The sequence below is a fragment of the Micromonospora sp. RB23 genome (genome assembly GCF_053585025.1).
This window is the reverse complement of sequence record NZ_CM132111.1, coordinates 6,610,068-6,722,798: the sequence shown is the minus strand read 5'-3', so window position 1 is coordinate 6,722,798 and position 112,731 is coordinate 6,610,068. Positions and strand designations below refer to the sequence as shown.

The window sequence follows — 112,731 nt, the reverse complement described above, 5'->3', positions numbered from 1 at the left end:
CGCTGTCCGCCGGGGAGCCCGCGCTCGCCGTCGAGTACGCCGAACGCGCCAGCGAACTGGCCCGCGACGGGGTGCCGCCGACCGACCGGGTGGTGCACGCTCGCGCGCTGTTGCAGATCGGTCGGGTCGTGGACGCGCTCGCCTTCGCCGAGAAGATCGCCGCGAACGCGGGGGACGATGCGACCCGGGCCAGCGCCCTGCTGCTCGCCGGGCAGGCCCAGCAGACCCTCGGCGACCAGGGCCGGGCGGAGGCCGCCTGGCAGGAGGCGTTGCAGGTGGCCACCACCGAAGGGCTGCCCACGCTGCGCGCGTCCGCCATGCGGCGACTCGGCATGGGTGACTTCGTGGCCGGTCGACTGAGCCAGGCGAGCAGCCGGCTCGCCGCCGCGTACCAGGTCAGCCTCGCCGCGCAGGATCGGCGCGGGCAGGCCTGGTCGTTGCAGAACCTGGCGTGGGTGACCACCACCCGGGGTGACTTCGCCGGCACCGACGCGGTGCTCGGCCGGGCCGCACGGCTCTTCGCCGAGTTGAAGGACCCGTACGGTCGGGCGTGGCTGCGGGGCACCACCGCGTTCGCCCGACTGCTCGCCGGCCGGCTCCGGGAGGCGTGCCGCCTGGCGCAGGTCTTCCTGCCCTTCGGCGAGCGCGTCGGCGAGGCGTGGGCGGTGGGTACCCTGCGCGCGGTCGCGGCGTTCGCCACCGCGGAGCTGGGCGACCTGGCCGAAGCGGACCGGGAGGCCCGCCGCGCGTACCGCGAGTTCGCCGCCGCCTCCGACGACTGGGGGCGCGGTTTCGCGCTGGTGGTCCGGGCCGTCGTGGCGCGCGGGCTGGGCGAGCCGGAACACGCGGCCGACCTGCTCACCGACGCCCTGGTGTACGCCGAACAGACCTCGCACCCGCTGCTCACCGGAATGGCCGGCACGTTGCGTGGCTTCGTGGCGCTCGACATGGGCGACCACGAGACCGCCGAGCAGGCGGCCCGTGCGGTGCTGACGGCGGTTGAGCCGCACAATCCGCAGGCGCCGGCGCAGGTCGCGCCCCGGGTGCTGCTGGCCACCGCCCGACTGGCGGCCGGTGACCCGGCGACCGCGGTCGGGCTGCTCGCCCCCGTGGCGACGGCCGCGGCCACCGCGCCCTCGCTGCTGTTGTCCCGCCGCCAGACCATGGCGCGGTACGCGTCGGCGCTGCTTGCGCACGGTCAGCGGGAACAGGCGCTGGACTGGGCCCGGCGGGCGGTCGCCGCACCCGCCGAGGACGTGCGCAGTCAGGTGATCGCCGCGACCGTGCTCGCCGACGCATTGGCGGCCTGCGGCTATCCGGACGAGGCCCGGTCCTGCGCCGACGAGGCGGTCCGCCTGGCGTACGCCACCGAGCAACGCAGCGAACGAGCGGCCGCCAAGGCGCTCCAGGAGCGCCTGACCCTCGCGGGTTCCCACCCCGCACCGTGATCATGAAGTTACCGCGCCGACACGCCGGCGTTGGTGGCAACAACTTCATGATCACCGCGCAGTGGAGTTCGGTGGGTTTTGGCGGTTCTGGGGATGTGGTTGTCCCGGCGAGCGGCTAGCGTGTCACCACCGTGCGGTGGTCCACAGTGGTGACCGTCGCCGTGCCTGGGGGAGGCTCACATGAAGCTGCCGCGTTCCGTCGCGGGCTGGACCATCGCGGTCTTCGGCGTCCTGGCGCTCGTGATGGGCGCCGTCGGCATCCTCTGGCCCGAGGCGCAGTTGCGCATGCTCGGTTTCGAGGTGCCGGAGACGCGTTCCCCCGGCGACTACACGGGCACCTTCCTGCTGGCGTCCTCGATGGCGGCGTTCAACATGGGCGTCTACTACCTGCTGGCGACGGTCACCGAGTGGCGGGCGTTCTACCGCTTCACGGTGGTGTTCCGGTTGGTCACCTTCACCGTGTTCACCATCGCCGTGCTGGCCGACATTGCTCCCGAGCGGTTCTTCGGCGTGGCCGCGTGGGAGGGGCTCGGCGCGGTGGCCACCGCTGTCGGCCTGCGGGTGGACGCCCGCCGGGGCACGCCGGCCGTCCCCGCCGCCCCCGCGCCGGCCGCTTCGGCGGACGCGGTGAGCTGAGCCTCCGGCAGGGTTGGGTATTTTCAAGCGGTGACCGACACCCCGAGCGGCGGCCTGCCGGTGCCGATCGTGCCCGGTCTGACTGATTTGCGGGTCTTTGCCCGAGGTGGTTACGCCACCGTCTACCAGGCCACCCAGATCTCCGTCGGCCGTGAGGTCGCCGTCAAGGTCGAGAACCGCACGCTGGACAGCGAACGCGACCAGGCCCGCTTTCTGCGCGAAGCGCGGGCGGCCGGACGGATGTCGTCGCACCCGCACGTCGTGGACCTCTTCGACGTCGGCGTCACCGTCGACCAGCATCCGTACCTGATCATGGAACTCTGCGACGGGTCGTACGCCGAGCGGATGCGTCACTCGCCGCTCGACCCGGTGGAGGCACGCGACCTCGGCATCAAGATCGCGGACGCGTTGGCCCACTCGCACGGCGCCGGGGTCTTGCACCGGGACGTGAAGCCGGCGAACATCCTCTACTCGCACTTCAACTCGGCGGTGCTGGCCGACTTCGGGCTCGCCGTGCTGGCCGAGGCCCGCGACGCGTCGGTCACCCTGGAGGTGCTCACCCCGGCGTACGCGCCACCGGAGATGTTCAGCCACAGCCCGCCGTCGCCGGCCGTCGACGTGTACGCGCTCTGCGCCACCCTCTACGCGGTGATGCACGGCCGGCCGCCGCGGTGGCAGTCCGAGCGCAATCCCAGCCTGGTGACCGTGCTGGAGATGTTCAACCAGCCGATTCCCGGCCTGCCCGGCGTTCCGGACGAGCTGATCGACGTGCTGCGGCTCGGCATGGCCAACGACCCGGCCGAACGGCCCTCCGCTCTCGAGCTGCACGAGTTGCTCGCCAACCTGCCGTTCGGCGCACCGACGGCCCCGGTGAGCGGCGCTCCGATCAGCGGCGGCGCTCCGATCGGCGGTGGCTCGACGCGTTCCGGCCTGTACGGCACGGGCCAGCCCGGCCCGCGGCCACCGGTCGAGGACACCCGACCCAGCGTGCCCGGTGGCCGGCGCTGGCGGCGACGCTGGTTCCTCGGTGGCGCCGGCGTGCTGGCCCTCGCCGCCTCGGCCACCACCGGCGCCTGGGTGGCCAGCAGCGACGGACCGCCCAGCCCGTCCCCCTCGGTGACCCGGGTCGCGGCACCGGCGACCGGCCCACTCCCCGGTTGTACGACGGGCGCCGGAGCGCCGAGCGCGCTGCCCAGCGGCGCCCGCTGTCTGCCCGAGTTGGAGTGCTTCGGCCCGGTACGCATCCGCGGCGAACGTGCGGAGGCGGCGCGGGTCCCCTGCGACGGCCGGCACACCTGGGAGACGTACGCCGAGGGCATCCTGCCGGTGCCGCTGGTGGGCGCGGACCACGACGAGGTGGTCGCCGCCGAGCAGGTACGACAGGTGTGCAGCGCCACGACGTTCCGGCTGACCACCGAGATCGAGCCGGCCGGCTGGCACCTGGAGGTGTTGCCGCCCGTCGACGGCAACGTCGACCGGGTCTACCGGTGCCTGGCGGGCCGGGGCGTCGACGCGCTCACCGCCCCCACCCTCACCGGTCGCTGAACCCGCCGCGCGTCCGCCCCCGGTCACGCACCGCGCGCAACGCGTCCCGGCTGTCCAGCGCGTCGAGGGTGTCAGCGTCGATGCCGTACGGCATCAGGTCCGGTGGGCCGGTGGGGTTCGGCTGCTCCGCCGGCTCCGGTTCGTCACGCTGACGGGCGGCCGACACGGCGACCACGGTGACCATGACGAGCAGCACGCACAGCAGCGCGAGAACCACACCGACAAGATCCTGCCGACGCCAGACGACCAGCAGGATCAGCAGCGCGAGCGCTCCCGGCGCCGCGACCGCCGCCACCATCCGCGCATCGATCCTGGACAGTCGATTCACCCTTCCAGCATGTCGTGGCCCGGCTCGCTGTCAACCGCAGAGGCGATCCGCCACGCCGATCGGCGTTGATCGAACGGTTGGATCGACCTGACCGAACGGCATGCGTACGCAGTGGACCGGTGTCGCTACTCTCGGTGTTCCGCAGGCTGCTCCGTCAGCGAGGTCGCCCATGAACGTCCGTACCCCCCAGTCCCGACTCCGTTCGGTCGCGACGACGTTGGCGGTCGCGCTGACCCTCACCCTCGCCGCCGCCGCCGGCTGTGACAGTCGCAAGGAGCCGGACCTGCAGTCCGTGCAGGAGAAGATGCGCGAGTCGCACATCTACGGCCAGTCGAAGCTGCGCATCGGCGTCGCCACGAACGAGCCGCTGATGGGCGACCTCCGCAACGGCCAGCACATCGGCTTCGACGTCGAGATCGGCCGGTACATCGCCGCTTCCCTCGGCTACGAGGGTGAACAGCAGTTGGAGTTCGTGTCGGTGGCCACCGAGGACCGGATTCCGTACCTACAGGGCGGCACCGTAGACCTGGTGGTGTCCAGTTTCTCGATGACGGAGGAGCGCAAGAAGCTGGTCAGCTTCGCCGGGCCGTACTTCGTCACGACGCAGGAGGTGCTGGTTCCGGTCCGGCTGAAGGACGAGATCCGCACCATCGAGGACCTGCGGAACCCGAAGTACAAGATCTGCACCAGCGGTGGCTCGACCACCGAGACCGAATTGGAGAAGCGCCAGGTCAAGGCGCTGGTGGTGAAGGACGTCTGGGACTGCGTGAACGGCATCCGCGCCGGCCGGTACGACGCCGTCAGCTCGGACGAGACGATCCTCGCGGGCTTCCTCGCCACGTACCCCAAGGAGTTCGAGATCGTCGACCTGCCCTTCGGCACGAGCGAGCTGTTGGGCATCGGCGTGCCGATCGGCGACCCGGCGCTGCGTGACCTGGTCGCGTTCTTCCTTCAGAAGAGCTACCTGCAGGGGCGCGACGGGCAGGCCAGTCCGTGGCAGACGGCGTACAACCGGACCCTGGGCCCGTGGCTGCGGATCGAGAAGAGCCAGCCACAGCCGCTGGAGGTACCGAAGCTCGTCGACTTCGACGACAAGGCACCCCGGCGGTGAGCGGGACGCGGACCGCGACCGGTGACGCGGGCGCCGACGGCCCGGTGCCGACGCCCCGCGCGTCCGTACCGCCGGACCACGTCGAGGTCGACGCCGACGAGACGCCGCACGTCGAACCCACCGGACCGGCAGCCGACGCGGAGCAGGCCGCCGACGCCGTGCCGGTGCGGTGGGACCCGGCGGAGCGGCGGGCGCGGGCCAGCCAGTCGTTCTGGACCGCGGTCGTGGGCGTACCGGCGATCTTCTCGGTGCTCCGGCTCGGCGTGGAGGCGGGCGGGGAGCTACAGACCACGCTGTTGCTGGTCGCGAACGTCGGGACGGTCAACCTGCTCGCGGGTTTCCTGACCACCGCCGCTCGACTGCTCTCCACCGGGCTGGTCGCCGTCTTCGCGCTCGGCGCGGTGCTGGCCGTGAGCGTGGAGCGCCTGCCGCCCGGCACCCGGCGTCGCCCGCTCTTCGCCCGCTGGGCGGACCTCACCCCGGCCTGGTTCGTGTTGGCCAGCTTCCTGCTCGCCCTGCTCACCTGGCCGCTGCTCTACCTGCCGCTGCTGCTGCCGGCGTTCGTGGCCGCGTTCCAACTCCGGCCGGAGCGGTTGCACGAATGGGTCGTACCCCGGTTGCTGGCGATCGTGGCGCTGTTCGCCGGGTACGGGTGGCTGATGGTGCCCACGCTGCGCGACGCCGGCGCGCAGGGTGAGCTGCTGGTGCTGGCGCTGCTGGTGGTCCCTCCGGTGCTGGCGCTGTTCATCGCCGGTCCGCTGCCCGGCGTGGTCATCCGTCCCCTGGCGTCGGTGACCGAGGTGGCGGTGCTGGCCATGCTGGTCTGGGCCGCGCTACCGGTGATCAGCACACCGGTGCTGCCCCTCACCGTCACCACGGTGGGCGCCGAGAACGGCCCGACCGAGGACGTACGGGGGCACGTGGTGACCACCGACGACGTCAACATGGTGATCCTGCAGGAACGGGGTGGGGTCCGGTACGTGCCGGTCGGCCTCGTCCGGGCGCAGGTGCTCTGCCCGAGCGAGGAGGAGCTGCCCCGGCACCGGCTGCGCATCCACGACTTCCACGTCGAGGACTCGCTACTGGAGGGGCTGGGCCGCCGCGTACGCCCGGTGCACCGCATCGACGCCGCCTGCCGTGCCCCCGGGTTGACCGCCGCCGCGCCTCAGTAGGACTTCTCCTGACCGAGGACGTGCTGGGCGACGAAGTTGAGGATCATCTCCCGGCTGACCGGGGCGATCCGGCCGGCCCGTACCGCGCCGAGCAGCGTCGCCACCCCGTACTCGGTGGTCATGCCGGCCCCGCCGAGGGCCTGCACGGCGGTGTCCACGGCGAGCGCGGCGGCCTCGCCGGCCGCGTACTTGGCCATGTTCCCGGCCACCCCGGCCTCCAGGTCGCGGCCGGCGTCGTACAGCGTGGCCGCCTTCTGAATCATCAGGCGGGCCAGCTCGACCTGCACGGCCGCGTGCGCCAGCGGATGCGACACCCCCTGATGGGACCCGATGCTCCGGCCACCCCAGACCCTGCGGGTGGCGGTGTACTCGCTGGCACGCTCGATGGCGTACCGGCCGGTGCCGGCGCCCATCGCCGCCACCGTGATCCGCTCCGGGTTCAGCCCACTGAACAGCGCCGGCAGCCCGGCGTCCAGCGATTCGCCGACCAGCGCGTCGGCAGGCACCCGCACGTCGTCCAGGTACAGCAGGAACTGGTTCTCCGGGGACACGATCTCCATGTCCAGCTTGGACCGGGTCAGTCCGGCGGCGTCGGTCGGCACGATGAACAGCGCCGGCTTGAGCTTCCCGGTGGAGGAGTCCTCGGTCCGGGCCACCACGAGCACGTGACCCGCCTCGTCGACGCCGGAGATGTAGCACTTGCGGCCGTTGAGCACCCAGTCGTCACCGTCGCGGCGGGCCACCGTGCCGAGGCGGTGGAAGTTGGAACCGGCCTCCGGTTCGGTGATCGCGAAGACGATCTTCGCCGAGCCGTCGGCGAGACCGGGGAGGTGCCGTTTGCGCTGCTCCTCGGTGCCGTGTCGGGCGATCACGGTGGCCGCGATGGCGGGGGACACCACCAACAGCAGCAGCGGGCAGCCGGCCGCCGCCAGCTCCTCGCAGACGATTGCCAGCTCGGTGATGCCGCCGCCCCCGCCGCCGTACTCGGTGGGGATGTTGACCCCCAGGTAGCTGAGCCGCCCCGCCTCGGCCCACAGCTCCCTGGTGTGTTCCCCGGCCTTCGCCTTCCCGACGAAGTAGCCGTGCCCGTACCGGCGGCCGAGCGCCCGTACGGCGTCGCGCAACTGGTCCTGTTCGGAGGTGAGGTCGAAGGTCATCAGTGGTCCTTTCCGATAACGGCCAGCACGGCGCCCGCCTGCACCTGAGCACCGGCTGGCACCGGCAGTTCGGCGACCACGCCGTCGCTCGGGGCGAGCACGGGATGTTCCAGCTTCATCGCTTCCAGCGTGAGCAGAAGATCGCCGGCCGCGACGCGTTGGCCGACCTCCACGTGCACCCGGGTCACCGCGCCGGGCAGCGGCGCGAGCAGCGACCCGGCGGCCAGCTCCGCGGTCGGGAGGGGGAGACGCGGCAGTTCGGCCAGGCTCGCCGCCCCGTCCGGGCCGTCCACGAAGATCTCCGACCCCACCCGGTGTACGCGGTACGACCGGCGCACCCCGTCGACGTCGAGCACCACCCGGTCCGGTGTGGCCCCGACCAGCTCGACGGTGGACGGGCCGGCGGTGTGTTCGTCGGTGTCGCGTTCGACGGACCACTCGGCGAGCCGGCCGGCGCGGTCGAGCCGGTAGCGGACCTCGATCTCGCCGTCCGGGCCGGTGAAGCGGGTGACCTGCCCGCCGGCCGGCACGTTGCGCCAGCCGGAGGGGAGCCCGGCGAGGACCGGCGCGGTCGATCGACGGTGTGCGGCGCCGGCCAACGCGGCGGCGAGCGCGGTGACCGACAGTTGGTCGGCGGCAAGCAGCGGGGCGAAGACCTCGGGGTGCCGGTCCAGGAAGCCGGTGTCGATCTCGCCGGCCGCGAACTCGGGGCTGCGCAGCACCCGGACCAGCAGATCCCGGTTGGTGGCGACGCCGTGGATCTCGGCCCGTGCCAGCGCGCCCGCGAGCGCGCGGATGGCCTCGGACCGGGTCGGCGCCACGGCGATCACCTTGGCGAGCAGCGAGTCGTAGTGCACGCCCACCACCGACCCCGCCACCACGCCCGAGTCGAGTCGCAGACCCGCCGGGTGGATCCAGCCGAACTCGCCGTCCACCCCGGGCACGTCGAAGCGGTGCAGGGTGCCGGTGGCGGGCCGCCAACCCTGCGCCGGCTCCTCGGCGCAGAGCCGCACCTCGACGGCGTGGCCACGCGTCGCGGGGTGGTGGTCTGCGGGCAGCGGCTCGCCCTCGGCCACCAGCACCTGCATCCGGACCAGGTCCAGCCCGTCCGGGGTGACCAGTTCGGTGACCGGGTGCTCCACCTGGAGCCGGGTGTTCATCTCCAGGAAGTAGACCGCCCCGTCGGGCGTCAGCAGGAACTCGACAGTGCCCGCGCCCACGTAGTCGACAGCTCGTCCGGCTGCCTCGGCCGCCTCGTGCAGACGTTCCCGCACCTCGGTCGGCACGAGACCGGGGGCCTCTTCGATGATCTTCTGGTGCCGGCGCTGGATCGAGCACTCCCGGACACCGAGCACCTGCACGCTGCCGTGGGTGTCGCCGAGGATCTGCACCTCGACGTGCCGGCCGCGCTCGACGTACCGCTCGATGAAGACCGTGCCGTCACCGAACGCCGAAGCCGCCTCGCGGCCCGCGGAGGCGACGGCCTCGGCAAGCTCGGCGGCGTCCCGGACGATCCGCATGCCCCGCCCGCCACCGCCGGCGGACGCCTTCACCAGCACCGGGAAGTCGGTGACCTGGTCGACATCCGTCCAGCTCGGCAACATCGGCACGCCCGCCTCGGCGAGCAGCGCCTTGGCCGCCAGCTTGTCGCCCATCGCGGCGATGACCTTGGCCGGCGGGCCGACCCAGGTCAGGCCCGCGTCGGTCACCGCCGCCGCGAACTCGGCGTTCTCGGCGAGGAAGCCGTAACCCGGGTGGACGGCGTCCGCGCCGCTGCGCCGGGCCGCGTCCAGGATGAGATCCACGCGCAGGTACGTCTCGGCCGGTGTGGCGCCCGGCAGCCGGACCGCCTGGTCGGCCTCGGCGACGAAGGGCGCGTCGGCGTCCGCGTCCGAGTGCACGGCGACGGTCTGCACGCCCATCGCCCGGCAGGTGGCGAAGACCCGCCGGGCGATCTCACCCCGGTTGGCCACGAGTAGTCTCTTGATCATTCGCGCTGAGCCTGCCTTTCGTTCGCGACTGCGGGACTCCGCTTCGCTGCATTCCTCGCGCTCACGGATCAGTGCCGGAAGACGCCGAACCCGTCGGCGCCCTGCACCGGTCCGTTGTGGATCGCCGAGAGACAGAGCCCGAGGACGGTACGCGTGTCCCGAGGGTCGATCACCCCGTCGTCGTAGAGCCGGCCGGACAGGAACAGCGCGCCCGACTGCGACTCGATCTGCTGCTCGACCATCATCCGCATCGCCGCGTCGGACTCCTCGTCGTAGTCGCGCCCACGGGCGGCGGCAGCCTGCCGGGCCACGATCGACAGCACGCCGGCGAGCTGCGCCGGGCCCATCACGGCCGACTTGGCGTTCGGCCAGGTGAACAGGAACCGCGGCTCGTACGCCCGGCCGCACATGCCGTAGTTGCCGGCCCCGTACGAGGCCCCGAGGTTCACCGTGAGGTGCGGCACCGTCGAGTTGGACACCGCGTTGATCATCAGTGCGCCGTGCTTGATGATCCCGCGCTGCTCGTACTCGGTGCCGACCATGTAGCCGGTGGTGTTCTGTAGGAAGATCAACGGGGTGTCGGAGGCGTTGGCGAGCTGGATGAACTGGGCCGCCTTCTGCGCCTCCGCGCTGAACAGCACCCCGCGCGCGTTGGCCAGCACGCCCACCGGATAACCGTGCAGCTCGCCCCAGCCGGTGACCAGCGAGTCCCCGTACGCCGGCTTGAACTCGTCGAAGTCACTGCCGTCCAGGATGCGGGCCAGCACCTCACGTGGGTCGAACGGCACCTTCAGATCGGAGCTGACGATGCCCAGCAACTCCTCCGGGTCGTACTTCGGCGGCTGCGGCACCGCCGTCCGTGGCGCGGGGCCCCGCTTGCGCCAGTTCAGCCGGCGTACGCACTGTCGGGCCAGGCGGATGCCGTCGCGCTCGTCCTCGGCCAGGTAGTCGGCCAGCCCGGACGTGCCCGCGTGCATCGCCGCGCCGCCCAGCGACTCGTCGTCGGTGACCTCGCCGGTCGCCATCTTCACCAGCGGCGGCCCGGCCAGGTAGACCTGCGACCGGTCCCGAATCATGATCACGTGATCGGACATGCCCGGCACGTACGCGCCACCGGCCGTCGCGTTGCCGAAGACCACGCTGACCGTGGGGATGCCCGCCGCCGAGAGGCGGGTCAGGTCACGGAACACCCGACCGCCGGGGATGAAGATCTCCGCCTGCGTGGGCAGGTCCGCACCGGCCGACTCGACCAGGTTCACCATGGGCAGCCGGTTGGCGAGGGCGATCTCGCCGGCCCGCCGGGTCTTGGCGAGGGACCACGGGTTGACCGCGCCGCCGCGTACCGTCGGGTCGTTGGCGACGATCAGGCACTCCACGCCCTCGACGACGCCGATGCCGGTGACCACGCTGGCGCCGACCGGGAAGTCCGTGCCGTAGGCGGCGACCGGCGACAGTTCGAGGAACGGGCTGTCCGCGTCGACAAGCAACCCGATGCGCTCCCGGGGCAGCAGCTTGCCGCGCGCGTGGTGCCGCGACACGTACTTCTCACCGCCGCCCGCCCGCGCCTGATCGAGCGCGGCGTCCAGTTCGGCCAGCCGCTCCACCAGGGCTGCCCGGTTCGCCGCGTACCCGGGCGCAGCCGGGTCGATCGCGCTGTCCAGAATCGTCACCGTGCCTCCTTCGTTCGCGACTGCGGGGCTCGCAGAACCGGCTCACTCCGCGCGCTCACAGGCCCATGCCTTTTACGATGATCTCGTTCATGATCTCGGTGGTGCCGCCGCCGATGCCGAGAATCCGCGCGTCGCGGTAGTGCCGCTCCACCTCGGCGTCGCGCAGGTAGCCGAAGCCACCGTGCAGTTGCAGCGCCTGGTCGACGACGTGGTCGCAGGCCGCCACGGCCACGTTCTTCGCCATGGCCACCTCGGTCACCACGGGCTCGCCCGCGGCCACCCGGGCGGCCACCTCGTGCACGTACGACCGGGCCGCCTCGGCCCGCGTGTGCATCTCGGCCAACCGGTGCCGGACCACCTGCCGGCCGACCAGCGGACGCCCGAAGGTCTCCCGGTCCCTGCACCAGCGCACCGCCAGCTCCACACAGCGCTGCGCGGTCGCGTACGCCTGCGTCGCCAGCGAGAGCCGCTCCGCCGCGAAGTGCTGCATGATCGCCAGGAAGCCGGTGTTCTCCGCGCCGATCCGGTTGGTCACCGGCACCCGCACGTCCACGAAGGACAGCTCGGCCGTGTCCGAGCAGTGCCAGCCCAGCTTCTCCAGCCGGCGTCCCACGGTGAATCCGGGCGAGTCCTTGTCGATCACGAGCAGGGTCAGCTCACCGCTGCCGGGGAAGTCGGTGCACACCGCCGTGGTCACGAAGTCGGCCCGGTGACCGCTGGTGATGTAGGTCTTCGATCCGTTCACCACGTAGTGGTCGCCGTCCCGGACGGCGGTCGTGCGGATGCCGGCCACGTCCGAGCCGCCGTCCGGTTCGGTGATGGCCAGGGCGCCGATCATCGTGCCGGCCAAAGTGGGTCGGACGTACCGTTCGATCAGGTTGTCGTCACCCGGGGACGACGCGCCGGTGAGTCGGCCGCCAAGCGATCCACTGGTACGGGCGCCGGCGGCGGCGACCATGTGCGGCAGCGCGATGCCGTGCGTGAACAGGGCCGCGACCAGCCCGGACGACCCACCGGCGCGGATCAGCTCCTCGGTCACGATGATCGAGTCGAGCAGGTCGCCGCCGCTGCCGCCGACCGACTCGGGAAAGCCGATGCCGAGCAGGCCCAGCTTCGCGGCGGTGGCGTGCAGCGCCCGGGGGACCTCGCCGGCCCGCTCCCAGTCGTCCAGGTGCGGCAGGACCTCCCGGGTGACGAACGCCCGGGTCAGCTCGCGGAGCTGTCGGCGCTCGGGGGTGTTCGCGATGCTCATGGCGTGACTCCTGCCGGCAGGTCGACGATCCGTGCGCGGAGCAGCTCGCCCAACGCCTTGGCCTGCGGATCGAACCGGGTGGACGCGGCGACCCCGGCCCCGAGCAGACCCTCGATCACGAAGTTCACCGCGCGCAGGTTCGGCAGCTCGTAGCGCCGGACGGTCAGTGCCGCCGTCTCGGGCAGCAGCTCGGCCAACCGCTCGACGGTCAACCAGGCGCGCAGCCACGCGTACGCGGTATCGGAGCGCGCCCAGACGCCGAGGTTGGCGTCCCCGCCCTTGTCGCCGGAGCGCGCGCCGACCAGCTCACCGAGCGCTCCCCGCCGGGTGGGTCCGACGGTCACCGCTGCACCGCCCGGGGCTGACTCGTCCTGCTCGACGGCGGCCGTGCGGACCGGCGGGGCGATCGACACCCGCGCGCCGCCGGGCAGGACCGCCACGTGCCCGACCTCGTCCTGCGGCACGCTGTCGGCGGTGAAGACGCCGTACGGGGTGGCGTCGCCCGGCAGGGTGGTCAGCGTGCAACCCGGATACGAGGCCAGCGCCAGCTCCACGGCGGCGGCCGAGAAGGCCCGCCCGGCCCGCGTCCGGTCACTGTCGCGCAGGTGTACGTGCAGCAGGGCGCTGGCCGCCTCGGTGTCGGCGGCGTCCGGGTGGTCGGTGCGGGCGAGGGTGAACTCCAGCCCGTCCTTGCCCACCGCCTCCTCGATCTGCCCGCGCACCAGGGCAGCCTTGGCCTCGATGTCGAGGCCACAGAGGACGAACGTCATCGAGTTCCGGAAGCCGCCGAGGTTGTTGACGCCCACCTTGAGCGTGGGCGGCGGCGGTGTGCCCCGCACACCGGTGACGCGTACCCGGTCCGGCCCGTCCGGGTGCAGCGTCACCGTGTCCAGTCGGCTGACCACGTCCGGCCCCAGGTATGCCGGCCCGCCGACCTCGTACAACAGTTGGGCGGTGACGGTCTCCACGGTGACCGCGCCACCGGTGCCCGGATGTTTGGTGAGTACGGCCGAGCCGTCGGCGTGCACCTCGGCGATCGGGAAGCCGGGCCGGCGCCCGCCGTCGGGCAGCTCGGTGAAGAAGCTGAAGTTGCCGCCGGTGACCTGCGCGCCGCACTCGACGAGGTGTCCCGCGACGGTGGCCCCGGCCAGCTCGTCGAGGTCGTCGCGGCTCCACCCGTACCGGGCGATGGCCGGGCCGACCACCAGCGACGCGTCGGTGACCCGGCCCGTCACCACCACGTCGGCCCCGGCGTCGAGGCAGGCGGCGATCCCGAACGCGCCCAGGTAGGCGTTGGCGGTGAGCGCGTCGGCGCGTGGGAGCGCGTCGCCCTCGACGTACCCGACCTTCGCCGTCAGGCCCAGGCGGCCGGCGAGCGCCTCGATGGCGGCGGCCAGCCCGGCCGGGTTCAGCCCGCCGGCGTTCGTCACGACCCGTACGCCCCGGTCGAGCGCCGTCCCGAGGCACGTCTCCGCCTGGCGCAGGAACGTCTTCGCGTAGCCGAGGGCGGGGTCGCGCAGCCGGTCCCGACCGAGGATCAGCATGGTCAACTCGGCCAGGTAGTCACCGGTCAGCACGTCCAGCTCGCCGCCGTCGAGCATCTCCCGCCAGGCGGTGAACCGGTCACCGTAGAAGCCGGAGGCGTTGCCGATACGGATCACGGGCGTACTCCGTTTCCGGTGGCCGGCGTCCGGCCGTCTCCCGGCGGTCCGGCGAAGGCCTGGGCCACGTCGAGCCATTCGTCGGCGACCGGGCCGGTGGGTCGCAGGGCGAGATCCGCCCGGTGCCGGCGCTGGGTGACCAGGAGACAGAAGTCCCGGGCCGGGCCGCTCAGCCGGTCGGCGGCGTCCGCCGGTCCCCAGGTCCAGGTGTCGCCGCCGGGCGCGGCCAGCTCGACCCGGACCGGCGCCGTCGGCGCCTCCCGACCGTGGGCGGCGAAGCCGTGCCCGAGGGTACGCACACCGAGGTGCGCCACGTGACGGAGGCGGTCGGTCGCCGGGCGCATCACACCGAGGGCGTCGGCCACGTCCTCACCGTGCGCCCACGTCTCCATCATCCGGGCGGTGGCCATCGAGGTGGCCGACATCCGGGTGCCGTACCAGGGCAACTTCTCGCCGGCCGGAACGGCGGCCAGTGCGTCGACGAGCGCGGCCCGGCCGGCCCGCCAGCGGGCCAGCAGGTCGGCGGGTGGCGCCAGGAACTCGTCGACGCCGGCGTCCACCAGCCGGGTAACGTCCGGCGCGCCGGTCACCGTCGCGTAGAACGCCTCGGCGTCGGTGGCAGCCAGCAGCGCCACGTGGTCGGTCCAGGCCAGGTGGGCGACCTGGTGCGCGATGGTCCAGCCCGCTGCCGGGGTCGGGCGGGCCCAGTCGGCCACGGACAGCGGCGCGACCAGCGCATCCAGGTCGTCGCACTCGTCGGTCAGATCCGCGAGCAGGTCACTGAGGTCGACCATGGTGCCTCCGGTCGGTGCGGGCCCCCCGATGGGCGGGGTCAGGGCGTGAGCAGGGTGGCGAGCTGGCGTTTCCAGGTGACGAGCAGGGCGGTACGACGGGCCGAGTCGTCGCTGAGCAGGTTGGCCACCCCGAGCCCGCGCATCAGGTCGAGAGTGGCCTGCACCGCCTCGCGGACGCCAGGTCGGCGCTCGTCGACCCCGAGCAGCGCGATGGTGAGCCGGTGCATCTCCCGGCCGACCGTCGCCTCCAACGGCACGAGGGCGTCGCGCAGCTCGTGGTCGGTGCGGGCGGCCACCCACAGTTCGAGCGCGGCGACGAAGAGCGGCCCGGTGAAGGCCGCCCCGAGCAGGTCGATCACCCGATCCAGCCGCTGCGGGCCGGCCGGCAACGCCTCGGCCTCGGTACGCAGTTCGTCGGCCCGGCGCTCGGCCAGGTGCGCCACGGCGGCCGTGACCAGCGCGGCCTTGGTGGGGTAGTGGTGTAGCTGGGCGCCCCGCGAGACGCCGGCCCGGGCGGCCACGACGGTGGTCGTGGTGCCGGACCATCCGTGCTCGATGAGGCAGTCGACAGTGGCCTCCAGCAGGCGGGCCCGGGTGGCGCGACTGCGCTCCTGCTGGGGGACACGCGTCGATGCGGCAGGGGCTGATGCGGGAGACACGCGAACAGCTTGTTGCCTCAGAAACAAACAGTCAAGACTGACTTTTTGTGGAGCGTGCTCGTCCAGGTGGGGCGGGGGTGCTGGGTTTCGTCGTGCGGCCTGCGTCGTGCGGGCAGGCTGCGCGCGGTGCGAGGTCGGCACATACGGTGTGCTCGCTTTGGAGCTGATGTCCCAAACGAATCGCTCGTGCGTTGCCGAGGGCATCCGGCTATCGCCCGCGCTGATGTCGTTAACGATTCAGCTCCAAAGGCACCCCGACCCTGTACCCCGAGGTCTCGGGGGAGCGGAATCCCCAGCCCACCAGTCCGGGTCAGCGGCCGTCCCGAGGGCCGAAGACGGCGAGCGCGTCGGCGTCGCTGTGTTGGGAGCGCAGGTACTCGTCGGCCCACGCGGTGGCGTCCGGATAGCCCGACTCCGCCGCCACCCGAGCGCAGGCCGCGTCCACGTCGAAAGCGGTACGGCGTAGCTGGACGCCCGGCCCGAGCAGCGCCCACCACGCGCCAGCGCCCCCGTACGGCATGCCGATGCTGCCCGGGTTGACGACCAGCCGTCGGTCGACCAGCCGCGCGAAGGGCATGTGGGTGTGGCCGCAGACGACCGTGCGGACCTCGGCCGGCAGGCCCGCGAACACCTCGGCCCAGCGCTCCATCCGCGAGTCGACGAGCACCATCTCCTCGTCGTCGCGGGGCGTCGCGTGGCAGAACAGCGTCGGGCCCAGGCCGTCGATCTCCAGCGTCACGGTCGTGGGCAGCGCCGCGAGCCGGGCGGCCTGGTCGTCGCGGAGTTGGCCGGCGGCCCAGTTCGACACCTCGATCGAGGCGGGTCGGCCCCCACGGGCCTCGACCAGCTCACGTTCGCAGTTGCCGCCCACCCAGCAGGCCCGGTCACCGAGCCCGGCGAGCACGTCCAGCACCTCGACCGGCTGCGGGCCGGCCGCGATGTCGCCGGTCAGCACGATGAGGTCGGCGGCGGCGACGTCCGGCTCGGCCAGCACGGCCTCCAGCGCGGGCAGCACACCATGGATGTCGGAGAGCACGGCGACGCGGTTCGGCATCTTCCCACCCTCACCCGGCCAGCCGCCCCCGAACCAGCGATTCTGCGCCGGGCAGACAAAGACGTCCCCGCCCTGACCGTCGGTGACGGAAGGCGGGGACGTCCCGATGTCTCAGACGCGGGCGCGGCGGGCCAGACGCTCCGGGTCCAGGATGATGATGCTCTTGCCGTCCAGCCGCAGCCAGCCGCGTGAGGCGAAGTCGGCCAGCGCCTTGTTGACCGTCTCCCGGGAGGCGCCGACGAGCTGGGCGATCTCCTCCTGGGTGAGGTCGTGGGTCACGCGCAGGACCCCGCCGTCGCGGGTGCCGAAGCGGCCGGCCATCTGGAGCAGGTTCTTCGCCACCCGGCCCGGCACGTCCGTGAAGATCAGGTCGGCGAGCGAGTCGTTGGTCCGGCGCAGCCGCCGGGCGAGCACGCGGAGCAGTTGCTCGGCGATCTCCGGGCGGTTGTTGAGCCACGGGCGCAGCGCCTGCTTGCGCAGCCGTACCAGTCGGGTGTCGGTCACCGCGGTGGCGGTCGCCGTACGCGGGCCCGGGTCGAAGAGCGACAGCTCGCCGACCATGTCCGACGGCCCCATCACCGCGATCAGGTTCTGCCGGCCGTCCGCCGCCCGGCGGCCGACCTTGATCTTCCCGGACAGCAGGATATAGAGGCTGTCACCGGGCTCGCCCTCATTGAAGACGATCTCGCCCTTGCGGACCTCGATCGTCTCCATCTCCTTGGCGAGCGCCTCGGCAGCTTCCGGGTCCACACCCTGGAAGATCCCGCTGCGGGCCAGTACCTCATCCATTGCGCACCTCCGGTTGCGCGTGCCGTCCGTCGGCCGGGGCCGCCGTCCGCTGATCCCCTCGCGCGCCGCCAAGTCTAGGCGCACGTGAGCACGAATCAGAGGTCGCCCCTGGAATCTTGATCGGTGGGCGTAACCTGCCCGACGTGCTGAGGGACCCGATTCTGACCAGCCGCATCGAGGACGGGCGCCCTGTGCCGCTGCTCGTCTGGCGGACCGACGGTCCCCTGCGGGCGGTCAGCAGCGGCCCGCTGGGCGGCGGCGTCGGCCTCCGGCGGTGGGTGGTGAACGCGACCGTGCCCATGTCGTACGACCGGGACGACCCCGCCGCCCACCTGGCCGCGCTCGCCGCGGACCTGGCCCTGGACGGTCCCGGGGTGGGTCTGCTGACCGGCGTCGACGTGGCCGAGGTGGTGGCCCGGACGGACACCGGGGTGCGGGCATGGGCGACCGTCGGCCTCGGGACGCCGGTGCCCGCCGCCGCCCCGGCCGCGGGCGCGCTCACGCAGCGGGTGGGCACGGTCAACATCGTGGTGTACGTGCCGGCCCGGCTCGCCGACCCGGCGCTGGTCAACGCCGTCGCCACCGCCACCGAGGCGAAGACCCAGGCGATCGGCGAGCTGGGGCTGCCGGGTACGGGCACCCCCACCGACGCCGTCACCGTGCTCTGTCCGCTGGACGGGCCGGAGGCCGCGTACGGCGGGCCGCGCTCGACGTGGGGCGCCCCGCTGGCACGAGCCGTCCATGCCGCCGTGCTCGCGGGCGGCGAACGACCGGTCGTGCCCTGGTCGGACCGGCTGACCGGCTGAACTTCCGGCCGATCGGCCCTCGTCGGCGCGTTCCGGGGTCGGTAGGGTCGCGGGCGATGTACGCTGCCGCCCCTTCCGCACCCCGCCCGTTCCGCCGCGTCGCCGTCGGCCTCGCGGCGCTGCTGGCCGCCCTGCTCGTCGCCGGCTGCGCCGACAGCGGGGAGGACCCGGTGTGGCAGCCCGGCGCCGGTGGTGGCGGCACGGGCGCGCCGCTGAACACGGCCGGCCCGAAGACCAGCGGCGGCGCGACGACCTCCGGCGGGGGCGGCGCCATCTCGCTCTCCGCTACCGGCGACATCATCATGGGCAACGCGCCAGGTCGGCTGCCCGCCGCCGGCGGCAAGGGCTTCTTCGACTCGGTCACCGGGGCGCTCAAGGCCGACCTGGTCATGGGCAACCTGGAGGAGCCGCTGACGGTGGACACCGGCACCGGCAAGTGCGGGGCCAACTCCACCCGCTGCTTCCAGTTCCGCGCCCCGCCCGAGTACGCGGCGCACCTGCGCGACGCCGGTTTCCGGGTGCTCAACCAGGCCAACAACCACGGCTACGACTACGGGCCGAAGGGCTACGAGAACACGCAGAAGGCGTTGGAGAAGTACGACCTGGAGCACACCGGCGCGCCGGGCGAGATCACCGTTGTCGACGTCAAGGGCGTCAAGGTCGCCGTGGCCGGCTTCTCCTCGTACGTCTGGTCCAACAGCCTGGTCGACATCGCCAAGGCCAGGACGGTGGTCGCCAAGGCGGCCACCATGGCCGACCTCGTCGTGGTGCAGGTGCACATGGGCGGCGAGGGAGCGGACAAGACCCGGGTGAAGCCGGGCACCGAGCTGTTCCTGGGCGAGAACCGGGGCGATCCGGTCAAGTTCTCGCACGCCATGATCGACGCGGGCGCGGACCTGATCGTCGGGCACGGGCCGCACGTGCTGCGGGGCATGGAGTTCTACAAGGGGCGGCTGATCGCGTACAGCCTGGGCAACTTCGCCGGCGGCGGCAACTCCTTGAGCAATGCCGGCCGGCTGGGCTGGGGCGGCGTGCTGAAGGTGTCCCTCAGGCCCGACGGGAGCTGGGGTGGCGGCTCGTTCACCTCGACGTACATGAACTCGACCGGCAAGCCGACGATGGACCCGGACGACCGGGGCCTGGGGCTCGTCACCGAACTGAGCCGCACCGACTTCCCGAGGAGCGGGGCCCGGTTCGACGGGCAGGGCAGGATCACCGCGCCGACCGGCGGTTGACCGCGGAGGAACGTCCGGGGTGCGACGTAGGCTGGCCGTCGTGACCAGTAGCCCTCCCGGCGCCAGCGAGACCGACCTCGGGCGCACCCGCCGCGCCCGCAAGATCGGCCGGGTGCTGACCGAGACGCACCCCGACGCGCACTGCGAGCTGGACCACTCCAACGCGCTGGAGCTGTCCGTCGCCACCATCCTGTCCGCCCAGTGCACCGACAAGAAGGTCAACGAGGTCACCCCGAAGCTCTTCGCCCGCTACCCGGACGCCGCCGCGTACGCGGGTGCCGACCGGGGCGAGATGGAGGAGCTGATCCGGCCCACCGGGTTCTACCGCAACAAGACGGACTCGCTGCTCAAGCTCGGGCAGGCCCTCGTCGACAGGTACGACGGCCAGGTTCCCGGCCGGCTCGCCGACCTGGTGACGCTCCCCGGGATCGGCCGCAAGACCGCGAACGTCATCCTCGGCAACGCCTTCGACGTGCCCGGCATCACCGTCGACACGCACTTCCAGCGGCTGGTGCACCGGTGGCGGCTGACCACCGAGACCGACCCGGTCAAGATCGAGCACGCGATCGGCGCGCTGTACCCCAAGCGCGACTGGACCATGCTGTCGCACCGGATCATCTTCCACGGGCGGCGGGTCTGCCACGCCCGCAAACCGGCCTGCGGGGCGTGCACGCTCGCGAAGCTCTGCCCCTCGTACGGCACCGGACCGACCGAGCCGGCCGCCGCCGCCAAGCTGCTCAAGGGCCCCCGGGCGCGTGACCTGGCCGTGGCGGCCGGGGTCGACCCGGAGCTGGTGCCGCCGCAGGCGGTCGCCGCGGAGGTGCCGTGAACCGCCTGCTCGCGGGTGCCGTCACCCGGCGGCTCGCCCTGCTCGCCGTACCGTTGACGCTGTTCGTCGGCGGTTGCACCGACAGCCCGGCCGACGACCCCGCACCGAAGCCGGCCGCCGCCGAGCGACCGTCGCCCTTCCGGGACTGCGCCGCGTTGGGCGCTGCCCCTGCGGCCGCGACGCCCAGCCCCGGGGCCGTCTCCGCCTCGCCCGCCGCGGGCGCGGGTGGGCAGGAACTGCCGGCGCTGACCCTGGCCTGCTTCACCGGGGGCGCGCCGGTCGCGCTGCGGGACGTGGCCGGGCCAGCCGTGATCAACGTGTGGGCCTCCTGGTGCGGGCCGTGCCGCAAGGAACTGCCCGCCTTCCAGCGGCTCAGCGAGCGGACCAGCGGTCAGCTCCAGGTGGTCGGGGTCAACACCCGCGACAGCCGGAGCGGCGCACAGTCCATCGGCGAGGACTTCGGCGTACGGTTCCCGGTCCTCGTCGACCAGGGTGACGCGCTGCAACGGGAGCTGAGGCGCAACGCCTTCCCGCTGACCCTCTTCGTCGACGCGGGAGGCCGGATCCGGCACATCGACGCCACCGGGGCCCTCGACGACGCCTCCCTCACCGCGCTGGTACGCCAGCACCTGGGCGTGGCGGTGCCGGCGTGACCCGTCGCCCTCCCGGCTGGATCGACCCGCTGCTGAGCCGACTGGGCACCGCCCGCGTCGAGGACTTCACCCGCCTCAGCACCCCCGCCGAAGGTGGCCGGGAGAGCGCCGTGCTGGTACTGCTCGGCGAGCAACCCGACACCGGACCGGACGTGCTGATCCTGCAACGCGCCGCCACCCTGCGTAACCACGCCGGCCAGCCGGCCTTCCCCGGCGGGGCGGCGGACCCGGAGGACGCCGACGCCCGCGCCACCGCGCTCCGCGAGGCCAACGAGGAGGTCGGTCTCGACCCGGCCAGCGTGACCGTGCTGGCCGAGCTGCCGAAGCTGTGGATTCCGGTCAGCGACTTCGTGGTCACCCCGGTGCTGGCCTGGTGGCACGACCCGCATCCGGTGCACCCCCGGGAGCCCGCCGAGGTGGCGCACGTGGCACGACTGCCGATCCGCGAACTCGTCGACCCGGCCAACCGGCTGCGGGTCCGCCACCCCAGCGGCTGGGTCGGTCCGGCGTTCTCGTCGCACGGCATGCTCGTCTGGGGCTTCACCGCCGGGGTGTTGGCGGCCCTGCTCGAGATGGGCGGCTGGTCCCGACCGTGGTCGCCCGGCCGGCTCGTCGACCTGCCGCCCACGGGCGCCACTCCCGCTCCCTCGGCCGGCACCGACGAGGTCGACGAGACCGCCCTGCGCTGACCACGCGGTCACCTTCCGCAAGCGGTGGTCATCCGGCGGGCGCGGTGCCCGTACGCTGGACCCCGTGTCCGTCGTGGATCTCGTCCTGCTGCTGCTCATGCTCGTGTTCGCGATCAGCGGATACCGCCAGGGTTTTGTCATCGGCATCACCTCGCTGTCCGGCTTCTTCCTGGGTCTCCTGCTCGGCCTGCAACTCGGGCCGCTGTTCGCCCGGCAGTTCGTCGACGCCGGCACCCGGGTGCTGATCTCACTGGTGGCGATCTTCGGCCTGGCGGTGATCGGGCAGGCGCTCGCCGGCTGGCTCGGGTCGCACCTGCGCAAGACGATCACCAGCGACGTGGGTCGGCGGGTCGACGACATCGGTGGCGCCTTCGTCTCGCTGTTCGCCGTGCTCCTGCTGGCCTGGCTGGTCGCCGTACCGCTCGGGTCGTCGTCGGTGCCGTGGCTCGCCGCCTCGGTGCGCAACAGCGCGTTGATCAGCGTGGTGAACGGGATCCTGCCGGAGGAGGCACACCGGCTCTCGACCGCGTTGGAGGACACCGTCGACACCGACGGTTTCCCGGACGTCTTCGGTGGCCTCGCGCCCACCCGGGCCCGGCAGGTCGAGCCGCCCGACCCGGCGCTGGCGGGCTCCCAGGTGGTGGTCAACGGTCAGCGTTCCGTGGTCAAGGTGCTCGGCTCGGCACCGAGCTGTTCGCGCCGCATCGAGGGCTCCGGCTTCGTGTACGCCGACGACCGGGTCATGACCAACGCCCACGTGGTCGCGGGCACCCGCTCGGTGGCCGTGGAACTGGGCGGGGAGCGGTACGACGGCCAGGTGGTGGTGTACGACCCCAACCGGGACCTGGCAGTGCTGCTGGTGCCGGGGCTCCCCGGCCCGTCGCTGCGGTTCGCCGCCGGCAACGCGGGCAGCGGATCGGACGCCATCGTGCTCGGCTTCCCGCTCGACGGCCCGTACAACGCACAGTCGGCGCGGGTCCGTGACGTCGACCGGATCAAGGGGCCGGACATCTACTCGTCCGGTGACGTCACTCGGGAGATCTACACGATCCGGGCCCTGGTGCGCAGCGGCAACTCCGGCGGCCCGCTGCTGTCGGCCAACGGCCTGGTGCTCGGCGTCATCTTCGCGGCGGCGGCCGACGACCCCAACACCGGCTTCGCGGTGACCGCCGCCGAGGCCCGGCCGGTGGCGTTGGCCGGCGCCGAACGCAACCGGGCCGTCGCCACCGGCGAGTGCACCTGAGCCCCGTACCCGATCAGGTCCGGGCCGTGGCGGCGACCGGGAGCTTCGTACGTCCCCAACGCAGTCCCCGGTCCAGGACCGCCCGGGCCATGATCGCGACGCAGGTGCCGCCGTTGAGGAAGGACGCCACCACGTCGCTCGGGTGGTGCATCCCCCGGTACATGCGGGTCAGCGCCACACCCACCGGCACCACCAGCAACAGCGTCCACCAGGCGACCTTCGCGCCGGTGCTGCGCGCCCGCAGTGCCATCAGCACCGCGATACCGACGTAGAGGGCCACCGCCGCCGAGGTGTGCCCGGACGGAAAGCTCGACGTGGGCGGCGAGGTGTCCATGTGCTCCACCGCCGGCCGCTGCCGGTCGATCACCATCGTGGTGAACAGGAACACCAGCGCCTGGGCGGTCACCGCCGCGCACAGGAACAGGGGTTCCCGCCAGCGCTTCAGCCAGAGCCGCAGCGCCAGGGCCACCAGCACGGTGACCACCACGATCATCTGGGTGCTGGCCAACGTGCTGAACACCAGCGAGACGTCGTTCCAGCCGCCGGTGCGCTCACCGGCGAACTCCCGGTTGACGGCGTCCTCGACGGTGAACGGCCAGGTATGGGCGAACACCCGGGTGACCAGCACCCCGAGCAGCACCATGACGCCGAAGAGGAGGGACACCGGCAGCAGCACCCGCCGGACGATCTGGACCACGGTGTCGGACATGAGCCGGCCAGTACCCCCTCGGCGTCGTCGTCACGCCTCAGGTCGCGTCGGGCCGCCGCTCGACCTCGGGCGCGACACCGTCACGGACCGGTCGGACCGGCCGCAGGCCCCGGTGCGCCCGCCAACTGGTGAACGCGGCGGTGGTCGCGGCCACCACCGCCACGCCGAGCAGCCAGCCGCCAAGCACGTCGCTGGTGAAGTGCACGCCGAGCACGACCCTGCTCAGCCCGGTCACCAGCGTGACCAGCAGCGCGGCGACCCAGAGCGCGACCCGCGCGGCCCCGCGCCGGACGTACGGCAGGAACACCAGCAGCAGCACGCCCGCGGCCAGGGTGGCGTTCAGCGCGTGCCCGGAGGGGAACGAGTAGCCGGCGGCCCGCGCCACCGGGTCGAGCAGTTCCGGCCGGTCCCGGCCGACGAGCAGCTTGAGCAGCGGCCCCATCAAACCGCCGACGACCATGGTGGTGGTCGCCCAGAGGGCCAACCGGCGGGCCTGCCGGCGCAGTAGCCAGATCACCACCAACAGCACGACGACCCGCAGCGGCATCGGTGCGAACACCTCGCTCCACACGCGCATCAGCATGACCCAGGCCGGGTGGTCCACCGCGTGCCCGTGCAGCGCGTCGGTGATCGTCGTGTCCAGCCGGTGCAGTGGCGCCCACGCTCCGAGCACCAGCAGCGCGAGCAGGGCGAACGGCACCAGCACCAGGAACGCCGCCGTCGAGGCCAGGGTCAGTCGCAGGCCCAGCGAATGGTCCGGGTCGAGGCGACGACGCCGCCAGGACGGGCGTCGGGTGGTGTCGAGGGTACGGGTGGCGGGCGTACTCATGCGGTCGGTTCTACCCCACCCGCCGGGCAATCAGGCCTGTCGTGCGCGACGGTCAGCGAGCGCGCTGGCGGAACCGGCGCACCACCAGCGCCGCGCCGGTGACCAGAGCGACGAAGAGCGCCGCCCCCGTCCACAGGTGCTCCGGCGTGGATTCGGCCGGTGCGCCCGCCGGCCGGGCCGTCCACCCCGTCTGCTGCCGGGGGGCGGTGAAACCGAGCGGGTCGCTGCCGGCACCGCTCACCGGGTCGTCGTCGCCCGAACCGGGGGCCGGCCCGAAGCCGACCACGCCGGGCGAGGTCTGATCGTCAAGCGGGTTGGCGGCGACGGGTGCGACATCTGCGCTCAGCGCGGCCACCGGGTCGACCACCCCGTACCCGAAGCGGTCGTCCCGCCCGGTCGGGCCGATGTCGCGGGCGGTGGCCACGAGTCGGTTGACGACCTGGCCCGCGGGCATGTCCGGGTAGCGGGAGCGGACCAGCGCGGCGGTGGCGGCCACCAGTGGCGCGGCGAAGCTGGTGCCCTGCACCCGCCAGTACCCGTCAGCCGGTCGGGCACCGACCAGGCCGGTGGCGGGGGCGGTGAGCACCGTCGCCCGACCGGTGATCGACCCGGACCACAGGTTGTCGCTGTTGCGTTCCAACCCGGCGACCGCGATCACGCCCGGCTCGCGGGCCGGGTACCAGGGTTTGGAGTCGGTCGACGTGGCCAGGTTGCCGGTGCAGGCGACCACGACCACGTCGCGGGCGAACGCGTAGTCCAGAGCCGCGGCCAGGGCCGGGCTGTCGCCGCTGCCGCCCAACGACAGGTTGATCACCCGGGCGCCGTGGTCGACCGCCCACCGGACGCCCTTCGCGACAATCAGGGCGTCGTCGTACTTGTTGCGCTCGTCCAGCACGCGTACCGGAAGGATCCGGGCGTCCGGAGCCAGGCCGACCACGCCCCGCTTGTCATCGTTGCGCCCGGCGATCAGGCCGGCGACCGTGGTGCCGTGGCCGACCGGATCCGGACCGGCGCCCCCGGCCGGCCCGACCAAGTCGAGGCCGGGCAGCACCTGACCGGCCAGGTCCGGATGGTTGCCGTCCACACCGGAATCGACCACCGCGACGGTCACGCCCCGGCCCGTCGAGGTGCGCCAGGCCGTGTCGGCGCGCAGCTCCTCAAGCTGCCACTGCTCGTCACGCACCTGGTCGGTGCGGGAGACGCTGTCACCGGGGGCGAACGCGGCCGGCGCGCCGGCGAGTTGACCGCCGCTGCTCGGCGCGGCGACGGGTGCGGCGCTCGGAACCGCGACAGCGGCCAGCGCCACCACGCCGAGCAGCGCCCGGCCGGCCCGCCGGGCCACCGCCGGAGCGCTCTGCCGAACCCCAGTCACATCCACTGCCATTCATCCCGACGGAACCATGACGATCGGAGATTACCGGGTTCCCCACGCGTAACGGGGGGAACCGCGAAGACAGGTCACGGTGGCGGCAAATGTGCCAGTTGCACGAGGCGTACGCCCTCCCGTCGGGTGACCAGGCGACCACGGCCCGGCGGCAGCGGTCCGGGTCGTACCGGCCCGACGAGCGCGCCCTCCTCCGGGCTGCCCGCCATCACCAGCCCGGCGGTGGACAGTTCGCGCAGCCGCTGCACGATCGGCTCGTACTGGGCCCGGCCCGCGCCGCCGGAGCGGCGGGCCAGCACCAGGTGCAGGCCGACGTCGCGGGCGTGCGGCAGATGCTCCTCCAGCGCCCGCAACGGGTTCGCCGGACCGGTCGCCACCAGGTCGTAGTCGTCGACCAGCACGAACAGTTCCGGCCCCGACCACCACGAACGGTCGCGCAACTGCTGCGGCGTCACCTCCGGCCCGGGCGCCCGTCGCTGGAGGTAACCGGCCGCCGACTCGACCAGGTCCGCGGTGTGCGCGGCTGCGGTGCCGTAGCCGATGAGGTGCGGCGTCTCGATGGCGCCGAGCAGGCTGCGCCGGTAGTCCACGAGGATCACCCGGGCCTCCTCCGGCGTGAACCGCGCGGTGATCGACGCGGCCAGCGCCCGCAGGAACGACGACTTGCCGCACTCGGCGTCCCCGAAGACCACGAAGTGCGGCTCGGCCGCGAAGTCGAGCTGCACCGGCCGCAGGTCGGCCTCGGCGACACCGATCGGCAGTCGCAGGCCGGCGGTGGCGGTGAGATCCAGATCGGTGTACGGCAGCACCGGTGGGAGGAGTCGGACCGGAGGCGCCGCCGGCCCGGGCCAGCTGTCGGCGATCCGCTCGACGAGTTCGGCGGTGCCATCGCTGGAGTCGGCGAGTCGCGGAAGCGCGGTCAGGAAGTGCAGGCTCTGGGCCGTCACCCCCCGGCCGGGGAGCTCCGGCACGTTCGCCGCGGCCCGCCGGGCGACCAGGGAGTCGGCCGGGTCGCCGAGGCGCAGTTCCAGCCGGGAGCCGAACAGGTCCCGGATCGCCGGGCGGAAGTCCAGCCAGCGCAGGGCCGTGGCGACGACGTGCAGCCCGTACGACAGACCGCGGGTCGCCAGGTCGGTGACCAGCGGTTCCAGGTCGTCGTACTCGCTGCGCAGCGTGCTCCAACCGTCGACCACCAGGAAGACGTCGCCGTACGGGTCGGCGTCCGGCTGGTCGGTCGCCGCCGTCGCGGCCCGACGCTGCCGGTAGGTGGCCATCGACTCCACGCCCAACTCCGCGAAGCGGCGCTCCCGGTCGGCCAGGAGGGTGGTCAGTTCGCCGACGGTGCGTCGTACGGCGGTCGGGTCGGCGCGGCCGGTCACCCCACCCACGTGCGGCAGGTCGCGTAGCGCCGCGAGGCCCCCACCGCCGAAGTCGAGACAGTAAACCTGCGCCTCGGTCGGGGTGTGGGTGAGCGCCAACGCGCAGATCAGCGTCCGCAGCGCCGTGGACTTGCCGCTCTGCGGGGCGCCGACCACCGCCACGTGCCCGGACGCGCCGTCCAGGGCCAGCCAGAGGAGGTCCCGGCGCTGTTCCAACGGGCGGTCCACCACGGCCACCGGCACGCCCAGCGCCCCGTGCAGCTCGGGGTTGGCAACGGTGAGCCCGCGCACCGGGTCCACCTCGACCGTACCGACCAGCTCGTCGAGTGCCGGCGGATCACCGAGCGGCGCGAGCCACACCTGGTGGGCGGGCGGCCCCTGCCCGACGAGCCGGTCGACCAGCAGGTCGAGCAGTGTTTCCCGGCTGCTCTCGTCCTCGGCCACCATGGGCAGGGCCCGTGTCGTCGGCTCGGGCAGCGGTACGGCGTGGGTCGTGAACGTGAGCAGGCGGGCTTCGTCGCCGGCCGCGTCGCCGGCCGTGGTGGCCCGGCGACGTACGGCACCGGATACGTACGCGGCCTTGAACCGGGCCAGCGGATCGGTGCCGGCCCGCAGGTAGCCGTGGCCGGGGGAGCGGGGCAGCTCGTGGGCGTCCGGAACGCCGAGCACCGTGCGGGACTCCAGCGCGGAGAAGGTGCGCAGCCCGATCCGGTACGACAGGTGGGTGTCCAACCCGCGCAGCCGGCCCTCCTCCAGGCGCTGGCTGGCGAGCAGCAGGTGCACGCCGAGCGAGCGACCCAGCCGACCGATCTGCACGAACAGGTCGATGAAGTCGGGCTTGGCGGAGAGCAGCTCGGAGAACTCGTCGCAGACCAGCAGCAGCGACGGCAGTGGGGCGAGCGGGCTGCCGGCCGCGCGGGCCCGCTCGTAGTCGCGCACGCTGGCGAAGTTGCCGGCACGGCGCAGCAGCTCCTGCCGGCGGACCAGTTCCCCATTGATCGCGTCGACCATCCGGTCCACCAGGGGCAACGCGTCGGCCAGGTTGGTGATCACGGCGGCGGTGTGCGGCAGCCGGTCGAACGGCGCGAAGGTGGCGCCGCCCTTGAAGTCGACCAGGACGAAGTTGAGCTGCTCGGAGCTGTGCGTCGCGGCCAACCCCAGCACGAGCGTGCGGAGCAGTTCGGACTTGCCCGAGCCGGTGGCCCCGATGAGCAGACCGTGCGGGCCCATCCCGTCCTGGGCGGACTCCTTGAGGTCCAGCTCGATGGCGCCACCGTCGACGCCCACCCCGATCGGCACCCGCAGCCGGTCCCGGGACGAGCGCGGCGCCCAACCCTGCTCGGCGGTGAAGCTCTCCGGGTCGCCGAGGCCGAGCAGCTCCGGCAGGCCCAGCTCGGCCTCCAACGGGGCGTCGGGGCCGCGGGCCGCGCCGGCCAGCCGCAGTGGCGCCAGCCGTCGGGCGACCGCCTCGGCGTCGGCGAGGTCGAGGTGGTCGGCGCTGCCCACCTCGGCGTGCCCCTCCGCCGACCACGAGTGCAGCCGCCGACCGCGCAGCTCCAGCAACAGCGCGTACCTGTCGAGCAGCCGTGGCGGTGGCGTGTCCAGGTCCAGGACGGTGACCGCGTCGATGCCGCCGTCTCCGGTCAGGTCGGTGGCACCGGTCAGGTCACCGCCGTCGAGGACCACCACCACGTGCGGGCCGTCGGTGGCCGGACCGGCCGGGCTGAACCGGGAGCGGCTGGCCAACACGTCCGCGAGCAGCCGTTCCAGCTCCGCGGCCGACGAGGTCACCAGCCGGGCGGGCCCGAGCGCGTCCGTGCGCCCGGGGTGGTGCGCGTGCGGGAGCCACTTCACCCACTCCCAGGCGGCGCGGCGTTCGGGGCCGGCGCAGACCGCGATCAGTAGCTCGTCGGGCGCGTGGAACACGGCCAGCTGGATCAGCACGGCCCGGGCGAGGGCCTGCGCCGCCGGGTCACCGGTGGGCGTGGGCGGCCCGCCGGTGGTCGCGCCGCTGCCAGCGGCGGTACGCACGTGCACCCGGGCGAAGCTGCGCAGGGACAGAGCCACCGGCAGCTCCGGCACCACGGAGTACGCGTCCAGGAACCGGCGCAGCGCGCCGGCGGTCATCGGCTCCAACTCCTCCAGCGGCCGGGTCACCGGCGGCACCAGCGGAGTGGCCAGCGTCTGCGGCCCGACGGCGACGCGTACCACCGCGAAGTCCGGATCTCCGGGGCGGCGTTCCCACACCCGGCGGCTGTCCACCGTCGACCACAGCCGGGCCGGGTCGGGGTGTCGGTAGTAGAGCCCCGCGCGTTGCTGCCCGGCGGTCTGCCGGACCCGACGGCGCAGCGTCGCCAGGTGGCGCAGGTACTCGCGGCGGGCCGCCATCATCTCGGACTTCTTCGGGATGCCCGAGGCGCTCCCCCACGTGGTGACCAGCATCGCGAGCGACGAGAGCCCGAACATGCCACCCACCACGTACGAGTACGCGCCGCCGCCCCGCCCGAACATCATCGCCATCGCCACCGTGCCGCCGAGCATGGGCAGGATCATCAGCGCCTGCTGCCACCGGCCGCCGGTCACCGCCGGGATCTCCGGTGGCGCCTCGACGGGCAGCTCGCCGACGGGGATCTCCGGCGCTGGCCGCCGCGGCGGGCGCTTGATGACGACTGTGGACACTCGGCCTCCTGACTGCGCTGGGTAACCCGAGCCTGGCTCATGGTAGGTAAAGTCCTGTCGTCCCCGCAGCCTCCGATACCGCTCGATATGGAGACCGGTCGATGACAACCGGACTGGCCCGCGTCACCATCAGCGCGCCCCAACGGCGGGTGGACGTCGCCCTGCCGGAGCAGGTCCCCCTGGCCGAGCTGCTGCCCGACGTGCTCCGGCACGCCGGTGAGGGACTGGCCGACGACGGCGAACGCCACGGCGGCTGGGTGCTGCGCCGCACCGACGGCGCGCTGCTGGCGACCGCGCAGGCGCTGCTGCCGCAGGGTGTCCGCGACGGCGAGGTGCTGCACCTCGTGCCGGCCCGCGCCCACTGGCCCGAACTGGAGTACGACGACGTCGTGGAGGCGATCGCCGACGGGGCCCGTCGACGTGGCGGGGCCTGGTCACCCGCCGCCACCCGGGTAGCCGGTCTGACCGGCGCCGCCGTGCCGCTCGCCGTCGGGTTGCTCGCCCTGCTCGCCGGCGGCCCGACGTCGAGAAGCGGCTGGGTGGTGGCGGCGGTGGTGGCGCTGCTGCTCACCGTGGCCGGCGCGGTCGCCAGCCGTGCCAACGGCGACGGCGCCGCCGGCGCGACGCTCGGCGGGTACGCCCTCCCGTACGCCTTCGTGGCCGGCGCCCTCGCGGTCGGCTCGGGTGACCCGGTCGGCCCGCTCGGACCGGTGCGCTGGGTCGGCGCGCCCGAACTGCTGGCCGGCTCGGTGGCGCTGCTGCTCGTGGCGCTGGTCGGTCTGCTCGGGGTGGCGAGCCGACAGCGGATCTTCGTGGCCGGCGTCACGGTCGGTCTGCTCGGTGCCGGCGCGGCGCTCGGCGCTCTGCCGTCGACTCCCGCCGGCACCGCGGCGGTGCTGCTCAGCGCGCTGGTCTTCGCCATCGGGGCGATCCCGCTGCTGGCCATCCGCCTCGGCAAGCTGCCGCTGCCGCCGATCACCCTGCCGGCCACCCCGCCCGCCGCGGAGCCGGAACGTCCCGCGGACCTGCCGGACCGGGGCCGGGTGCAGGCGGCGGTCACCCGCACCGAGGAGATGCTCACCGGGATGCTGCTCGGGCACGCGGTGCTGGCGGTCGGCGCCGCCGTCGTACTCGGCGTGGCAGGTGGGACGGCCGGCCCGGTGCTGGTGGCGGTGGTCTCGGCCGTGCTGCTGCTGCGCTCACGGCTGTTCGTGGCGGTACGGCACCGGGTGCCGACGGTGCTCGCCGGGCTCGCCGGCTACGCGGTGCTGGGCGCGGTGCTGGTCGACCGGGTCGACGACACCGCCCGCCTGGCGCTGGTCCTCGGCGGGGCGGCGCTGGGCCTGGTGACCGTGGCCGCGGCCGTCGGGTACGCCCGGCGGCCGGTGTCGCCGTACCTCGGGCGGTTGGCGGACCTGACCGACACGGCCCTCGTGGTCGCCGTGGTGCCGGTCGCCTGCGCGGTGCTCGACCTGTACGACAGGGCCCGGGGGCTGCTCGGATGAGCAGCCCCCGGGCCCTGTCGGTGGTCGAACGTCAGTGGGAGGACTCGCCGCGCGCCTCGGCGTCCCGCGCCCGCTGGTAGGAGGCGCGGATCTCGGCCTCGGCCTCGGTGCGGCCGACCCAGGTCGCGCCCTCGACCGACTTGCCGGGCTCCAGGTCCTTGTACACCTCGAAGAAGTGCTGGATCTCCAGGCGGTCGAACTCGCCCAGGTGGTGGATGTCGCGCAGGTGCTCCTGGCGGGGGTCCTCGTAGGGCACGCAGAGGACCTTGTCGTCGCCGCCCTTCTCGTCGGTCATCCGGAACATGCCGATGGTCCGGCAGCGGATGAGGCAGCCCGGGAAGGTCGGTTCGGGGACCAGCACCAGCGCGTCCAGTGGGTCGCCGTCCTCGCCCAGCGTGTCCTCGATGAAGCCGTAGTCGGCCGGGTACTGGGTGGACGTGAAGAGGGTGCGGTCCAGCCGGATCCGGCCGGTCTTGTGGTCCACCTCGTACTTGTTGCGGTGACCTTTCGGGATCTCAACCGTCACGTCGAAATCCATCTGCACGCTCCCTCGTCTGCCCACGCTGGCTAACGGAACCACTGGCGGCCCTCCGGACAGGCGAATGCCCACCCGCCGACTCCGGCCGCCGCATAGTCTTCGGACCGAAGTAGTGTCACCCAAGCCGATTTTCGTTGGGGGAGGAGGGGGTCGTGGGGAGGGAAGATTCACACTACCGCCCGGACGGGGGCGTCGTTCGCGGTACCGGACGATCCGGCTCCGGTGGGGCGACCGGGCGGGTTCCGGTGCCGGACGCGCACCTCCCCCGGACGCCGGACGGGTCGGTCCCCGAGCGCCCCGCCCCACTGCCGTGGGGTCAGTCGGGCTCGGCCCCGGCCGGTCCGAACAACGGTCGCTTTCCGGTCGTCGGCTCCGAGCGTCCCACCGGTGGCGCGCGCCCGACGCGTCCCACGCCCCCGACCAGCCCGGCCCGAGGTGGCCCGGTGTCCGGTGACGGGCCGACGGTCCGCATCCCGACCGGCGTACCCCCGCTGGGTCCGCCGATCTCCGCGCTGCCGGCCGCGGCGGGCGTCGAGCCGCCGGTAGCGCCGCCGCCCCCGCCACGTCGCCGTGGGCGACTGGTGGCCGTGCTGGCCGTCGTGGTGCTGCTCGTGCTGGCCGGTGTGGGTGTCGTGGTGGCCCGGCCCGGTCCGGTCGCCGCGTGGCTGGGCGAGGACGACGCGTCCGCTCCGACCGCCGCCGGCCCCGCCGCGGAACCCGACCCGTCCGACGTGTTGAACGAGCCCGACCCGAACGCTCCCCTGCCCACGCCCGACGGGGTACGGGCCGCGCTCGACCCGCTGGTCGGCGTACCCGCGCTGGGTGACCGGGTGAACGTCTCGGTGGCCGACGTGACCACCGGCCAGACGCTGTACGACAAGGGGGCGGACGACGGCACGGTGCCCGCATCGGTGACCAAACTGGCGACCGCGGTGACCGTACTGGCCGCCCGCGGTCCCGGATTCCGCATTCCGACCCGGGCGGTGGCCGGCGCGAAGCCGGGCGAGGTGGTGATCGTCGGAGGCGGTGACCCCACGCTCGCGGTGAACAAGAAGGGCTACTACCCCGGCGCGGCACGTCTGGACGACCTGGCCGCGCAGGTGCGTACCGCCCTCGGCGGCACCGCCCCGACAAGCGTCACCGTCGACGGCACGGTCTACTCCGGTCCCGTGTACGGTCCCGGCTGGGACGACGACATCCCGACCGGCGGGTACGGCGGCGCGGTGACCGCGCTGATGACCGACGGCGCGCGCAAGGACCCGGGCGCCGAGCCCGGAGGGGCCGAGCGGGTCGCCGAGCCCGACCTGGCCGCCGGCCGGTCGTTCGCCCGGCTGCTCGGCGTACCGACCAGCGCCGTCAAACGGGGTACGGCCCCGGCCCTGTCGACCGCCGCCGGTGGCACCCCGCCAGCCGGCACGGAGCTGGGTGTGGTGCAGTCGCCACCACTGATCCGGCTGGTCGACATCATGATCAGCGAGAGCGACAACCTGCTGGCCGAGGCGCTGGCCCGCCAGGTGGCGCTGGCCCGCAAGCAGAAGGCGTCGTTCGACGGCGCCGCCGCCGCCATGGACGCCGAGGTTGCGGCGCTGGGTCTACCCGCCGACGAGATCACCCTCTCCGACGGCAGTGGCCTGTCGCGCCGCAACCGGATCAGCCCTTCCCTGCTCACCGACCTGATCCGACTGGCCGCAAGCTCGGATCACCCGGAGTTGGCCGGCGTCTTCGGGGGCCTGCCGGTGGGCGGTTGGTCCGGCACGCTGGGCGAGCGCTACCGGGGTGCCCCGGGGACCGCCGGTGGCGCCGGCGCCGTACGCGCGAAGACCGGGACCCTGACCGGGGTGCACGCCATCGCCGGCCTGGTCACCACGGCGGACGGCCGCCTGCTCACCTTCGCGGTGCTCACCGACAAGGTGCCCGGCGGGACGGACACCGCCCAACCGGCGCTGGACCGCATCGCGTCCGCGCTGGCGGGCTGCGGCTGCCGCTGAGCGTCCGCTCCGACCGGCTGCTGCTGACCGGCGTCCGGGCCCGGTCCGGGTCGGCGCGGGGCCGCGACCGGCGTCGATCGCCGACGCGAGCCCGGGCCGGGGTGTCGCGACGCGGGTACGGTGGGTTCATGGCGCAGTTCGTGGACTGGGATCTGGCCGCCGCCACCGCGGGGGCGTTGAGCAAGTCGGGCCCCCGGGTGTCGTACGCCGAGGCCACCGACGTGGTCGGCGACCTGCGGCGGCTGACCGACGAGGCCGCCGGGCACGTGGCCGACTACACCGGCCTGCGGGCACAGGTGGCGCACCCGCCGGTGCGGGTCGTCGACCGGCGGGACTGGGCGGCCACCAACATCGCCGGGCTGCGTGAGGTGATCACCCCACTGGTCAGCCGGCTGTCCGGCGACAAGCAGCCCGGCGCGCTCACCGAGGCCATCGGGTCGCGGCTGACCGGGGTGCAGGCCGGCACCGTCCTGGCCTACCTGTCCGGTCGGGTGCTCGGCCAGTACGAGGTCTTCTCCGCCGACCCGGGGCAGCTGCTGCTCGTGGCGCCGAACATCGTCGAGGTGGAGCGCAAGCTCGAGGCCGACTCCCGGGACTTCCGGCTGTGGGTCTGCCTGCACGAGGTCACCCACCGCACCCAGTTCACCGCCGTGCCGTGGATGCGGGCGTACTTCCTCGGCGAGGTGCAGGCGTTCGTCGACGCGTCCTCCAGCGGCGGCGAGCATCTCGTCGAGCGGCTGCGGCGCGGTGTCGCGACGCTGTCCGAGGCGGTCCGCGACCCGGAGAGCCGGACGAGCGTGCTGGACATCGTGCAGACCCCGGCGCAGCGGGCCGTCCTCGACCGCCTCACCGCCTTGATGACCCTGCTGGAGGGGCACGCCGAGTTCGTGATGGACGGCGTCGGCCCGCAGGTGATCCCGAGCGTGGAGCGGATCCGGGCCTCGTTCAACCGTCGCCGGGAGGCGGGCAACCCGTTGGAGAAGGCGATCCGCCGGCTGCTCGGGGTGGACGTCAAGATGCGCCAGTACGCCGAGGGCCGCAAGTTCGTGCACGGTGTGGTCGAGCGCGTCGGCATGGACGGCTTCAACCAGATCTTCAACTCTCCGCTCACCCTGCCCCGGCTGTCGGAGTTGGGCGACCCGGACGCCTGGGTGGCACGCGTGCACGGCCCGGCCGGCACCGTCCCGTCCGCCGGCTGACCGTCCGCCGGTGGCCGCGCTCGCCCCACCGGTGGCCGCCATCCGGGTGGCGGTCCGTCGCGCGCTGACCCGGCTGCCGTCCGGCGGTCCGGTGCTGGTCGCCTGCTCCGGTGGGGCCGACTCGCTGGCCCTGGCGGCGGCGACCGTGTTCGTGGCGCCCCGCCTGGGTCGGCCCGCCGGTCTGGTGACCGTCGACCACGGCCTGCAGGACGGTTCGGCGCGGCGCGCGGAGGCGGTGGCCGCCTGGGCCCGGGAGGTCGGGTTCGCGCCGGTCGTGGCGGTGCGGGTGGAGGTGGCCGGTCGTCCGGGTGGGCCGGAGGCGGCGGCGCGGGACGCCCGCTACGAGGCGTTGACCGAGGCCGCTCGGCAGCACGATGCGGTCGCGGTGCTCACCGGTCACACGCGCGACGACCAGGCGGAGACGGTGCTGCTCGCGCTCGCCCGGGGCGCCGGCCCGCGCGGGCTGGCCGGGATGCCCGACCGGCGGGAGCTGGCCGGGGTGCCGCTGCTGCGTCCGCTACTGGGGATCGGTCGGGAGCAGACCCGTGCCGCCTGTGCCGTCCTCGGGCTCAGCCCGTGGCAGGACCCGCACAACACCGACCCGTCGTACGCCCGCTCCCGGGTGCGGGCGGACGTGCTGCCGGCGCTGGTACGGGCGCTCGGACCGGGTGTGGTGGACAACCTGGCGCGTACCGCCCGGCTGGTGGCGGCGGACAACGCGGCACTCGACGAGATCGCGGCGACGGCCCTGGCGACGGCCCGGCACCCCGCGGGTGGGCTCGCGGTGGCGGAGCTGGCCGGTCTGACCTCCGCCGTACGTGCTCGGGTGCTGCACGCCTGGGCTCGGGAGTTGGGCGCGGTCGGGGGCGCGCTGTCGCACCGGCACGTCGCCGCGCTGGACGCCCTGGTCACCGACTGGCACGGTCAGGGTCCGACCGATCTGCCCGGGGGCATTCGCGTACTCCGTCGCGGCGACCGACTGGCGGTCCTCAGCCCCCGCTGAGAGCTGCCGCGCCCTCGGTCCGGTCCCGGAAGGTGGTCCGGTAGCTGTGCGGGGTGGCGCCGACCCGGCGGCTGAAGTGGTGGCGCAGCGTCGCGGCGTCACCGAAACCGGCCTGGTCGGCGACGGCCTCCACGCTCAACGGCGTCTCCTCGAGCAGGCGTCGGGCGAGCAGGACGCGCTGGTTCGTGAGCCAGTCGTGCGGGGTGGTGCCGGTCTCGGCCCGGAACCGCCGGGCGAACGTCCGTGGTGCCATCCCGGCGCGGGCGGCCAGCTCCTCCACCGTGGTCGTCCGGTCCAGGTGCCCCATCAGCCACTCCAGCACCGGTTCCAGGGTGGGCGCCTCCGGAGCCTTCGGGATCGGCGCCTCCACGTACTGCGACTGGCCGCCGTCGCGGTGCGGCGGGACCACCATCCGCCGGGCCAGCCGGGTCGCGGTGGCCGAGCCGTGCACCTGCCGGACCAGGTGCAGGCAGGCGTCGATGCCGGCCGCGGTGCCGGCGCTGGTGAGCAGCCGACCGTCCTGGACGTACAGGGAGTTGCAGCGCACCCGGGCGCGGGGGTGCCGGCGTTGCAGCTCGTCGGTGTACCGCCAGTGGGTGGTGCACTCCCGGTCGTCGAGCAGCCCGGCCTCGCCGAGCAGGAAGGCCCCGGAGCAGACGCTGATGAGGTGGGCCCCGCGCGCGTCGGCGCGGCGCAGCGCGTCGAGCACGCACTCGGGCACGACGGTGCCCTGAGCGTGCGCGGGAACGGCCACCAGGTCGGCCTCGTCGAGTGGGGTCAGGTCGGCGCTCGGGGTGAGGTGGAAGCCCGCGGAGGTGCGTACGGCGGCGCCGTCGGGACTGCACACGTCGAAGCGGTAGGCGGGGAAACCGTCGGCCGTCCGGTCGGTGCCGAAGACCTCCGCGAGCACCCCGAGCTCGAACGGAGCGACCTGGTCCAGGGCGAGGACGGCGACGGATCGGAGCATGTGACGAGGGTAACCCGAGAGGTGGCAGTAAATCGATGCCCAGTGGCATCTCTGCCACTGTCCGGGTGGCGCGAGTCGGCGGAGACTGGTCTCAGTCCGGTGCGCACCGGCGGCGAAACCGACAGCAATCATGCGAAAGTGAGCGCCGCCATGGAGTTCCTGTTCTTCCTCCTGTTCCTCGTCCTGCTCGTCGCCGCCTCGGCGGCCGGCCTCACCGCGGACAGCCACGACTCGGCCGACTGGAAGCCCAGCGAGGACGGCCGCCGCTGGCGGTCCCGTACCAGCTGATGCCTTTGATGCCCTTTGCGGCAAAAATCCCGGGCGGGACCGTGCCGAAAGGTGCGGCCCCGCCGACGGAGGCCATCCGACGTACGGCAGGCTAGGAGTCATGGCTGACGGCTCCTGGTACGACGCCGACATCGACCACGTGATCATCTCCGAGGCGCAGATCCGCGAGAAGACAGCGGAGCTGGCCAAGCAGGTCTCCGCCGACTACGCCCACGTGGGCGACGGACTGCTGCTGGTCTGCGTGCTCAAGGGCGCGGTGATGTTCATGGCGGACTTCGCCCGGGCTCTGGGCCGCAACGGCCCCCCGGCCGAACTCGACTTCATGGCCATCTCCTCGTACGGCCAGGGCACGACCTCCTCCGGGGTGGTCCGCATCCTCAAGGACCTCGACCGCGACATCGCCGGTCGGCACGTCGTGGTCGTCGAGGACATCGTCGACTCCGGGCTGACGCTCTCCTGGCTGCTGCGCTACCTGGAGTCCCGCTCGGCGGCGAGCGTCGAGGTGGTCGCGCTCTTCCGCAAGCCGGAGGCCGTCAAGGTGCCGGTGCCGGTGAAGTACGTCGGCTTCGACATCCCCACCGAGTTCGTGGTCGGCTACGGCCTCGACTTCGGCGAGCGCTACCGGGAACTTCCCTACGTCGGGGTGCTCAAGCCCGAGGTGTACGCCCGCTCCTGAACCCGGACCTGCGGCCCGCCGCCGGCCCCTCGGGCGGCGTGCGGGCGACTCGTATCGGCGTTCATCAAGCCGACGTTCAGCGGGCTCTCAGCTCTTGCGGTTACGGTGGACCCCGGTGGCGTGGAGGTACCTCCGCGTCCGACCCCTCGACCGCGTGACCGGGCGTTCGGGTGGCCGGGCCGGACTCCCCGCCACGCCGGTTCCTCCCCGGACCCGCCGTGCGCTGGTTTCGGGCTGGTGGGCCTACCCAACCTGGGTGCCGCCGATACTCAAGGCGCGCCGGGTGCGGGGGCCCGCAGGCCTGCTCCTCGCGTTCACGCGGATTTGATGGTGCACGACTGCGGGGCTCGCAAGCTCACTCCTCGCGTACACGGTGTACCGTCGAATGACCGCGGCGCGGCAGTTTCGGCGCCTCGGGGTCGAGGCCGGCCCGCACGGCGGCTCCGGCCGCCGCTCAGCGCGGCGACACCATCAGACGGTCAGGACGTCGATCAGGAGGATGCGGGCGCTCCGGCGCTCGACAACAGTATGGAACGTACGCGTTTCTTCCGCCGACCGGTGGTCTGGATCATCCTGGTCATCCTCGGCGCCGTTGTGCTCAGTCAGCTGTTCACCGCTGGTCCCAGCTACCACCGCGTGGACACTTCCGTTGCGCTCGACCAGCTCCACACCGCACAGATCAACAAGGTCATCTTCCAGGACAAGGAGCAGACGCTCCAGCTCGACCTGAAGAACAAGACCAAGTTCGGTGAGACCACCACCGACCGGATCGAGGCCCAGTTCCCGTACCAGGTGGGCGACGAGATCTGGAACGAGGTGCTGGCGGCGAAGGCGGCCAACCGGGTCACCGGCCCGGCCGACGCCAAGGTCTCCTCGGACAGCATCTGGGTGAGCCTGCTGGTCAACCTGCTGCCGATCGCGCTGCTCGTGCTCCTGCTGCTGTTCTTCATGTCGCAGATGCAGGGCGGCGGCTCCCGGGTGCTCAACTTCGGCAAGTCCAAGGCGAAGATGATCACCAAGGACACCCCGAAGACGACCTTCGCGGACGTCGCGGGCGCCGAGGAGGCCGTCGAGGAGCTGCACGAGATCAAGGACTTCCTGCAGAACCCCGCGAAGTACCAGGCGCTCGGGGCCAAGATCCCGAAGGGTGTGCTGCTGTTCGGCCCGCCCGGAACGGGTAAGACGCTGCTGGCCCGCGCGGTCGCCGGCGAGGCCGGGGTGCCCTTCTACTCCATCTCCGGCTCCGACTTCGTGGAGATGTTCGTGGGTGTCGGCGCGAGCCGGGTCCGCGACCTGTTCGAGCAGGCCAAGGCGAACGCCCCGGCGATCGTCTTCGTCGACGAGATCGACGCCGTCGGTCGGCACCGTGGCGCCGGCATGGGCGGCGGCCACGACGAGCGCGAGCAGACGCTCAACCAGCTGCTCGTCGAGATGGACGGCTTCGACACCAAGGGCGGCGTCATCCTGATCGCCGCCACCAACCGGCCGGACATCCTGGACCCGGCGCTGCTGCGCCCGGGCCGGTTCGACCGGCAGATCCCGGTGGACGCCCCGGACATGGAGGGTCGTAAGGCCATCCTGCGGGTGCACGCCAAGGGCAAGCCGTTCACCCCCGACGTCGACCTCGACTCGGTGGCCCGGCGTACCCCTGGCTTCAGCGGCGCCGACCTGGCCAACGTGATCAACGAGTCGGCCCTGCTCACCGCCCGCAAGGACCAGCGGGCGATCACCAACGACTCCCTGGAGGAGTCGATCGACCGGGTGATCGCCGGTCCGCAGCGACGGACCCGGGTGATGAGCGACCAGGAAAAGAAGATCACCGCGTACCACGAGGGTGGGCACGCGCTGGTCGCCTGGGCGCTGCCGCACGCCGCGCCGGTACACAAGGTGACGATCCTGTCCCGTGGACGCTCGCTGGGCCACACCCTGGTGCTCCCCACCGAGGACAAGTACACCCAGACCCGCGCCGAGATGATCGACACCCTGGCGTACGCGCTGGGCGGTCGGGCCGCCGAGGAGCTGGTCTTCCACGAGCCGACCACCGGCGCCGGCAACGACATCGAGAAGGCCACCCAGCTGGCCCGCGCGATGATCACCCAGTACGGCATGAGCTCCAAGCTCGGCGCGATCAAGTACGGCACCAGCGGGGACGAGCCGTTCCTCGGCCGCAACATGGGCCACGAGCGGGACTACTCGGACTCGGTGGCCGCCGAGATCGACGGCGAGATGCGGGCCCTGATCGAGCTGGCGCACGACGAGGCCTGGGAGATCCTGGTCGAGTACCGGGACGTCCTGGACAACATCGTGCTCGAGCTGATGGAGAAGGAAACCCTCTCCACGGCCGACATGGCGCGGATCTGCTCCCGGGTGGTCAAGCGGCCGCCGCTCGCCCCGTACAACGGGTTCGGCAAGCGCCAGCCGTCCACCGAGCCGCCCGTGCTCACCCCTGCGGAGAAGGACAAGCTCAAGGCGCAGGCCCAGGCCGACGGCGCGCAGGCGTCCGTCGGTGGCGGGTCGCCGTCCAGCAACAACTCGGACGGTACGCACTGAGCAACGAACCGACGGCCAGCTCCCCCCACCGGGAGCTGGCCGTTTCCGCGACCGAACCCGACGGCGACGACGAGCTGGACTACGTCGCCGCCCGACTGATCAGCGGCAAGCTGACCGGCCGTCCCGTCGAGGACGCGGTCGACCTCGGCCGGATCGAGCGAGCCGTCCGCGAGATCCTGATCGCGGTCGGCGAGGACCCGGACCGGGACGGCCTCCAACAGACCCCGGCCCGGGTCGCCCGCGCGTACGCCGAACTCTTCGCCGGTCTACGCGTCGACCCGGCGCAGGTGCTCAGCACCACCTTCGAGGCCAACCACGAAGAGCTGGTGATCGTCCGGGACATCGACGTGATGAGCCTGTGCGAGCACCACCTTCTGCCGTTCCGGGGCAGCGCACACATCGGCTACATCCCCGGCCCGGACGGGCGGATCACTGGCCTGTCCAAGCTGGCCCGCCTCGTCGAGGTGTTCGCCCGCCGGCCGCAGGTGCAGGAACGGCTCACCTCGCAGGTCGCCGACCTGTTGATGAGCAAGCTGGCCCCGCGCGGCGTCGTGGTCGTGCTCGAATGCGAGCACATGTGCATGGCGATGCGCGGCATCCAGAAGTCCGGCGCGAAGACCATCACCTCGGCGGTGCGCGGCATCCTGCAGACGGACTCGAAGTCGCGGGCCGAAGCGATGGCCCTGATCCTTCCCCGCTGACCCACCCGGCCGCCCTCGCGACGGCCAGCCAATCAACCGGCCAGCAGGGCCAGTAGCAGGCCGGCCGTGACCAGCACCGCCGGCACCAGGCAGACCAGCACCCCGAAGCGCACCGTGCGGTCCACCAGGTGGTCGGGGGCGGCACGGAACACGCGGCCGACAGCGATCCAGCCGACGACGAAGGCGGCCGCCGGCATCGGCAACCCGCCGACCAGGGCCGTCATGCTGACCCGGCCCGGCCCGGCCGTCGCGTACACGATGACCTGGATCAGCGGCACCAGCAGCGCCAGCGGCCCGTACACCAGGAGGTTCCGGGCCCGCGCGGGCCAGGAGGTCGGTCGGAGGCCGCGACGCGCGGCCAACGCCGCGTCCGCCGCCTCGGCCCGACCCCGCGCGGTCCGCAGCGCCGCCAGGACGGCAGCCGGGCCGCCGGCCATCGACCGGGCGGCCTCCGTCAGCTCCGGCGGCGACGGCACCAGCGAGATCGCCGGTACGCCCCGCTCCCGCAACCGCTCCTGCTGGGTCGCCAGCCCGGCCCGCACCGCCGTCAGCTCCTCGCGGGCGGCCTGCGCCGAGCGGGCCTGCTCACCGGCGGCGGTCGCCGCGCTGCGACGAACCGCGTCGAGCTGACGGGCCGCCGCCAGATACTCGGCCCACGCGTCGCCAGGTGCCGCGCCAGCGTCCGGACCGGCGGCCCGTTGTGGGCCCGGACCGGTCACCGTCGCCGTCACCTCGGCACGTCCCGTACGCATCGCCGGCTCACCCCGCATCGCCCGCGCGGCCTGTTTCGTCCGCGTGGCCTGTCTCGTCCGCGTGGCCTGTCTCGCCCGCTCGCCCTGTTTCGTCCGCGAACGGCAGCAGGATCGTGCCCCGCTCGTCGGGGCCGTCCCACAGCGCCGCCCGGTCCGGGTGCGCCCGCCACTGGACCGGCCGGGAGAACACGGCAGCGAGCTGCGCGGCCGGAACATCCAGCGCCACGACGGCGGCCAGCTTGTCGACCTCGCCGTCCGGCTCCAGCAGCGCGGCGAACGGCGGTACCGCCCGCCACCAACCCAGCAGGTGCCGGCCCGCCGGCGGCCCGTCCCGCAGCAGCGCCCGCAACCGATCGGCCGGCAGGTCCCGGGGCCCGGGCCGGTCCAACCCGAAGACCACCAGGTACGTCGGAAGCTCGTCGTCGGCATCGGCCAACAGCGCCGGCAGGTCCACCAGTCGGGCCGGATGACGGGCGGCCAGCTCGGCCGTCAGCGCCTCCGCCAGCGGGTGAGCCCCCTGGTCGGGCGCGGCCACCAGGAAGCGCGCGGTGCCCGGCGCGTGGTGGGCCGCGGTGCTCCGGGCCGCCGTCGCCAGCAGTCCACCCGCCGCCGCGCCCGACCCCAACACCGCGAGGTTACGTCCGGGCGCCGGCCCCAGCGGTACGGCGACCGTCGTACGGGCCACGCCCACCGCACGACCAAGCAGAGCCGCCGGGCCGGACGCCCGCCCCGCCAGGGCCGCCCGGTGACGCGGGTCGTTGCCCAGTAGCGGACGCGCGTACCCGGCGAACACCACCGGCGGCGCCGCATCAGACGGCCGGGCCCCCCACAGCTCGTGTCGCAGCCGCTCGACCACCTCCGGGTCGTCCAGCGGATCGGGATGGCGGATCAACCGCTCGTGACCACGGATCGCACCCCGCGGGCCGCCCAACCCTCCTGCGGTGTTCACCACCGCGCTGCCCACCGGCAGGCCGGCGGCTGAATCGTTCGTCGGCTCCAACACCGGGCCGCCGCCCGGCAACGCCACCCGCACCGGGAACTGCCCGAGCGCCGAGTCCCGGTGCCCGGCGTCCGTCCGGGCGGTCAACCCCAGCTCACCCGCGCCGGCCAGCACCAGGTGCACGCCGTACGCCCGACCGGCGCGGGCCAGCCCGTCCACCTGCGCGGCCAGTTCGGCGGCCAGCCGATCCCGCTCGGCGAAGAGCAGCGGCACATTGTCCACCACACAGACGATGCGAGGCAGCGGACGGTGCTGGCGCAGCTCCGCGAAGCGCTGCCCGCCGGCCCGCTCCGCCGCCTCAGCGCGGCGCCGTACCTCTGCCGTCAACTGCTCGAACAGGTCCCGGACGTACTCCCGGTCGGCCGCCATGGCCGCAGCCCGCACCTGCGGGACCCAGGAGCGGTCCCGCTCGGTCTGCAGAAACTCCACGAACGACTCACCGTCGCCCAGGTCCGCCAGGTAGAGCGCCAGATCGTCCGGGCCGTACCGGGCGGCCAGTCCCAGCAGGGCGGTGGTCAGGAACGCCGCACGACCCGCGCCGGACCGGCCACTGACCAGCCAGTGCGGCGTCAGCTCGGTGAAGCCCAACGGCACCGGCCGGCCCCCCGCGTCACCCACCATCGTGGTGAGACTGTCCGAGGAATCCCCGGACCACAGGCTGTCACCCGTCTCCGGCAGCAGATCCGCCAACGCCAACCGGGAGCCCGCCTCCACCTGAGCGGCGAGTCGCCGACACACCGCGTCGACGAGATCCGCCGGTGGGTCCGTCTCCACGAAGACCGGCGAGTTCATCCCACCCGGCGCCTCGGCCCCGGGGCTCGCGAACGACGCCCCCGGCGGGTCGCCCAGCAGCGCGTACGCGTTACGCAACACCAACGAAGTGGCCCGCGGCAACGGATCCCGGGACGCGTACGGGCCGGGCGGCGGCCACCCGGCCACCACCAGGTGCAGTCCCGCCGCCGGCCCCTGCTCGGCCAACGCCTCGATCCGCGCCAGGTCGGTCGGGCCGGTCAACTCCGGCAGCGCGGCGACCACCAACAGCAGCGTACGGTCGTGACGACGTCGTCCGCTCGCCCCCGGCGTCACCCACTGCTCCGCCTCCGTCAACACCGCGCGCAGACCCGCCACGTCCACCGCCGGCGGAGGCAACAGCCCGGCATCGGCCAGCGCGCCGAACGGCGTCAGCACGGCACCCGTGGCATCCACCGCGCGTACCAGCAGCGCACCCGCGGGCGCGGCACCCAGCAGCCGCAGCACGACGGCGCGCAACAGCCCCGCCACCCGGGCCTCCCGCCCGTCGGCATCCACGCTCAGATGTCCCGTACCGACCAGCGGCACCAGGGCGGGGAAACGGGCGTCGTCCAACGGCGCCGCCGTGCCGACCCGCACGAAGGATGGTGGGCCGTCACCCGCCGGAGAACCCACGTCGAGTGAATCCAGAGCGGCCCCCGACCAACCCGGTGCCAGCCGCGCGGCAACCACCTGGAGCCGCTCGGCCAACTCGTACTGGCGGCGCTGGTCCGCAGGGGCCGGCCGCACCTCGTCGAGGATCCCGGCGGCGGCGGTGACGACAGCGGCAGCCCGGCGATGCAGCGCCGCGGCGCGGTTCGTGCGTGCCTTCGGACCGGCCACCGTGTCCACCCCCTCACCCGAGGTCGGCAACCCCTCCCCGAGCAGTGACGGTATCCCAGCCACGGCCTCACCTCCGGGAGGTACTGCGGCGGTGCGCCGGTGTTGTCGCGGATGTCACCGGTGGGGAGGGGTCCGTCACGATCCGCTGGATCTGAGGCATTGGCTCCGGGCCGTACAGCCGTTAACGTCAGGAGGTGGAATCAGTGCAGCCCCCCGCCGGTTCCCAGGTCTCCCGCGTACCGGCCCAGCGGACTCCGTCCGAACAGCTGCCGCCGGCCCCGCCAACGCCGGCACCACCGCCACGGCCCCGCCGGCTGCGCACCGTGCTCATCGTGGTGGGAGGGGTACTCGCGCTGCTCCTGCTCGGCGGGGTGGCGGCAGGTCTCGTGCTGTACAACCGCGCTGCCGCCCCGGACCGAAGCGCCCCCGACGTGGTCGTCGTTAACTACCTACAGGCAGCACTTGTGTCCCGCGACGCCAACAGAGCAAAGCTATTTACTTGCGACGGGTCGGTCCCGGCGCTGGATGAGTTCAATGCGCAGGTTGTCCAACGTGAACATGAACTGGGCGTTTCGTTCTCGATTAATATCGAAGGCGTTAGCGTCTCCAAGATCAATCCGAGTGATGCCTCGGTCGTTGCTGTAATTCGCCGGAGCGCATCGATCGATGGAATTCAACAGAGTCTGGCTGACACCTGGCGGTTCGATGTCCAGGATAGAGGCGGCTGGCGCGTATGTACTGGCACCAAGGCTCGTTAAGTGTCACTCGATCCATAGGAGATGGACCGGGACCTCCAGCGTGGTGGGTGACTGGCCGCGCCAGGCCCAGCGGTACCACTCCACCTCGGGCGTGATCCGCACGCAGATGTCGCCCTCGGCGCCCGAGTAGGTCTCGGTCACCGCCCGCATGTCGCGGTGTTCACGTCCGTCCTCGACGTGCACCACCCGACGGCCGGTGACCGCGTCGGCTTCGAACACGGGTGTGGGGGCGCGGTGGGAGGGCCCGTCCAGCGAGACCAACCGGATGCCCGTGTCCCGTGCGCCCTCCGACATTGGCCGTTCACCGACCGTCTCCACCCAGACCCGCTCCACCGGCACCAGCGGCGCGAACACCTCGACCTGGTCGGCCTCGGCCCGGTACCACTCGTGTTCGGGGATGACCGGCACGTAGGTTCGGGCACCCTGCACGACCCGGTCGTCCGCGCGCAGGTCTCCTCGCCACCCCAACCCCGGCAGACCCACGAGCACGCGCTGCCCGCGTAACTCCACCCGCCCGGTGGCGGGCACGATGGTCAGGGGGCGCGGTGGCCGGGGCGCCCAGTCCGGCTGGTCGGCGAACGGGTCCGGTAGCGGTCCGGTCATGCGGTGCCGGCCTCACTCCGCGGCGCGCAGCGGAGCGCCCCGCTCGCGCATGAAGGGGATGGGGTCGGTCGCGCCCCGGCTGGACCGGTCGCTGCGGAGGTGCACCTCGAAGTGCAGGTGCGGCCCGGACGAGTTGCCGCTGCTGCCAACCTGCCCGATCACCTCGCCGGCCGGAACGATCTGGTCCGGCGAGACCCGGGGCTGCACCACCATGTGGCAGTAGCGGGTGATGTAACCACCGGCGTGCAGGATGTCGACGAACCAGCCGCAGCCACCCTTGCCCGGATACCCGTCCACGTCGCAGCTCCGGCGTCCCCTGTTGTCCGGGTCGCAGCGGGCCACCAGCACTCGGCCGGCGGCAGCGGCACGGATCTCGGTACCCTTTGCCGCTCCGATGTCGACACCGTTGTGGCTGGGACGATCGGCGGTCCGGAAGCCGGAGCCGACGTCTCCGGAGATCGGCGCAGTCCAGCCGGAGGCGGCGATCTGACCGCGCTCGGCCGCGTCGCACACCGCCTTGCCGTTGATCTGTACGGTGCGGGCCGCACCACCGGCGAGTGCGTCCACGATCGTGCTGGCGAGTTCCTCGTGCTTCGCGTACGCGTCCGGATAGGCGCTGACCTGGACCTGCTGCGCCACCACGGTCAACGGTCGGTGCTGCCAGCTACGGACCTTGACGAGCTTCTCGTAGAACTTCCGGGCGGTGTACGCGGGTGTCATGCGTTCGGCGATCGATCCCCAACCCGGACGTTGCTGGAAGAGACCCAATGAGTCGTGGTCGGCGCCCACGCCCTCGTGCGGCAGGGCGAGCGACTCGGGCACGTCACTGTTGGCCAGGTTGCGCAGGGCGGACTCCTGCATGGCCGTGGCCAGGGCGATCACCCACCCGCGGGAGGGCACCCCCATATCCTGACCGACCTTGATGATGATCGCCGCGTTGCGGACCTGCGCGTCGCCGTACTCGGTGAACCGGGGCAGTTCGCCGGTGATGTCGACTGGCCGTACCGGCCCGCAGCCCCAGCCGGCCAGGGTGTCACCGTTCTCCGCATCGCCCCCGAGCCCGCTCAGGAAGAACGCCGCGGTCCCCCCGGTGCAGCAGAGCAGAAGCAACACGCCAGTGACTACCGAGGCGATCACACCGGCCCGGATCGGCCGACGAAGAGCGCGGCCCGCTCGGCCGGCGGTCACTGTCGTTCCCAATCCACCACGTCGACCAGCCAACTCTTGTCCGAGATCACCAGCTCCAACCGGAGGCGGCCGGTGTCGAGTGGCAGCAGCACCTCGACGAAGGTCTCGGTGCGCGACCGCACCGTCGGTGGGCCGGTCACCTCCTCGGCCGGTACGCCGCCCGGCTCGGCGCCGGCCAGCTTCTCGGTCAGGGCCGGCGTCGACATCGGCCGCAGACCGGCCTGCCACTGCTCGGCTGTCATGCCGGGCCGGCCGAGCCAGGCCGACGCGAATCGGTCCGCGATCTGCTCCGGTGTACGGGCACCGCGCGGAGTGACCGGCGACGGTGGGGCCTCGGTGGCGACGAGGCCGTCGTCGCCGGCCGTCGGATCGACGGTGGTGATCGGTCGGTTCGGCCGGTTGCTCAAACCGTCCGCAGGGTCGGCCGGACCGGACGCCAGGCGCGCCGCTCCGATCACCCCGAGGATGAGTACCGCGATCACCGCGGCCACTCCCAGCCGGGAACGCAGCGCCCGGGTGAAGAGGAACTCCAGGGCCCGTCGCATCGCTGTCACCGAGCCTCGGAACGCACCCGCGGTCCGGTGCGGTCCGGCGCACGTTCGGTGGAGCCCGGCCGGTAGACCACGAACGACGGGTTCTCCGCCGGAACGTCGGGTTCGGTCCAGGTTGCTGGCTGGCGGCGACGGGGCCGCGGCGGCACGGGACGATCTCGGCCGCCGGTCTCCCCGGTCGGCGCCTCGTCGGAGCGTTCCTGACCATCAGGTCTGGCGTCGTCGGTGCGCCGGCTCCCCGCCGGGGCGGGTGCCGGCGTCGGCGGCGGGTCTTCCCGGCGGGCCTCCGGGCGCAGCCGGGTCTGTTCGGCGTCCGGCGACCGACGGCGCCCACCCACCGGTTCCACAGTGCCCCCGGGTTCCACGATGTCGAGTCGCGCCGCCACCCGCATGTCCCGGAAGAACCGACGGTGCCAGGAACCGGCCGAGCCGACCGCCTCGCTGCTGTCCTTGCCGCCGAGCTGGGTGATCCGTCGGTACGGCCGCAGTAGTAGCCAACCGACCACGCCGCACAGCCACACCAGCACCACCTGGAGCCATCCGGGGAGTGTGGGCGTACTCATGATCAGATCGACCGCGAACAGGTAGATGGCGGCACCGGTGCCGAAGATGGCGATGTTGAAGATCGCGGCGACGACGGCGTTCGCCAGCCGTCGCAGGCCGGCGCTGGCCGGTCGGAGCAGCCCCACGGTGCCCAGGATGGGCGCCGCGATCACGGCCCATCTGAAGATGAGGAAGCCCAGCAGGACCAGCAGCGACGCCGTCAGGTCGAACATGGCGAACAGCACCGAGGCCAGCACCGCGATGAATCCCGCCCCGACCCGGTCCATGTCCCGGACACCCTGGAGGTACTCGTACGCCTCCGGGTCCTCGGTCTGGATCTGCTGGGCCACGCGCGCCCACTGCTGCTGCTTCGCCTTGATCGTCGCTTCCCGGGTGGCCGGGTTGGCGCGCATTGACTGGGCTTCGCCCCATGTCAGAGATCGCGCGTCGTACAACGCCGGCCCGTACTTGCGGGCCGTCTCGCTGTCGGCCGATCCCAGGACCCCCCGGACCCAGTTTCGGTAGAGCATGGTCTCGGTGGCGGTATCGCTGGCCCTTACGGCGGGTGTACGTAGGTCCTTGCAACGGTCCGGATCAATGCACCGATCGGGGTCGGGCTCCTTTGCTTGCGGACCCACCGCGTCGTGAACCACACCGAGGCTGGTGACCAACGTGCCGTCCGCGATGTTCGCCGACTTCACCGGCCAGGCGGCCAGCGCGGTGACCGCGACCATCACGAGGAGAGCCCAGCCCGCGGTGGTCATCGCGTTGCTCATGTCCGACTGGCGGGAGCGCCAGAGCAGGTAGAGCCCCACCACGCACAACGTGACGATCCCGAAAACGCTGAACACCTTCTCGTAGACGGCCTTCGTCGCCTTCTCTACCAGCGGGTCCGCCCAGCCCCACATGGACCGGGGATCCCAGGCGCGCTCGCGCAACGCGTTGGAGGCGCCGACGATAGCGGTGGCGACCATGAACTCACCGTTCGCCACCGTGGTGGTGAACTTGTAGTCCGGATGTAGGACGCTTGATGCGCAGCCGCCGTCGATGTCGTAAGTGTTGTAGCTGTAACCCGCGTACCCGTAGAGGCTGTAGCGGCCGGCAATGCCGTTCGCCGCCTCGGCGGGTGGTGCTGCGGCGAACCAGCCGGCGAGGCCGGAGTCGGGGGTGCCCGGGGTCGGCGCGTTGCGGCACTTCACCTCGTCCTCGCTGACCTCCTGGAGCTTTCCCACGCAGGCCCGGAAGTCGGCCTGCCACTCGGCGGTGGTGCAGAGTTCGGCTCGGGCCTGGGTGACGGGTGGGGCGGCTGCGGCCGCTTCCGCGCCGAGCAGCGGCCAACTGAGGGTGGCCGTCGCCAGGACGCCGAGCGCGAGCAGGAACGACGCGATCCGAACCCGGGCCCCAGCCATGTCACGCCTCCAGATCGGGCAGGGAGATGCTCGGTAGGACTCCGGCCGCCGCAGCGATCGCGGCGGGCGTCGTGTCGAGGTGGTCCAGCAGGCCGTCGACGTACGACACGTCGACCCGGACCTTCTGCACCCGGCCGTCGACGTCGCGCATCACGAACTCACGGAAGCCGAGGCGGGAGGCCGAGTTGCTGTCGGCGGCGGAGAGTGAGGCCAGGGTGGCCTCGTACCCGTCGTTGACCGGCACCCGCAGCAGTCGCAGCGCCTCGGAGGCGATTTCGGCGTCTTCGGCGATCCGGCCGACGAAGACCGTCGAGACCAGGTTCTGCACGTCGAGGCCGAGGATGTCGCGGGGGTTCTGCGAGGCGACGAGCGCGGCGAGGTTCCACTTGCGGGAGTCACGGGCGAGCCGGACCAGGAACGAACGTCCGGACCGCCAGCCCTCCATGAAGTGCGCCTCGTCGAGGCCGACGAGTTTGCGGGACGACATCGACCCGCCGTAGCAGCGGCGGACGGCGAGCCGGTGCGCGGTGTGCAGCATCGGCAGGGCGAGGGCTTCCTCGGCCGACCAGTACTCACGTTCGATCTTGAGGTCGGGCAGCCGGAGCCCGGCCATGGTGATCACGGTGAGCGCCGCGTCCGCGCCGAGCAGCCCTTCGGGTGGCCGGCCGAAGAACAGCATGGCGAGCGGCATCTCGGCGGTGTCGAGGAGGAGGTTCGCCAGTTCCTTGCCGGCGTCGTCGTCGAGCCGCCCGAGGCAGCTCACCACGTCGTCCAGGGTGGACGTCTCCTCGGCGGGTACCTGCCGGACGGCGTGCCGGAACAGGGTGGCGGTCGACGCCTCCCGGGCCACCTGCGGCGGCACGAGCATCATGCAGATGTCCTGGACCAGCATCCGGCGCTCGGCCCGAGCGTTGGAGACGGCGATCTCGAACTCGCGGTCGCCGGCGGCCCCGCTGGCGAACTCGCTGCGCAGGGGCGTGGGGATGAGCGAGTACGGCGCCAGGGTGCCGTGCTCGGACCCGGTCAGGTTCAACACCCGGGAGTACGGGCGCAGCTCGGGCATGGCGCAGAGCCGGGCCAGTGGACCGGACGGGTCGAGGAGGGTCACCTGCACACCCCGTCGGGCGGCGAGGTAGCCCAGCGCGCCGAGCAGGGTCGACTTGCCACCGCCCGGCTCGGCCACGAACACCGCGAGCCCGGAGCGTTCGCGTACCTCCATGGGGAAGTGCAGGTCGAGGAAGACGGGGCGACGGCAGGTGCCGGCGGTGCGCCCGATCAGGTCGCCACGGCGGTCGCCGACGGTGGAGGCGGCCTGGGGGAGCGCGGCGGCGAGCAGCGGGACGGGCATCCGACGGACGTAGCCGGTGTTGGCGATCGGTTCGCCGGGGATGAACTCGCGGGCGAGCCAGTCCTGGTTCTTCGGGTGCTGCAAGGAGATGCGCAGCTCGCGGGAGTAGAGCTGGATGAGCCGACGGGCCCGCTCCAGGCACTCCTCCCTGGTCCGGCCGCCGACCGCGATGCGGTGCCAGCCGTGTGCGCGTGCCGAGTCGACGGGTAGCCCGGTGGTCATCTCGTCGCCGATCACCAGGGCCCGCTTGGCGAGGCGTTCCAGCTCCGGGGGCGCGTCGATGCCGTGCTCGGCGTAGTCGAGCTGCTGGGAGCGGATCATGCGCAGCCGGTGTTCGAGGTTACGGAACGAGTCGCCGGAGCCGAGGATGTCGACCCGGGTGGAGATCTCCATCGGCCAGGGCAGTCGTTCGTGGAAGTGCAGCCACGGTTCGTGCCGTTCCGGGATCTCCAGCGGTTCCATACGACCGACGGCGAGCACGGCCACGTGCCGTTCCTCGCCGGTCATCCGGTTGACGAGCTTGACCGTCGAGCCGTACGGGGTGCGGTAGCGTTCCACCTGTTCGGTCAGGGCGAGCAGGTCACCGCGCTCCCAGTTCCCGTCGGTCACCGGCGAGAGCCGACCCGGGGGCGCCATGCAGAGCGCGACCGAGCGGTAGAGCAGCCATTCCAGCTCCTGCGCGGTCACGCGTCGGCCGCGCATGCCGAACGCGCCGAGCACCTCGTCGAACTGCTCCACCGTGCGACCCAGCTTGCGACGTTCGCCCTCCGCCGTGCCGCGGCCGAAGGTGCGGAGCAACCGTTCGGTCATGGAGTCGCCGAGGGAACGACGGGCGAAGGTGACGCCCAGGTAGGTCTGCCCCTCGGCGTGGTTGACCGCCATGAGGTGCCGTTGGGCGGCGACCAGATGGTCCGCCCAGCCGGTCGTGCCGGGAACGTCGGGTAGCGGCGCGGCGGTGTGGGTGTCGATGGTGCGCGCCCACTCGTCGGCCGGGAACGGTCGGGTGGTCCGGCGCAGGTGCAGCCGGAAGCCGGCGAGGCCCGCGTACTGCTCGGAGATCGCCGAGAGCAGCGCCTCGCGTTCGGCGTCCGGGCGGAAGGCCCAGCGCACCTCGGGCAGCCAGTACCAGGCGGTCACCGTGTTCGGCGTGAAGGTCAGGTGGCCGGCGATCTCGGTGATGGCAAGCTCGACCGACGGGTCCCGGTCACCGAACTTGATTTTCGGGGCGCGGACCCGGACCGGCTTGATCGGCCGGTCCTGACGGCTCGCGGCTCGCGGGCGGGGCGTGGTGACCTCTTTACCGACGCCCGTGGGTCGCTCCGCCCGGGCGGTACGGCGTGGCGCGCGTTCCAGGGCGGGCCGGTCGGCCGGCGCGGTGCCCGGCCCCGCCGACGACGTGGTCGGCTGCTCTGTCGGGGCGCTCGGACGCTCCACCGGCGCCGCCGTCTGCGCGACCGACGTGGCCCGGGACGCCGGGCCGGTGGCCGTCGGCGCGGCTGCGGCGGTCTGCTCGACCTCGGTCGTGGGCGGCAGCGTCGGCCGTCGGTCGCCGGCCTGGTGTGGCACGCGGGTTTCAGCGGTCGGACGGATGTCGGACCGGTGGCCTCCGCTGGGGGAGTCGTCGGGTGTCCACGGTGGCTCCAGCTCCGGAGTCGGCCGGGCCGGTGTCGGCGGTTGCTGCGGGATCGCCGGTTGGCGGCGGCTGGTGGGAGCCGCCGTCACGGCCCGGGGGCCACCGGGCCGCGCGCCGCCGAACAGGTCCAGAAATGGTGAGTCGATGTCGGCGTTCTCGCCGGCCGAGACCGCGCTGGGCTCGGCCGGCGGCGTCCGGCGGCTGACCGGCCGGGGCGCCTGGAACACGCCGACCGCGCCGTGGCCGGGCGAGGTCACCAGCGCGGGATCGAGTGCGACCTCGTCCTCGGGTTCGGGGTAGTCGAATGACTGCGCACGGTGACTGGGCGGCACGGCCGGGCGGCCGGCCGGGGAACCCGGCGTGGAAGAGCGACTCATGCGACCGCCTCACCCGCGTGAAACAGACCGATCGACGTACCCCCGGTCATGCCAGCTCCTCCCGGATCCTGATCCGGCTGCCGACCAGACGTGGGTCGCGCTGCTCGACCGCCGGCTCCCGGGTACGTCGCCAGTCGGTCAGCGCGGTGCGGATGACCACCCGCGCCGGCCGGTCCGGGTCGACGTGCCGGAAGATGAACGACGTGGTCACGATGGCGAGCGCGATCTCCCAGGCAGGGAAGAGGTCGACCGTCAACGTGAACAGCCAGTGGATGAACATGTAGAGGGGGACGAGCAGGATGAAGAGCCCGTACTGGGCGTAGGGCAGGTGGACCGGAAGGGTGTAGCCGGGCGGCCCGAGGTAGACCAGGCGGGCCCGGTAGATGTCGTCGTCGGTGCGCAGCCGCATCTGGTGACCGCGCCTATTCGAAGATCAGGTCGATCAGGTAATCGCCGACGAAGAAGAGTGTTGCCGCGCCGGCGATGAAGGCCAGTCCGACGATGGCGATCGCGGAACTCGTCAGGACCTTGGAAATCTCGCCCCGGCTGGCGCGACCGATGAAGATGACGCCCAGGACCGCGAGCAGGATCGGCGCGATCTTGCTGGCGAAGAAGGTGACCACACCGTTGGTGTCGATCCCCTTCGGCGCCGGCTCGGCGAGCGGAGCCGACGCCAGGGTGGAGAGCGCGTGGGCGACGCCGGACGACGCCGTCTCCATGAGCTCGAAGGCGATCACTGGAACCTCCCCATATCGCGGCCGGCGGAGCCGCGGCGGTGCAGTAGGCAAGCCTGGCGGGAAATCTGCAGACAGGGCGCAGCGATTTCGACCCTGTGTTCGTTACTCACCACGGAGAGTGGCGAGCTTTGGGCGGTTTTTCCCCGCTTCGGCCCTCCCTCCAGACTTCGCCATCTCCATGCTGGCCAATTCCAAAGCGTACGGGCCGCCCCGGATTGCGACAAGCCGCGAACGGGCTGCCCGTTGCTGCCCGGACGACCGATCGTACACCTGTTCCAATGCGCACGTCAGGGATGGTCGACCCGGGTCGCCGAGCTCCGTCGCCACGACCGGTACCGTCTAGTCGTGACCGATCTGGTACGGGCTCCGGGCCCGGTGGTGATGGGCGTCCTCAACGTCACGCCGGACTCCTTCTCCGACGGCGGACGGTACGCCGACCTCGACGCTGCCGTCGGACACGGCGTCCGTCTGCGCGAGGCCGGGGCGGACCTGGTCGACATCGGCGGCGAGTCGACCCGCCCGGGCGCCGACCGGGTCGACGCGGCGACCGAGGCCGAACGCGTACTGCCGGTCATCCGCGAGCTGAGCGCCGCCGGGGTGCCGGTCAGTATCGACACCAGCCGCGCACGGGTGGCCGAGGCGGCGCTGGGCGCGGGCGCCGCGGTGGTCAACGACGTCTCCGGCGGACTGGCCGACCCCGACATGGCCCGCGTCGTCAGGGACGCCGGCTGCCCCTGGGTGCTCATGCACTGGCGTGGCCACTCCCGGCAGATGCGCGACCTTGCCAGCTACACCGACGTGGTCATCGACGTACGCGTCGAGCTCGGACAACGTGTCGACGCGGCGCTGGCCGCCGGGGTCGCCGCCGACCGCATCGTCATCGATCCCGGTCTGGGTTTCGCCAAGACGGCCGCCCACAACTGGGAACTCAGCGCGCGCCTACCGGAGCTGCTGGACCTCGGATACCCGCTGCTCTTCGGCGCCAGCCGCAAGTCGTACCTCGGTCGCCTGCTCGCCGCCGCCGACGGCACGCCGCGACCCACCGCCCAGCGGGAGGCCGCCACCGTGGCCACGAGCGTGCTGGCCGTCGCGGCCGGCGCCTGGGGTGTGCGCGTGCACGACGTGCGGGCCACCGTGGACGCGCTCGCCGTCTGGACCGCCACCGGCGGGCCGCGCCTCGCGTCCGCGCACTGCAAGGAGCGGACCGGCGGGCGGGAGGGAGACCGATGAGCGACCGGATCCAACTGACCGGCCTACGGGCCCACGGCCGGCACGGGGTGTACGACTTCGAGCGGGAACAGGGGCAGGACTTCGTCGTCGACGCCGTCCTGGAACTGGACCTCGCCCCGGCCGCCGCCAGCGACGACGTCACCGCCACGGTCCACTACGGCGAGCTGGCCGAACGGCTGGTTGCCGTGGTGACCGGGGAACCGGTCAACCTGATCGAGACCCTGGCCGACCGGCTGCTCGCGGTCTGCCTGGCCGACGAGCGGGTCGTCACCGCGACGGTCACCGTGCACAAGCCGGAGGCGCCGGTGCCGCACACGTTCACCGACGTGGCCGTCACGATGACGCGGACGCGTACCCGGTGACCCGGGCCGTGCTGTCGCTCGGCAGCAACCTCGGTGATCGCCTGGACCACCTCCGGACGGCCGTCGCGACGCTGGGCGACGCCGTGCTGGTGGTCTCCGGGGTGTACGAGACTCCACCGTGGGGAGACGCCGACCAGCCCGCGTACCTCAATGCCGTGGTGCTCGTCCAGGACGGGAGCGCGACTCCCCGCGACTGGCTGGAGCGGGCCCACGAGGCGGAGCGCGTGGCCGGTCGGGTCCGTGACCCGCGGCGGCGGTTCGGGCCGCGCACCCTCGACGTGGACGTGATCGCGGTGTGGGGCGACGACGGCGAGCCGGTGCTCAGCGACGAGGAGGAGTTGACCCTCCCACACCCTCGCGCCCACCTGCGCGCGTTCGTGCTGCGACCGTGGATCGACATCCAGCCGTACGGGCGGTTGCCCGGCCACGGCTGGCTGACCGATCTGCTCACGTCCGGCCCGGCCGCCGACGACGCGCTGGAACTGCGTCCCCGGCCGGAACTGACGTTAGAGTCGACGGCATGACCCAGTGGAGCCGGCCGGCATGAGCCAGGCGAAGTCCCCACCGCCGGGCCCGGACGGGTCGCGGATGGGCCCGACCCGGATCTCGACGCTGGTCGTGGCCGCCCTGGCCGCGGCGGCGGTGGCCTGGCTGCTGATCAGCGCGTTCTACTACAGCGGCATCCCCCGCCTACCGTGGCTGCCGGTGGTGACGCTTGCCGCGCTCGCGGTGCTGGAGGCGTACGCGGCCGTCAACACGCGTGGCCGCATCGACCGGAAGCCCGGTCGGGATCCCGTCAATCCGCTGCTGGTGGCTCGGTTCGTGGTGCTGGCCAAGGCGTCGGCGCTGGCCGGGTCCATCTTCGCCGGGTTCTACGCCGGACTCAGCGGGTGGCTTTTCGTGGAGACCACGCGCGCCGCCACCGAGGACCGGCCGGCCGCCGGGGGCGGGTTGCTGGCGTCGCTGGCGCTGGTGGGCGCCGCGCTGTGGCTGGAGCGTTCCTGCCGCGTCCCGGAGCGTCCGGACGACGAGCACGAGCAGGACCAGCGGGAGAGCCGCCCCGGCCAGCGCTGAGCAGGGGGTTACGCCCGGCTCCGGCCGCGGGTACGGTGCCTCCGATCGGAGAGCAACGGCCGCCCCGGTCCGTCCGTGTGCCGGGACGGGAGCGGCCGGCCACTGGGGAGGCGGTGCCATGGGGTACGAAGACACGGACCGGGAGCGGTCGGTCGACCCCACGCCCGCGGTTCCCGCCGCCGTCCTGGAGAACGTCTTCGACGATCCCACCCACGGCGAGCCGGGCCGCGACCGTGTCGGCGTGCACGTGTGCTGGGAACTTCTGCTGCTGGCCGGGCTGGCCGCCCTGGGCTGGCTGCTCTGGCGGGCCGATCCGGACGCGCTGCGCGGTGCCGACCTGCGCACGTTGCTCGTCGACGCGGTCGGCCTGGGGCTGCTCGCTCTCGCCGCCGGCCTGAGTCTGCGTACCGCCGTCCCGAACCTGGCCGTCGGGCCGGTGGCGGTCGCCGCCGCGCTGCACTACGCGGAGCAGGGCGACCGGGGGCTGAGCCCGTCCGTCGGCTCGGCCGTCGTGGTCGCCGCGGTGGGTGGTCTCGTGCTGGCGTTGGTCGTGGTGGGGTTGCAGGTACCCGCCTGGGCGGCGAGCCTGGCCGGCGCCGTCGGCGTGGTGGTGTACATCGAGCGCCGGTCGGCGCCGGTGCTGGTGCAGGGTGACTACGACCCGCGGCGGACGGCCGGTTACCTCTTCGCCGGGTTCGCCGCCGTCGCTGTCCTCGGCGGTCTGTTCGGCGCGATCCGGGCGATCCGCCGGCTGGTTGGTCGGTACCGGCCGATCGCCGACCCGGCCCGCCGCCGGGGTGCGCTGGCCGCCGTGGTCGCCGCGCTGGCGCTGGTGGGCTCCACCGTGCTGGCCGCGCTCTCCGGGGTCCTGCTCGCCGCCAATCCTCCCGGCGTGGTCACGCCCACCTCCGGGCTGGACTGGACCGTGCTCGCCATCGGCGTGTCCCTGCTCGGCGGGACCAGCGCGTACGGGCGGCGCGGTGGCGTGTTCGGCACGGTGCTGGCGGTCGGCCTGGTCACGGTCTTCGAGGCGTACGCGCCGGAGCGCGACTGGTCGGTGAGCCGCTGGGCGGTGGGCGGGGTGGCGCTCGGTGTCGGGCTGTTGGTGACCCGGCTGGTCGAGACGTTCGGGCGGCCCCGGCCGGGCGCCGTGGAGAAGCCCGAGCCCGTCGCCGACGGCACGATCAGCTCGGGTTGGAGCATCCCCCGACCCCAGGCGGCCGACAACTGGCCTCCGACGCTGCCGACGCCGCCCGCACCGGAACCGGCCGACCCGTGGCGTGACCCCCGCTGGGAGGACAGCCCGCGGCGCTGGGACGCCGGTGACCGGTGAGCCGTGTCGCGTCCGCCGAGCCGGCGGTGATCTCGCCCGTTAGGCTCGCCGCATGACCGACACACCAGCCGCCGCCCCCGGCGGAACCTCGTTCGAGGAACTCGACGCGCTGTCCACGGAGGAACTGCGGGAGCGGGCGTTCGCCCGGGCCCGGGAGCGTCACGACGTGGGCTTCTACTGGTCGGTGCTGCGACACCTGCCGAACGCGGACGAGGCCACGGTGCTGGACGGCGCGCCCAACTCGATCGGTCCGACGATCGACGAGGCGAACGCGTTGTGGCGGGAGCTGACCGGGCACGGCTACGAGGAGTCGGCGCCGCTGCTGCGGGCCGCCTTCATCGACTACCTGCTGAAGCACTGAGCCGCCCGACGCAAGCCAGGTCCGGCCGGTCGGCGGGTCGGATCATGGGGCTCGTCCGTTCGGGTCCGGTCACCGGCTACGGGACGGCCGCCGGTACCGGTGCGCTCGCCGTACTGCTGCTGGTCGGCATCTGTGGCAGCCCGGCGTACACCGGTTGGGCCGCCACGACGCTGACCGATCCGACCTCGGCGGGCGGCTTCTACCTGCGCCTGCTCGCCTGGCCGGCGTGGCGACTGGACGCGGACGGGCAGGCCGGTGGCCTGTTCGCCGCCGACCTGCGGGCCGTTGCGCTGGTGCTCCTCGCGGTGGCGCTGCTCTACCTGCTGCCCGCCGCGCAGGTGGCCCGGGTGCCCGGCCCGGTGAGCCAGTTCTTCTCCGGCTGGGCCGCGTACGTGCTGGCCGGCGGGCTCGCCGCTGTGCTGGCGGCGCTGCTCGGCCCGGACCCGTCGCTGCTCAAGGCGTTGCAGGATGCGAGCACCGGCGCCGGCTACGGCTTCCTCACCGGCTGGATCATCGGCACCGCGAGTCTCGGCGGCCGGGCCTGACCAGCCAGGGCCGAGCAGGCTAGCCAGCCAGGGCCGAGCAGGCTGAGCAGGGTGGGCAGCCAGGCCGGGTGGGCCCAGCCGGCCAGCGCCGAACAGGCCGGCGTCTAGCGACCCGGGCCGAGCAGGCTCTGACGGCTGAGCGCGCCCACCGGGCGGCCGTCATCGGTCACCAGGAGCCGGTCCTGCCCCGACGTCAGCAGTGCCGCCAGGGCGTCGTACGCCGTGCCGTCCAGCCCCACGGTGGGCAGGTCCGCGGGGGCGTCCCCGGGCACGGGCTCCAGGGACTCGCGGTCGAGCGGCGTGACCGCCAACCGGCGGATGCCCCGGTCGGCGCCGACGAACTCGCGGACGAACGCGGTGGCGGGTGCGCCGAGCAACGCGGCCGGCGTGTCGTACTGCTCGAGGTGCCCGCCCTCGGACAGCACCGCGATCCGGTCGCCGAGCCGGACGGCCTCGTCGAGGTCGTGGGTGACCAGCACGATCGTCTTGCGCACCTCGGCCTGTAGGCGGAGGAACTCCTCCTGCAGGCGCGCCCGGACGATCGGGTCCACGGCCGAGAACGGTTCGTCCATCAGCAGCACCACCGGGTCGGCGGCGAGCGCGCGGGCCACGCCGACCCGCTGCCGCTGACCGCCCGACAGCTCGTGCGGATAGCGGCGGCCGAACTGGTTCGGGTCCAGTCCCACCAGGTCGAGCAGTTCGTCGACCCGGGCGCGGGTCCGCTGCCGGGACCAGCCGAGCAGGCCGGGGACGGTGGCCACGTTCGCCCGGACCGTCTGGTGGGGGAAGAGGCCGACATTCTGGATCACGTAGCCGATCCGGCGGCGCAGCCGCACCGGGTCGGCGTCCGTGACGTCCTCGTCACCGAGCATGATCCGCCCGGCCGTCGGCTCGATCAGACGGTTGATCATGCGGAGCACCGTCGACTTGCCGCAGCCGGACGGGCCGATCAGCACCACCAACTCGCCGGCCCTGACGTCCAGGCTCAGCTCCCGGACGGCCTCGGTGCCGTTCGGGTAGCGCTTCTGGATGCCCTGCAGGGAGATCGACGCCGCGCGAGGGGATTCGGCTGCGCCGGGGGCCTCCGGGGTAACGTCCACGTATGTCCTTCCGCCTGAGCTACCGGGCCGACCCGGGTAACCCCTGGTTCTCCTGGCAGTACGTGCGGGACAACTCTGACACGATCCTCGCCGCCGTGCGCGAACACGCCTCCCTCACCGGGCGCGCGGTGCTGATCGCGGTGCTCATCGCCCTGCCGTTGTCCGTGCTCGCGTACTGGTTCCGCCCACTGGCCGGCCCGATCCTCGGCGTCACCGGAGTGATCTACACCATCCCGTCGCTGGCGTTGTTCGCCTTCATCGCGCCATACCTGGGGACCGGCGCCACCACCGTACTGGTCGGGCTGGTCCTGTACGCGCTGCTGCTGATCGTCCGCAACGTGGTGGCGGGGCTCAACCAGGTGCCGCCGGAGGTCGGCGAGGCCGCCGAGGGCATGGGCTACGGCCGGTGGCGGCGACTGTTCCGGATCGACCTTCCGCTGGCCATCCCCGGCATCCTGACCGGGCTGCGGCTGGCCACCGTGTCGACCGTCGCGCTGGTCACGGTCGGGGTGCTCGTCGGGCACGGCGGCCTCGGGCAACTGATCTTCGCGGGCTTCCAGAACAACCTCTACAAGGCCGAGATCATGACCGGGACCGTGCTCTCCGTGGCGCTGGCGGTGCTGCTCGACCTGCTGCTGGTCCTCGTCGGCCGGCTGGTCACCCCCTGGGCCGCCCGGAGCGTCCGGTGAGCGCCGCCGAGAACCCCCTGCGGCAGGGGGTGCTCTGGCTCAACGACCCGCTGAACTGGACCAACCCGGGTGGCATCCTGGACCGCCTCGGCGAGCACCTGACGATCTCCGCCCTGGCGGTGGCGCTCGGCTGCCTGGTGGCCTGGCCGGTCGGGCTCTGGCTCGGGCACGCGGGTCGCGGCGGTGGTCTGGTGGTGCTGGTGTCCAACGCCACCCTGGCCATCCCCACCCTGGCACTGCTGACCATCCTGCCGCTGACGTTCCTCGGCTTCGGCCGTACGCCGGTGGTGGTGGCGCTCGCCGTCTTCGCCGTACCGCCGCTGCTGGCCAACGCCTACACCGGCGTACGCCAGGTCGACCCGGAGGCACGCGACGCGGCCCGCGGGATGGGCCTGTCCGGCGGGCAGCTGCTGCGGCGGGTGGAACTGCCGTTGGCGGTGCCGTACCTGGCCGCCGGTTTCCGGACGGCGGCCGTGCAGGTCATCGCCACGGCCGCGCTGGCCTCGTTCGTCAACGGCGGTGGGCTCGGCGAGATCATCCGCACCGGGTTCGGTCTGAGCATCGCCGTCGGCGGTGGGCAGATCGTCGCCGGCGGTGTGCTGGTGGCCGGCCTGGCGCTGCTGGCCGAGTTGCTGCTCGGGATCGTCGAACGCCTGGTCACTCCTCGTCCACTGCGCAGGGGCCGGCAGCGCGCCGGCCGTCCGCGACCCGCGGACGCCACCGGCCGGGCCTGATCCGTCACCGGGCGTGCTCCGTCCGGGTGAGCGGACGCCGAAGCGGCGACCGGCGGCGGGCCGGTCGGTGACGATGCGGTGACGAAGACCATCCCGAGTTGTCGGTCGGCCGTGGACCATGTTGGGTGGGAATTGCGGGCGACCGACATCCAGGATCGCCCGTCGGACACGCGGCCGGCCCGGGACGGGTCGCGCCGGGACACGGAAGGCGGGCGGCACATGCGCGCACGTACACGTCTCGCGATCGGCGCCGTCGGCGTCGTGGCCGGGGCAGCACTTCTCACCGGGTGTGGGGACGCCGGCTCGTCCGGCACCGACGCCCCGCAGACCAGCGCCTCGGGCGCCGGGTGCGCACCGGTCGCCGGCAAGCAGCTCATCGCGCTGACCGACGACAAGAAGCTCCAGAACTCGGACAACGTCATTCCGGCGGTCAACAGCAAGGTGGCCAACCCGCAGCTGATCGCCGCGCTGGACAAGGTCTCCGCGGCGCTCGACACGCCGAAGCTGGTCCAGCTCAACAAGGCCGTCGACGTCGACCGCAAGACCCCCAAGGTCGCGGCCGAGGAGTTCGCCAGCGCCAACAACCTCACCGCGGGCATCGCCAAGGGCCCGGGCGGCGAGATCGTGGTGGGCGCCGCCAACTTCAGCGAGAGCCAGATCCTGGGCGAGCTGTACCGCATCACGCTCACCGCCGCCGGTTACCAGGTCAAGGTGCAGCAGATTGGCAACCGGGAGCTGTACGAGCCGGCGCTGGAGAAGGGCGAGATCCAGGTCGTCCCGGAGTACGCGTCGACCATGGCCGAGTTCCTCAACACCAAGGCCAACGGCCAGAACCCGCCGCCCGTCTCCTCGCCCGACATCAACACCACGCTGACGGCGCTCAAGGCCGAGGGCGACAAGGTGGGCATCACCTTCGGCGCGCCGGCCGCCGCGCAGGACCAGAACGCCTTCGCGGTGACCCAGGAGTTCGCCGACAAGTACGGCGTGCGGACCCTCTCCGAGCTGGCCGCGAAGTGCTCCGGCAGCGCCACGGTGCTGGGCGGCCCGCCGGAGTGCCAGCAGCGTCCGTTCTGCAAGCCGGGCCTGGAGAAGACCTACGGCCTCTCGGTGGGCTCGTTCTCCTCCCTGGACCAGGGCGGACCGCTGACCAAGAACGGCCTGCGTGAGGGCAAGATCAGCGTTGGTCTGGTCTTCTCCTCGGACAGCGCCTTCGCCACGAGCTGAGGCCCCTTCCGGCGGCTCACGGACGTCCCCACCCCCGCGCGGGGGTGGGGACGTCCGTGCGTCCGGGACCCGTTTCCTCCGCCGCGGATCGTCGGTAGGCTGCACTCCCATGCCAGCCCCGGTCACCCCCGACGCCCGGCGTCAACCGCTCCTGCTAACCGTGCTCTTCTGGGGCGGTGTGGCGCTGGCGCCCGTCGCGGCGTTGATCCTCCTGGTGGCCGACGGTAACGGTCCCCTGCGTCTCGCGGCGGTGCTCGCCATCGTGGCGGTGGTGCTGATCGGCCTCTCCATCGCGCTGCGCCCCGACGGCGACGGCGCATCGGCGCGGGTCGAGGAGCTGCTCGACGAGATCGAGGAGTTGCGCCGGGAGCTGCGCGCCGAGATCGTGGCCGCCGCGCAGCGCGGCAACCAGGCGCTCGACCAGGCGCAGCGCGCCCAGGAGGGGGTCGCCGCCATCCGCCGCCGCCTCGACGCCACCGGTGCGGCCCTCGCTGGGAGCGCCCCGGCGGCCGAGCCGGCGGCGGCCAGCCGCGCCCGCGTGACGGCGGCCGAACCGGTGGACGACACCCCGCCCGCCCGCAGCCGGGTTCCGGTCCCCGGCGACGCCCCGGCCGCCCGGGTGCGCGTACCGGCCGCGGGGGAGACCGCCGGCCGGGGCCCGGTCACCGACGAGGTCGCCGCTCGCGTACGGGTGCCGGCACCGAACGAGGCCGCCGGCCGGTGGGGTCGCGACGAGCGCGCGGACGACGAACCGGCGTACCGCCACCGGGCCGCCGACGCTCCCGAGACCCCCGCCGGCAGCGTGTACGGCGCCGCCGCCCGCCCGCCGGAGCAGGACCGCCCGCGGGAGTACGACCCGCCGCGCGAGTACGACCGTGCGCGTGAGCGCGACCGCCCGGAGCCGACGCACCGGCCGGTCGGCGTGGTCCGGCACACCGAGACCGTGCACGTCACGACCCGGCACACCGTCGTCGACGGCGGTCCGGCCGAGTCGGGTGGACGCTACGGCGGCGGGTACGCCGGTCAGTGGACCCCGCCGGCCCAGGAGTGGACGCGGGGCGGCACCCAGGGGCGTGCCCGGTCCCGGGATGACGCGCGGGAACCCCGGTCCGCGTACGGCGACGACGACCGCGACCGGTCCTGGGGTCCGCAGCACTCCTCTCGGGGGGAGGCGGCCTCGGCGGGCCCCCGCGACGGCTCCGGCTGGGGCGGACCCGAGCGTGGCGAGGAGGAGCCCCGCTGGACGGCTCGTGGCGACGAGCCGGCGTGGACCGACCAGCGCGACGCGTACGCGCCGGCCGACGAGTCCGCGTGGGACGGTCGGGCGCAGCGGCGTGGCTGGTCGGAGCAGGTCGAGCCGGAGCGGGCCGGTGCCCCGCAGCCCGGTCCCGCCCTGCGGGCGGACGACACCGGCGAGTACTGGTCGCAGTTGCGGGCCGGCGACCGCTGGGCGGCTGTCCGCGATGACGACAACGGCCGGGAGTTGCGCGTCGGGGAGCGCCGCGCCGAGGTGCAGGCCGACGCCACGGGCACCGAGTACCGGGTGGCGGACCGCTGGGCGTCCGTCCGCCACGAAGAGGCACGCCGCCAGGAGGACCCGCGCTGGCACGAGGACGCCCGCCGCCAGGAGGACCCGCGCTGGCAGGATGAGCGTCGGCCGGCGTTGCCGGTCGGCGGCGTGCCCGTGCCGGACGAGTGGCGTCCGCCGCGCCAACGTGGCCACGAGCCGGAACCCGCCCCCGAGCGGGGTGGCCGCCGTCGGGTCGAGGAACGGTACGGCTACCCGCCGCAGGACGACGCGCCCCGAGCCGGCGGCGCCCCGATCACCGACCGCTGGCGCTGACCCGCCGGACCGTCGGCGGTGACCGGCGTTCCGGTCACTTGTCGATGTCGCCGACCACGAAGAACATCGAGCCGAGGATGGCGATCAGGTCCGGCACGAGACAGCCGGGCAGCAGGGTGGCCAGCGCCTGCACGTTCGCGTACGACGCGGTGCGCAACTTCAACCGCCAGGGCGTCTTCTCGCCCCGCGACACCAGGTAGTAGCCGTTGATGCCGAGCGGGTTCTCCGTCCAGGCGTACGTGTGCCCCTCCGGGGCCTTGAGCACCTTCGGCAGGCGGGTGTTGATCGGCCCGGTGAGCCGGTCCACCCGGTCGAGGCACTGTTCGGCGAGGTCCAGCGACGCGTACACCTGGTCGAGCAGCACCTCGAAGCGGGCGTGGCAGTCGCCGGCGGTCCGGGTGACCACCGGGACGTCCAACTCGTCGTACGCCAGGTAGGGGTCGTCCCGGCGCAGGTCCAGATCGAGGCCGGAGGCGCGGGCCACCGGCCCGGACGCGCCGAACGCGGCGGCGTCGGCGGCGGACAGCACGCCCACCCCGACGGTACGGGCCAGGAAGATCTCGTTGCGCCGGATCAGGTGGTCCAGGTCGGGCAGCCGCCGGCGAACCTCGCCGATTGCCGCGCGTGCCCGTCCCGTCCAGCCGTACGGCACCTCTTCCTTCAGGCCGCCCACCCGGTTGAACATGTAGTGGATCCGGCCCCCGGAGACCTCCTCCATCACCGCCTGGATGGTTTCCCGTTCCCGGAACGCGTAGAAGACCGGGGTGATCGCGCCGATCTCCAGCGGGTACGAGCCGAGGAACATCAGGTGGTTGAGCACGCGGTTCAGCTCCGCGAGAGCCATCCGCAGCCAGGTGGCCCGTTCGGGCACCTCCATGCCCATCAGGCGTTCCACGGCGAGCACCACGCCCAGCTCGTTGGAGAACGCCGACAGCCAGTCGTGCCGGTTGGCCAGCACGATGATCTGCCGGTAGTCGCGTACCTCGAAAAGCTTCTCCGCGCCCCGGTGCATGTAGCCGATGATCGGTTCGCAGGCGACCACCCGTTCGCCGTCGAGCACCAGCTTCAACCGCAGCACGCCGTGCGTCGACGGGTGCTGCGGGCCGATGTTGAGCACCATGTCGGTGCCGAGCTGCTGATCGCCGGTGCCGGCGACCAGCCCGGCCCCGGTGCCGACGGTCAGTTCGCGGAGGTCCCCGGCGTCGGTGCTCATGCCCGTCATCGTGCCACGGCCGGCGGGAGCGGGATGCCGACCGGTTGGCGCAGCCACCAGTGCCCGCCGAGCCCGACCGGGTCGGTCAGCTCGGCCACCGCCGACGCCGCGGCCAGCGCCCGCACGTAGCCGGCCGGGTCGGTGCCGGCCAGGCTGAGCGGCGGTCGGCCGCCGTCGGCCCCGAGCGCCCGCAGCGCCTCGGCCTGCAAGCTCAGGGAGTACGCACACCGGGCGACCGCCGCGCCGGCGGAGGCGACCGAGTCCATTGCCACGTGCGCGGTGACATCGCTCGACCCGTCCGGCACCGGAGGCACCTGCCGCCCGCCGCGGTAGCCGGTCAACGTCCCGTCCACCGGTCTGCCGTCCCGCAGGTGCCCGTAGTCCACCGCCACCGCCAACCCTCGGCTGATCCTGCCCACCGCATCGGCCCATGCTTCGTCCCGTGGTCTGCCGATCTCTGCTCGGTGGTCGCTGTGCGGGTTCGGTTGGTCGCGGTGGGGGGTCTCCGGGCAGCCCGGCCGGCTCCGGGCGGTCAGGCTTGATCCCTGCGCCGGCCGGGCTGCCCGGAGACCCGACCCGCTTCCGCTCGTCGCATCCGGCGAGGTTTGACCACCGGCTACGGAACGGTCCGCACTCCGAGGGCCCCGAGGACCGGGCCACCAGGTGGTCAGCCAGTCGAGGTCGGCAGCGTTGACCTGCTCACCAACCGTCTCCGTACCGGTGGAGGGGTCGACCAGCACGTACCGCCAGCCACCCTCGGTGTGCACCGCGACGTCCAGCGGAACGTTGTCCAGCCACTCGGTCGCCAGCAGCAGTCCGGTGATGCCGTCGGGGATCTCCGATGTCCAGTGGATGTCCTCGGGCAGGTTCTCCGGGCGGTGGGCGTACTCCACTGCTGTGAAGCGGACGCGCTCCGCCAGCGACGGACGACCGGCGACCAACGACGGCTCGTCGGGCGACCGACGGACGGCGGCCGCCGGAGTCAGGGTTTCCGGGGAGCCCGACCACGCAGGGATCAAGCCTGACCGCCCGGAGTGGGCGGGCTCCCCGGAAACCCCCACCGCAACCCCGACGGAGTCGGCGGACGCGACGAGGCGGCGCAGGGCGAGCAGAAGCTCCCCTCGTCCCGCACCGACGTCGACCACGTCGAGCCGTGACGGACAGCCCAGGGTCGCGTCGACCTGCGCGAGGAGGCGCAGCAGCGCGGTGGCGAAGGCGGGGGAGGCGTGCACGCTGGTCCGGAAGTGGTCGGCCGGCCCGGCGCCGGCCACGAAGAAGCCGTCCGGCCCGTAGAGGGCCTGGCTCATCGCGTCCCGCCAACGGATCGGCATCAGGTCGTTCGGGATGCAGGAGGCGTCACCGTGCCGACCCTACGGCCACCGGTCCGGTGACGACTCCCGATCCCCGTCGCGCGGCCCCGGGTTCAGCCCCGGAAGTAGTGCCCCTCGTCGAGGTCGGCGATCAGGCCGGGGTGGGTCGGGGTCCAGCCCAGCAGCTCGCGGGTGACGGTGGACGAGGTCGGGTTGTCCATCTGCGCGAATCGTTCGAGGAAGCCGAAGTATTCGGCCGCCTCGTCTGCGTCGATGCTCCGGACCGGGATGTCGAGGTTGCGGCCGATCGCCTCGGCGATCTGCCGGAAGGGGACTCCTTCGTCGGCGGCGCCGTGCAGGCGTGCGCCGGCCGGCGCCTTCTCGAGGGCGAGTCGGTACAGCACGGCCGCGTCCAGGGTGTGTACGGCCGGCCACCGGTTGGCGCCGTCGCCGACGTACGCGGCGTATCCGTGCCGTCGGGCGCTCGCGATGATGGCGGCGATGAAGCCGTACCGGTCGAGTGAGCTGTGCACCGTCGGGGCGAGTCGGACGACGGAGGAGCGCACTCCACGGGAGGCGAGGCCGGCCACGAGGTTCTCCGCGTCGATCCGGTAGCCGCCGCCCGGGAAGGTGTCCTGTTCGGTGCCGGGGCGGCCGACGATGCCGCCCATGACGAGCATGGCGGTTCCACCTGTGCCGACGAGGGGCTTGCCGGAGCCGGCCACGCCGTCGGCGAGTGCCGTGAGGGCGTCCAGGTCGACCGAGGCGGCGCCGGCGAGGTTCCCGTCGAGCATGAGGTCGTGGCGGAACGCCAGGTGGATGACCCCGTCGGAGGCGGCCGCCTCGTCGCGGAGCACGTCGAGGTCGGACAGGTCGCCCCGGCGGGCCTCGCCACCGAGCTTCTCGATGGCGGCGGCGGAGGTGTCCGAGCGGGCCAGGCCGACGACGTCGTGTCCGGCGGAGAGGAGTTCCGGCACGACCGCCGAGCCGAGGTGGCCGGAGGCGCCGGTGACGAATACGCGCATGGTGCGTCCTTCGTGAGTACCGATGTCACATTGCGACATCACCGTACCTCGCGTGATGTCACAGTGCGACATCCCTGCGGGAAGCAATGTCGCACTGTGACATCGGATACCATCGGCCGCATGGCCCGCTGGCAACCCGACGCGCGCGGCCGCCTGGAGGCGGCCGCCTTCGAGCTGTTCCGGGAGCGTGGCTTCGACCAGACCACCGTCGCCGACATCGCCGAGCGGGCCGGTCTCGACAAGCGCACCTTCTACCGGCTCTTCGGTGACAAGCGCGAAGCCCTGTTCAGCGGCAGCGGGCACCTGGAAGAGGTGCTGGTCAAGTCGGTGGCAGAGCGGGACGCCGGCCCGTTCGACGCGGTGGTGGCGGCCTTCCGCCGGGTGGCGGAGGAGATCTTCGCCGACCGCCTGGAACTCGTCCGGGCGCGACAGGCCGTCATCGAGAGCAGTCCGGAGCTGCGGGAGCGCGAACTGCGCAAGACGGGGTCCCTGGTGGCCGCCGTCACCGCCGCCCTCCACGCCAAGGGCTTCGACGAGACCACGGCCACCCTGGCCACCGAGTCGGGCGCCACGGTCTTCCGGGTCGCGTACGCCCGCTGGATCGCGCCCGGCAGCGACGCGTCGCTCAGCGACCTGATCGCCGAGGTGGCCGCCGAGCTGCGCGCGATCACGTCACCCGCGGGCTAGCGGCAGTAGACCCCGGACAAGATCTGCGCTCCGGGAACCGGTGCCCCGGGCAGTGGTGAAGGTTTTCACATGCTTGTTCCGGTTCGGCGAGCCGGGCGCATACTTGCCATCGACCGGTACCCCTTCTCGAGGACTGGATCGTCGTCATGAGCGCACCGTTGCGCCCGCGCCCGGCCGCCCCACACGGGCCTGCCGGTTCGTGGGATCGCGCCGACACCGGCGTCCGCGCCACCTCCCGCCCACTCACCGTCGGCGTCGTCGGCGCGGGCCGCGTCGGGGCCGTGCTGGGCGCGGCGCTCGCCGCCGCCGGGCACCACGTGGCCGCCGTCGCCGGTGACTCCGGGGCCAGTCGCGCCCGCCTCGCCCTGCTGCTGCCCGACGTGCCCCGCCGCCCGGTCGCCTCCGTCGCCCGCGCCGCCGCCGACCTGCTGCTGATCGCCGTGCCGGACGACGCGCTGGCCGGGATGGTCACCGATCTCGCCGAGGGCGGCGCCCTGCGTCCGGGTCAGGTGGTCGCGCACACCTCCGGCGCGCACGGTCTGGCCGTGCTGGCGCCGGCCGCCGCGGTCGGCGCCCGGCCGCTCGCCCTGCACCCCGCCATGACCTTCACGGGTACGCCGGACGACCTGGCCCGCCTGGACGGCATCTCGTACGGGGTGACGGCTCCGGCGGAGCTGCGCGCGTTGGCCGCCCGGCTCGTCACCGACCTCGGTGGCGTGCCGGAGTGGGTGGCCGAGGCGGACCGTCCGCTGTACCACGCCGCGCTCGCCCACGGCGCGAACCACCTGGTGACCCTGGTGAACGAGGCGTCCGACCGGCTGCGTGACGCCGGGGTGGCCCGCCCGGAGAAGGTGCTCGCCCCACTGCTGCGGGCCGCCCTGGAGAACGCGCTGCGCCTCGGCGACGACGCGTTGACCGGTCCGGTGTCCCGGGGCGACGCGGGCACGGTCGAGCGGCACCTGGCCCGGCTGGCCGCCACCGCGCCGGAGTCGGTCCCGGCCTACCTGGCGCTGGCCCGGCGTACGGCCGACCGGGCGATCGCCGCCGGCCGGCTTCGACCGGTGGACGCGCAGTCGCTGCTCGGCGTTCTCGCCGGGACGGATCGGGAGGTGGCGGCATGACGCAGGTGGTGCACACACGTGCCGAGCTGGACGAGGCCCGGGGGTCGCTGAAGGGCACCGTCGGCGTGGTGATGACCATGGGCGCTCTGCACGAGGGGCACGAGACCCTGCTTCGCGCGGCCCGGGAACAGTCCGACCACGTGCTGGTGACGATCTTCGTGAACCCGTTGCAGTTCGGGCCGAACGAGGACTTCGACCGCTATCCGCGCACGCTCGACGCCGACCTGGAGGTGTGCCGGCGGGCCGGCGCCGACCTGGTCTTCGCTCCCTCGGTGGCCGACATGTATCCCGACGGCCAACCTCGGGTGCGCCTGGACCCGGGTCCGCTCGGCGCGGAGCTGGAGGGCGCGAGTCGCCCCGGCTTCTTCCACGGCGTCCTCACCGTGGTCCTGAAACTGCTCCAACTGACCCGTCCCGACCTGGCGTTCTTCGGTGAGAAGGACTACCAGCAGCTCACCCTGGTACGCCGGATGACCCGGGACCTGGACGTCCCGGTCGAGGTGGTCGGCGTGCCGACGGTCCGGGAGCCGGACGGGCTGGCGCTGTCCAGCCGCAACCGCTACCTGAGCGGGCCCGAGCGCGCGGCGGCGCTCAGCCTGTCCGCCGCGCTGCGGGCGGGGGCGCGGGCCGCCGACGACGGCCTGGACGCGGGCGAGGTGCTGTCCGCCGCGCACGCCGCGTTCGGGGCCGGTACGCCCGGCGCCCAGCTCGACTACCTGGTGCTCACCGATCCCGAGTTGGAGCCGGGGCCGGTGTCCGGGCCGGCCCGCCTGGTGATCGCCGCGTGGGTGGGCACCACGCGGTTGATCGACAACGCGGCGATCCACCTCGCCCCCCGCGCCTGACCCCGGCCGTATCCCCACCACCACCACCTTTCCGAAAGGCCACTTTCGATGCTGCGGACCATGCTCAAGTCGAAGATCCACCGCGCCACGGTGACCCAGGCCGACCTGCACTACGTCGGTTCGGTGACGGTGGACGAGGATTTGCTCGAGGCCGCCGACCTGATCCCCGGCGAGCAGGTCGCGATCGTGGACATCACGAACGGCGCACGCCTGGAGACGTACGTCATCCCGGGTGCGCGGGGCAGCGGCGTGATCGGTATCAACGGTGCCGCCGCGCATCTCGTACACCCAGGTGACCTGGTCATCCTGATCTCGTACGGGCAGATGGACGACGCCGAGGCCCGGTCGTACCGGCCGCGGGTGGTGCACGTGGACGCCGACAACCGGGTGGTCGAGCTGGGTGCCGATCCGGCCACGGCGGCGCCGGGCACGGCCGGTGAACCGGTGCCCAACCCGTTCGCGGTGTCCGGAGTCTGATCTCGCGCGGAGATTCCGGTCTGTCACCGGAAGGTCATTTCCGGTTACCCTGGGCACGCTGGCGGAAGCCGGTAGGTGGCTGGGGGAGGCCGCGATGCGCCGTGCCATGACGACCCTGTTCGTCACTGCCGTCACGGCAGTGGTCCTGGTGGGCTGTGCCGGGTCCGGTGGTCTCGACGGCGACCTGACCGACGACTGGGCGGCGCTGCCGCCGGCGACGGCCTTCACGCCGGCCGTCGGGGTGTGCCAGGCCGCCGACTTCACCGAGGTGGTCACGCTGGCCACCTACCAGCCGATCGACTGCGCAGGCCCGCACCGGGTGGAGACTGTGCACGTGGGGGCGTTCCCCGCCGAGCGGCCCGCCGCGCCGGCCACCGGCTCGGTGGAGCTGCGCGGCGCGTTCGCCGAGTGCGACACCCGGGCCTCCGGGTACGTGGGCGACGACTGGCGGGCCGGCCGTCTGCGGCTGTCGGTGGCGCTGCCCTCCGGGCCGGGTTGGACCGCCGGCGCCCGCTGGTACCGGTGCGACCTGACCGAGTTGACCACTGTCGAGGCGGGGGCCACGGTGGTGGTCCGCTCGGGCAGCCTGCGGAACGTGTTGAAGGGGGCCAGCGGGCTGCGGCTCGGTTGTCAGCAGACGCGGGCCGGGGCGGGGCGGGGCGTGCAGACGCTTGTCCCGGTGGAGTGCGGTGGCCGGCACGACGCCGAGTTCGTCGGGGTGTGGCGCGCGCCGGACAAGCCGTACCCGGCCAGGGACGCCGACTGGGCGCCGCTCTACGACGGTTGCCGCAGCGTCCTCGGGCGCTACGTGGGCGTGCCGGACGATTCCGTGCTGCGCTTCCGCGCCGGAGTGGTGGTGCGGCCGCCCGGGGCGGGGCGCTGGCGGGTCGGTGATCGTGGGGTCCGCTGTTACCTGTGGTTGAGCGACCGTACGGTCACCGCGTCGTTGAAGGGCGCGGGCCCGGCCGGTCTGCCGGTGCGGACGAAGTGACCGGCCGGACGGGGTAGCCCAAACCACTCGTTGAGCCCCCGCCGCCCCCGGCGAGGATCGTTCGGGTTGACTGGTGGGATGGACGTTCCGACCGTGGACCTGCCGGCCCTGCCCAGACTGTTGGCCGCGCCCGAGCCCGGCTGGGTCGAGACCACCGACGTGATCGTGGTGGGGTCCGGGGTGGCGGGGCTGACCGCCGCCCTGCACCTGCGTGAGGCGGGTCTGCACGTCACCGTCGTCACCAAGGTCAACATCGATGACGGGTCGACCCGGTGGGCGCAGGGCGGCATCGCCGCGGTGCTCGACCCGGCGGACACTCCGGCGGCCCACGCGCGGGACACCGAGATCGCCGGTGTGGGGCTCTGCGACCCGGCGGCCGTACGGGTCCTCGTCGAGGAGGGGCCGACCCGGCTGCGGGAGCTGATGCGGATCGGCGCGGAGTTCGACCGCCATCCGGACGGCTCGCTGATGCTGACCCGCGAGGGTGGGCACCGGGCGGACCGGATCGTGCACGCGGGCGGCGACGCGACGGGCGCCGAGGTGCAGCGGGCCCTGCACGCCGCGGTGCAACGCGACCCGTGGATCCGGCTGGTCGAGCACGCCCTCGTGCTGGATCTGCTCCGCGCGCCCGGCGACGGCCCGGACGGCCTCGGCCCGGCCTGCGGGATCACGCTGCACGTGCTCGGCGAGGGCAGTGAGGACGGCGTGGGCGCGCTGCTGGCCCGGGCGGTGGTGCTGGCCACCGGCGGAATGGGGCAGGTGTTCGCGGCGACCACCAACCCGGCGGTGTCCACTGGCGACGGGGTGGCGCTGGCGTTGCGGGCCGGCGCGGCGGTGACCGACGTCGAGTTCGTCCAGTTCCATCCGACCGCGCTGATCACCCCGTCGGGCGTCGGGGTGCCCGGGGCGGGGCACGCCCAGCAGCCGCTCGTCAGCGAGGCGCTGCGCGGCGAGGGCGCGTACCTGGTGGACGCCGACGGCAAGCGGTTCATGGTGGGCCAGCACGAGCTGGCCGAGCTGGCCCCCCGGGACGTGGTGGCCAAGGGCATCCACCGGGTGCTGCTGGCGGGCGGCGCGGACCACGTGTTCCTCGACGCCCGGCACCTGGGCGGCGACTTCCTGGCCGCGCGCTTCCCGACCATCGTGGCGTCCTGCCTGGCGATCGGCGTGGACCCGGCCACCGACCTCATTCCGGTCGCTCCGGCCGCCCACTACGCGTCCGGCGGCGTACGTACCGACCTGCGGGGCCGTACGTCGATCCCCGGCCTGTACGCCTGCGGCGAGGTCGCCTGCACGGGCGTACACGGCGCGAACCGGTTGGCCAGCAACTCGCTGCTGGAGGGGCTGGTGTTCTCCCGGCGCATCGCCGACGACATCGCGGCCGGCCTGCCCGAGCAGGCGCAACCGGCGGACGTCGGCGCGTGGCGCGGCGGCGCGGGCTGGGTGGTGCCGGCCGGCGCCACGTCGGCCCTGCAACGGGCGATGACCCGCGGCGCCGGGGTGCTGCGCTCGGCCGCGACGCTTGCCGGGACGGCGGAGACGTTGACCGAGCTGGGCGCGGCGCGGGGGCGACCCCGGACCGCCGACTGGGAGGCGACGAACCTGCTCACGGTGGCGTCGACGCTCGTCGCGGCGGCGTACGCGCGCGCCGAGACGCGGGGATGCCACTGGCGGGAGGACTTCCCGACGGCCGACGAGCGGTGGCAGGGCCACCTCGTCGGGTCGGTCGGGGCGCAGGGCGCGGTGACGCAGCAGTGGGAGGCAAATTCATGATCGAGTCGACTCGGGTGGCGTTGCGGGCGGGCGGCCTGGACCCGGAACAGGTACGACGGGTGGTCGAGACCGCGCTGGTCGAGGATCTGGGGCCGGAATTCCTGGACGTCACGAGCGTGGCGACCATCCCGGCCGAGCAGACCGACACCGCCGACCTGGTGGCCCGCGCGGACGGGGTGGTGGCCGGGCTGGCGGTGGCCGCCGCCGTGTTCGAGCTGGTGGGCGAGGTGACGGCTGCCGGTCGTACCGTCGAGGTGTCGGTGTGGGCCCGCGACGGCGAGCGGGTGGCCCGCGGCGACGTGCTGGCGACGGTGACCGGTCCGACCCGGCTGCTGCTCACGGCCGAGCGGACCGCGCTGAACCTGCTCTGCCGGATGTCCGGGGTGGCCACCCACACCCGGGCCTGGGCGGACGCCCTGGCCGGAACGAAGGCCATGGTGCTGGACACCCGCAAGACGACGCCCGGCCTGCGGGCGTTGGAGAAGTACGCGGTGCGGGCCGGCGGCGGCACCAACAAGCGGATGGGCCTCTACGACGTGGCCATGATCAAGGACAACCACAAGCTGGCGGCCGGGGGCATCACGGCGGCGTACCGGCGGGTTCGGGAGTCGTTCCCGGAGGTGCCGGTGCAGGTCGAGGTGACCACCGTCGCCGAGGCCGTGGAGGCGGTCGAGGCCGGCGCCGACTTCCTGCTCTGCGACAACATGACGCCGGAGGTGCTGGCCGAGGCGGTCGCCGCGGTGGGCGACCGGGCGGAGTTGGAGGCCACCGGCGGGCTGACCCTGGAGGTCGCGGCCCGCTACGCGGCCACCGGCGTCGACTTCCTCTCGGTGGGGGCGTTGACCCACTCGTCGCCGATCCTGGACATCGCGCTGGACCTGCGCACGAGGTAGTTGTCTAGGCTGCGAGCGTGCTGCTCTGCATCGACATCGGAAACACCAACACCGTGCTGGCGACCTTCGACGGCGACAAGCTGGTGCACTCCTGGCGGATCAAGACCGATGCCCGTTCGACGGCGGACGAGCTGGGTCTGATGTTCCGGGGCCTGCTCGCCGGGGACAACGTCGAGATCACCGGCGTGGCCGCCTGCTCCACGGTGCCCGCCGCGCTGCGCTCGCTGCGGACCATGCTGGGCCGCTACTACGCCGACCTGCCGAGCGTGATCGTCGAGCCGGGCGTGCGGACCGGGGTGCAGTTGGCGATCGACAACCCGAAGGAGGTGGGCGCGGACCGGGTGGTCAACACCCTTGCCGCGTACACCCTCTACGGTGGGCCGTCGATCGTCGTGGACTTCGGTACCACCACCAACTTCGACGTGATCAGCGGTCGCGGGGAGTTCCTCGGCGGGGCGTTCGCCCCGGGCATCGAGATCTCCTTCGACGCGCTCGCGGCCCGCGCCGCGCAACTGCGCAAGGTCGAGGCCACCAAGCCCCGTTCGGTGATCGGCAAGAACACCGTGGAGTGCCTCCAGGCCGGCCTGTACTTCGGCTTCGCCGGGCAGGTGGACCGGATCGTCGAGCGGATGACCGAGGAGCTGGGCGAGGTGAAGGCGGTGATCGCCACCGGTGGCCTCGCCTCGCTGGTGCTCAACGAGTGCCGCACCCTCACCCACCACGAGCCCATGATCACCCTGATCGGCCTGCGGATGGTCTACGAACGCAACCTCTGACGCCGGCCGCCGTCGAGGTCGGCCGGCGCGCGGGCCTCAGCGTCGCCGCGCCCGCAGCACGATCGTCCGGTACGGCAGGTCGACCGTCTCCCGCCCGGCGAGGTCGGGATGACCCGTGAACAGGTCGTGCAGGTCCCGGTCGATCCGGGCGCGTCGGTCGGCCGGGGCGGTGAGCCAGTACGAGCGGGTGTGCATCATCGCCACCACCTCGTCCGGCGTGAGCGTGGTGTGGTGCGTGAACTCGCCCGTTTCGATCGGCGTGAACGCCGCACCGAAGTCGTCGTACCGTCCGACCACGTCGCCGGCGTTGTCGCCCAGGTGGGCGATCCGACCCAGCTCGGCCACCCACGCGACCCGCTCGTCCCGCAGGTTCCAGATCGGGGCGAACGTCCCACCGCCCCGCAGCACCCGCGCGATCTCGGCGTGGGCCCGGTCGCGGTCGAACCAGTGGTACGCCTGCCCCACCACCACGGCGTCCGCCGCGTCGTCGGGCAGCGGAATCGCCTCGGCGCCACCGGCCAGCGCGCTGCACCCGGCGGTGGCGGCGTCGAGCTGGGCGCGCATACCCGGGTCCGGCTCCACGGGCGTCACGTCGTGCCCGAGGGCGAGCACCTGACGGGTGAGGATGCCGGTGCCCGCGCCGAGGTCGACCACGTGGGCGTCGCGCAACCCGTCGAGTGCCCACCGGACGGCCGCTTCGGGATAGCGGGGTCGAAACCGGTCATAATCGCTCGCCGCGACGCCGAACGAGAGCGCCTGAGTGTGATCGGCCATGACGGGCAGGTTATCCCGTAACGGCCTCCGGAGCGCTTGAGTACGCTCGGGCCTGACCCCCTGTATCTCCCGTGACGAGGAAGCGTGCCGTGAGCGAGCAGAACGCCGTACCAGTGGACCCCGCCGACGACCTTCCCGAGCAGATGAAGGTCCGCCGGGAGAAGCGGGACCGGATGCTCGCCGAGGGCGTCGAGCCCTACCCGGTCGGTTTCCCACGGACCACCACGCTGGCCGAGGTCCGGGAGCGCTACGCCGACCTGGAGACGGACACCGCCACCGGCGACGAGGTCTCGGTCACCGGCCGGGTGATCTTCGTACGCAACACGGGGAAGCTCTGCTTCGCGACCCTGCGGGACGGCGACGGCACCGAGTTGCAGGCCATGCTCTCCCTCGACCGGGTCGGCCCGGAGCGGCTGGAGGCCTGGAAGCGCCTGGTCGACCTGGGTGACCACGTCGGCGTGACCGGCGAGGTGATCACCAGCCGGCGGGGCGAGTTGTCCGTGCTCGCGCAGCGGTGGGAGATGACCGCCAAGGCGCTGCGGCCGTTGCCGGTCGCGCACAAGCCGCTCTCCGAGGAGGCGCGGGTCCGGCAGCGCTACGTGGACCTGATCGTCCGCCCGCAGGCCCGGCAGATGGTGCGTACCCGCGCGGCGGCGGTACGCAGCCTGCGCGATTCACTGCACGGTCAGGGCTTCATCGAGGTGGAAACTCCGATGCTGCAACTGTTGCACGGAGGCGCGACGGCCCGACCGTTCGTGACCCACAGCAATGCGTTGAGCACCGATCTGTATCTGCGAATCGCGCCGGAACTGTTTTTGAAGCGCGCCGTCGTCGGCGGCGTGGACCGTGTCTTCGAGATCAACCGCAACTTCCGTAATGAGGGTGTCGACTCTTCGCACTCGCCGGAGTTCGCGATGCTGGAGACGTACCAGGCGTACGGGGACTACGGCACGATCGGCGAGTTGACCCGCAATCTCGTGCAACAGGCGGCGATCGCGGTGAGCGGCTCGACGGTGGTGACCCACGCCGACGGGCGGGAGTTCGACCTGGGCGGCGAGTGGCGATCGGTGTCCCTGTTCGGGGTCCTTTCCGAGGCGCTCGGCGAGGAGGTCACGGTCCGTACCGAACGCTCCCGGCTGGTCGAGTACGCGGACAAGGTGGGATTGGCCGTGGACCCGAAGTGGGGTCCGGGCAAGCTGGCCGAGGAGTTGTTCGAGGAACTGGTCGTTCCCGGCCTGCAGGCGCCCACCTTCGTACGGGACTACCCGGAGGAGACCAGCCCGCTCACCCGGGCGCACCGCAGCGAGCCGGGACTCGCCGAGAAGTGGGACCTCTACGTCCTCGGTTTCGAGCTGGGCACCGGGTACTCCGAGCTGGTCGACCCGGTGGTGCAGCGGGAACGGCTGGTCGCCCAGGCGCAGCTCGCGGCTCGCGGCGACGACGAGGCGATGCGTCTCGACGAGGACTTTCTCCGGGCCATGGAGTACGGAATGCCTCCGGCCGGGGGTATGGGAATGGGAATCGACCGTCTCTTGATGGCCCTGACCGGCCTCGGAATTCGGGAAACGATCCTCTTCCCGTTGGTCCGTCCGGAGTAGTCGTCCGCCGACTCCCAGCGAGTCGTAACGGCATCCTATTGACGGGGCGAGCGGCACGCGGGTTATTGTGCTCTCATTAGCAGGAGCGCCCTGCTCGAAAGGAATGTGGGACGTGGCCAAGCAGATCATTCACAAGCTGGTCGATGACCTGGACGGCGGGGACGCGGACGAGACCGTCAAGTTCGCGCTCGACGGCGTTCAGTACGAGATCGACCTGTCCGGCGCCAACGCCGCGAAATTGCGCGACGTATTCGCGCCGTACGTCGGGGCGGGCACCAAGGTGGGTCGCGGTGGCGTGGTGATCGGTGGGCGGGCCGCCCGCGGTCGCGGTGGCGCCACCGCCGACCGGGAGCAGAACAAGGCGATCCGGGACTGGGCCAAGAAGGCCGGCAAGGACATCTCGGACCGCGGTCGTATTCCCCAGGAGATCGTCGACGAGTTCCACGCCAAGCGCTGATTCCCCTCAGCTGACCGGTGGCGGCGGCCACCGCGGGGCGACACCGACGCCGGACCGGAGCATCCTCCGGGCCGGCGTCGCCGTCTTTCCACCCCGGGCGGGCCGCAGTCGGGCGGCCGGGGTGGACGGGAATGTCGAGCGGCCCGGGCGACGTTGTCCACAGGCGGTGGAGAAGTTGTCCACAACCTGTGGATGGCCGTCCCGGGCCTCTCCCGGACCCCCGCTGGGCCTCTCCGGAGGCGGCGGAGGGCTTCCACGGGGTCGATCGGATTTCGCTCTGCGCGTAGCGACAGGGGTACCGGAACACCTCCTGAGCGCGGACGGTTGTGCAAAACGACGTGGAACCGACCCGGACCGGAGAGACACGACCTCAGCTGAGTCGGTCAGCGACGATAGAGTAAGGAGGCACGGACGCCCGTCCCGGACGTTCGTGCACCGGCCCCGCCAAGATCTTGACCATCAAGGCGCACGGCACGTGAGGAGCACGAGGGCATGTTCGAGCGGTTCACCGACCGAGCGCGACGGGTTGTCGTCCTGGCCCAAGAAGAGGCCCGGATGCTCAACCACAACTACATCGGTACGGAACACATCCTGCTGGGCCTCATCCACGAGGGTGAGGGCGTCGCCGCCAAGGCTCTGGAGAGCCTCGGCATCTCCCTGGAGGGCGTCCGCCAGCAGGTCGAGGAGATCATCGGCCAGGGCCAGCAGGCGCCGAGCGGGCACATCCCGTTCACGCCGCGGGCCAAGAAGGTGCTGGAGCTGTCGCTGCGCGAGGCGCTGCAGCTCGGCCACAACTACATCGGCACCGAGCACATCCTGCTCGGGCTGATCCGCGAGGGCGAGGGCGTCGCCGCCCAGGTGCTGGTCAAGCTCGGCGCCGACCTCAACCGGGTCCGCCAGCAGGTGATCCAGCTCCTCTCCGGCTACCAGGGCAAGGAGCCCGCCGCGGCGGGTGCCGCGCCGGGTGAGGCCGCGCCGTCCACCAGCCTCGTGCTGGACCAGTTCGGCCGCAACCTGACCCAGGCCGCCCGCGAGGGCAAGCTCGACCCGGTCATCGGGCGCGAGAAGGAAATCGAGCGGGTCATGCAGGTGCTCTCCCGCCGTACCAAGAACAACCCGGTCCTGATCGGTGAGCCCGGCGTCGGTAAGACCGCCGTGGTGGAGGGCCTGTCCCAGAAGATCATCAAGGGCGAGGTGCCCGAGACTCTGAAGGACAAACAGCTCTACACGCTCGACCTCGGTGCGCTGGTCGCCGGTTCCCGCTACCGCGGTGACTTCGAGGAGCGCCTCAAGAAGGTGCTCAAGGAGATCCGCACCCGGGGCGACATCATCCTGTTCATCGACGAGATCCACACCCTGGTGGGTGCGGGTGCCGCCGAGGGCGCGATCGACGCCGCGAGCATCCTCAAGCCGATGCTGGCCCGTGGTGAGCTCCAGACCATCGGTGCCACCACGCTCGACGAGTACCGCAAGCACCTGGAGAAGGACGCCGCTCTCGAGCGCCGGTTCCAGCCGATCCAGGTGGGTGAGCCGTCGCTGGCGCACACCATCGAGATCCTCAAGGGCCTGCGTGACCGCTACGAGGCGCACCACCGCGTGAGCATCACCGACGCCGCTCTGGTGGCCGCCGCGACGCTCGCCGACCGGTACATCTCGGACCGCTTCCTCCCGGACAAGGCGATCGACCTGATCGACGAGGCCGGCGCGCGGATGCGCATCCGTCGGATGACCGCGCCGCCAGACCTGCGTGACTTCGACGAGCGCATCGCCCAGGTGCGCCGCGACAAGGAGTCCGCGATCGACGCGCAGGACTTCGAGCGCGCCGCCCAGCTGCGTGACAAGGAGAAGCAGCTCCTCGGTCAGAAGGCGCAGCGGGAGAAGGAGTGGAAGGCCGGTGACCTGGACGTCGTCAGCGAGGTCGACGACGAGCAGATCGCCGAGGTGCTCGGCAACTGGACCGGTATCCCGGTCTACAAGCTGACCGAGGAGGAGACCTCGCGCCTGCTGCGCATGGAGGACGAGCTGCACAAGCGCGTCATCGGCCAGGAGGACGCGGTCAAGGCGGTCTCGAAGGCGATCCGGCGTACCCGGGCCGGCCTGAAGGACCCGAAGCGCCCGTCCGGCTCGTTCATCTTCGCCGGCCCGTCCGGTGTCGGTAAGACCGAGCTGTCCAAGGCGCTCGCCGAGTTCCTCTTCGGCAGCGAGGACGCCCTCATCCAGCTGGACATGTCCGAGTTCCACGACCGGTACACGGTGTCCCGCCTCGTGGGTGCCCCTCCCGGCTACGTCGGCTACGACGAGGGCGGGCAGCTGACCGAGAAGGTGCGTCGTCGTCCGTTCTCGGTGGTCCTCTTCGACGAGATCGAGAAGGCCCACCCGGACGTGTTCAACACGCTTCTGCAGATTCTGGAGGACGGTCGGCTCACCGACGGTCAGGGCCGGATCGTGGACTTCAAGAACACGGTCATCATCCTGACCACCAACCTGGGCACCCGTGACGTCGCCAAGGCGGTGTCGCTGGGCTTCCAGCAGTCGGAGGACTCCGAGTCCAACTACGACCGGATGAAGCAGAAGGTCAACGACGAGCTCAAGCAGCACTTCCGGCCTGAGTTCCTCAACCGGATCGACGACACCATCGTCTTCCACCAGCTGCGTCAGACCGAGATCCTCTCGATCGTGGACATCATGATCCAGCGGATCGAGGGCCAGCTGCGGAACAAGGACATGGGTCTGGAGCTGACCGACAACGCCAAGAAGTACCTGGCCGCGAAGGGCTTCGACCCGGTGCTCGGTGCCCGTCCGCTTCGTCGCACGATCCAGCGCGACATCGAGGACAACCTTTCCGAGCGGATCCTGTTCAACGAGCTGACCCCCGGTCAGATCGTCGTGGTGGACTGCGAGGGCGACCCGAACGACATCGACAAGTCCAAGCTCGTCTTCCGGGGCGCGGACAAGCCGGTGGAGGTTCCGGACGCCGTTCCGGCCGACCTCGGTGGCACCGCCGCCGGCACCGCGGCAGCGGACGAGGTGGCATAACCAGCAGCACAACAAAGGGGCGGGGCTCCGGCGGCGCAAGCCACCGGGGCCCCGCCCCTTTTCTGTGCGCTGCCGACAGCCCGCTCCCGCCGACCCGGCGCCTCCCGCCACGTCGTATCCGCCGAGGCCCACCCGCACCTTCGGGGAAACTGCTGCTTTCCGGCCGCCGGATGCAGCAGTTTCCCCGAAGGTGTGCGCCGTGGGCCGTTACGCCCCAACGGCCTGGCGGGTCAGGTGGTCAGGTTGGCGGTCGGGTTGGACGGCCCGTCGCCGGCCAGCCGGAACGAGTCGGCGCCGACCGGTTCCACGAGCCCGTCCTGCACCAGGCCGGCCAGTGCGCGGGCGCGCTGCACGTCGTCGGTCCACACCTGGTCGAGGCGTTGGTGCGGGACCGGACCGGTGGTCTCCCGGAGCACCCCGAGCAGCAGCCCGCGTACCTGACGGTCGGTGCCCGCGTACCGCTGGGGGCGGCGGGTCGGGCCGGTCGGTGGCTCCTGCCCGGAGGCCCGCCAGGCACAGACCGACTCGACCGGGCAGGCCGTGCAGCGCGGCGAGCGGGCCGTGCAGAGCACCGCGCCCAACTCCATGAACGCGGCGCTGGCCAGCGCGGCGGCGGCCGGCTCCGTGGGCAGCAGATCCTCGGTGGCGACCAGGTCGGCGGGGCGGGTGACCGGGCCGGCGTCCGGCTCACCGGCCACGGCTCGACAGACCACCCGTCGTACGTTGGTGTCGACCACCGGGTGCCGCTGGCCGAACGCGAACGCCGCCACCGCACGTGCCGTGTACGTGCCCACGCCGGGCAGCGCCAGGAGTTGTTCCAGCCGGTCGGGCACCTGGCCGCCGTGCCGGTCCACGATGGCAACGGCGCACTCCCGCAGACGGACCGCGCGGCGGGGATAGCCGAGGCGCCCCCACATGCGGATCGCCTCGGCCGGCGTGTCCGCCGCGAGGGCCGCCGGGTCCGGCCAGCGGGCCAGCCAGGCGTGCCAGGCCGGCACGACCCGGACCACCGGCGTCTGCTGGAGCATGACCTCGCTGACCAGGATGGCCCACGGCGTCACGTCGGGTTCCCGCCATGGCAGGTCGCGGGCGTGCTGCTGGAACCATCGGCTGACCAGTGCGGCGAAATCGGGTTGAGTCATGGCGTCGTCGATGATGTCACGCGGCCCGGTCCCGCTGGTTGGGCGGCTCGGCCGGGGCGTCGCGGTGGTGGTGGGCGGATCGGGCAGAATGCGCGGATGAACGAGCTCGCGATCACCGTCATCGGCCGGGACCGGCCGGGCATCGTGGCCGACGTCGCCGAGGTGCTGGCCGGGTTGGGCGCGAACCTCACCGACAGCACGATGACCAGGCTGCGGGGGCATTTCGCGATGACCCTCATCTGCACCGGCCCGGCCGCCGCCGAGGTGGAGGCGGCGCTGGCGCCCCTGGCGGCCGAGGGGCAACTGCTGGCGACCGTACGCGCGGTGACGCCGGACGGTGCGGTGGCGCCGGCCGGCGAACCGTACGTGCTGGCGGTGCACGGATCGGACCGGATGGGCATCGTGGCGGCGATGACGCGCGTGCTGGTGGACGCCGGTGGAAACGTCACCGACCTGAGCACCCGGCTGGCCGGCTCGCTGTACGTGGTGTTGGCCGAGGTCGAGCTGCCGGCGGGGGTCGTCGAGGCGCTGACCGAACGGCTGCACCGGACGGCCGCCGAGGTCGGGGTCGAGGTCACCCTCCGGCCGGCAGATCCGGATCTGCTGTGAGCGACGGGCAGGGCGAGGCGTACGCCGGTCTGGGGGACTGGACGCCGGATTCGCTGGCGGTGGCGGGTGAGGTGCGGGCCGTCGTGTCGGCCCCGCACCCGGTGCTGAGCCAGGCCGGAGGCGACGTCGATCCCACCGCCGAGGAGACCGTCAGGTTGGCCGCCGATCTGGTGGCCACGATGCGGGTCTCGCCGGGCTGTGTGGGTCTGGCGGCGCCGCAGGTCGGTGTGGGCGCCCGGGTCTTCGCCGTCGACGTGACGGGCCATCCGAAGGCGGTCACCGTGCACGGCACCTTCGTGCTGTGCAACGCCCGGGTGGTCGAGGCGACCCGGTGGAAGCCGGGTCGGGAGGGGTGCATGTCAGTGCCGGACCTGACCGGGGACGTGAAGCGGGCCAGTCGGCTCGTGGTGGAGGGTGACCTGCCGGGTACGGGAGCGGCGGTGCGCCTGGTCACGGACGGCTTCGAGGCGCGGGCGTTGCAGCACGAGATCGACCACTGCGAGGGGCTGCTCTTCCTGGACCGGGTGGCCGGCGCGCACGCCGTCTACCAGCGCAAGGTCTACCTCTGAACGAGCGGCCGGACGTCGACCCGTCCGTCCTCAGTGGAGGTTCCGCGCGCCGCCGCGCTGACGCTCCGGCGCGTCGTGACCCGCAGGTGGGTGCGGCGCGACTACGGTGGGGGGCATCATGCGTCTGACGGTCGGCCCCCTGCCACCCGCCGTGTACTGGCGGCGTCGCGCCGTCGTACTCGGAGCGGGGCTTCTCTTCCTGATTGTCCTGCTCTACTCCTGTTCCGGTTCGGGTCGCTCCGGCGGGCAGACGGGGGCGGGAACGACGTCGAGTCCCGGGCCCAGTGGTTCGGTGCTGACCCCGCAGACCGGCGCGCCGCCGGCGTCCGGCTCCCCGGAGCCGAACGCCACGGGCCAGTCCGCCGATCCGAACGCCACGAACGCGAACGCGAACGCCACGGATCCGAGCCCCGAGGTCACCAGCAACGACCCGCCGCCGGGCTCGGCCGCCGGTTCGGGCGACGACGGCACCTGCACGGACGCGGAGATCAGCGTGACGTCGGTGGCGCGGCCCACCTCGGTACAGCGCGGCGCGGTGGTCGACCTGCAACTGAAGATCAAGAACACGTCGGACCGTACGTGCAGTCGTGACGTCGGCGCGGACCTCCAGGAGATCTTCGTCAAGGCCGGCGCCGAGAAGGTGTGGTCGTCCGACACCTGCGGAAAGGTCCAGGGCTCGGACGTGCAGTCGTTCACACCCGGCTTCGAGCGCTCCTACCAGGTGGGCTGGAACGGGCGGGACACCAGCCGGTGCGACAGCGCGGGCCTGGCCGCCGGGCCGTTCGCGCCGGCGGGGACGTACCAGGTGTTCGCCCGGGTCGGCACCAAGTACAGCGGGCCCACCAAGGTCACGATCACCGGCTGAGCCCCGCGCGGCCGGATCGGCCGTGGATCAGACGTACCGCTCGAGGATGGACGCCTCGGCGAGCCGGGACAGGCCCTCGCGGACGCCCCGGGCGCGGGCGTCGCCCACGCCCTCGACGGCCTGCAGGTCCTCGACGGTCGCGCCCAGCAGCCGCTGGAGGCTGCCGAAGTGCAGCACCAGGCGGTCGACCACGGCCACCGGCAGGCGCGGAACCTTGGCCAGCAGCCGGAATCCACGTGGGCTGACGGCGGCGTCCAGCGCGTCCGATGCCGCCGGGTAGCCGATCGCCTTGGCGACCGACACCAGGTCGATCAGCTCGGTGGCGCCCAGCAGATCCAGCTCCACCAGCGCCTCGTCCAGGGTGCGGGACTTCCGGCCGACGGGCAGGTAGTCCCGAATGACAAGCGTGCGGTCGGCGTCGACGCCGGCCATCAGCTCGTCGAGTTGGAGAGCGAGCAGTCGACCATCGGTGCCCAGTTCGACGACGTAACCGGCGATCTCGTCGGCGATCCGGCGGACCATCTCCAGCCGCTGCACCACCGCGACCGCGTCCCGCACGGTGACCAGGTCTTCGATCTCGAGCGCGGAGAGCGTGCCCGAGACCTCGTCCAGCCGGAGCTTGTAGCGCTCAAGGGTGGCCAGCGCCTGGTTGGCCCGGGAGAGGATCGCGGCCGAGTCGTCGAGGACGTGTCGCTGACCGTTGACGTAGAGGCTGATGATCCGCATCGACTGGCTGACCGAGATCACCGGGTAGCCGGTCTGCCGGGCGACCCGCTCGGCGGTGCGGTGCCGGGTGCCCGACTCCTCCGTCGGGATGGACGGGTCGGGCATCAGGTGCACGGCTGCCCGGACGATGCGGGTGCCGTCGCTGGACAGCACCACGGCACCGTCCATCTTGCACAGCTCCCGCACCCGGGTCGCGGAGAACTCGACGTCCAGCGGGAAGCCGCCGGTGCAGAGACCCTCGACGACCTTGTCGTAGCCGAGCACGATGAGCGCGCCGGTGCGACCCCGCAGGATGCGCTCCAACCCGTCGCGCAGCGCGGTGCCGGGCGCCATCAGGGCGAGATTCGCCCGCAGCGGGTCCCCGGCGCCCCCGGCAGCGGCGGTCACGCTCACGCTGATCGGGCGGGCCGGCGAGCCCACGGTGCCGGTGCGGGCCTGGGGCGGCGCTCCGGCAGGCTTGGTGGTATCGCGGTCGATCGGCACGGGCACAGTCTACGGACTGCCGTGCGGTGGGTGCTGTCGTGGTTACTGTGATGTGTCACGATGCAGCCCTTCGAACCGTTTCCACTTGCGGCGATGCTGTCCGTTATCGCCGTTGGCGTCGGCACGCTGAGTTACTCGGCGGACGCGCGGGCCGCGTGGTGCAGGGCGGAGCGTACGTCAGTGACCTCGGTCACGCGCATCTGATCGGGCCCGGCGCCGGTGCTGGCCGGTCCGCAGCCCGGTGGGACCAGCGCCACCTTGAACCCCAGCCGGGCGGCCTCGGCCAGCCGGCGCGGCACCGCCCCGACCCGGCGCACCTCGCCGGTCAACCCCACCTCGCCGATCGCCACGAGATGCGGCGCGATCGCCAGGTTGAGCCCACCGGAGGCGACCGCCAGCGCGACGGCCAGGTCGGCCGCCGGCTCCACCACCCGGATGCCGCCCACGGTGGCCGCGAACACCTCCCGGTCGTGCAGGGTCAACCGCTCGGTACGCCGTTGCAGGACCGCGAGCACCATGGCCAGGCGGGCCGAGTCGAGGCCCGACACCGTACGGCGGGGAGAGCCGGCGACCGTCGCGCCGATCAGGGCCTGTACCTCCGTGACCAGTGCCCGCCGCCCCTCCATCGCCACCGTCACACAGGTGCCGGGCACGGGTTCGGAGTAGCGGGTGAGGAACAGCCCGGACGGATCGGCCAGGCTGCTGATGCCGCCCTCGTGCATCTCGAAGCAGCCCACCTCGTCGGCGGCCCCGAACCGGTTCTTGACGCCGCGCACCAGCCGCAGCGAGGAGTGCTTGTCGCCCTCGAAGTGCAGCACCACGTCGACCAGGTGCTCCAGCACGCGGGGCCCGGCCACCTGGCCGTCCTTGGTGACGTGCCCGACCAGCACGGTCGCGATGCCCCGCTCCTTGGCGACCGACACCAGCGCGGCGGTGACCGCGCGGACCTGTGTCACGCCGCCCGGCACACCCTCGGTGCCGGTGGTCGAGATGGTCTGCACCGAGTCGAGAACGAGCAGGCCCGGCTTGACCGCGTCGAGGTGCCCGAGCACCGCCGCCAGGTCGCTCTCGGCCGCCAGGTAGAGCTGGTCGTGCAGGGTGCCCATCCGCTCGGCGCGCAGCCGGACCTGGCTGACCGACTCTTCCCCGCTGACCACCAGGGACGGGCTGCCGGCGCCCACCGCCCACTGCTGGGCCACGTCGAGCAGGAGGGTCGACTTGCCCACGCCGGGCTCGCCGGCGAGCAGCACGACCGCCCCGGGCACCAGGCCGCCGCCGAGCACCCGGTCCAGTTCGCTCACGCCGGTCGGCCGGGCGCGGGCCGGAGCGGCGCTGATGGTGGCGATCGGTCGGGCCGGCTCGGCCGGCATCCGCGAGCTGACCACCCGCCCGGAGACCGTCGGCCCGGTCAGCGTCGACTCCACCACCGAACCCCACTCGCCGCACTCCGGGCAACGACCCACCCACTTGGGCGGCTGGTGTCCGCAGGCGTCGCACTCGTACGCCGGGCGCGGCTCTCGGGCGGCGGACCGGGCGCGGGGTGCACCGGCCGCGCCGCCACGGCCAGAGGTCGATCGGGAGGTGGTCACATCAGGACGCTAGCTCCCTCGTACGACGAAAACACCCCGGCGTGGTGGTTCCCACGCCGGGGTGTCCGGTACTCCAGATCGGGTCACTCGTGGGTGGTGCCGCCCTCGTTGCCCTCGTAGCCGCCCTCGCGCTCGATGATCGGCGAGGCGGGCGCCGCCGGGGTGAGCGGCACCGCGATCGGCGCCGGGCCGGAGACCGTGTTGCCGTTGCCGAAGTCGAAGGTCACGACGACGTTCTGACCGGAGCGCAGCGCCTCGGTCAGGCCGACGAGCCGGAGCTGCGAGGTGGCCTCCGAGTTGAGCTGGAGGTAGCTCAGCGGACCCAGCTCGATGCGAGCGGGCTGACCCGGCGCGGCCGGGCTGGCGGAACCGGAGGCCCGCGCCGACTCCGGTGCGGACGGGGTCGCCGACGACGAGCCGGTCTCGGACGGGGTCGCGGACGGGCTGGCCGAGCCGGACTCGCTGGTCGACGGGCTGGCCGAACCCGACGGGCTGGCCGAACCCGACGGGCTGGCCGAACCCGACGGGGTGGCGGAGGCCGACTCCGCGGCGGACGGCGTCGGGCTGGCCGAGCCACCCGAGATCAGCACCTCGCGGGCGCTCTGCGTGGTGATGGTGACCGTCACGGGGCTCTTCGAGTCGTTGTAGATCACCGCGTTGAGCGGCGCGTCCTGGCCGGCCCGGTAACCCTCGGTGCCGGGGTAGGTGACCAGCAGGCCACGCACCGAGTAGGCGCCGTTCGGGGTCGTGAGGTTGACGCCCTGGACCGACGGCTCCTTCAACGCCGTCTCGGCGATCTGGCCAGCGCCGCAGCCGGACGCGAGCAGGCTGGTGGCCGCCGCGATTCCGGACAGCAGCAGGGCCGCCCGCCGGGATCGGTTGATCGAGCGCGTCACGTCGGTCCTCCTCGTTACGATCCCCACCCGGGCGCACGCCGGGCGAGGTGGCCATACCCGCGCAGACCGCGCTCCAGGGTAGTTGGAGCTGATCGAGGCCCGCACGGGGACCCGGCAATGCCACCCCGCAGGGTGTCCTCACACCACCCGACCGCTCGCCACCAGCAGCGCGACGTCGATGAGGGCCACCAGCATCACCGCCCGGAAGGCAGCCACCGGCCGCCCGCCGGACCGGGCCGCCGAGCGCCCGGCGTACCAACTCAGTGGTGGCACGACCGCGGCCGTGCCGACCGCCGCGAGCCCGAGGGCCGACGGCGGCCCCGGCGGACCCAGGACCAGGACGGCGGTCGCGGCGAGGAGCAGCCCGGCCGCGGCGGCCCGGCTGCCGGCCGCGCCGAGACGGTGCGGCAGGCCGCGCACGCCCGTGCGGGCGTCGTCGGCGAGGTCGGGCAGGACGTTGGCGAAGTGCGCGCCGGCCCCGAGGCAGGCCGCCGCCGTCAACAGCCAGAGCGGTGGGGCCGGCTCGCCGGGCAGCGCCAGCACCACGAAGCCGGGCAGCGCGCCGAAGGAGACGGCGTACGGCAGGACGGAGAAGACGGTGGCCTTGAGCGGCCAGTCGTAGAGCAGCGCCGAGATCAGGGCGACCGTGAGCCAGAGGGCCGCCCGGGGGTTCGTGGTCAGCGCCAGCAGCGGGCAGGCCAGCGCGGCGGCCGCGGCGGCCCAGGCCGTGACGCGCCGGCCCACCGCGCCGGCGGCGACCGGCTTGTCGGTACGCCCCACAGTGGCGTCCCGTTCGGCGTCCAGCGCGTCGTTGGTCCAGCCGACCGCGAGCTGGCTGGCGAGTACCGCGAGCACCACCGAGACGATTCCCGCCGGCCGGTGCCCCACTCCCCAGGCCAGCAGACCGGACACTGTGGTCACGGCGGCGGCCGGTTCCGGATGGCTCGCTCTGACCAGCCCTAACACCCTCGACGACATAAGGGAAGTCTGGTCGTTACCGAGCAGTCGTGCCACGCTCGGAGCCATGCGAGACGTGGCGTCGACCGCTCAGCGGGTGCTGCCGCGCAACGACCCGCGCCAGTACGACGACCTGGCCGGCGAGTGGTGGCGACCCGATGGCGCGTTCGCGATGCTGCACTGGCTGGCCGAGGCCCGCGCCGCGCTCGTACCGCCGGCGAGGAGTCCGGACGCGGTCCTGGTCGACCTGGGCTGCGGTGCCGGGCTGCTCGCGCCGCACCTGGCCGGCAAGGGCTACCGGCACGTCGGGGTGGACCTGACCCGTTCGGCGCTGGTCCAGGCCGCCGGGCACGGTGTACGTGTGGTGCAGGGTGACGCCACGGCGGTGCCGCTGCCCGACGGGTGCGCGGACGTGGTCTCCGCGGGTGAGCTGCTCGAACATGTGCCGGACTGGCCGCGCGCGGTGGCCGAGGCGTGCCGCCTGCTGCGCCCGGGCGGGTTGCTCGTGCTGGACACGCTCAACGACACGGCGCTGGCCCGGCTGGTCGCGGTGCGGATCGCCGAACGACTGCCGACCGTGCCGCGTGGGATCCACGATCCACGGTTGTTCGTGGACGCCCGGGCGCTGGTGGCCGAGTGTGCCCGGCACGGCGTCGAGCTGCGCCTGCGCGGGATACGACCGCAGGTCGGGGGGCTGCTTGCCTGGCTGGTGCGGCGTGCCCGCACGGCACGGACGCCCGGCGTGCCGTCGACCGGCCGCGCGCCGCGCATCGTGCCGACCCGGTCCACCGCCGTGCTGTACCAGGGCCAGGGGGTCCGCAGAGGATAGTCGGCTCGTGGCGGGGTATGGGACGCCGAGGAGGGAGCGACATGACGGTGCACGCGCTGGAGGCGGCCCGCCGCTTGACGCCGCGGTTCGCCGCGCGGGCGGCGGAGCACGACCGGGACGGCTCCTTCCCGGTCGAGGACTTCCGTGATCTGCGGGAGGCCGGCCTCTTCGGGTTGATGGTTCCGCGTTCTCTCGGTGGCCTGGGCGCGAGCTTCGCGGAGTACACCGCGGTCGCCGCCGAGCTGGCCCGGGGCAACGGCGCGACGGCGCTGGTGTTCAACATGCACGCCTCGGTGACCGGCGCGCTGGGCGCGGTCACCGAGGAGTTGGCCGAGGCCCTCGGCGTGTCGGACGAGGCGCTGGCCGCCCGGGACCGGCTGCTCACCGCCGCTGCCCAGGGCGCCTGGTACGGCGTGGCGATGAGCGAGCGGGGCACCGGCGCCCGCCTCTCGCAGTTGAGCACGGTCTACGAGCCGACCGACGGCGGATGGCACCTCAAGGGCAGCAAGACCTTCTGCTCGGGGGCCGGGCACGCCGACGGCTACCTGGTGGCCGCGCGCAGCTCCACCGACCAGTCGGTGGTGTCGCAGTTCCTGGTGCCGGCCGGTGCCGGCCTGAGCGTCGAGCCGACCTGGGACGCCCTCGGCATGCGCGCCACCTCGTCGCACGACCTGCACCTGGACGTCACCGTGCCCGGCGACCGGCTGCTCGGCGGGGTCGAGGGGTTGGCCCTCGTGATCGCCCAGCTCATGCCGCACTGGCTGGTGGCCAGCTACGCGGCCGTCTACGTGGGGGTGGCCCGGGCGGCCATCGACGCGGCGGCCGAGCACCTCAACGCCCGCAACCTGGCCGGCCTGCCGGCGGTGCGCGCACGGCTGGGCCGGGCGGACGCGGCGACGGCGGCGGCCGAGCTGGCGGTGGCCGAGGCGGCCCGCCGGGTGGACGACGCGCCGGGTGACGCGGAGACCAACCGGTGGGTGTGGCGGGCGAAGCTGCTGGCCGGGACGACGGCCGCCGAGGTGGCGGCGTCGATGCTGGAGGCGGCGGGCACGTCGGCGACCCGGCGCGGTCATCCGTTGGAACGGCTCTACCGGGATGCCCGCTGCGGCTCACTGCACCCGGCCACCTCGGACGTCTGCGCCGACTGGCTGGGCATCGCCGCGTTGGGCGGGGACCCGGACCGCGACGGATCGGCACCGCGTTGGTGAGCGGGTGTCGCGGAAAACGCACGAGGGTGAGGCCGGCCGAGGTGGCCGGTGGGACGGCCAGGGGGAGGACAGCGTCTGACGAGAGGTGGGGATCGTGTCCGTACCAGTGATCGCGGGGCTCGGGACAGCACAGCCGCCGGCCGCTTCGCAGGTCGAGTTGTGGGAGGGGTTCTTCTCCCGACACTTCTCCGGCAGCACGCGGGCGTTGGCCGAGCGGATCTTCGCGAACTCGGGGGTGACCAGACGGCAGGCCGCGGTCAACCCGTTGCTCGAGGACGTCTCGGACTGGCCGACCGAGCGTCGGATGCGTCGCTACCAGGTGGAGGCGCTGCCGCTGGGCAAGGAGGCGGTGGGGCGCGCGTTGACCGCCGCCGGCCTGGACGCCAGCGACGTCGGGATGTTCATCGTCTGTTCCTGCACCGGGTACGCCACCCCGGGGCTGGACATCCTGCTCGCCCGCGACCTGGGCATGGCGGCGGACACCCAGCGCATGTTCGTCGGTCACATGGGCTGCTACGCGGCGCTTCCCGGGCTCGGCGCGGCGAGCGACTTCGTCACCGCCCGGGGTCGACCGGCGTTGCTGCTCTGCGCGGAGCTGACCAGCCTGCACATCCAGCCGTCCACGGCCCGGGTCGACACCCAGCAGATCATCTCGCACGCGCTCTTCTCGGACGCCGCGGTCGCCGCCGTGGTGGTGCCCGGTGGGCGGGGGTACGCGGTGCGCGAGGTGGCCTCGGTCACCGACACCTCGACGGCCGACCACATGACCTGGGACGTCACCGACGCGGGGTTCCGGATGGGGCTGTCGTCGAAGGTCCCGCAGGTCCTCTCCCGGCACGTGCGCGGACTGGTCGACGACCTGTTGGCCCGGCACGGCGGCACCGTCTCCGAGGTGGACGGTTGGGCTGTGCACCCGGGCGGTCCACGGATCCTGAACGTGGTCGAGCGGGAGTTGGCCCTGTCGCCGGAGGCGTTGGCCGCGTCGCGGGCGACGCTCGACGAGCACGGGAACTGCTCGTCGCCGACGGTGCTGCTGATCCTGGACCGGTTGGCTCGTTCGACGCCGCCGCCTCGGCGGGTGGTCATGTTGGCGTTCGGTCCGGGCCTCACCCTGTACGCCGTTCTGCTCGATCGACAGGAGTGAACGCTCACGCCCCGACCGGTACCCTCCGGTGATGGACACGGCGGGAACCGAGCGGCTGCGGTCGGTGGTGCTGGTCGGTACGGCTCTGGCCGCGCTGGCGGTCGGCGGCTGGTGGTGGCGTGCCGCCGCGCCGGCTCCGGTGGCCGGACCGGTGCGCCCGCCGGTGGTCGGGCCCAGCGTCAGCACCGAGATGGAACGTGTCCTGGCCCATGGTCTGCCCGAGGGGCGGGTGACGGTGCAGGTGGACGCGCAGACGGGCGAGGCCGTCCGGGTGGAGCGGCGGCCCTCGCTGGTCGATCCGGAGACGGGCTGGATCATCGACCTCGGCGACGATCAGGGCGTGCTCTCTCCCGGAAGCGATCTGCCCTCGTTCCGCGGCACGATCTGGCGGGAGCAGCGGGAGTTGGCGCCCGGCGAGGAGCGGACCCGGCAGGCGTCCGACGACGGTTCCCGCTATCTGTTCCAGTACCGGTGCACCCGACCCGGCGCGCTGGCGGTGACGAGCACCGGGGCCGAGATCGCCGGCCCGTCGCGCATCGACTGCGACGGCACGCTCGCCTCCGCCCGGGTGCTGCCCGGCGGAGGGCCGTTCCGGGTGTCGCTGTCGGCCGTCGCCGATCAGCCCATCGACGTCGAGGCGCAGCTCGTCGCGCTGCCCCCGTCCTAGGGCATGTGTCAAAGCCCCTGGGCGGCCTGCGACCGGGGACTTTGACGCACGCTCTGGCCCGCTCAGCGGGCCAGGGCGGTCAGGTCGTCCTGGTACGCGTCGACCGGCCCGACACCGGGCAGCACCCGGGTCACCACGCCGGCGCGGTCGACCAGCAGCGCGTTGGCGGCGCCCGGGCCCAGGAACGAGCGCAGGCCGCCGGCGGGGTCGGCGAGCGCGCGGACGCCGTCGACCGGCGACGCGGTCGAGACGGTTCGGCCTTCGGTGACGGTGACCACCGTGACGCTGGCGGGCGCCGCCGCCGTGGCCTCGGCGACGACGTCGGGGCAGCCGCAGTCGTCCACCAGGATGATCATGGCGGGTAGCAGGCCGCGGAGCGGCACGGGCGACTGCCGGGCGTCGACCAGGTCCAGCGCCGGCAGCGCCTGGCCGGTGAGGGACAGCGGTTGCGGGGAGGGCGCCGGAGTGGGCCGTTCGGTGCTCCGGCCGGCGCGGGGCCAGGTCACGGCGAGCAGGCCGGTCAGGGTGGTGAGCACCGCCACCAGCAGGACGAGCAGCGGCAGGGCGAGTGCCCGGCGTCCGGCGTACCCGCCGGTGGCCCGGCGCAGCTCACGGCGCACCTGGGCGGCCTCGCCGGCGAGGGCGGAGGCGTCGTCGGGGACGACGATGCGGCCCCACTCGGGTGGTAGGTCGGGCAGGCCGTCGGGTGGCCCGTGGCCCTCTGCGTCCGGCTTGCCCATCGGACCCCCCAGGAAGCGTCTCGAGAGCGGAGTGTGGCTCGGACTCCAGGGTCCCGCACCGGGGGCACGTCCCGCTACATCTGGGCGCGGTCCCGCACGCCGGGATACCATGGGAGGAGCGCATAGCCCTTGATCTCGACGTTCTGTTCACTCGTATCGGGAAGTCATCCGATCGTCACGGAGCGTGTTTGAACCATCGGTTTGACCGCCTGTCAAGCTGAAGAAATACCTCTCACAGGGCCCCTGAGCTGCGCCAACGGTCAGGACATCGGTGAGACATCGTTGCCTGAGCGTGTTACCCTAGACACAGCGAAAGGGGTTTCGAACCTATGGTTTTCAGTGTCGGCGAGACCGTTGTTTACCCCCACCACGGGGCCGCACTCATCGAGGCAATCGAGACTCGGGTCATCAAGGGCGAGCCTAAGCAATATCTCGTCCTGAGGGTCGCGCAGGGTGACCTGACGGTCCGGGTGCCGGCTGAGAACGCCGAGATCGTGGGCGTTCGCGAGGTGGTCGGCGAAGAGGGCCTCGGTAAGGTCTTCGACGTTCTCCGGGCTCCGCACACCGAGGAGCCGACCAACTGGTCGCGGCGTTACAAGGCCAACTTGGAAAAGCTGGCGTCCGGCAACCCGCTGAAGGTCGCCGAGGTCGTGCGCGACCTGTGGCGTCGGGAGCGGGAGCGGGGCCTCTCCGCAGGCGAGAAGCGGATGCTGGCCAAGGCCCGCGACATTCTCGTCGGCGAGGTCGCGCTGGCTGAGAAGAGCACCAAGGACGAGGCGGAGACGCTGCTCGACAAGGTCCTCACCGAGGCCTAGTCCGCACAGCATCGTCGTACCCACTTCGTAGCGAAGAAACCACCGAGGACCGCGACGTGACCGCGCAGCTCAACCCGCGCGGTGACGTCGCGGTCCTCGTGCCTGCGGCCGGTGCCGGCGTACGCCTCGGTCCCGGCCGCCCCAAGGCGTTGCGACTGCTCGCCGGCGAGCCCCTGCTCGTGCACGCGGTGCGTCGACTCGCCGCCGCCTCGTCGGTCCACACGATCGTGGTCGCCGCGCCCGCGGCCGAGGTGGCGGGCGTCCGTGAGCTGCTCGCCCCGGTGGCGCCCGTGACCGTGGTGGCCGGTGGCGCCGAGCGGCAGGCCTCGGTCGCCGCCGCGCTCGCGGCCGTGCCGGCCGGCCCGACGATCATCCTGGTGCATGACGCCGCCCGTGCGCTGACCCCTCCCGAGTTGGTCGAATCGGTTGCCTCCGCCATCCGGGGCGGCCAGGCTGCCGTGATCCCGGTCCTGCCGGTCGTCGACACGATCAAGGAGGTCGACGCCGACGAGGTGGTGCTGGGCACCGTCGACCGGTCCGCGCTGCGCGCGGTGCAGACCCCGCAGGGCTTCCGTCGGTCCGTGCTGACCGCCGCGCACGCCGCCGCGGGTGATCCGCTCACCGATGATGCCGGCCTGGTCGAGAAGCAGGGCGTCGCGGTGGCCTGTGTGCCCGGTTCGGAGTACGCGCTGAAGATCACCCGTCCGTTCGACCTGGCACTGGCGGAGCACCTGCTCGCCGCCTCCGACTGACCCGCCGGGCACCTCCGCCACGGGCGGGACCGTGACGTCGGTTACGCGTACTCTCGGCTCATGATCGTTCCTCGGGTGGCCATCGGCACCGACGTGCACGCGTTCGAGCCGGGCCGACCGTGCTGGGTGGCCGGCCTGCTCTGGCCGGACCAGGACGGTCTCGCCGGGCACTCGGACGCCGACGTCGCCGCCCACGCCGCCTGCAACGCGCTGCTCTCGGCCGCCGGTCTCGGTGATCTCGGCTCCGCCTTCGGGGTGGGTCAGCCCGAGTGGGCCGGGGCGTCCGGCGTGGCGCTGCTGACCGAGACGGCCCGCCGGGTGCGGGCCGCCGGCTTGGCGATCGGCAACGTGTCCGTGCAGGTCATCGGCAATCGGCCCAAGATCGGCCGCCGGCGGGAGGAGGCCCAGCGGGTGCTCTCCGAGGCCGTCGGCGCACCCGTGACCGTCTCCGCCGCGACCACCGACGGGCTCGGCTTCGCCGGCCGCGAGGAAGGTCTGGCGGGCGTCGCCGTCGCGCTGGTGTACGACGCCCCGGCCGCCTAGGCTCGCCGCGATGTCCACCGATCCCGCCCCCGACCGGTTCGCCGCCGACGGCTACCTCGAACGCGCCCAACTCCTCGCCGAGCTGGGCCGTCACGACGAGGCGGCCGGCGAGTTGACCGAGGGGCTCGCGCTGAAGCCCGCCGACCCGGAAGCCCTCACGATGCTGGCCCGGGTGCATCTCGCCGCCGACCGGCCGGCCGACGCGCTCGCCGCCGCCGACTCGGCCGTGGCCGCCGCGCCGGACGCCCCGCCGGCGCTCGTCGTGCGGGCGATGGCGCTCGTCGACCTGGGCCGGTACGCCGACGCGGCCGCCACCGCCGACCGGCTGCTGGCGCTCGGGCCGGCCGACGCGTACGCCCAGCGCAGCGCTGCGGCGATCCTGGCCGACGCGCGCAACGGCCAGCCGGCGCTGAACGCGGCCTGGCGCGGGGTCGAGCTGGCCCCCCAGGAGCCGCAGGCGCATCTGGTGCTGAGTCTGGTCGCGGCCCGGCTGGAGCTGTTCGACCTGGCCGAACGCGCCTACCGGGAGGCGTTGCGGCTCGACCCCCGCCTCGTCGAGGTCGGGCACGACGTCGGCGTTCTGCGCCTGGAGCAGCGCCGCTGGTCGTCGGCGCTGGAGCAGGTGGCCGAGACGGTGACGTTCGGCCCGAGCCGGATCGACTCCCCACGGACCCTCGCGCACGGCCTGCACCGCCTGGTGTTCTACGGCGCGGGCTGGTCGCTGGTCGCCGCGGTGGTGGTCGCGTTCGCGGCGTCGGCGAGCGACGGGTTCTCGCGGGTCCTGGCGGTGCTCGCCGCCCTGACCGGGGGCGTCGTGGTGTGGCAGCTCGCGGCACGGCTGCCGGGGTTCACCCGGACCGTCCTGCCCACCATGCTGCACGCCGACCGGACGATGGCCCTGGCGATCTACGCGGTGGCGGCGGCGCCGCTGCTGCTGCTCGTGTACGCGGTGGTCGGCTCGCCGTGGCCGCTGGTGCTAGCCATCGTCGCGACGGTGATAGCCGAGTTCGCCGCCTTCACCAGGACAACCGTCCGCTGACCAGGCAACCAACCCAACCCAAGGCGTAACCCCAGAAGATCAACAAGCGTCGTATAGCTCGCCCACGTCAGGTTTTCGCCGGAGCCCGCCCGCGTCGGGATCAAGCCTGACCGCCCAGAGCGGGCGGGCTCCGGCGAAACCCCCACGGCGACTAGACAGAACGCGCCCACGTCCAGGCGTAGGCGTCGTCCTCGCAGGCACGTGCCGCGTCGCACAGGTCGAGGGGGCGGAAGGTGTCGACCATGACAGCCAGCTCGTCGAAGTAGTCCGCGCCGATGGAGCGTTCGGCGGCGCCCGGCTGGGGGCCGTGGGTGAACCCGGAGGGGTGCAGCGAGATCGAGCCCTGCTCGATGCCGGAGCCGCGCCGGGCCTCGTAGTTGCCGCCGGTGTAGAAGAGCATCTCGTCGGAGTCGACGTTGTGGTGGTTGTACGGCACCGGGATCGACTGTGGGTGGTAGTCGACCTTGCGGGGCACGAAGGAGCAGATGACGAAGTTGGGCCCCTGGAAGGTCTGGTGCACCGGCGGGGGCTGGTGGATGCGGCCGGTGATCGGCTCGAAGTCGTGGATGGAGAACGCCCACGGATAGAGGTGGCCGTCCCAGCCCACCACGTCGAACGGGTGGTTCGCGTAGACGTACCTCGTCCAGCCGCGGCGGTGCCGGACCAGGACCTCGATCTCCTCGCCCTCCGCGAGCAGGGGCGTGTCCGGGCCCCGGACGTCGCGTTCGCAGTACGGCGAGTGCTCCAGGAACTGTCCGCGTACGGAGAGGTAACGCTTGGGCGGACCGATGTGCCCGGACGCCTCGACGGCGAGCAGCCGGACGGGCGCGTCGCCGGTGGGGACCAGCCGGTGGATGGTCGAGGTGGGGATGACGACGTAGTCGCCGGCGACCGCGTCCAGGGCCCCGAACGGCGACTCGACCCGCATCGTGCCGGACTCGACGTACAGGCAGTGGTCGCCGGTGGCGTCCCGGAACAGCGGCGACGGCCGGTCGGCGAGGACGTAGCCGATGCGCACGTCGTCGTTGGCGAGCAGGTACTGCCGGCCGAGGATCGGGTCGGCGTCGCCGGCGTCGAGCTTGTGGGTGCGCAGGTGGCGGGGCTTGAGCGGCAGGTTCGGCGTCCGGGCGAACGCGGGCGGGGTGAACTCGTCGGCGGCCAGGATCGCGGTGGGCGCGTGCCGGTGGTAGAGCAGGGACGAGTCGGAGGAGAAGCCTTCCTGACCCATCAGCTCCTCGGCGTAGAGGCTGCCGTCGGGCTGGCGGAACTGGGTGTGGCGCTTGCGCGGCACCTCGCCGACGCTGCGGTAGTACGGCATCTCGCCCTCCCGATATATCCCGTTCACCGGCCGAAGGCGTCCGATAATCGGACGCTGTTGTCCGTTCCTCGTAGCGTCCCGTACATTCTTGTTCCGTGTCAACGCAGGTGCCCGCGCTCCTTCACGGCCTGGTGGACGACGCCGCCGTCTTCCCACCGGGCAGCGCCACGCTGCCCGACGCCCTGACGGCGCACCGCCAGCACCGCGCCGCCTGGTACGCGCGTCTGGTCGGCCCGCTGCTCGTTCCCGCCTCGACCGTCGTGGCCGGCGAACTGAGCGGTCTCGTCGATCCGCACGAGGGCCTGGTGATCGGGTTGATCGGCGACACCGGGATCGCCCGCCTGCCGTTCGCGCTCTCGATCCTGACGCCGGACGGCATCACGGCCCGCCAGATCGAGGTGGCCGTCGCCAAACGGGGCGAGGACCCGCTGCCCGGAATCGCCGAGCTGCTACGGCTGACCGAGACCCTGCCGGGCGTCGAGGCCGTCTACGCCGAGCTGCCGCTGACCTTCGGGCTGATGGGCGCTCTGGACTCGCTCGTCGCGGCCCGGGCCGGCGGTGTGCCGATCGCCGCCAAGTTCCGTACCGGCGGCCTCGCCGCCGAGCTGTTCCCCACCCCGGCCGAGTTGGCGGCGGTGATCTGCGCCTGCCGCGACCGCGCTCTGCCGTTCAAGCTCACCGCCGGACTGCACCAGGCGGTGCGGCACCTCGACCCGGAGACCGGGTTCACCCACCACGGCTACGCGAACGTGCTGGCCGCGACGCTCGCCGCCGGCGACGGGGAGAGCGTGCGGGTGGTGGCCGAGCTGCTGGCCGCGCTCGATCCACGTCCGCTGCTCGAACGCGTCAACGGACGGCTGGACGCGCCGCGCCCGCTCTGGGTCGGCTTCGGCTCGTGCAGCATCCTGGAACCACTTACCGATCTGATCCGGCTGGGGCTGGTGAACGGGGGCTACGACGCATGACCTGGGTGAGCGGCGCTGACGGTTCGCCGTACGGCGTGACGAACCTGCCGTACGGGGTGTTCACCCCAGGCGGGGACGAGCCGCGGATCGGCGTACGGATCGGGTCATGGGTGCTGGACCTGGCCGCAGCGGAGGAAGCCGGGCTCGTGCTGGCCGCAGGCTCGCTGGGCAGCGCCACGCTCAACGACTTCATGGCGCTCGGGCGTCCGCAGTGGACGTCGGTCCGCCAGCGGATCGTGGAGCTGCTCACCGACCCGGAGCACCGGCCGGCGGTCGAACCGCTGCTGGTGCCCCTGGCCGACGTGGAGTTGCTGCTCCCGTTCGAGGTGGCCGACTACGTCGACTTCTACTCCTCGGAGCACCACGCGTCGAACGTCGGGCAGATCTTCCGCCCGGGTCAGCCGCCGCTGCTGCCCAACTGGAAGCACCTGCCGATCGGCTACCACGGCCGCGCGGGGACCGTCGTGGTCTCCGGCACGCCGGTGGTCCGGCCCACCGGGCAGCGGGCGTCCGCCGAGGGTCCGGTGACCGGCCCGTCGGTACGCCTCGACATCGAGGCCGAGGTCGGCTTCGTGGTGGGCGTGCCCAGCGCGTTGGGCGACCGGGTCTCGGTCGACGACTTCGCCGACCACGTCTTCGGCGTGGTGCTGGTCAACGACTGGTCGGCCCGCGACATCCAGGCGTGGGAGTACCAGCCGCTCGGCCCGTTCCTCGGCAAGTCCTTCGCCACCTCGGTCTCGGCCTGGGTGACACCGCTGGAGGCGTTGGCCGACGCCTTCGTACCGGCCCCGGACCAGGACCCGCCGGTCGTCGACTACCTGCGTGACGTGCCGCACCTGGGGCTCGACCTCCGGCTGGCGGTCGAGTGGAACGGCGAACGGGTCAGCGAGCCGCCGTTCGTCGGCATGTACTGGACGCCGGCCCAGCAGCTGGCGCACCTGACCGTCAACGGTGCCTCCCTGCGCACCGGCGACCTGTACGCCTCGGGCACCGTCTCCGGACCGGACCGCTCCCAGGTCGGCTCGTTCCTGGAACTGACGTGGGGTGGGGCCGAGCCGGCCAAGGTCGGCGCCGAGAGCCGTACGTTCCTCGCCGACGGTGACACCGTCACCATCACCGCCACCGCGCCCGGGCCGGACGGCACCACCATCGCCCTGGGAGAGGTCACCGGGACGGTCCAGCCGGCCCGCTGAGGCGTCCGCCGGCGGATCGTCTCATCGACGAGACTCTTGGTCGCACCGTCTGTGCGATCACCACACCCCGTTACCCCGTTGATCACGCGGATCAGTCGCCCCGCCACCCCGTCCGGAGTGGTGGGGCGTCCCGACGCACACGGAGGTAACAACCATGCACGATCTCACCGGAGCGCTCTGGCGCACCAGCAGCCGGTCCAACGACCAAGGGCTCTGCGTGGAGGTGGCGGACAACCTGGTCGACGTGATCGGCCTGGTCGCGGTCCGCGATTCCAAGGACCAGAGCGGCCCCACACTGGCCGTCAGCCCGCCGGGATGGACAGCTTTCGTCGGCGCGATCAGGTCCGGTCGCTTCGAGCGCTGAGCGGCCTCGCACCGGTGAAACGGTGCGACCTGGCCGCCGAAACGGGCAACGTGGCCTCCGGGTGGTGGAAATTCCGTCCGGGGGCCTCGTCCGGTCCGCACCGCGCGTACCGTCGACGGCACGGGAGGGTGGCATGTCGACGGTCGCGGTTACCGGTTTCATCGAGGCGCACGCCGTCGATGTCTGGTGCCTGCTGACCGACCTGTCCGGCCGGTCCACCCGACTGAGCGGTGCCGGCGCGGTCGAGGTGCTGACCCCGGGCCCGTTCGGGCCGGGCACCGCCTGGCGTGAGGAGCGCGCCCAGCCGGGCGGCGGCACTCTCATCGAGGAGTTCCTGGTGGTGGAGGCGCTCGCGCCCCAGCGGCTGGTGCTCTGCTCGTCCGGCGCCGGCGCCGACTACCGGATCACCTGGCGTCTGCGTCCGGGCCGGCGACGCCGACGCCCGCGCACCGTGGTCACGGTCACCCAGGAGGCGGTGCCCACCGAACCGTACGGTCGGGTGGTGGCCCTGCTGCTCGGTGGCCTCGCCGCCCGGGCGGTCGAGGTGGCGCTCCGGCGTGACCTCGCCGACCTGGCCGTCGCGGCCGGCGCTACCGGCTCCCTCGAAGCGGCCTGAGTGGCCGTACCGGGGCTTTGACCCGTACAACCTGACCGGGCTCCGACCCACCGCGCTGGGTAGGGTGCCGGGCGGAGGTGCGGCATGGGGTTCCCGAGGGGCCGGCGACGGCTCGTGCTGGCGGTGGCGGTGCTACTCGCCGTGGCGGCCGTCGCGGTCGTCGTCCACCGGGTGCTCGCGCCTGCCGAGGTGAGTACGCCGGCCCGAGCGGACTATCCGGCGGCCCCCCAGCCCGCGGCCGGTGTGATCGGCCGGCTGCCGGTCGCCCCGTTGATCGTGGACGGGAGGCTGCGGGTGTACGCCGCCCACCGCCAGGTCTATGCCGACCGGCCCGTCGACTGGCGGTACCGCACCACTCCCTACTGGTCGTACCGGCGTTGGCCGGCGGAGCTGACCGGGGTGGTGGCGAGCGGCACCATCGTGGTCAGTCGCTGGTCGGACGGCCGGTTGGTCGCGCTCGACGCGTCCACCGGGCGGGTGCGCTGGCGGGCCGACGGACCGGTGCCCGTCCCCAGCACGGCGGTGGTCCGGCGCGCGGGTGCCGCCACCGTCTGGAACCCGAGCGGTCTCCTCCTCAGCGATCTTCCGGACGGCCGGACCGTGGTTGCCGTCAGCGGAGAGACGCGGGCGAGCGGGATGGAGCTGTCCAGCGGTCGGGAGTTGTGGCGGACCGACCTGCCCGGCGACTGCCGCAGCGACGTCGGCACCACGGCGACCGGGCAGTTGATCGGTCTGGACACCTGCGCCGGGCCGGCCACCATCGAGTTCCGGGACGCCGCGACGGGCCGGGTGGGCGAGCGCTGGCGACCGCCGGGCGGCCCGGACGACCTGGTGGTCACCCCGCTCGGATGTCGTACCGGCCGATCGGGGTGTCTGGCGTTGCGCACAGCCGGTCCGGGTGACGCCGGTGGCCGGGGTTGGCTGTTGGGCGGTGGCGAGCCGCTGGCCGCGCCCTCGCTGGACCCGGCCGGCGTCGTCGTGGTCGGCGAACGGGCTGTCGGCGTCGTCGACGGGGTGGCGGTGGGCAGGTCGGCGCGTACGGGCATCGAGGTGTGGCGTTACGCCGGTCTGGGTCCGGCGCGGGTGCTCGCGGCCCAGCCCGGTCGGGTGCATCTGCTGACCGAGGCGAACGACCTGGTGACGCTCGACCCGATGACCGGGCGTCTGCTGTCCCGCAGCACGCTCAACGTCGGCTCGGACGGCACGGGCTGGGCCCCGGGAGCGGTCTGGGCCGAGGCGGGCTACGTGGCGATGGAACGGGTGCGCGAGCCGGTCGATCCGGACGGCGACGACCAGCGCTACTACCTGACCTCGGAGGCAGTGATCCTGGCTGCCACCTGATCGGGGCACCCGACCCTGAAACTTCCACCATGTTTGACCGCAATAGGTAGGTTTCTCATGGTTCAGGTTCCGGTGGAAGGGGTCGTCGCGTGGGCAACAGAGCAGCCAGGTGGTTGATCGCCGCCACCGCCGGTCTCGTGATCACGGCGCCCATGTTCGCCTCGGGCCATCGGCCGCCGAACGCGTCCGCCGCCGTGCGGGCCGCGCCGTCGGAAGGCACCCGGGTCACCTTCGAGGTGGTGCCGGCATCGCCGACCGCCACTGCGACGCCCCAGCCCACCCCGTCGACACCCCAGCCCACCCCGTCGACACCCCAGCCCACCCGGCATCCGCACAAGCCGACGCCCAGTCACGGCGGGAAGCTGCCGGTGACCGGCTCCGGCGGCGGGTCGATTCTGTTCCTCCTCGCGCTGGGTGTGGCCCTGGTGGCCATCGGTTGGCTCGCCGCCCGGCGCCGCCGACCGAGTTGATGCGGACCGTGGTCAGGTGAGACAACCTGCAGGTCGACAAAACGGACAAAGGGTAATATAGTCTCCGTCGTGCGTTCGATTGTTGTCCCGCTCAGTCTGCTTCTCGCGCTCGGAGGCGCACTGCCCGTCGAGGCCGCGCCGGCTACGCGCACCGTCGAGCTTGCCCTGACGCCGGGCGTCGACATCACCGTGCCCGCCGCCGCCAACCTCGGCAGCGGCTTCGTCGGTGGCGTGCTGACCGGGCAGTTGGGCACGGTGGAGGTGCGTGACCAGCGCGGTAACGTGAATCCGAACCTCTGGGTCGCCACGGTGAGCGCGACGGTCTTCATCACCGGAGGTGGCGGCACCAACCGGACCATCTCGAACGGGCAGGTCTCGTACTGGTCCGGCCCGGCGGTCCAAAGCACCGGCGGCGGCACCCTGGTTCCGGGTCAGCTCACCGCGGCGCAGGCCGTGACCCTGAACGTGACCCGCGAGGCCTTCCGCAAGACCGCCGGCAACGGCAACAACCGGGTGTCGTGGATCCCGACGATCCGCATCGCCGTACCGTCCACTGTGGTGACAGGCGTGTACACCGGAACTATTACCCACTCTGTCGCCTAATGGGTGATCTGTCCGTTATGGCACATGGTGTGTCCTTTATCGTCCGTAATGTCGCTTCCATGAGGAAGCCACTTCTTACCCTGTTCGCCGCCGGGGCCGCAGTGCTGGCTCTGGCGGCGCCCGCCGCGGCAGCGCCGTCCGGCGACACCGTCGTCACGTTCACCATCTCGACCGCGAACCTGGACATCTCGGTGCCACCGTCGGTCAACCTGGGCGCGGCCTTCGCCGGCAGCACCATCCAGGGCCAGCTCGGCAACGTCACCGTGACCGACAGCCGGGCCGCGCTCAGCGCCACCTGGACCGCCACGGTCAGCAGCACCGCGTTCACCACCGGCGGTGGCACCGGCTCGGAGACGATCCTGCCGAACCTGGTCGAGTACTGGTCCGGCCCGGCGATCTCCACGACCGGTACCGGCACCTTCGTCCCGGGCCAGTTGACCTCCGCCGACGCGGTCACCCTGAACCTGCCCCGGGTGGCGTTCAGCAAGACCTCCGGCAGCGGCAACAACTCCGCGACCTGGAACCCGACCCTCCGCATCACGATCCCGCCCAGCGCGGTCGGCGGCACCTACACGGGGGTGATCACCCATTCGGTGGCATGACGTTCTTCGTACTCTCGCCCTGGCGGTGACCCTCGCGGTCACCGCCGGGGCGCCGGCCTTGCCTGCGACGGCGGCCGGGGCGCACTCATTCGCGGGCGCGGCGCCCGAGGACCCGGACATGGTGGAAGCGGACGTCCCCGGCCTCGATCGGGGGGACACGTCACCTCGGCCCTCGGGCAGTCCCACCAACGACGGAAATCCGGCCGCGGTCGGCGTACGGCTGCTCGACGCCCCGGTCAACCGGCGCGACGACACCCGTGCACACAAGTACATCGTCGACCACGTCCACCCCGGCACCACCATCCGGCGGCGCATGGTCGTGGAGAACGTCTCGCCGGTGAAGCGGTCCGTCGACGTCTACCCGGCGGCGGCGGACGTGACCGAGAAGGGCTTCGTGCTCGCGCCCGACCGGACGCCTAACGAGCTCAGCAGTTGGATCGAGGTCGACACGACGCAGGTCAAGCTGGCATCGGAGGACGAGGCCACCGTCTGGGTCACCATCCGGGTGCCGGAGAAGGCCGAGGCCGGCGAACGGTACGCGGTGGTGTGGGCCCAGTCCAGCAGCGGCGACGAGCGGATGGTCGAGCAGATCGCGCGGGCCGGCATCCGCGTCTACCTGTCGGTGGGGCCCGGCGGGGAACCGCCCTCCGGATTCGAGGTGGGCCCGCTCAGCGGCGGTCGGGAGGCGGACGGCACCCCGTTCGTCACGACCGAGGTGCGCAATACCGGTCAACGCGCGCTCGACCTGGCCGGCGAGCTGCGGCTCACCGACGGGCCGAGCGGACTCTCGGCCGGTCCGCTGCGGGCCGAGGCGCGGACGCTCCCGCTGAACGGACGGACGACCGTGCGGGTCAGGCTGGACCGGCAACTACCGGACGGTCCGTGGAAGGCCCGGCTGGACCTGGCCAGCGGGTGGACCAAGCGGACGGCCACCGGCTCGGTCGACTTCGGTCCAGCCGCGGCCGCGACCACCAGGCGCAAGTTCGACAGCGGGGCACTCGTGCTCGGGTCGGGCGTGGCCGGCTCACTGCTGATCCTGCTGCTGTTCGCGGTTTACACCTACCGCCGACGGTTCCGTCAACCGGCGACCGCCGGCTGAGACGCCCGGGGCCGGTCCGTACGGGGTTGACGGACCGGCCCCGGGCAGCAGCACAGCTGTCAGGCGAGCGCCGCCTCCGCGGCCGCCAGGAACGCGTCGTTCTCGGCCGGGGTGCCGATGGTGACCCGGACGCCGTCCCCGGCGAACGGCCGCACAATCACCCCGCGCGACTCGCACGCCTTGCCGAACGGCACGGCCCGGTCGCCGAGCGGCAGCCAGACGAAGTTCGCCTGGCTGGTCGGCACGTCGGGCACGAACTTGCGCAGCGCCTCGGTGACCCGGTCCCGCTCGGCGACGACGAGCGCGCACCGGCGCTCCATCTCTTCGGCCTGTGCCAGCGCCGCGAGCGCGCCGGCCTGGGCGGCCGTGCTCGTGGAGAACGGCGTCACCACCTTGCGGACCGCCGCCGCCACCGTCGGCTGCGCGACCAGCCAGCCGATCCGCAGCCCGGCGAGGCCCCACGCCTTGGACAGCGTGCGCAGCACCGCCACGTTCGGCCGACCGAGGTAGTCCAGGCCGTCCGGCACCTCGGGGTCCGTGACGAACTCCCGGTACGCCTCGTCGATCACCACCAGCACGTCGTCCGGCACCGAGTCGAGGAACCGGTCCAGCTCGGCCCGGCGGACCGCCGTACCGGTGGGGTTGTTCGGGTTGCAGACCAGGATCATCCGGGTCCGGTCGGTCACGGCCGCCGCCATGGCCGCCAGGTCGTGCCCGTGCCCGGCGTCGTTGGCGACCCGCACGCTTGTCGCGCCGCTGGTCGCCGCGATGATCGGGTACGCCTCGAACGACCGCCACGCGTACAGCACCTCGTCACCCGGCAGGCAGGTGGCCCGCACGAGGTGCTCGGCGAGGGCCACCGACCCGCAGCCGGTGGCGATCCGGTCGGCGTCCACCCCGTACCGCTGGGCCAACGCGTCGCGCAGCGCGACCACGCCCATGTCCGGGTACCGGTGCGAGCCGCTGACCGCCTCGGTGACCGCCTCGACAACGCCCGGCAGCGGCCCGTACGGCACCTCGTTGCTGGCGAGCTTGATGGCCTCCGGTAGACCCAGCTCGCGGGCCAGGTCGGCGGGGCTGCGCCCGGGCACGTAGCTGGGCAGCGCGTCCAGGTCGGCGCGGGTCAGTCGCACCGCCGGCTGGTGACGTCCGGGGTCGGTCATGGGGTGTCTCCCGAGGGCTGAGGGTGATCGTCGGTGGCGGGGGGACCGGTGGTGGCGGGAACCTCGACGACCACCGTCAGCGCACGCCTGTCGTGCAGTGCTCGGCGCAGTGGATGGTCGACGAGCGGGGACACGGAGTCGATGAACTGGATCAGCAGGCCGATCCCGAAGCAGGGCCAGAGCAGGGTGAACATGCCCGGCGTCGTCCATCGGCGCAGCGCCCGGCCGAAACCCAACGGCTGGTCGGCCTCGATGGGGACGGCGCGGATCCGCATCACGCGCTTGCCGATGGTCTGCCCGTTGGCGGCCATGGCGGGCACCTCGTACGCCAGCCACAGCGCGGTGGCGATCGCCAGGATCGCCAACTGGAGGAGCCCGGCCTGCTCGCCGATCGGCGGCAGTCCCTCGCTGGAGGTGTTGCCCTCCATCGCACGCGGGTACGCCTCCCGCCAGTACGGCGCCAGCTCTTGCAGCCACCGCCAGACGAACCAGCCGTTGACGAGCACGTTCAGCGCCAAAACCAGAGCGATGTCGATCAGCCGGGCGACGAGTCGCCGCCCGTAACCGGCCAGCCTGAGCCCGTGCGGGCGGGGCTCGGGTGGCCGGCCGGCCCAGCCGGGGACCCAGCCGGGAGGCACGCCCTGCGGACCCCAGCCGGCCGGGGCAGCCTGCGGCCCATAACCGGGCGGGGTGCCCTGTGGGCCGTACCCGGGCGGGGTGCCCTGCGGGCCGTACCCGGGCGGGGTGCCCTGCGGGCCGTACCCGGGCGGGGTGCCCTGCGGACCCCAGCCGGCGGGACCGCCCTGCGGGCCCCAGCCCGGAGGCGGGCCGGCAGGTGGGCCCCAGCGCGGACCCGGGCCGTGTCCCGGTTGCGCTGGCTGGCCAGGGTGCGGCGGCCAGCCCGGCGCGGTCTCCGCCGACGGGGAGCCGGCCGGGGCGGCCGGGGCGACCGGCACGGGGGGCGGCTCGGGCGGGGGCGGGCCGTCGGGCGGGGTCGCGTCGACGGGGATGGGCGCGCCGAGCCAACCCTCGCCGTCCCAGTAGCGACGGGTCTCCGGGTCGGCGGGGTCGACGTACCAGCCGGGCTGCACACTCACGCCGACGCTCCGCTGCCGTACCTGCTGGTTCGCTCGCTCACGAGGCAACCTTAACGACGACCGTCGCGGCGAACTTGTCGTGGAGGCACTGCTGCCAGGGCTTGTCCCAGAGCTGCCAGAACCCGTCGACGTAGCTCATGCCGGGGACCAGCGAGCACGCCAGGTACTGCACGAGCCACCGGCGGCCGGCCATCCGCCGGTCCAGCGTGCGGTTCGGATCGAGCGACACCACGCGCAGCTTCATGATCTTCTTGCCGAGCGTCCGGCCGTCACGCTTGAGGTACTCAACGTGGTAGAGCCAGTAGAGCCCGAGCAGCACCACGACGAAGCCGATCTCGAACAGCACCAGCGGCAGGAAGAAGTCTTTGAGGAAGGTGGCCGGGTCGGGCTCCACGAGCGTGCCGTCCGGGTTCGTCCGGGTCATCTCCCGGAACATCTGCCACCACAGGACCAGGAAGACCGGCATGAACAGCACCATCGACACCACACTCGCCAGCGCCGTGTCGATGAGCCAGGCCAGCAGCCGGTCACCGAAGCTGGCCAGCGGCTGCCCGGCCGGGCTGAGCGCCGGCGGGGTGGCCGGCCAGTGCGGCGGACCGTACCCGTGCGGCGCGTACTGCGGTGGCGCGGCGTACCCCGGCGGGGCGTGGTGCGGCGGCACGGCGTACCCCTGGGGGTGTGGGCCGGGCGGTGGCGCGACGCCGCCGGCGGCGGGCGGAGGCCCACCGACCGGCGGCGTCGGGTACGACGGAGGCTGCGTCACGCTCGACAGTGTTACAGGTTGCCGCGCGCTTCCTGCTCCCGCTCGATGGCCTGGAAGAGCGCCTTGAAGTTGCCCTTGCCGAAGCCCAGCGAGCCGTGCCGCTCGATCAGCTCGAAGAAGACGGTCGGGCGGTCCTGCACCGGCTTGGTGAAGATCTGGAGCAGGTAGCCGTCCTCGTCCCGGTCGACCAGGATCTTGCGCTCCTTGAGCTGCTCGATCGGCACCCGTACGTTGCCGATCCGCTCCCGCAGCTCCGGGTCGTCGTAGTACGAGTCCGGGGTGTCCAGGAACTCCACGCCGGCGGCGCGCATGGCGTCGACGCTGGCCACGATGTCGTTGGTGGCGACGGCGATGTGCTGGGCGCCCGGGCCCTGGTAGAACTCCAGGTACTCGTCGATCTGCGACTTCTTGCGGGCGATGGCCGGCTCGTTGAGCGGGAACTTCACCTTCCGGGTGCCGTTCGCGACGACCTTGCTCATCAGCGCCGAGTAGTCGGTCGCGATGTCGTCGCCGACGAACTCCGCCATGTTGGAGAAGCCCATCACCCGCTTGTAGAACTCCACCCACTCGTCCATGCGGCCCAGCTCGACGTTGCCGACCACGTGGTCGACGGCCTGGAAGAACCGCTTCGGCTGGATGCCGGCGTCGATCATGGGCTGCCGGTCGACGATCGGGCCGCGCGCCACGAAGCCGGGCAGGAACGGGCCGCGGTAGCGGGACCGGTCGACGAGCGTGTGCCGGGTGTCGCCGTACGCGGCGATGGAGGCCATCCGGACGGTGCCGTTCTCGTCGGTGACGTCGTGCGGCTCGACGACGCCGGTGGCGCCCTGGCCGACCGCGTGGGCGTACGCGGCGTCGACGTTCGGCACCTCGAGCGCGATGTCGCTGATGCCGTCGCTGTGCTTCGCCACGTGCTCCGCGCCGTCGGCGTCCGGGCGCACCGCGCCGGTCAGCACGAACCGGGCCGAGCCGCTGGTCAGCACGTACTGGGCGTGGTCACGGTAACCCTGCTCCGGGCCCCGGTACGCCACGCAGGTCATGCCGAACGCGGTGGAGTAGTAGTGCGCCGCCTGCTTGGCGTTGCCGACCAGGAAGTGCACGTGGTCGAGCCCACGGACGGGGAACGGGTCGTGGCTGATGTCGTGGTCGACAGCGCCGACGAGCCGGTCGATGTCGACGTCCTCGGTCGACTGGGGTCGGTCGATCGCCTGGGTCATGGTGGCCTCCCTCGCGTACCGGCCGGCCTCGTGGGCCGGTTCCTGACCGAAGGATCGCCGTGCGGGCGTCGAGTGGGCAACTGTCGACGTAAACGCTGGTCAGGTTGCGCATTCGGTATGGTCTGAACCCGTGAGAGGTGAGCAGGGTGTACAGCTCGACGCGCTCGATGTTCGGTTGGTCGATCTGCTCGCCGAGGAGCCGCGGATCGGGGTCCTGGAGTGTTCCCGGCGGCTCGGCGTGGCCCGGGGCACCGTGCAGGCACGGCTGGACAAGCTGGTCGAGAGGAGCGTCATCCGGGGCTTCGGTCCGGAGATCTCGCCGGCCGCGATCGGGTTCGGGGTGACCAGCTTCGTCACGCTGGAGATCAGCCAACGGCAGGGCCACGATCCGGTCACCGCCCACCTGGCGGCGATCCCCGAGGTGTTGGAGGCGCACACCATCACCGGCTCCAGCGACCTGCTCTGCCGGATCGTGGCCCGCTCCAACACGGACCTGCAACGGGTCATCGACCAGATCGTCTCGTTCGCCGGCATCACCCGCGCGTCGACGATCATCGCGCTGGCGGAGCAGATTCCCTACCGCACGCTCCCACTGGTCCGTAGCGCCGTAACACCTTCCGGCGCAGAAAGCGCGGCGACACGGCGGCGCGGGCGTACGGAAGATCCGTGATCGTGGCTACGGTGTGCGGGTGGCGAAGGGGAGCGTGCGCGTGGGGCTGCTGGCCGGCCTCGCCGTGGTCGTCGCCCTCGCCGCCACCGGCGTCTGGAATCCGTTCCCCGGCATCTGGGACTGGGTGGACCGCAGCGAGCCCATCTCCGAGCCGGACGTGGTCTGGCAGCAGCGGGTCGGTGGCACCCCGCGCAGTGTGACCATCGCCGGCGACACCGTCGTGGTCGAGCAGCGCACCCGGGTGGAGGCCCGCAGCCTGGCCACCGGCGCCCAGCTCTGGGAACGCAAGGCGGACTGGTCGGCGGTCGCGGGCGGCGACCGTGACCCGGTCGTCGCCGTGGGCAAGCTCCTGGTCAAGGGGTACGAGTTGCTCGACCCGGCCACCGGGGCGACCCGGCGGCGCGACGACGACGCCGTGGCCGTGTGGACGTACCGGAACCTGCTGCTGGACGCCCGCTGCACGGACGCCACCGACTGCACCCTGAGCGCGTGGGACCCGCGCGGCACCACACCACTGTGGACGGCCTTCCTGCCCGGCGTGCACAGTGGCCTGCTCGCCGACAACCCCGGTCTGCGCGGCACGCGGCGGCTCACCGCCACCCGCATCGACGACGGGGTGGCCGGGCCGGAGGCGGCCCCTCCGCTGCTTGGCTTCCCGGTCGACGGCCGGGTACACGTCGTCGACACCGCCACCGGCCGGGTGCTGCAGAACGTCGAGCCTGGCCGGGACGAGCGGCTGTCGGTGGTGGGCGGCCGGATGCTGCGGATCGCCGCCCGCTCCCAGGACGGCACCTGCTACTTCGCGATCTCCGCTCGCGACCCGGCGACCGGGCAGGAGGCGTGGCAGCGGGCCGGGGTCAACCTGCGCACCGCCGACACCGCCGGCTGCGTGCAGCGCGAGGACCCGCAGGGCGCGCGGAACGTGCTGATCGGCGTCGGCCCGGACGGCCGCGAGGCGGTCATCGACGGATACGACGGACGCCTGCTCTGGGTCGGCGAGACCGACACCAAGCTCGTCGCCGTCGACGACCGGTACGCGGTGTTCCGCTCGGCCGACAAGCGCTCGGTGGTGTCCCGTGAACTCGGCGCTGACAAGGTGCGGTGGACCAGGCCGGCCAGCGCCAAGGCGGGAGCGGCGCTCACCCCGTACGCGGCGGTGCTCGCCGACGAGAAGCCGTCGAGGCTGGTCGCCCTCGACCCGCGCACCGGGCGGGAGCTGGCCGTCCTGCGCACCTCGGCGAACGCCCTCGCCGTCGGCTCGCAGGGCATGATCATCGGCGAGGGTCGGGAGATCGGGTACGTCCGCTTCGGCGCCACGCCCGGCGCCCCCGTCCCGCAGCCCGGCGACGGCGGCAACCCCGGCCCGGGCGGCACCCGCCCCGGGTCGGGTGACGGCAACGGCGACTGCGGGCCCAAGGGTGAGCTGTGCACCGAACCGGACGGCGGCAAGGACGGCTGAGCGGGTGGGATTCAGCTCCGCTGAGCGCTGTCCACCTCGACGGATGAGAGCGGCGTCCCAGACCCAGCCCGGCGGGTGGGAATGATCGACCGGTCTGCCCTAGGCTTGCCGCTCATGAGCAGTGCCGCCGCATTCTCGTACGCCCCCCTGCTGCCGACCGGCCCCGACCAGACGGAATATCGCCTGGTCACCGACGAGGGCGTGGACGTCGTGCACGGCCCCGGGGGTCGTCGTTTCCTCACCGTCGAGCCGGCCGCGCTGACCGCGCTGACCGCCGAGGCGATGCACGACATCGCGCACTTCCTGCGCCCCGCGCACCTGGCGCAGCTCCGGGCGATCATCGACGACCCGGCCGCGTCGCCGAACGACCGGTTCGTCGCGCTGGACCTGCTGCGCAACGCCAACATCGCCGCCGGCGGGGTGCTGCCGATGTGCCAGGACACCGGCACGGCGATCGTGATGGGCAAGCGTGGGCGGCACGTGCTGACCGACGGCGCGGACGCCGAGGCCATCTCCCGGGGCGTCTACCAGGCGTACACGAGGCTCAACCTGCGCTACTCCCAGCTCGCCCCGCTGACCATGTGGGACGAGCGGAACACCGGCAGCAACCTGCCGGCCCAGGTGGAGCTGTACGCCGAGGACCCGGACGGGCACCCGGACGCGTACAAGTTCCTGTTCATGGCCAAGGGCGGCGGCTCGGCCAACAAGTCGTACCTCTACCAGGAGACCAAGGCGCTGCTCAACCCGACGCGGATGATGCAGTTCCTGGAGGAGAAGCTGCGGCTGATCGGCACCGCCGCCTGCCCGCCGTACCACCTGGCCATCGTCATCGGCGGCACCTCCGCCGAGTACGCGTTGAAGACCGCGAAGTACGCCTCCGCGAAGTACCTGGACGCCCTTCCGACGCAGGGCTCGATGAGCGCTCACGGCTTCCGCGACCTGGAGCTGGAGGCGCAGGTACTGGAGCTGACGCGGAACTTCGGCATCGGGGCGCAGTTCGGCGGGCGCTACTTCTGCCACGACGTACGGGTGGTGCGGCTGCCCCGGCACGGCGCGTCGTGCCCGGTGGCGATCGCCGTCTCCTGCTCGGCGGACCGGC

At 72.8% G+C, this 112,731-nt stretch carries 106 protein-coding genes (2 of these 106 running past the window's edge); 65 read left to right on the top strand and 41 right to left on the bottom strand.

The features are described 5' to 3' along the window. From ACTFTM_RS30735 to ACTFTM_RS30725, 3 genes are all read left to right on the top strand, one after another. Positions 1-1,448 carry the 3' end of an adenylate/guanylate cyclase domain-containing protein gene (locus ACTFTM_RS30735; protein ID WP_449563781.1) on the top strand. 2,149 nt of this gene lie to the left of the window's left edge, so 1,448 of the gene's 3,597 nt are visible here — the last part of the coding sequence; the start codon falls outside the window, past its left edge; it ends in the stop codon at positions 1,446-1,448. Positions 1,449-1,628: 180 nt separating this feature from the next. Then, a complete protein-coding gene (locus ACTFTM_RS30730; protein WP_449563780.1) occupies positions 1,629-2,084 on the top strand; it encodes a hypothetical protein in 456 nt (151 codons plus the stop codon). 30 nt (positions 2,085-2,114) lie between these two features. Next, positions 2,115-3,629 carry a serine/threonine-protein kinase gene (locus ACTFTM_RS30725; protein ID WP_449563779.1) on the top strand — a complete coding sequence of 505 codons (1,515 nt, stop codon included), beginning with the start codon at positions 2,115-2,117 and terminating at the stop codon, positions 3,627-3,629. Here the strand turns inward: ACTFTM_RS30725 and ACTFTM_RS30720 are convergent. After that, positions 3,616-3,957: a hypothetical protein gene (locus ACTFTM_RS30720; RefSeq protein WP_449563778.1), complete on the bottom strand. Its 342-nt coding sequence runs from the start codon at positions 3,955-3,957 to the stop codon at positions 3,616-3,618. The genes ACTFTM_RS30725 and ACTFTM_RS30720 overlap by 14 nt on opposite strands. Positions 3,958-4,126: 169 nt before the next feature. Between ACTFTM_RS30720 and ACTFTM_RS30715 the strand changes: the two genes are divergently transcribed. Both ACTFTM_RS30715 and ACTFTM_RS30710 read left to right on the top strand, forming a co-directional pair. Next, a complete protein-coding gene (locus ACTFTM_RS30715; protein WP_449563777.1) occupies positions 4,127-5,068 on the top strand; it encodes a transporter substrate-binding domain-containing protein in 942 nt (313 codons plus the stop codon). Continuing rightward, positions 5,065-6,240 (top strand): hypothetical protein, encoded by a 1,176-nt coding sequence (locus ACTFTM_RS30710; RefSeq protein WP_449563776.1) that lies wholly within the window; start codon positions 5,065-5,067, stop codon positions 6,238-6,240. Before ACTFTM_RS30715 ends, ACTFTM_RS30710 begins: the two co-directional genes overlap by 4 nt. Here the strand turns inward: ACTFTM_RS30710 and ACTFTM_RS30705 are convergent. The 9 genes from ACTFTM_RS30705 to ACTFTM_RS30665 all read right to left on the bottom strand — a co-directional run bounded on the left by ACTFTM_RS30705 (position 6,234) and on the right by ACTFTM_RS30665 (position 17,267). Continuing rightward, positions 6,234-7,397 carry an acyl-CoA dehydrogenase family protein gene (locus ACTFTM_RS30705; protein WP_449563775.1) on the bottom strand — a complete coding sequence of 388 codons (1,164 nt, stop codon included), beginning with the start codon at positions 7,395-7,397 and terminating at the stop codon, positions 6,234-6,236. The genes ACTFTM_RS30710 and ACTFTM_RS30705 overlap by 7 nt on opposite strands. Beyond that, entirely contained in the window at positions 7,397-9,388 is a 1,992-nt protein-coding gene (locus ACTFTM_RS30700) for an ATP-binding protein (RefSeq protein ID WP_449563774.1), read from the bottom strand. Before ACTFTM_RS30700 ends, ACTFTM_RS30705 begins: the two co-directional genes overlap by 1 nt. 68 nt (positions 9,389-9,456) lie before the next feature. After that, a complete protein-coding gene (locus ACTFTM_RS30695) occupies positions 9,457-11,058 on the bottom strand; it encodes an acyl-CoA carboxylase subunit beta (RefSeq protein ID WP_449563773.1) in 1,602 nt (533 codons plus the stop codon). A 55-nt stretch (positions 11,059-11,113) separates the two neighbouring features. Next, complete coding sequence (locus tag ACTFTM_RS30690) at positions 11,114-12,310, bottom strand: acyl-CoA dehydrogenase family protein (RefSeq protein WP_449563772.1); 1,197 nt, start codon at positions 12,308-12,310, stop codon at positions 11,114-11,116. Continuing rightward, on the bottom strand, positions 12,307-13,911 hold the full coding sequence (locus tag ACTFTM_RS30685; RefSeq protein WP_449566776.1) for an acyclic terpene utilization AtuA family protein: 1,605 nt from the start codon (positions 13,909-13,911) through the stop codon (positions 12,307-12,309). Before ACTFTM_RS30685 ends, ACTFTM_RS30690 begins: the two co-directional genes overlap by 4 nt. Positions 13,912-13,967: 56 nt before the next feature. After that, the gene (locus ACTFTM_RS30680; protein ID WP_449563771.1) at positions 13,968-14,765 is read right to left on the bottom strand and encodes a TIGR03084 family metal-binding protein; all 798 of its coding nucleotides are present in this window, start codon (positions 14,763-14,765) and stop codon (positions 13,968-13,970) included. A 38-nt stretch (positions 14,766-14,803) separates the two neighbouring features. Next, positions 14,804-15,424: a TetR/AcrR family transcriptional regulator gene (locus tag ACTFTM_RS30675; protein ID WP_449563770.1), complete on the bottom strand. Its 621-nt coding sequence runs from the start codon at positions 15,422-15,424 to the stop codon at positions 14,804-14,806. A 310-nt stretch (positions 15,425-15,734) separates the two neighbouring features. Further along, a complete protein-coding gene (locus tag ACTFTM_RS30670; protein WP_449563769.1) occupies positions 15,735-16,478 on the bottom strand; it encodes a metallophosphoesterase family protein in 744 nt (247 codons plus the stop codon). A gap of 111 nt (positions 16,479-16,589) precedes the next feature. Beyond that, positions 16,590-17,267 (bottom strand): Crp/Fnr family transcriptional regulator, encoded by a 678-nt coding sequence (locus ACTFTM_RS30665; protein ID WP_007466162.1) that lies wholly within the window; start codon positions 17,265-17,267, stop codon positions 16,590-16,592. 143 nt (positions 17,268-17,410) lie between these two features. Here ACTFTM_RS30665 and ACTFTM_RS30660 point away from each other — a divergent pair, with 143 nt between their 5' ends. The 6 genes from ACTFTM_RS30660 to ACTFTM_RS30635 all read left to right on the top strand — a co-directional run bounded on the left by ACTFTM_RS30660 (position 17,411) and on the right by ACTFTM_RS30635 (position 22,722). Next, positions 17,411-18,073, top strand: a complete 663-nt coding sequence (locus ACTFTM_RS30660; RefSeq protein ID WP_449563768.1) for an adenosylcobinamide amidohydrolase — start codon at positions 17,411-17,413, stop codon at positions 18,071-18,073. Between the two features lie 56 nt (positions 18,074-18,129). Then, the gene (locus ACTFTM_RS30655) at positions 18,130-19,308 is read left to right on the top strand and encodes a CapA family protein (RefSeq protein ID WP_449563767.1); all 1,179 of its coding nucleotides are present in this window, start codon (positions 18,130-18,132) and stop codon (positions 19,306-19,308) included. 40 nt (positions 19,309-19,348) lie between these two features. After that, positions 19,349-20,137 carry an endonuclease III gene (gene nth / locus ACTFTM_RS30650; RefSeq protein ID WP_421473582.1) on the top strand — a complete coding sequence of 263 codons (789 nt, stop codon included), beginning with the start codon at positions 19,349-19,351 and terminating at the stop codon, positions 20,135-20,137. 5 nt (positions 20,138-20,142) lie between these two features. Next, complete coding sequence (locus ACTFTM_RS30645) at positions 20,143-20,790, top strand: TlpA family protein disulfide reductase (protein ID WP_449566775.1); 648 nt, start codon at positions 20,143-20,145, stop codon at positions 20,788-20,790. Beyond that, positions 20,787-21,479 carry an NUDIX hydrolase gene (locus ACTFTM_RS30640; RefSeq protein ID WP_449563766.1) on the top strand — a complete coding sequence of 231 codons (693 nt, stop codon included), beginning with the start codon at positions 20,787-20,789 and terminating at the stop codon, positions 21,477-21,479. Before ACTFTM_RS30645 ends, ACTFTM_RS30640 begins: the two co-directional genes overlap by 4 nt. 64 nt (positions 21,480-21,543) lie before the next feature. After that, positions 21,544-22,722 (top strand): MarP family serine protease, encoded by a 1,179-nt coding sequence (locus tag ACTFTM_RS30635; RefSeq protein ID WP_422737302.1) that lies wholly within the window; start codon positions 21,544-21,546, stop codon positions 22,720-22,722. A 13-nt stretch (positions 22,723-22,735) separates the two neighbouring features. Here the strand turns inward: ACTFTM_RS30635 and ACTFTM_RS30630 are convergent, their stop codons facing one another. From ACTFTM_RS30630 to eccCa, 4 genes are all read right to left on the bottom strand, one after another. Next, entirely contained in the window at positions 22,736-23,431 is a 696-nt protein-coding gene (locus tag ACTFTM_RS30630; protein ID WP_449563765.1) for a phosphatase PAP2 family protein, read from the bottom strand. A gap of 37 nt (positions 23,432-23,468) precedes the next feature. Beyond that, entirely contained in the window at positions 23,469-24,260 is a 792-nt protein-coding gene (locus ACTFTM_RS30625) for a phosphatase PAP2 family protein (protein WP_449563764.1), read from the bottom strand. 52 nt (positions 24,261-24,312) lie between these two features. Beyond that, on the bottom strand, positions 24,313-25,644 hold the full coding sequence (gene mycP, locus ACTFTM_RS30620; RefSeq protein ID WP_449563763.1) for a type VII secretion-associated serine protease mycosin: 1,332 nt from the start codon (positions 25,642-25,644) through the stop codon (positions 24,313-24,315). Between the two features lie 74 nt (positions 25,645-25,718). Further along, positions 25,719-29,702: a type VII secretion protein EccCa gene (gene eccCa, locus ACTFTM_RS30615; protein ID WP_449563762.1), complete on the bottom strand. Its 3,984-nt coding sequence runs from the start codon at positions 29,700-29,702 to the stop codon at positions 25,719-25,721. A 101-nt stretch (positions 29,703-29,803) separates the two neighbouring features. On the opposite strand from eccCa, the gene eccD reads away from it, so the two are divergent. After that, on the top strand, positions 29,804-31,207 hold the full coding sequence (gene eccD / locus ACTFTM_RS30610; RefSeq protein ID WP_449563761.1) for a type VII secretion integral membrane protein EccD: 1,404 nt from the start codon (positions 29,804-29,806) through the stop codon (positions 31,205-31,207). A gap of 31 nt (positions 31,208-31,238) precedes the next feature. On the opposite strand, the gene ACTFTM_RS30605 is transcribed toward eccD, so the two are convergent. Continuing rightward, on the bottom strand, positions 31,239-31,745 hold the full coding sequence (locus tag ACTFTM_RS30605; protein ID WP_393052500.1) for an inorganic diphosphatase: 507 nt from the start codon (positions 31,743-31,745) through the stop codon (positions 31,239-31,241). Positions 31,746-32,257: 512 nt separating this feature from the next. Between ACTFTM_RS30605 and dacB the strand changes: the two genes are divergently transcribed. The 3 genes from dacB to tilS all read left to right on the top strand — a co-directional run bounded on the left by dacB (position 32,258) and on the right by tilS (position 35,935). Further along, entirely contained in the window at positions 32,258-33,733 is a 1,476-nt protein-coding gene (gene dacB, locus ACTFTM_RS30600; protein ID WP_449566774.1) for a D-alanyl-D-alanine carboxypeptidase/D-alanyl-D-alanine endopeptidase, read from the top strand. 128 nt (positions 33,734-33,861) lie between these two features. After that, positions 33,862-34,932 (top strand): zinc-dependent metalloprotease, encoded by a 1,071-nt coding sequence (locus ACTFTM_RS30595; RefSeq protein WP_449563760.1) that lies wholly within the window; start codon positions 33,862-33,864, stop codon positions 34,930-34,932. 10 nt (positions 34,933-34,942) lie between these two features. Further along, on the top strand, positions 34,943-35,935 hold the full coding sequence (gene tilS / locus ACTFTM_RS30590; RefSeq protein WP_449563759.1) for a tRNA lysidine(34) synthetase TilS: 993 nt from the start codon (positions 34,943-34,945) through the stop codon (positions 35,933-35,935). Here the strand turns inward: tilS and ACTFTM_RS30585 are convergent. Then, positions 35,922-36,902 carry a GlxA family transcriptional regulator gene (locus ACTFTM_RS30585; RefSeq protein WP_449563758.1) on the bottom strand — a complete coding sequence of 327 codons (981 nt, stop codon included), beginning with the start codon at positions 36,900-36,902 and terminating at the stop codon, positions 35,922-35,924. The two genes, tilS and ACTFTM_RS30585, sit on opposite strands and share 14 nt — an antisense overlap. A 138-nt stretch (positions 36,903-37,040) precedes the next feature. Between ACTFTM_RS30585 and ACTFTM_RS30580 the strand changes: the two genes are divergently transcribed. From ACTFTM_RS30580 to folE, 4 genes are all read left to right on the top strand, one after another. Beyond that, positions 37,041-37,190, top strand: coding sequence for a hypothetical protein (locus tag ACTFTM_RS30580; RefSeq protein ID WP_449566788.1), 150 nt, complete (start codon positions 37,041-37,043; stop codon positions 37,188-37,190). 100 nt (positions 37,191-37,290) lie between these two features. Continuing rightward, positions 37,291-37,866 (top strand): hypoxanthine phosphoribosyltransferase, encoded by a 576-nt coding sequence (hpt, locus tag ACTFTM_RS30575; RefSeq protein ID WP_421473568.1) that lies wholly within the window; start codon positions 37,291-37,293, stop codon positions 37,864-37,866. Between the two features lie 528 nt (positions 37,867-38,394). Continuing rightward, entirely contained in the window at positions 38,395-40,416 is a 2,022-nt protein-coding gene (gene ftsH, locus ACTFTM_RS30570) for an ATP-dependent zinc metalloprotease FtsH (protein ID WP_435205422.1), read from the top strand. 35 nt (positions 40,417-40,451) lie between these two features. Beyond that, positions 40,452-41,117: a GTP cyclohydrolase I FolE gene (folE, locus tag ACTFTM_RS30565; RefSeq protein ID WP_355052593.1), complete on the top strand. Its 666-nt coding sequence runs from the start codon at positions 40,452-40,454 to the stop codon at positions 41,115-41,117. 32 nt (positions 41,118-41,149) lie between these two features. On the opposite strand, the gene ACTFTM_RS30560 is transcribed toward folE, so the two are convergent. Together ACTFTM_RS30560 and ACTFTM_RS30555 are read right to left on the bottom strand one after the other, a co-directional pair. After that, positions 41,150-41,869 carry a hypothetical protein gene (locus ACTFTM_RS30560; RefSeq protein ID WP_449563757.1) on the bottom strand — a complete coding sequence of 240 codons (720 nt, stop codon included), beginning with the start codon at positions 41,867-41,869 and terminating at the stop codon, positions 41,150-41,152. 7 nt (positions 41,870-41,876) lie between these two features. Next, positions 41,877-44,510: an FtsK/SpoIIIE domain-containing protein gene (locus ACTFTM_RS30555; protein ID WP_449566773.1), complete on the bottom strand. Its 2,634-nt coding sequence runs from the start codon at positions 44,508-44,510 to the stop codon at positions 41,877-41,879. Positions 44,511-44,824: 314 nt separating this feature from the next. Here ACTFTM_RS30555 and ACTFTM_RS30550 point away from each other — a divergent pair, with 314 nt between their 5' ends. Next, positions 44,825-45,259 carry a hypothetical protein gene (locus ACTFTM_RS30550; RefSeq protein WP_449563756.1) on the top strand — a complete coding sequence of 145 codons (435 nt, stop codon included), beginning with the start codon at positions 44,825-44,827 and terminating at the stop codon, positions 45,257-45,259. Positions 45,260-45,262: 3 nt separating this feature from the next. Here the strand turns inward: ACTFTM_RS30550 and ACTFTM_RS30545 are convergent, their stop codons facing one another. From ACTFTM_RS30545 to ACTFTM_RS30515, 7 genes are read right to left on the bottom strand one after another with little or no spacing between them, the layout of a single operon-like run. Then, a complete protein-coding gene (locus tag ACTFTM_RS30545) occupies positions 45,263-45,862 on the bottom strand; it encodes a hypothetical protein (RefSeq protein WP_449563755.1) in 600 nt (199 codons plus the stop codon). A 12-nt stretch (positions 45,863-45,874) separates the two neighbouring features. Beyond that, positions 45,875-47,050 (bottom strand): M23 family metallopeptidase, encoded by a 1,176-nt coding sequence (locus ACTFTM_RS30540; protein WP_449563754.1) that lies wholly within the window; start codon positions 47,048-47,050, stop codon positions 45,875-45,877. Next, positions 47,047-47,604: a hypothetical protein gene (locus ACTFTM_RS30535; protein ID WP_449563753.1), complete on the bottom strand. Its 558-nt coding sequence runs from the start codon at positions 47,602-47,604 to the stop codon at positions 47,047-47,049. The genes ACTFTM_RS30540 and ACTFTM_RS30535 overlap by 4 nt, the downstream gene beginning before the upstream one ends. Then, positions 47,601-49,553 carry an MFS transporter gene (locus ACTFTM_RS30530; RefSeq protein WP_449563752.1) on the bottom strand — a complete coding sequence of 651 codons (1,953 nt, stop codon included), beginning with the start codon at positions 49,551-49,553 and terminating at the stop codon, positions 47,601-47,603. The genes ACTFTM_RS30535 and ACTFTM_RS30530 overlap by 4 nt, the downstream gene beginning before the upstream one ends. Position 49,554: 1 nt before the next feature. Continuing rightward, complete coding sequence (locus tag ACTFTM_RS30525) at positions 49,555-52,911, bottom strand: ATP-binding protein (protein ID WP_449563751.1); 3,357 nt, start codon at positions 52,909-52,911, stop codon at positions 49,555-49,557. A gap of 46 nt (positions 52,912-52,957) precedes the next feature. Further along, on the bottom strand, positions 52,958-53,320 hold the full coding sequence (locus ACTFTM_RS30520; protein ID WP_393221499.1) for a hypothetical protein: 363 nt from the start codon (positions 53,318-53,320) through the stop codon (positions 52,958-52,960). Between the two features lie 13 nt (positions 53,321-53,333). After that, a complete protein-coding gene (locus ACTFTM_RS30515; protein WP_053654780.1) occupies positions 53,334-53,648 on the bottom strand; it encodes a hypothetical protein in 315 nt (104 codons plus the stop codon). Between the two features lie 345 nt (positions 53,649-53,993). Here ACTFTM_RS30515 and folP point away from each other — a divergent pair, with 345 nt between their 5' ends. The 7 genes from folP to ACTFTM_RS30480 all read left to right on the top strand — a co-directional run bounded on the left by folP (position 53,994) and on the right by ACTFTM_RS30480 (position 58,553). Continuing rightward, on the top strand, positions 53,994-54,878 hold the full coding sequence (gene folP, locus ACTFTM_RS30510) for a dihydropteroate synthase (protein WP_449563750.1): 885 nt from the start codon (positions 53,994-53,996) through the stop codon (positions 54,876-54,878). Further along, a complete protein-coding gene (gene folB, locus ACTFTM_RS30505) occupies positions 54,875-55,240 on the top strand; it encodes a dihydroneopterin aldolase (protein WP_422737283.1) in 366 nt (121 codons plus the stop codon). The genes folP and folB overlap by 4 nt, the downstream gene beginning before the upstream one ends. After that, on the top strand, positions 55,237-55,764 hold the full coding sequence (folK, locus tag ACTFTM_RS30500; protein ID WP_449563749.1) for a 2-amino-4-hydroxy-6-hydroxymethyldihydropteridine diphosphokinase: 528 nt from the start codon (positions 55,237-55,239) through the stop codon (positions 55,762-55,764). The genes folB and folK overlap by 4 nt, the downstream gene beginning before the upstream one ends. A gap of 19 nt (positions 55,765-55,783) precedes the next feature. Further along, positions 55,784-56,314, top strand: coding sequence for a DUF3180 domain-containing protein (locus ACTFTM_RS30495; RefSeq protein ID WP_355052490.1), 531 nt, complete (start codon positions 55,784-55,786; stop codon positions 56,312-56,314). A gap of 118 nt (positions 56,315-56,432) precedes the next feature. After that, the gene (locus ACTFTM_RS30490; RefSeq protein WP_449563748.1) at positions 56,433-57,647 is read left to right on the top strand and encodes an ABC transporter permease; all 1,215 of its coding nucleotides are present in this window, start codon (positions 56,433-56,435) and stop codon (positions 57,645-57,647) included. Between the two features lie 52 nt (positions 57,648-57,699). Next, positions 57,700-58,008 carry a hypothetical protein gene (locus ACTFTM_RS30485; protein WP_449563747.1) on the top strand — a complete coding sequence of 103 codons (309 nt, stop codon included), beginning with the start codon at positions 57,700-57,702 and terminating at the stop codon, positions 58,006-58,008. Positions 58,009-58,052: 44 nt separating this feature from the next. Further along, on the top strand, positions 58,053-58,553 hold the full coding sequence (locus ACTFTM_RS30480; RefSeq protein ID WP_449563746.1) for a hypothetical protein: 501 nt from the start codon (positions 58,053-58,055) through the stop codon (positions 58,551-58,553). A 104-nt stretch (positions 58,554-58,657) separates the two neighbouring features. Here ACTFTM_RS30480 and ACTFTM_RS30475 read toward each other — a convergent pair whose 3' ends face one another. Next, positions 58,658-59,653 (bottom strand): ABC transporter ATP-binding protein, encoded by a 996-nt coding sequence (locus ACTFTM_RS30475; protein WP_449563745.1) that lies wholly within the window; start codon positions 59,651-59,653, stop codon positions 58,658-58,660. A 2-nt stretch (positions 59,654-59,655) separates the two neighbouring features. Between ACTFTM_RS30475 and ACTFTM_RS30470 the strand changes: the two genes are divergently transcribed. From ACTFTM_RS30470 to ACTFTM_RS30455, 4 genes are all read left to right on the top strand, one after another. Next, the gene (locus ACTFTM_RS30470) at positions 59,656-60,342 is read left to right on the top strand and encodes an ABC transporter permease (RefSeq protein ID WP_449563744.1); all 687 of its coding nucleotides are present in this window, start codon (positions 59,656-59,658) and stop codon (positions 60,340-60,342) included. Beyond that, positions 60,339-61,076: an ABC transporter permease gene (locus ACTFTM_RS30465; RefSeq protein WP_449563743.1), complete on the top strand. Its 738-nt coding sequence runs from the start codon at positions 60,339-60,341 to the stop codon at positions 61,074-61,076. Before ACTFTM_RS30470 ends, ACTFTM_RS30465 begins: the two co-directional genes overlap by 4 nt. Positions 61,077-61,295: 219 nt before the next feature. After that, on the top strand, positions 61,296-62,300 hold the full coding sequence (locus ACTFTM_RS30460) for a glycine betaine ABC transporter substrate-binding protein (protein ID WP_449563742.1): 1,005 nt from the start codon (positions 61,296-61,298) through the stop codon (positions 62,298-62,300). Positions 62,301-62,409: 109 nt separating this feature from the next. Further along, on the top strand, positions 62,410-64,143 hold the full coding sequence (locus tag ACTFTM_RS30455; protein WP_449563741.1) for a hypothetical protein: 1,734 nt from the start codon (positions 62,410-62,412) through the stop codon (positions 64,141-64,143). A gap of 34 nt (positions 64,144-64,177) precedes the next feature. Here ACTFTM_RS30455 and ACTFTM_RS30450 read toward each other — a convergent pair whose 3' ends face one another. The 3 genes from ACTFTM_RS30450 to ACTFTM_RS30440 form a co-directional block, all read right to left on the bottom strand. Next, positions 64,178-65,365, bottom strand: coding sequence for an NADH-quinone oxidoreductase subunit D (locus ACTFTM_RS30450; protein ID WP_449563740.1), 1,188 nt, complete (start codon positions 65,363-65,365; stop codon positions 64,178-64,180). Continuing rightward, on the bottom strand, positions 65,362-66,687 hold the full coding sequence (locus tag ACTFTM_RS30445; protein ID WP_449563739.1) for an SAM-dependent methyltransferase: 1,326 nt from the start codon (positions 66,685-66,687) through the stop codon (positions 65,362-65,364). Before ACTFTM_RS30445 ends, ACTFTM_RS30450 begins: the two co-directional genes overlap by 4 nt. A 92-nt stretch (positions 66,688-66,779) precedes the next feature. Continuing rightward, the gene (locus tag ACTFTM_RS30440; RefSeq protein ID WP_449563738.1) at positions 66,780-67,691 is read right to left on the bottom strand and encodes an SDR family oxidoreductase; all 912 of its coding nucleotides are present in this window, start codon (positions 67,689-67,691) and stop codon (positions 66,780-66,782) included. Positions 67,692-67,811: 120 nt separating this feature from the next. Here ACTFTM_RS30440 and ACTFTM_RS30435 point away from each other — a divergent pair, with 120 nt between their 5' ends. From ACTFTM_RS30435 to ACTFTM_RS30400, 8 genes are all read left to right on the top strand, one after another. Continuing rightward, positions 67,812-68,378: a TetR family transcriptional regulator gene (locus tag ACTFTM_RS30435; protein ID WP_449563737.1), complete on the top strand. Its 567-nt coding sequence runs from the start codon at positions 67,812-67,814 to the stop codon at positions 68,376-68,378. A gap of 146 nt (positions 68,379-68,524) precedes the next feature. Further along, positions 68,525-69,499: a Rossmann-like and DUF2520 domain-containing protein gene (locus tag ACTFTM_RS30430; protein ID WP_449563736.1), complete on the top strand. Its 975-nt coding sequence runs from the start codon at positions 68,525-68,527 to the stop codon at positions 69,497-69,499. After that, the gene (gene panC, locus ACTFTM_RS30425) at positions 69,496-70,344 is read left to right on the top strand and encodes a pantoate--beta-alanine ligase (RefSeq protein ID WP_449563735.1); all 849 of its coding nucleotides are present in this window, start codon (positions 69,496-69,498) and stop codon (positions 70,342-70,344) included. The genes ACTFTM_RS30430 and panC overlap by 4 nt, the downstream gene beginning before the upstream one ends. A gap of 48 nt (positions 70,345-70,392) precedes the next feature. Continuing rightward, the gene (panD, locus tag ACTFTM_RS30420) at positions 70,393-70,821 is read left to right on the top strand and encodes an aspartate 1-decarboxylase (protein ID WP_449563734.1); all 429 of its coding nucleotides are present in this window, start codon (positions 70,393-70,395) and stop codon (positions 70,819-70,821) included. 94 nt (positions 70,822-70,915) lie between these two features. Then, complete coding sequence (locus ACTFTM_RS30415; RefSeq protein ID WP_449563733.1) at positions 70,916-71,812, top strand: septum formation family protein; 897 nt, start codon at positions 70,916-70,918, stop codon at positions 71,810-71,812. A 78-nt stretch (positions 71,813-71,890) separates the two neighbouring features. Further along, complete coding sequence (locus ACTFTM_RS30410) at positions 71,891-73,585, top strand: L-aspartate oxidase (RefSeq protein ID WP_449563732.1); 1,695 nt, start codon at positions 71,891-71,893, stop codon at positions 73,583-73,585. After that, the gene (nadC, locus tag ACTFTM_RS30405; protein ID WP_449563731.1) at positions 73,582-74,478 is read left to right on the top strand and encodes a carboxylating nicotinate-nucleotide diphosphorylase; all 897 of its coding nucleotides are present in this window, start codon (positions 73,582-73,584) and stop codon (positions 74,476-74,478) included. The genes ACTFTM_RS30410 and nadC overlap by 4 nt, the downstream gene beginning before the upstream one ends. A gap of 17 nt (positions 74,479-74,495) precedes the next feature. Beyond that, a complete protein-coding gene (locus ACTFTM_RS30400; protein ID WP_449563730.1) occupies positions 74,496-75,254 on the top strand; it encodes a type III pantothenate kinase in 759 nt (252 codons plus the stop codon). 36 nt (positions 75,255-75,290) lie between these two features. On the opposite strand, the gene ACTFTM_RS30395 is transcribed toward ACTFTM_RS30400, so the two are convergent. Continuing rightward, a complete protein-coding gene (locus ACTFTM_RS30395) occupies positions 75,291-76,028 on the bottom strand; it encodes a class I SAM-dependent methyltransferase (RefSeq protein WP_449563729.1) in 738 nt (245 codons plus the stop codon). A gap of 89 nt (positions 76,029-76,117) precedes the next feature. On the opposite strand from ACTFTM_RS30395, the gene lysS reads away from it, so the two are divergent. From lysS to ACTFTM_RS30380, 3 genes are all read left to right on the top strand, one after another. After that, positions 76,118-77,626 (top strand): lysine--tRNA ligase, encoded by a 1,509-nt coding sequence (gene lysS / locus ACTFTM_RS30390; RefSeq protein ID WP_449563728.1) that lies wholly within the window; start codon positions 76,118-76,120, stop codon positions 77,624-77,626. 112 nt (positions 77,627-77,738) lie between these two features. Further along, on the top strand, positions 77,739-78,083 hold the full coding sequence (locus tag ACTFTM_RS30385) for a histone-like nucleoid-structuring protein Lsr2 (protein ID WP_355051005.1): 345 nt from the start codon (positions 77,739-77,741) through the stop codon (positions 78,081-78,083). A gap of 492 nt (positions 78,084-78,575) precedes the next feature. Further along, entirely contained in the window at positions 78,576-81,119 is a 2,544-nt protein-coding gene (locus tag ACTFTM_RS30380) for an ATP-dependent Clp protease ATP-binding subunit (protein ID WP_449563727.1), read from the top strand. Positions 81,120-81,349: 230 nt separating this feature from the next. Here the strand turns inward: ACTFTM_RS30380 and ACTFTM_RS30375 are convergent, their stop codons facing one another. Next, a complete protein-coding gene (locus ACTFTM_RS30375) occupies positions 81,350-82,261 on the bottom strand; it encodes an A/G-specific adenine glycosylase (RefSeq protein WP_449563726.1) in 912 nt (303 codons plus the stop codon). Between the two features lie 96 nt (positions 82,262-82,357). On the opposite strand from ACTFTM_RS30375, the gene ACTFTM_RS30370 reads away from it, so the two are divergent. The 3 genes from ACTFTM_RS30370 to ACTFTM_RS30360 all read left to right on the top strand — a co-directional run bounded on the left by ACTFTM_RS30370 (position 82,358) and on the right by ACTFTM_RS30360 (position 84,304). Further along, complete coding sequence (locus tag ACTFTM_RS30370; RefSeq protein WP_449563725.1) at positions 82,358-82,870, top strand: glycine cleavage system protein R; 513 nt, start codon at positions 82,358-82,360, stop codon at positions 82,868-82,870. Further along, positions 82,867-83,439: a peptide deformylase gene (locus ACTFTM_RS30365; protein WP_449563724.1), complete on the top strand. Its 573-nt coding sequence runs from the start codon at positions 82,867-82,869 to the stop codon at positions 83,437-83,439. The genes ACTFTM_RS30370 and ACTFTM_RS30365 overlap by 4 nt, the downstream gene beginning before the upstream one ends. Positions 83,440-83,557: 118 nt before the next feature. Then, on the top strand, positions 83,558-84,304 hold the full coding sequence (locus ACTFTM_RS30360; RefSeq protein WP_449563723.1) for a hypothetical protein: 747 nt from the start codon (positions 83,558-83,560) through the stop codon (positions 84,302-84,304). Positions 84,305-84,331: 27 nt separating this feature from the next. On the opposite strand, the gene disA is transcribed toward ACTFTM_RS30360, so the two are convergent. The 4 genes from disA to ACTFTM_RS30340 all read right to left on the bottom strand — a co-directional run bounded on the left by disA (position 84,332) and on the right by ACTFTM_RS30340 (position 88,976). Next, positions 84,332-85,513, bottom strand: coding sequence for a DNA integrity scanning diadenylate cyclase DisA (disA, locus tag ACTFTM_RS30355; RefSeq protein WP_355051000.1), 1,182 nt, complete (start codon positions 85,511-85,513; stop codon positions 84,332-84,334). A 131-nt stretch (positions 85,514-85,644) separates the two neighbouring features. Beyond that, positions 85,645-87,102, bottom strand: a complete 1,458-nt coding sequence (radA, locus tag ACTFTM_RS30350) for a DNA repair protein RadA (RefSeq protein ID WP_449563722.1) — start codon at positions 87,100-87,102, stop codon at positions 85,645-85,647. Between the two features lie 83 nt (positions 87,103-87,185). After that, on the bottom strand, positions 87,186-87,998 hold the full coding sequence (locus tag ACTFTM_RS30345; RefSeq protein WP_449563721.1) for a hypothetical protein: 813 nt from the start codon (positions 87,996-87,998) through the stop codon (positions 87,186-87,188). A 138-nt stretch (positions 87,999-88,136) separates the two neighbouring features. Next, positions 88,137-88,976, bottom strand: a complete 840-nt coding sequence (locus ACTFTM_RS30340) for a UbiA family prenyltransferase (RefSeq protein ID WP_449563720.1) — start codon at positions 88,974-88,976, stop codon at positions 88,137-88,139. 46 nt (positions 88,977-89,022) lie between these two features. Between ACTFTM_RS30340 and ACTFTM_RS30335 the strand changes: the two genes are divergently transcribed. The 4 genes from ACTFTM_RS30335 (at position 89,023) to ACTFTM_RS30320 (ending at position 92,803) form a co-directional block, all read left to right on the top strand. After that, positions 89,023-89,784 (top strand): class I SAM-dependent methyltransferase, encoded by a 762-nt coding sequence (locus ACTFTM_RS30335; RefSeq protein WP_449563719.1) that lies wholly within the window; start codon positions 89,023-89,025, stop codon positions 89,782-89,784. Between the two features lie 41 nt (positions 89,785-89,825). Next, complete coding sequence (locus tag ACTFTM_RS30330) at positions 89,826-90,992, top strand: acyl-CoA dehydrogenase family protein (RefSeq protein WP_449563718.1); 1,167 nt, start codon at positions 89,826-89,828, stop codon at positions 90,990-90,992. 85 nt (positions 90,993-91,077) lie between these two features. Beyond that, positions 91,078-92,136, top strand: a complete 1,059-nt coding sequence (locus ACTFTM_RS30325) for a type III polyketide synthase (protein ID WP_449563717.1) — start codon at positions 91,078-91,080, stop codon at positions 92,134-92,136. Positions 92,137-92,167: 31 nt separating this feature from the next. Next, a complete protein-coding gene (locus tag ACTFTM_RS30320; RefSeq protein WP_449563716.1) occupies positions 92,168-92,803 on the top strand; it encodes a hypothetical protein in 636 nt (211 codons plus the stop codon). Positions 92,804-92,865: 62 nt separating this feature from the next. Here the strand turns inward: ACTFTM_RS30320 and ACTFTM_RS30315 are convergent, their stop codons facing one another. Beyond that, positions 92,866-93,543, bottom strand: a complete 678-nt coding sequence (locus tag ACTFTM_RS30315; RefSeq protein WP_449563715.1) for a hypothetical protein — start codon at positions 93,541-93,543, stop codon at positions 92,866-92,868. Between the two features lie 329 nt (positions 93,544-93,872). Here ACTFTM_RS30315 and ACTFTM_RS30310 point away from each other — a divergent pair, with 329 nt between their 5' ends. Genes ACTFTM_RS30310 through ACTFTM_RS30295 form a run of 4 tightly spaced genes read left to right on the top strand, consistent with a single transcriptional unit; the run spans position 93,873 to position 96,692 of the window. Next, positions 93,873-94,358, top strand: coding sequence for a CarD family transcriptional regulator (locus ACTFTM_RS30310; protein ID WP_007073334.1), 486 nt, complete (start codon positions 93,873-93,875; stop codon positions 94,356-94,358). Between the two features lie 56 nt (positions 94,359-94,414). After that, on the top strand, positions 94,415-95,110 hold the full coding sequence (gene ispD, locus ACTFTM_RS30305; RefSeq protein WP_449563714.1) for a 2-C-methyl-D-erythritol 4-phosphate cytidylyltransferase: 696 nt from the start codon (positions 94,415-94,417) through the stop codon (positions 95,108-95,110). A 60-nt stretch (positions 95,111-95,170) separates the two neighbouring features. Further along, the gene (gene ispF / locus ACTFTM_RS30300; protein WP_449563713.1) at positions 95,171-95,653 is read left to right on the top strand and encodes a 2-C-methyl-D-erythritol 2,4-cyclodiphosphate synthase; all 483 of its coding nucleotides are present in this window, start codon (positions 95,171-95,173) and stop codon (positions 95,651-95,653) included. Positions 95,654-95,663: 10 nt separating this feature from the next. Continuing rightward, complete coding sequence (locus ACTFTM_RS30295; protein WP_449563712.1) at positions 95,664-96,692, top strand: tetratricopeptide repeat protein; 1,029 nt, start codon at positions 95,664-95,666, stop codon at positions 96,690-96,692. Positions 96,693-96,843: 151 nt separating this feature from the next. Here the strand turns inward: ACTFTM_RS30295 and ACTFTM_RS30290 are convergent, their stop codons facing one another. Continuing rightward, on the bottom strand, positions 96,844-98,010 hold the full coding sequence (locus ACTFTM_RS30290) for a homogentisate 1,2-dioxygenase domain-containing protein (RefSeq protein ID WP_449563711.1): 1,167 nt from the start codon (positions 98,008-98,010) through the stop codon (positions 96,844-96,846). Between the two features lie 95 nt (positions 98,011-98,105). Between ACTFTM_RS30290 and ACTFTM_RS30285 the strand changes: the two genes are divergently transcribed. From ACTFTM_RS30285 to ACTFTM_RS30245, 9 genes are all read left to right on the top strand, one after another. Beyond that, positions 98,106-98,975: a hypothetical protein gene (locus ACTFTM_RS30285; RefSeq protein WP_449563710.1), complete on the top strand. Its 870-nt coding sequence runs from the start codon at positions 98,106-98,108 to the stop codon at positions 98,973-98,975. Next, positions 98,972-100,168: a fumarylacetoacetase gene (fahA, locus tag ACTFTM_RS30280; RefSeq protein WP_449563709.1), complete on the top strand. Its 1,197-nt coding sequence runs from the start codon at positions 98,972-98,974 to the stop codon at positions 100,166-100,168. Before ACTFTM_RS30285 ends, fahA begins: the two co-directional genes overlap by 4 nt. A gap of 154 nt (positions 100,169-100,322) precedes the next feature. After that, on the top strand, positions 100,323-100,532 hold the full coding sequence (locus ACTFTM_RS30275) for a DUF397 domain-containing protein (RefSeq protein WP_355050986.1): 210 nt from the start codon (positions 100,323-100,325) through the stop codon (positions 100,530-100,532). Positions 100,533-100,665: 133 nt separating this feature from the next. Next, positions 100,666-101,148, top strand: a complete 483-nt coding sequence (locus ACTFTM_RS30270; protein ID WP_449563708.1) for an SRPBCC family protein — start codon at positions 100,666-100,668, stop codon at positions 101,146-101,148. Between the two features lie 84 nt (positions 101,149-101,232). Continuing rightward, positions 101,233-102,489, top strand: a complete 1,257-nt coding sequence (locus ACTFTM_RS30265; protein ID WP_449563707.1) for an outer membrane protein assembly factor BamB family protein — start codon at positions 101,233-101,235, stop codon at positions 102,487-102,489. An 89-nt stretch (positions 102,490-102,578) separates the two neighbouring features. After that, positions 102,579-102,959 carry an LPXTG cell wall anchor domain-containing protein gene (locus ACTFTM_RS30260; RefSeq protein ID WP_449563706.1) on the top strand — a complete coding sequence of 127 codons (381 nt, stop codon included), beginning with the start codon at positions 102,579-102,581 and terminating at the stop codon, positions 102,957-102,959. A 69-nt stretch (positions 102,960-103,028) separates the two neighbouring features. Next, positions 103,029-103,562, top strand: a complete 534-nt coding sequence (locus tag ACTFTM_RS30255) for a hypothetical protein (RefSeq protein ID WP_449563705.1) — start codon at positions 103,029-103,031, stop codon at positions 103,560-103,562. A gap of 59 nt (positions 103,563-103,621) precedes the next feature. Then, positions 103,622-104,164, top strand: a complete 543-nt coding sequence (locus ACTFTM_RS30250; protein WP_449563704.1) for a hypothetical protein — start codon at positions 103,622-103,624, stop codon at positions 104,162-104,164. Between the two features lie 118 nt (positions 104,165-104,282). Next, complete coding sequence (locus ACTFTM_RS30245; RefSeq protein WP_449563703.1) at positions 104,283-105,263, top strand: hypothetical protein; 981 nt, start codon at positions 104,283-104,285, stop codon at positions 105,261-105,263. A 59-nt stretch (positions 105,264-105,322) separates the two neighbouring features. On the opposite strand, the gene hisC is transcribed toward ACTFTM_RS30245, so the two are convergent. From hisC to hppD, 4 genes are read right to left on the bottom strand one after another with little or no spacing between them, the layout of a single operon-like run. Then, a complete protein-coding gene (hisC, locus tag ACTFTM_RS30240; protein ID WP_449563702.1) occupies positions 105,323-106,426 on the bottom strand; it encodes a histidinol-phosphate transaminase in 1,104 nt (367 codons plus the stop codon). Then, positions 106,423-107,523 carry an RDD family protein gene (locus ACTFTM_RS30235; protein ID WP_449563701.1) on the bottom strand — a complete coding sequence of 367 codons (1,101 nt, stop codon included), beginning with the start codon at positions 107,521-107,523 and terminating at the stop codon, positions 106,423-106,425. Before ACTFTM_RS30235 ends, hisC begins: the two co-directional genes overlap by 4 nt. A gap of 37 nt (positions 107,524-107,560) precedes the next feature. Next, positions 107,561-108,286, bottom strand: coding sequence for an RDD family protein (locus ACTFTM_RS30230; RefSeq protein WP_449563700.1), 726 nt, complete (start codon positions 108,284-108,286; stop codon positions 107,561-107,563). A gap of 11 nt (positions 108,287-108,297) precedes the next feature. Beyond that, on the bottom strand, positions 108,298-109,503 hold the full coding sequence (gene hppD, locus ACTFTM_RS30225; RefSeq protein WP_355050977.1) for a 4-hydroxyphenylpyruvate dioxygenase: 1,206 nt from the start codon (positions 109,501-109,503) through the stop codon (positions 108,298-108,300). Between the two features lie 130 nt (positions 109,504-109,633). Here hppD and ACTFTM_RS30220 point away from each other — a divergent pair, with 130 nt between their 5' ends. The 3 genes from ACTFTM_RS30220 to ACTFTM_RS30210 all read left to right on the top strand — a co-directional run. After that, on the top strand, positions 109,634-110,173 hold the full coding sequence (locus tag ACTFTM_RS30220; RefSeq protein ID WP_449563699.1) for an Lrp/AsnC family transcriptional regulator: 540 nt from the start codon (positions 109,634-109,636) through the stop codon (positions 110,171-110,173). Positions 110,174-110,186: 13 nt separating this feature from the next. Next, positions 110,187-111,632: an outer membrane protein assembly factor BamB family protein gene (locus ACTFTM_RS30215; protein ID WP_449563698.1), complete on the top strand. Its 1,446-nt coding sequence runs from the start codon at positions 110,187-110,189 to the stop codon at positions 111,630-111,632. A gap of 114 nt (positions 111,633-111,746) precedes the next feature. Then, on the top strand, positions 111,747-112,731 hold the 5' portion of the coding sequence (locus tag ACTFTM_RS30210) for a fumarate hydratase (protein ID WP_449563697.1). 683 nt of this gene lie beyond the right edge of the window; only the first 985 of its 1,668 coding nucleotides appear in the window; it begins with the start codon at positions 111,747-111,749; its stop codon lies beyond the right edge, outside the window.

What these genes read in the sequence shown, in the direction of transcription:
- ACTFTM_RS30730 (WP_449563780.1), top strand. Translation starts at nt 1,629, where the DNA reads ATGAAGCTGCCGCGTTCCGTCGCGGGCTGGACCATCGCGGTCTTCGGC.
- ACTFTM_RS30715 (WP_449563777.1), top strand. Translation starts at nt 4,127, where the DNA reads ATGAACGTCCGTACCCCCCAGTCCCGACTCCGTTCGGTCGCGACGACG.
- ACTFTM_RS30705 (WP_449563775.1), bottom strand. Translation starts at nt 7,397, where the DNA reads ATGACCTTCGACCTCACCTCCGAACAGGACCAGTTGCGCGACGCCGTA.
- ACTFTM_RS30700 (WP_449563774.1), bottom strand. Translation starts at nt 9,388, where the DNA reads ATGATCAAGAGACTACTCGTGGCCAACCGGGGTGAGATCGCCCGGCGG.
- ACTFTM_RS30690 (WP_449563772.1), bottom strand. Translation starts at nt 12,310, where the DNA reads ATGAGCATCGCGAACACCCCCGAGCGCCGACAGCTCCGCGAGCTGACC.
- ACTFTM_RS30685 (WP_449566776.1), bottom strand. Translation starts at nt 13,911, where the DNA reads ATGCTCGACGGCGGCGAGCTGGACGTGCTGACCGGTGACTACCTGGCC.
- ACTFTM_RS30680 (WP_449563771.1), bottom strand. Translation starts at nt 14,765, where the DNA reads ATGGTCGACCTCAGTGACCTGCTCGCGGATCTGACCGACGAGTGCGAC.
- ACTFTM_RS30670 (WP_449563769.1), bottom strand. Translation starts at nt 16,478, where the DNA reads ATGCCGAACCGCGTCGCCGTGCTCTCCGACATCCATGGTGTGCTGCCC.
- ACTFTM_RS30665 (WP_007466162.1), bottom strand. Translation starts at nt 17,267, where the DNA reads ATGGATGAGGTACTGGCCCGCAGCGGGATCTTCCAGGGTGTGGACCCG.
- ACTFTM_RS30655 (WP_449563767.1), top strand. Translation starts at nt 18,130, where the DNA reads ATGTACGCTGCCGCCCCTTCCGCACCCCGCCCGTTCCGCCGCGTCGCC.
- ACTFTM_RS30630 (WP_449563765.1), bottom strand. Translation starts at nt 23,431, where the DNA reads ATGTCCGACACCGTGGTCCAGATCGTCCGGCGGGTGCTGCTGCCGGTG.
- ACTFTM_RS30625 (WP_449563764.1), bottom strand. Translation starts at nt 24,260, where the DNA reads ATGAGTACGCCCGCCACCCGTACCCTCGACACCACCCGACGCCCGTCC.
- mycP (WP_449563763.1), bottom strand. Translation starts at nt 25,644, where the DNA reads ATGGCAGTGGATGTGACTGGGGTTCGGCAGAGCGCTCCGGCGGTGGCC.
- eccD (WP_449563761.1), top strand. Translation starts at nt 29,804, where the DNA reads ATGACAACCGGACTGGCCCGCGTCACCATCAGCGCGCCCCAACGGCGG.
- ACTFTM_RS30605 (WP_393052500.1), bottom strand. Translation starts at nt 31,745, where the DNA reads ATGGATTTCGACGTGACGGTTGAGATCCCGAAAGGTCACCGCAACAAG.
- ACTFTM_RS30595 (WP_449563760.1), top strand. Translation starts at nt 33,862, where the DNA reads ATGGCGCAGTTCGTGGACTGGGATCTGGCCGCCGCCACCGCGGGGGCG.
- ACTFTM_RS30585 (WP_449563758.1), bottom strand. Translation starts at nt 36,902, where the DNA reads ATGCTCCGATCCGTCGCCGTCCTCGCCCTGGACCAGGTCGCTCCGTTC.
- hpt (WP_421473568.1), top strand. Translation starts at nt 37,291, where the DNA reads ATGGCTGACGGCTCCTGGTACGACGCCGACATCGACCACGTGATCATC.
- ftsH (WP_435205422.1), top strand. Translation starts at nt 38,395, where the DNA reads ATGGAACGTACGCGTTTCTTCCGCCGACCGGTGGTCTGGATCATCCTG.
- ACTFTM_RS30560 (WP_449563757.1), bottom strand. Translation starts at nt 41,869, where the DNA reads ATGCGTACGGGACGTGCCGAGGTGACGGCGACGGTGACCGGTCCGGGC.
- ACTFTM_RS30545 (WP_449563755.1), bottom strand. Translation starts at nt 45,862, where the DNA reads ATGACCGGACCGCTACCGGACCCGTTCGCCGACCAGCCGGACTGGGCG.
- ACTFTM_RS30530 (WP_449563752.1), bottom strand. Translation starts at nt 49,553, where the DNA reads ATGGCTGGGGCCCGGGTTCGGATCGCGTCGTTCCTGCTCGCGCTCGGC.
- ACTFTM_RS30525 (WP_449563751.1), bottom strand. Translation starts at nt 52,911, where the DNA reads ATGAGTCGCTCTTCCACGCCGGGTTCCCCGGCCGGCCGCCCGGCCGTG.
- ACTFTM_RS30520 (WP_393221499.1), bottom strand. Translation starts at nt 53,320, where the DNA reads ATGCGGCTGCGCACCGACGACGACATCTACCGGGCCCGCCTGGTCTAC.
- folB (WP_422737283.1), top strand. Translation starts at nt 54,875, where the DNA reads ATGAGCGACCGGATCCAACTGACCGGCCTACGGGCCCACGGCCGGCAC.
- ACTFTM_RS30495 (WP_355052490.1), top strand. Translation starts at nt 55,784, where the DNA reads ATGAGCCAGGCGAAGTCCCCACCGCCGGGCCCGGACGGGTCGCGGATG.
- ACTFTM_RS30490 (WP_449563748.1), top strand. Translation starts at nt 56,433, where the DNA reads ATGGGGTACGAAGACACGGACCGGGAGCGGTCGGTCGACCCCACGCCC.
- ACTFTM_RS30485 (WP_449563747.1), top strand. Translation starts at nt 57,700, where the DNA reads ATGACCGACACACCAGCCGCCGCCCCCGGCGGAACCTCGTTCGAGGAA.
- ACTFTM_RS30480 (WP_449563746.1), top strand. Translation starts at nt 58,053, where the DNA reads ATGGGGCTCGTCCGTTCGGGTCCGGTCACCGGCTACGGGACGGCCGCC.
- ACTFTM_RS30470 (WP_449563744.1), top strand. Translation starts at nt 59,656, where the DNA reads ATGTCCTTCCGCCTGAGCTACCGGGCCGACCCGGGTAACCCCTGGTTC.
- ACTFTM_RS30460 (WP_449563742.1), top strand. Translation starts at nt 61,296, where the DNA reads ATGCGCGCACGTACACGTCTCGCGATCGGCGCCGTCGGCGTCGTGGCC.
- ACTFTM_RS30455 (WP_449563741.1), top strand. Translation starts at nt 62,410, where the DNA reads ATGCCAGCCCCGGTCACCCCCGACGCCCGGCGTCAACCGCTCCTGCTA.
- ACTFTM_RS30450 (WP_449563740.1), bottom strand. Translation starts at nt 65,365, where the DNA reads ATGACGGGCATGAGCACCGACGCCGGGGACCTCCGCGAACTGACCGTC.
- ACTFTM_RS30445 (WP_449563739.1), bottom strand. Translation starts at nt 66,687, where the DNA reads ATGCCGATCCGTTGGCGGGACGCGATGAGCCAGGCCCTCTACGGGCCG.
- ACTFTM_RS30440 (WP_449563738.1), bottom strand. Translation starts at nt 67,691, where the DNA reads ATGCGCGTATTCGTCACCGGCGCCTCCGGCCACCTCGGCTCGGCGGTC.
- ACTFTM_RS30435 (WP_449563737.1), top strand. Translation starts at nt 67,812, where the DNA reads ATGGCCCGCTGGCAACCCGACGCGCGCGGCCGCCTGGAGGCGGCCGCC.
- ACTFTM_RS30430 (WP_449563736.1), top strand. Translation starts at nt 68,525, where the DNA reads ATGAGCGCACCGTTGCGCCCGCGCCCGGCCGCCCCACACGGGCCTGCC.
- panC (WP_449563735.1), top strand. Translation starts at nt 69,496, where the DNA reads ATGACGCAGGTGGTGCACACACGTGCCGAGCTGGACGAGGCCCGGGGG.
- panD (WP_449563734.1), top strand. Translation starts at nt 70,393, where the DNA reads ATGCTGCGGACCATGCTCAAGTCGAAGATCCACCGCGCCACGGTGACC.
- ACTFTM_RS30415 (WP_449563733.1), top strand. Translation starts at nt 70,916, where the DNA reads ATGCGCCGTGCCATGACGACCCTGTTCGTCACTGCCGTCACGGCAGTG.
- ACTFTM_RS30410 (WP_449563732.1), top strand. Translation starts at nt 71,891, where the DNA reads ATGGACGTTCCGACCGTGGACCTGCCGGCCCTGCCCAGACTGTTGGCC.
- nadC (WP_449563731.1), top strand. Translation starts at nt 73,582, where the DNA reads ATGATCGAGTCGACTCGGGTGGCGTTGCGGGCGGGCGGCCTGGACCCG.
- ACTFTM_RS30395 (WP_449563729.1), bottom strand. Translation starts at nt 76,028, where the DNA reads ATGGCCGATCACACTCAGGCGCTCTCGTTCGGCGTCGCGGCGAGCGAT.
- ACTFTM_RS30380 (WP_449563727.1), top strand. Translation starts at nt 78,576, where the DNA reads ATGTTCGAGCGGTTCACCGACCGAGCGCGACGGGTTGTCGTCCTGGCC.
- ACTFTM_RS30375 (WP_449563726.1), bottom strand. Translation starts at nt 82,261, where the DNA reads ATGACTCAACCCGATTTCGCCGCACTGGTCAGCCGATGGTTCCAGCAG.
- ACTFTM_RS30370 (WP_449563725.1), top strand. Translation starts at nt 82,358, where the DNA reads ATGAACGAGCTCGCGATCACCGTCATCGGCCGGGACCGGCCGGGCATC.
- ACTFTM_RS30360 (WP_449563723.1), top strand. Translation starts at nt 83,558, where the DNA reads ATGCGTCTGACGGTCGGCCCCCTGCCACCCGCCGTGTACTGGCGGCGT.
- ACTFTM_RS30340 (WP_449563720.1), bottom strand. Translation starts at nt 88,976, where the DNA reads ATGTCGTCGAGGGTGTTAGGGCTGGTCAGAGCGAGCCATCCGGAACCG.
- ACTFTM_RS30335 (WP_449563719.1), top strand. Translation starts at nt 89,023, where the DNA reads ATGCGAGACGTGGCGTCGACCGCTCAGCGGGTGCTGCCGCGCAACGAC.
- ACTFTM_RS30330 (WP_449563718.1), top strand. Translation starts at nt 89,826, where the DNA reads ATGACGGTGCACGCGCTGGAGGCGGCCCGCCGCTTGACGCCGCGGTTC.
- ACTFTM_RS30320 (WP_449563716.1), top strand. Translation starts at nt 92,168, where the DNA reads ATGGACACGGCGGGAACCGAGCGGCTGCGGTCGGTGGTGCTGGTCGGT.
- ACTFTM_RS30315 (WP_449563715.1), bottom strand. Translation starts at nt 93,543, where the DNA reads ATGGGCAAGCCGGACGCAGAGGGCCACGGGCCACCCGACGGCCTGCCC.
- ACTFTM_RS30310 (WP_007073334.1), top strand. Translation starts at nt 93,873, where the DNA reads ATGGTTTTCAGTGTCGGCGAGACCGTTGTTTACCCCCACCACGGGGCC.
- ispF (WP_449563713.1), top strand. Translation starts at nt 95,171, where the DNA reads ATGATCGTTCCTCGGGTGGCCATCGGCACCGACGTGCACGCGTTCGAG.
- ACTFTM_RS30295 (WP_449563712.1), top strand. Translation starts at nt 95,664, where the DNA reads ATGTCCACCGATCCCGCCCCCGACCGGTTCGCCGCCGACGGCTACCTC.
- ACTFTM_RS30290 (WP_449563711.1), bottom strand. Translation starts at nt 98,010, where the DNA reads ATGCCGTACTACCGCAGCGTCGGCGAGGTGCCGCGCAAGCGCCACACC.
- fahA (WP_449563709.1), top strand. Translation starts at nt 98,972, where the DNA reads ATGACCTGGGTGAGCGGCGCTGACGGTTCGCCGTACGGCGTGACGAAC.
- ACTFTM_RS30275 (WP_355050986.1), top strand. Translation starts at nt 100,323, where the DNA reads ATGCACGATCTCACCGGAGCGCTCTGGCGCACCAGCAGCCGGTCCAAC.
- ACTFTM_RS30270 (WP_449563708.1), top strand. Translation starts at nt 100,666, where the DNA reads ATGTCGACGGTCGCGGTTACCGGTTTCATCGAGGCGCACGCCGTCGAT.
- ACTFTM_RS30265 (WP_449563707.1), top strand. Translation starts at nt 101,233, where the DNA reads ATGGGGTTCCCGAGGGGCCGGCGACGGCTCGTGCTGGCGGTGGCGGTG.
- ACTFTM_RS30250 (WP_449563704.1), top strand. Translation starts at nt 103,622, where the DNA reads ATGAGGAAGCCACTTCTTACCCTGTTCGCCGCCGGGGCCGCAGTGCTG.
- ACTFTM_RS30245 (WP_449563703.1), top strand. Translation starts at nt 104,283, where the DNA reads ATGGTGGAAGCGGACGTCCCCGGCCTCGATCGGGGGGACACGTCACCT.
- hisC (WP_449563702.1), bottom strand. Translation starts at nt 106,426, where the DNA reads ATGACCGACCCCGGACGTCACCAGCCGGCGGTGCGACTGACCCGCGCC.
- hppD (WP_355050977.1), bottom strand. Translation starts at nt 109,503, where the DNA reads ATGACCCAGGCGATCGACCGACCCCAGTCGACCGAGGACGTCGACATC.